This window comes from Silvimonas terrae (genome assembly GCF_014202765.1).
Taxonomy (GTDB): Bacteria; Pseudomonadota; Gammaproteobacteria; order Burkholderiales; family Chitinibacteraceae; genus Silvimonas; species Silvimonas terrae.
Genome location: NZ_JACHHN010000010.1, coordinates 1 through 113729 on the forward strand (window position 1 = coordinate 1; position 113729 = coordinate 113729).

Below are 113729 nucleotides of genomic sequence, written 5' to 3' on the forward strand. Positions count from 1 at the left end.
GTCATTCCGGCCTTGAGCCGGAATCCAGGTGTAAACAGGTGTGCCGCAGGCACTGACAATGGTTTATCAAATGGTTTGCCAGTGTCTGCCCACCTCTGGCGGGCGTCCCTCGGCGGTCCCCTGAATTCCAGCTCAAGGGGGCCGCCAAGGACCGGAATGACGATATTGCGGGGTGCCCGAAAAAAGGACCGCAATCCTCAAGACTTGAACCGCTCTTCCCGCGGTGCAATGCCGAAATGCCCACGGTAAACGGTTGAAAAATGCGCGCCGGAAGAAAACCCGCACAGCAATCCAATCTGGATTACGGATTTACCGGTGGTGCGCAACAACTGCCGGGCATGCTCCAGCCGCAGTTGCAGGTAGTAGCGTGTTGGGGCCATGTCCAGATGCTGTTTGAACAGGCGTTCCAGTTGCCGGCGGGATTGCCCGGTCAGGCGGGCCAGTTCATCAGTGGTCAGGGGTTCTTCCAGATTGGCTTCCATCAGCATCACGGCTTCGGTAATGCGCGGTTGTTTCTCGCCCAGCCGGGCCAGCAGCGGTACGCGCTGGCGGTCTTCCTGATTGCGGATGCGCTCCATCGAGAGCGCGCTGGCAATGGCCTCGGTCAGCACTGCGCCATGTTGCCGGCTTATCAGCGCCAGCAAGCCATCAATCAGCGCCACGCCATCGCCGCAACTAAACCGGTCCCGATCCAGCTCAAACACATGCTGGGTGACAATCACTTTCAAAAACCGTTCATTGAATGCGGGCAGATGCGGCCAGTGCAGCGTGGCACGGTAACCGTTCAGCAAACCCGCCTGCGCCAGCCACCAGGCACCAGTGCCCAGTCCACCCAGCAGTGGCTGGGCGGCGCGGTGTTGTAGTGCCGTACCTAAAGACTCGGCCTTGCCGATACCCTCACTCAGTACCAGCAACGCTTCATCGGGCTGCACGCTCTGGAGACTCCCGGTGACGGCCAGCGGCACGTTGTTTTCCAGCAGCACGGGTGCGCCATCGGCAGAGACAAAACGCAGGTGATACAGCGGCGCAGTGGCATGGCGATTGGCCTCGGCAAACACGCGCGTCACCGCGCCCACCTGCAGCAAGGTACAAGGCGGGACCAGCAACACGGCAATGTGGGCGGGCAAATTCATCGGGCCGGGGTCTGAACCATGGGCGCGTCGCCGGGTGGCGGGCGCAACGTGTGCGGATGGTTTCAGTAAAGCACGTCGGCGGCAATGCGGGGTTTTGGCGGGGTAGCGCGGTCAGCCAGACCAATGTCATGCGGTTGTTGCGCGGAAATGGCTTTTGTTTCAATGAGCTATGACGCGTTCTTAGCCGGGATCGTGTTCCTGCTGCGATCCGGTGATGAACCGGCTTTGGCAAGTTCTTGTCGCTTTTGCGAAATTGCCCTGGTGGTGTCCATCATCCCCGTTGAATGCAACGCACGGCAGTGGGTTGGCCTGCGCTCATCCGGCCGGCGCTGATACCGCCGGGCTCGCCACCGGGGCCGCTTGTGGCGGGCCGGTTGCGCCAGCAGACGTGATGATCCGGTGGCTGGCGCGGGGCGTGATAGTGCAGAAAATATACTGGCGAATGCACTGAAAAGGCTTTTTGATTTGGGGCGATATCGTGGCTTTTACAGAAGAATATTTCTGATATTGTGTATTGATTGAAATCTTCTTCAGAAAAGCCATGAACCCGCGTAATCGTCTACTGGATCAGCAAGACCGCAAGATCCTGCGCGCCCTGCAGCAGAACGCACGGCTGTCCAACGCAGAACTGGCCGAACAGGTCGGCATGAGCGCGACCGCGTGCTGGAACCGTACCCGGCAACTGGAAGCCGAAGGCTATATCAGCGCGTATGTGGCGCTGATCGATCAGAAAAAACTGGGTTTCGCCGACATTGTGCTGGTGGAAATCACCCTGGACAGTCACGAAGAAAACACCCTGATCCGCTTTGGTGAAGAACTCGCCGCCCTGCCGGAAGTGCTGGAAGCGCATCTGGTCTCTGGCGAGTACGACTATCTGGTCAAACTGGCGGTGGACGGCACTGCGGGCTACGAGCGCTTTCTGCGGGAGAAGCTCTACCGGATATCCGGCATCCGCCACAGCCGCTCCATGTTTGCGCTTAGATGCATGAAGAGTATTCCGTCGGTCCAAGTCTGAGGCGGCGGGCCGGATGCCTCACTCCCCGCACAACTGCCACCGCCGCTCCGGGTGCAGCAGGTAATCCACACACCATTGCCGCACGCGGCCCATGCCATCCGGCCGCCAGGCCAGGAACAGGTGAGTGGCATGCTTTTGTTCTTCTACCGTACGCACAACCAGCCGCCCGGCGCTGACCGGGCCGGCGGCCAGGTGGCGCGGGATATAGCCAATGCCTGTGCCGGCTTCGATCAGGGCAATGGCGACGCCAAAACCGGGTACAAACAACGGTTTCTGGGCATCCAGTAGCCACGCTTGCTGCGGACTGAAGTTCAACGAGGTGTCGCGGATGCAAATGGCGGGGTATTTGCGCAGATCGTGCGTGCGCAAGGGGGTGGCGGCGTGGGCCAGCGGGTGACGTGGGCTGAGGACGAAGTCCCATTCCATATGGCCCAAAGGCTCGCTGACGATGCCTTCCGGATAGGGCACGGCGTGGGGTGCGCCAATGACCAGATCAACCCGTTTGCTGTACAGGGCGTCCCAGCAGCCGTTGTAGACCTCGCGCTGTAGCACGGGCTGGGTGGTGGGAAAGGCTTCTTCAAACGCCTGAATCAGCGTCACCAGCACGTTCTGCGGAATGATGTTGTTCACCGCAATCCGCAGTTCCCGCTCGATGCCTTCGTGGACCAGCAGGGTGTTGCGTTGCAAGGCGTCCATATCGTCGATGATGTTTTTGCTGTGGGCGATGAAATACTCGCCCGCTTCGGTCAGGCAGATATGGCTACCGCGTCGCTCAAACAGGGTGACACCCAGCGCTTCTTCCAGCTTTTTCACGGTGTAGCTGATGGCCGAAGGCACTTTGTTGATGCGGTCGGCCGCAGCGGTAATGTTCTGGTATTTGGCCACCAGGCGCACGATGCGCAGGGTTTCGCTCGAGATAAACATAGGTCCGGCCGGGCATAAAAAAACCCGCACAGCGTGCGGGTTTTGGGCGCTGGCGTGAATCAGGCATCAGCCAAAGCAGGACGAGCGGTCAGTCGGCCCAGGGCGGCGTAACCGGCAAAGGCCACCAGAATGGAATCCACCGATGGAATGCCGGTCAGGGTAAACAAGCCTTTGACGGTCATGAAACCCACGACACAGGCCAGTAGCCAGATCGCAAACGTAATGAGTTTGACGGCCGGGTCACGCTTGAGGGTGGCTTCGTCGTAACCATTGCGGCGGCAGAACAGAAAGTCCGCAATGTAGATACCGGCAACGGGCGGTGCCGCAATGCCCAGGAACAGCAGGAACGGAATAAACCAGCTCATGATGTCCATGCTGCCGACGATGACGGCCAGAACGCCCAGCGCCACGGTGATTTGCCACTTGGGAAACCGCGTCAGCAAGGTGGAAACCACCAGCGTGCCCTGGAACATGTTGCCGGCGTTGCCCGTAACCGTGGCGAAAATCAGCAACAAGGCGGTCGGCAACACCGCGCCAAACACCGCCATGGCGGCGAGGAGCGAGCCCTGGCCGGTCAGCGAGCTGGGCGTGGCGCCCATCCAGTACAGCAGCGGGTAGGCCACACAGAAGGTCAGCACTGCGGCGATCAGCGCATGCTTGCGGTTATGCACAAAGGCGCCAAAGTCTGGCAGCGTGGCCACCAGCACGATGATGGTGCCGACCACGGACGACACCGCGACGCCCACGTTCATGCCCTGAACGGCGGCCGGCGCAGCGGCGCTACCGGTTTTCGCCACGTACAGAATGTAGCAGGCCATCAGTGCAATCACCGGCACGGCAAACTGCGCCACCTTGCCCAGAATGGCAAAGCCAAAGGCGGTGGAGGCCACAAAAATCATGCAACCCACCGCCACCAGGACCGGCACCGGAATGCTGATGCCGTAGCCGGTCAGCAGATCGTGCACCGAGTGGCCGAACATATTGGCCGTCACGGCAATCCAGCCAAACAGGCTGATCGCCATGAGGATATTGATGGCGATGGCACCGCGCTCACCAAACGGATATTTCACAATGCCGTAGGTGGGTAGGCGGGCTTTCTCGCCCACACAAATGGTCATGGCGGCCAGAATGGTCAGAATCAATCCGCCCAGCCCGACCACGGTGATCAGGTCTGAACTGGCCAACTGGCTGCCCAGGCTGGATGAGGACAACAGCACCGGCGTGACGGCGATCCCCAGCAGGATCATGGCGATCTTGTAGCCGGGGGCGGTGTTTAAAGCAGGATCGGTCTTGCGCATATTCCGTTTCCTTCAGGGTTTGATGATCGAATTGATCAGGCGATCTGGTGATGGCCCGTATAAGCGCGCCAGCCGCCGGTGGCGGTGATTTCGCGCTGGCCTTCCACCAGCCATGGTTCGGCCAGGACACCCAGCATTTCTTCGCCGTTTTCCAGCTTGACCTTGCCGATGGAAAGGCCGGCCGGTTCGTTGGAAAGCACCGTGGCAAAGGCATCCAGCGGCAGCGACCAGACTTCCAGCGCCACATGGGCGCCGCCTTCGGTGACGCGGATCATGCCTGGGTGGCGATCGTTGATGCTCCACACGCGGTAGTGGGCATCGGTACGGTCTTCACGCACAAAGGTGCCGCCGACGTTGGTGAGATTGGGGTTGAGTTCCAGGCCGCGCATCAGGGTGCCGTTTACGGCGAGCAGAGTGGTTTTGGTCATGGTGGGTCTTTGCAATCAGTAGATTTTTAAAATTTAAAAAACAGAAAAGGCGAAAATCGGAAAAGGGATCAAGCCGTGATCCAGGTGCCGGTGTGGCCGGCCAGTGCGTTCAGAATGCATTCCGGGCTGGTGATCAGGCCTTGGGCCGTTTTGCCATTGGCACGGGCTTGCGCCACAAAGCCGGCAATGGCTTCCACCTTGGGCTGCATGCTGCCCGCGCCCAGTTCGCCGCTGGCAATCAGCGTGTCGGCCTGCTCCAGCGTGAGGCGATCGAGCCATTGCTGGTCTGGCTTGCCAAAGCGGATGGCCACCTGCGCCACGCCGGTTGGGATCAGCAACAGGTCTGCACCCAGTTGCGCCGCCAGCAAGGCAGAAGCGCGGTCTTTGTCGATCACGGCTTCTACACCCTGCAACTGGCCGGCGGCGTCACGCACCACCGGAATCCCGCCGCCGCCGCAGGCAATGACCACGGCGCCACTGTTCAGCAGGTTGCTGATGACGGCGCTCTCCACAATCTCTTGTGGTTGCGGTGAGGCCACGGTACGGCGCCAGCCCCGGCCAGAGTCCGGCATGATGGTCCAGCCCAACTCGGCCGCGCGGGCCGTGGCCGTGGCTTCATCCATAAAAGCGCCTACCGGTTTATCCGGCTTGGCGAAGGCCGGGTCTGCCGGGCTGACGCGGGTTTGCGTCACCACGCTGACCACTGGCTGCAGCAGGTTGCGTTGGGCCAGGGCATTGCCCAGCGCCCGCTGGAACATGTAACCGATGGCGCCTTGGGTATCACCGACGGCGTAATCCAGCGGCACCGGGTTCACTTCTGCCGCAGCCAGTTCAGAGCGGCGCAGGATAAAGCCCACTTGCGGGCCGTTGCCGTGGGTGACCACCACACGCCAGCCTGCGGCGATCAGATCGGCAATGTGTTCTACCGTGGCGGTGACGGCGGCCGCCTGGTCCGGAATGCTGGTATGCGCGTCATCGCGAATTAGTGCGTTGCCGCCGACTGCAATCACGGCGAGGGGTTTGGTTTGCTGGCTCATTGCTGGGCCTCCTCATGTTGTTGGATGCGCAGGGCCAGCGCCTGGATCGCTTCGACAAAGCCGGGCATGGGGGCGGTGGTGATGCCCGCGCCAATCTGGCCCACGCCAGGCGCTTTGTGGGCAATACCGGTGTTGATGATCGGCAGGATGTTGCGATCGACCACCTTGCGGATATCAATACCGGCGGCGGTCGGGGCAAAGTTCAGCGCGGGCAGGGTAAAGGCCGGGTTGCTGCCAATGGTGATGCTTTGCATGCGCAGGCTGTTGGCGGTGGCATCGGCTGGCGTGCCACCCACAAATTTGACGATGGCGGGGGACGAGGCCATGGCAAAACCACCCAGCCCGGCGGTTTCGGTAATGGCGCTGTCGCCCAGATCGGCTGCCGCATCGGCTACGCCGTAACCGGGGAAGAACAAGCCTTCGACCGGGTTGGCCGGGGCCTGGAACCATTGGTCACCCGTGCCGGAAACCCGGATACCGAAGTTGACGCCATTGCGCGCCATGACCGACACCATGCTGCTGAATGGCACATTGGCGGCGGCATCCATCATGGCCTTGGAGGCCGCCATGGACAGGTTCAGGAAGAAGTGATCGTTGCCAACAATGAAGCTCACTACCGTTTGCAGGGTGGAAAGCGAGGTGCTGGTTTGCAGCAGTGCCGGCAACAAGCGCTTGATCAGCAGACCGGTGGCGGCGGCATTACGGTTGTGTACTTCATCGCCCATATGCAGGGCTTGGGCCATCAGGGGCTTGAGTTCGATCTCGCCCAACTGGCGCACAGCGGCTTGCATGGCCGGGGCCAGTTCGTTGCGCATCCAGTACAGGCGTTGCAGCACTTCGTCATTGTTGGCACCAAAGCGCAGCACCTTGCCCAGGCCTTCGTTGAAGTTGCTGAAGGTGCGCTGGCCGTTGGTTTTGTTCTGGATTACCCACAAAGGCATGGACGGGCTGATGATGCCGGCCATGGGGCCAACCGCACCGTAATGATGGCAAGGTTCCAGCGCGACACCCCCGCCGCGCGCCATTTGCTCGGCTGCGGCGTGATCGGTGGCCCAGCCTTCAAACAGGATCGCGCCGATAATCGCGCCGCGTACCGGGCCGCACATGTCGTCCCACGCAATGGGTGGGCCAGCGTGCAAGATCAGCTTGCGTTCGGCCATGGCCGGGATGGCCTCGCTGGCGGCCAGCACGTCGACCAGTACCGGTTGGGCCGCCAGGTACTGACTCATGGCTTGTTGGTTGGCTGCTTCCACCAGCGGGTGATTGAGCAAACGGGCCAGCGCCAGGCCAGCGGCAATATCGCCCAGGGCGGGCGGTTGCCAGTTCAGGTGGGTAACTTCACCACCGGCCTGGCGGATGTTATCGGCGAAACCGGCCAGACCGGCATTGATGACGTTGAGTGACTGGTTAAACAGGGTGTTCATGATGTTTTCCTCTTACCGGCCGGCCTGTTGGCGGGCGATGTGACTGGCCCAGACAGCGGCTTCGGCATTGCTACCTGCGACCAGCACACCTGCGGCGCGCAGGGCATCGACCTGGCGCTGGCGCACTTGCGGGTCTGCCTCTGTACCGCAGACATGGGCCACCAGCACGGGGCCGCGCGGGGCGTCTTGCAGGGCGTGCAATAGCGCATCGGCGGGCGCGGCGGCCGCGCCATAACCCAGCACCAGATCAAACAGCACCACGGCGGTGGCCGGGTCGGCCATGTCTGACAAAATGCGGGCGTTGCGCAGGGTGGGGTCGATCATCGGGTGCGGGCGGCCACGGGTGTAGGCGTCGTCGCCCATATCCACCACGGTGTGACCGTGGCCCGTCCACAGATCGGTCAGTGTTTTGTTACCGGCAACCGGGGTGTTGGACGAGGCTACAAACCCGGCTTGCTGGCAGATCAGTTGGGCTTCAAAACAGAACGTACCGCCCGCAAACACGCCGCGAATATCCTTGCGGCCGGCGGGCAGGGCTGCGCACAGGGCGTCCAGTTTTGTGGCGTCAGCGGCGGCCAGGCTGGCAATGCTGGCCGGGATGGCTTGATGGCGCAGTTGGGCGACGGCGACTTCAGCCGCATCGCCCAGGGTATGGGCAAAGGTAATGCCTTGCGGCGCAACGGCATCACGCGGGGCCCCGAGAAAATGCACCACCACGGGTTTGCCGGCGGCGCTGGCGCGGGCCATGATTTTGTCGGCCACGACCTGGGCCGGCGGTTTGGAGACCAGCACGATCACCTGGGTGGCGTCGTCTTCAATCAAGGCTTGCAGGCCGTACAACATGGAAATGCCGCCGACTTCTTCGTGCAGGTCATGGCCGCCGGTGCCCAGGGCTTGAGAAACGCCCTCACCCAACTGGTCGATACGGCAGGTGACTTCCTGCAAGCCGGTGCCGGAGGCTGCGACCACGCCAATAGCGCCGCGCTTGACCACGTTGGCAAAGCCCAACGGAATCCCGTTGATAATGGCGGTGCCGCAATCCGGCCCCATGACAATGCGGTGTTTCTGGCTAGCCAGTTGCTTGATCTGGACTTCCTGCGCCATAGGCACGTTGTCGCTGAACATCATCACGTTCAGGCCCAGTTGCAGCGCCTTGATGGCTTCTGCGGCGGCGTAATCACCGGGGACAGAGATCAGCGCCAGGCTGGCGTCCGGCATGGTTTCCACGCCCATAGAGAGGCTGACCGGCGCTACTTTGCGGATACCCCCTTCATCGCTGGCCGGTTTGGCGGTCAGGCGGGTCTGTGCCAGTTCCAGTGCGGCATCACAGGCGGCGGCATTGCCGCGCACGGCAATGATCAGATCATTGGGGCCGGCTTTGAACTCCTGGCCCAGACCCGCATCTTGCAACTGGACGATATTGGCAGGCGTGCCCATGACGACGGAGGCCTGTTCAATGCCATCCAGCCCGGCAATTTGCGCTGAAATCTGCATCAGCGAGACCGAATCCTGGTATAGATTCGGGAATATTCGGTTTTTGATATCCATGAATTGCAATTCCTTGTATTTCTGATTTGCCTGTTAATCCGGGCAATACGGCGTAATGGCGCGCAGACCGTGCAAAAACCCGGCCAGCGTGCTTAAACCGGATGTAGCGCCATACTGCAAAATGTGCTCTGCATGACCTGCCAATTCATCCGGTGGCGCACATTCAATCAATGCGCTGCGCAATTGATGAATTGATTCTGAAAAATGGCCCGCTATTGCCAGTCGCAAATAATGGGCACTGATCTGATTGGTATTACTCAGGCATCGGCGGATCTGCTGACCGATGGCTGCCGCATGGGCAGTCACAACCGGGAGCGGGCCAACCCGCTGCAAGGCAGCCAGATACCCCACCAGATAGTCATCACCATCTGGCGTCAGCCCCTGCCCGTAGCCGACCAGGGCATGGGCGTTGAGGACGGGTAGTAATGCTTGCCTGTGGTTTGCGCCGGCGGTGGCGCGCTCCATCACCTGGCCCAGGTATTGCGGGGCCCGCGTGGTGATGGCTTGCTGGACCACCGCGCTCAGTACCGCTTGTTCCAGTTGACAACGCCGGGTATCCGCACGGCCCTGCGGCTGCCGTGGCTGCCGTGGCTGCCAGAGCGATGCTGCGGTCAACTGGCACTGCCAGTGGCGGGCGATCAAGCGGCCCGCTTGCCAGCGTACCCCCTCAGCGGGGTTGCACTGTGTGCGCCAGTCCCAGCCTTCTGGCAAGTGCAGCAGCAGGGCGGTTGGTTGGTTGGGCGCATCGGCCGGGAGCAAAGTACACAGCGCACCGTGCTCATCGACCAGATTGAGTACCCGCGCAAACCGGCTATGCACCCGCCACCCGGTGCCGGATGGCGGGTTAGCCGCAAGCAGATAGCCAGTCGAGCAAACCTGTAGCGTGATACCCGACATGGCGTAACCGCATCAGGCAGCCAGGGCGTCGACGATGGATCTGGCGTCGCTCACCCAGCCAAAGATCGCGCCTTGGGCCTTGATCATTTCCAGCGCGTATTTCTGGAATTCCGGGAAATAAGAGCCCACGCAGTCTTGCGGCACAATGCATTCAAAGCCACGGTCGTTGGCTTCACGCACGGTGGTGGTTACGCAGACTTCGGTGGTGACACCACAGACAATCAGCGTTTTGATATTGCCGTTTTGCAGCACCAGTTGCAGGTCGGTCTGGTAGAACGCACCCTTGCCCGGTTTGTCGATCACGGGCTCGCCGGCGATCGGGTACAGTTCCGGGATAATGTCGTGGCCTTTTTCGCCACGTACCAGAATGCGGCCCATGGGGCCTGGTTCACCAATAAAGGTTTTACCGCCACGGGTCAGTTTGGCGGGCGGGCAATCGGTCAGGTCGGCGCGGTGGCCTTCGCGGGTGTGAATGACCATGATGCCGGCGGTACGGGCCGCTGCCAGCACTTTTTGGCACGGGCCAATGGCGGAACGGACAAAGTTCACGTCATTGCCCAGGGCTTCACCAAACCCACCGGGTTCGACAAAGTCGCGCTGCATATCGATCATGACCAGCGCGGTCGTGGCCGGGTCAAAAGGCAGGGCAAAGGGTTCTGCTTTAAATGCGGTTGGCTTCATGGGAAAGACTCCTTTTGTAAAATCAGGAAACATTTGTTTTTACTGATTTTAAAGAGCCTTTCAGCGCCAAAGAACGGAATGATTTCAGCTTTGCGTGCAAATATTTTGATGGTGAATAAAGCTTGATTTGAGTGCGGTTAAATCAAATTAAATTGGGCGTTGGCTGATTTAAATCATCAGAAATATGTAGTAGCAAAGGGCGGGGAAATAAAAACAGCGGGCATATTGCCCGCTGTTTTTTTGCCGATAAGCCCTGTTATCAGGCAGCGGCCAATCCTGCCAGGAAATCCTTCTTGCCCAGCGGCACACCGTTGTGGCGCAGGATGTCATAGGTGGTGGTGATGTGGAAAAAGAACTGCGGCATGGCGTAGCTCAACAGATAAGTCTGGCCGTTGAACTTGCGTTCGTGTTCCGTGCCCGGGCGGATGACAATCTCCCGCTGTTCGCCCCCTTCAAACCGGCTAGGCTCAATGCTGCTGACGTAGTCAAAGGTTTTGGCGACCAGGGCACGCAGTTCCGCCAGCGTTTGTTCGCTGTCATCAAAGCGCGGCACTTCGCTATTGGACAAGCGCCCGGCCATGGCTTTGGCAAAGTCGCAGGCAATTTGCACCTGGCGGGTCAGCGGAAACATATCTGCAAAGAGTCTGGCGCTGGTCAGTGCGGTGGGGTCGCTCTGGGTGGCGGCAACGTGGGTTTCTGTTTTGGCCAGGATGTGATCCAGGCTACCCAGCATTTGTTTGATAACGGGCACTGCCGACGCATAAAGCGAGATGGACATGACTGACTGTTTCCTGTTGTGGTTTTTGAGTTTAACGAGTGACTGTATCTGCAGATGATCCGGGTCGTCTGTCAGTGCTTGTCTGGCACGAGTACATCTGACGGAGATGGTTGCCCCATGCTGCCGCGCAAGGCCAGCAAGGGGAGCGTCAATGGTGGGGTTTTACTGCGGTACGGCAAAGGCCGCCCGGGCGGTGCTCACTGCATTGCGGATGGCACAGCCATCAGCGTGATCGTTCACCAGACCCATGGCCTGCATCAGCGCATACATGGTGGTGGGGCCGACAAACCGCCAGCCCCGTTTTTTCAGATCACGCGAGAGGGCATTGGCTTCGGCCGAGGTGGTTTGCTGGCGCAGCCATTCTGGTGTGATGACCTCCGGCCGCACGCCGGCTTTGGGTTCAAAGCGCCAGAAATACGCGGCCAGCGAGTTTTCTGTTTCCAGCATCTGCAGCGCCCGCTGGGCGTTGTTGATCACGGCTTCAATCTTGCCGCGATGTCGCACAATGCCGGCGTCGGCCAGCAAGCGCTGGACATCGGCCTCGCCAAAGCGGGCGACTTTTTCGATTTCAAAATTGGCGAAGCCAGCGCGGAACGCTTCGCGCTTGCGCAAGATGGTGATCCAGGACAAGCCGGCCTGAAAGCCTTCCAGACAGACCTTTTCAAACAGCCGGCGATCATCGGCCACCGGAAAACCCCATTCGTGGTCGTGATAGTGCTGATAGTCGGGCGAGGCATTACACCAGGCGCAACGGATTATTTCGGGCGTGGCTGTCGTCATGCGGCACCTGTGAGGGGGATCAACCGGATAGCGTTGCGTAACAGCGCAAGCCAGACACTCCGTTTCTTGCGCTGTTTAATCTGCGCCATGTTATTGCGTCGGCACGCCGTCTTTCCAGTGCGGCCAGTCACTGACAATGGCATGCACCAGCGGGTAGCCGGCACGGTACAGGTTTTGTACAGCCGGCACAAAGCCGCCTTGTTCCTGGTATTTCAACAGATTATCAACGTCAGACATCCCCTGGGGTGGGCGATCGAAGTCTGACGCTGTGCGCAGATCGGCAATGCGGTTCAGGTCCAGCAAGCCTGCCGCCGCGCCACGCTTGAGCGCTTCGTAGGTGGCGTTGTCTTCTTGCTGCGTGGTGCAGTAAGTGCCCTTGCCATCCGTCATGATTTTGGTGAAATCGCGCGCGCGTTGTCCCAGGCGCGTGCCGGAGAACCAGGTATCGCCCGCCAGGGTATCGCACTGGATGACTGCGGGCGGCTGGTTGGCCGGGGCGTAGTTATATCTGGCGCGAAACGCCGCAGCCTCTTTGCTATCGACCAGTTCGGCCCCTTTGGAGAGCGTAATGGCGCGTTGCAACAGCGCTTCGTTGAGCTGGAAGACTTCTGTGCGGTAATCCAGCGGCGGCTTCTCCGTGGGGGATTTGGTGTTGATGCCCAGATACCCGCCCTGCCAGTCGGCCGGTGCTTCCCGCGCGTCCAGTTCCCACTGGATGCCGAAATCCACCAGATATCGAGCCCATGCCGCCGAACCCACCGTGCCTTGTTGCGGGTCGATCCCGGCAATACCGGCGATCAGGAAATACGTTCTGGACAGATCAAACTGGCGTGACCAGATCAACGCCGCCACCGAGGCCGCCGCGTTGGCGTGGCCCATGCCGGTAGTCATCTGGCAGATCCCGTCGCTGGTGCAGCCAACGGCCGGGTAATCGGGCGAGAGGCCGGGAATGGCCACCTTGCGATCGAAGCGCAGGTGATCGTGCCATACCTGTGCTTCCGGGCCGAACATGGAAATGATCAGCACCTTCACCGGCTGCGCATGGCGCGCCGCCGGCTGGGTTCTGGCCTCAGCGGGGGCGGTCAGCGCCAGGGTTGCGGTCAGTGCGAAAGACAATAAGCGAGGGATCAGGCGTTGGGGCATGCGGGTATCCGGTCAGCGCGGTTGCAAACGGGTGTATATCAAGAATAGTCAGTCAGGGCGCAGTGGGCTTTTACGCAGATGCGTTATTTGGTCTCGCCACGTGCTGCGCCGCGCAAATATGCCAATGTAGATGATCTGGCGTGCTTTAAAAGGGCCGCTCAGCCGCCATCTGAGCTACGACAATCGGTTAACCGGCGCATGGCGCGTCTTGCACAGGGAGTGTAACGGATGAAAGTGCTGGTTTTTGGTGGTACGGGCATGCTGGGTCAAGGCGTTCTGCGCGAGTGTTTTAACGCAGCCGATGTCAGCCAGATTTTGAGTGCAGGACGCGGCACGCTGGGCCAGTCGCACCCCAAACTGCGGGAGCTGCAGATTGCAGATGCCAGCCAGCTGGCGCTGCATGAAGCCTCACTGACCGGCTTTGATGCCTGCTTTTTCTGCCTTGGTGTTTCCTCCAGCGGCATGACTGAGGCGGACTACCGCAAGATCACTTACGACTACACACTGACTGCCGCCCGCCTGTTGGCGCGATTGAATCCAGACATGAGCTTTATTTATGTATCCGGTGCGGGGACCGACAGTACGGAAAAAGGCCGGGTCATGTGGGCGCGGGTGAAAGGGGCGACAGAAAACGCCTTGCTGGCGCTGCCATTCAAAGGCGTGTACATGCTGCGGCCGGGGATTATCCAGCCGCTGAACGGGGCGGTCTCCAAGACGAAGTCTTACCGGGTGTTCTATTCGCTGGCGCGGCCGGTGTTGCCCATTTTGCGCAAGCTGCTGCCGGGGCAGATCAGTACTACAGAGCAGATTGGGCGGGTGATGCTGGCGCTGGCGCGGGAGGGGGATCAGCACCGGGTGCTGGAGAGTGCTGAGATCAACCGGATGTAGGGTGGATTCGTAGGGTGGATTCGGAGCGGTAGCGACAATCCACCGCTTGCGACTCAGTAGCCCGGATGAAGCGATAGCGAGAATCCGGGGTAGCGGGCGTGGTTCATATTGTTGTGGGTTGTTAGCGCCTTCGGCGCGGATTTGAAAAGCATTTGTAGGGTGGATTCGGAGTGGTAGCGACAATCCACCGTTTGCGGTGTTTGCGTGTTAGCGCCTGACGGCGCGGTGGTTTTGATACCGGCGGTGGCCGGAGCACGTCACTTTCTTTGCTTCGCCACCTCGGCGACCCCAAAGAAAGTAACCAAAGAAAGGCGACCCCAGCCTGGCGGCCCTCCGGGCTTCCCTCGGTTGGTCGGGAGCCCAAGGTCTCCCTCCACGTCCTCGGCGCTTGGCTTTAACGGGGAGGGAACGTCAAAAACAACGCCCCCCTAAACCCAACTTCAACTTCAACTTCAACCCCAGCGGCAATTTTGTCCAGCGCACCGCCCCCACTTCGTCATTCCCGCGAAGGCGGGAATCCAGTGGGCCGCCGTAGGTGGCCTTGCCGACCGCCGTTGAAATCCATGCACCCGTCCGCCAGTTTGTGGTGCTCCGCAACGATGTGACACCAAGCCGTGCCGTTGACCTGGCCTGGCTGTCCCCACCCCACAAAAAAGGCCGGGACAAAGCCCGGCCAGGTGCTGATGGAGCACTGCTCATCGCGGATACGTTACGCCGCGCGTTCGTTCTGCGCTTCGTCGGCGTTGGCGGCGGTGTTCGGGGTTTTTTGCAGGGTGCGGCTCTTTTCGCCGTTGAGCGAGGTCGGCACGTTGCCGGCAATGGTGACCCGATGCATCACGCGGTGGGCGTCGCCGTAGTCGTTGATGGCGTAATGCTGGGTGGCACGGTTGTCCCAAATGGCCACGTCGCCGGCTTGCCAGCGCCAGCGCACGGTGTTTTCCAGGCGGGTGACGTGGCTTTGCAGCGCGGCAAACAGGTGGTTGAAATCGTGCGTGGTCAGGCCTTTGAACTTCTGCACAAAGTGACCCAGCAAAAGATGACGTTCGCCGGTTTCCGGATGGACGTGCACCACCGGGTGCTCGGTTTCATAAAGGGTGGAGGTGAACACCTTGCGGTAGCGAGCCAGTGCTTCGGCGCTGGTGTCGGTGCGGTAGGCGGCGTAGTCGTATTCGTTGCTATGGATTGCCCACAGGTTATCGGCCAACTGGCGCAGCGGCTCAGGCAGGTCGGTATAGGCGGTGTGGGTGTTGGCCCAGACCGTGTCGCCGCCGCTTTCCGGTACTTTGATCGCACGCAGGATGGACGCCTTGGGGTAGGCATCGACAAAGGTCACATCGGTATGCCAGCTATTGGCGCGGCCGCCGTGGGCGGAGTCGAGTTCCAGCACGTAGTCAGTGCCGGAAACGCTCGGCACGGTGGGATGGGCGACTGGATCACCCAGCAATTGGCCGAAGGCTTGCTGGCCAGCGTCGTCCAGCGTCTGGCCGCGCAAAAAGATGACTTTGTATTGGCGCAATGCCGCCTTGATCGCATCGACCGCGTGCGCTGGCAGATCGCCCGACAATTGCACGCCACGGACTTCTGCGCCGATGCGGCCGGCGACAGGGTGAAGGGTGATTTCGCTCATGATGTGTTTTCCTTATCTCGATAACGGGGCGTACCCGGCATGGCCAGGCGCGCTACAGGTATGGATCAGACAACGATTGCAAAGCAGCATGAAGACCGGTTTGCGCCAGCGCCCTGCTGGCGTTGCATATAATCTAATGTGTATAACAAACGTTTATTAAATAATATTTTGTTATATTTCGGCCAAAACCGGTTTTTCCCGAAGAAAACCTTTGTTTTTCATCAGCTTGAATGTGGTCCCGGCCAGAAAATACCTGCTGGCTTGCCCCCTTGATCACCAGTGACCCGTGAGCCTCTGGCTGTAAGCAAGACGCTGCCCGAGTCTGTCTGACCGATATTCAGCGCAGCGACGCCACCTGGTTTGCGCACGGTGCTTTCGCGCCGGGCCCCGCAAATCACGGCTCAATTGCTTGATTCAGGCAATCTTTTTTTGGAAAAAAACGCACACCTAACGCCAGAAGTGCCTCTCAGTTACCTGTCAAAACTTGCAGGGTTTGCCAGCAAGGCGGAGTTTTTGCTTGCGAATTGCTGGTGGCGGTGCCAGAAAACCGGTTATCAGCAGTAAAAAAGTGATCGTCGCACCGGTCTGGTGCCAAAAGACCAGTGGGGCGATGACGGGAGTCTGGACATGAAGTGTTCCACCACGGGGATCATGATGCTGGCCACGCTGGGCATCGGGGCCACGGCGGGGGTTGCGCATGCCGGTGCCATTACCGGACAGATCGCGGTCGCGTTGCGGATTTCCAGCGGTTGCCAGGTGACCAACGGGGCCAGCGGCAATGACAGCATCGGCAATATGGGTACGCTGGATTTCGGCACGGTATCGCCCACCTGGAATAGCCCGCTGGCGGCCAACTTGTCGGGGCAGGGTACATCTGGCCAGTTGCAGGTGACGTGCGCGCCCGGCATTACCGCGTTCACGGTCACGGTGGATGGGGGGCTGCGCGGTAACCGCACGCTGGGTTATGCCCAGAATACGGTGGCGTACGAAGTGTTCCAGAACCCGGCGCGCAGTGTGACTTACCCGATTGGCACGCCCAAGACGTTTAACGTACCCCAGGACGGATCAGCAGTAACGGTCCCGATTTATGGCGCGGTGACGCCGAACCCATCCACGGCCAAAGTGGCTGGTACGTATGCCGACACGTTGTTGATGACTTTGAATTTCTGAGATTCGTGGAGGGTTGTCATGAAACATCTAACCCGAATGATGCCCGTCGTCTTTGCGATGCTGGTTATGGGTGTTGCCAGTGTGGCCTGGGGTGGTACCACCACGGGCCAGGTCAACTCCACCATGACGCTGACCGCAGCATGCCAGGTCAATGGCAGCACCAGCAGCAGCGGCGTTAACTTTGGCACCCTCAATTTCGGTAGCCAGACCACCCTCTTCAACACGGCAACCGCCCAGGTCAACGGCGGCAGCGGCGCGATTGCCGTGCAGTGCTCACCCGGCGCTGGCGCGGTGCTGACGTTCCAGGCTGGCCAGCATGATGCCCAGGTGAGTGGCGGCTCCCGCGCCATGGCCAACGGCAGCGGCAAGTTCATCCCGTACGATATTTACTCTGATGCCGGCTACAGCACGGTGCTGGCCAGTGGCGCAACCGTGAACATCACGGAAGATGGCACGACGCAGACCGTCAACATTTATGGACGCGCCGTCGGGGTGGCCGGGCTGACGCCGGGCACATACACCGACGTCATCGCGGTCCAGCTTAATTTCTGAACCCCTTTCGCCACATTCACCCCGCTCCCTTGACCTGTACACCAGTCAGCCAGGAGAAGCGCGATGGATTACTTGCCGCGGCGCGGTATGGCGTTGCTCGTCCTGCTCCTGGTGCTGGTCCCCGCCGCAGAGGCGGCCACCAGCACCACGTTCCAGGTGTCGGCCACCATTCAGGCGGGTTGCCAGGTGAACAACGCGGCCGCCCCGACCAGTGTGGGCACGCTGGGCACCCTCAATTTTGGTACGCAATCGGCCTTGTCGACCGCCACACTCAGTACCAGCCTTACCCCCAATGCCTCTATCACGCTGGCCTGTACGCCTGGCGTGACCTTGAACATGCAAGTGGACAGTGGCCAGAGCTACGCTTCGGGCCGTCGCCTCAAGCGCACCAGCAACAGCCAGACCGTGGCGTACCAGCTATTCAGCAACGCCGCGTTGAGCAACGCTATTCCGGTCAACACCGCCACGGCCATCAACTACAGCAATTCGGCGGCCATTCAGTTGCCCATTTACGGCAGCGTGCAACTGCCGGGCAATCTGCCGGCGGGCACGTATCAGGATCAGGTGGTGGTGACCTTGCAGTGGTAAACCCGACGCCGTTGTCGTTTGCCTTCATGTGGAGTGCCTGACATGGTTTTTCGCAACGCATGGCCCCTTGCCATTGCGCTGATGACCTCGCTCTTGCTGGCCTGGGCACCCGCCCGTGCAGGCAGTTCCGTGCTGATCTGGCCTATTGATCCGGTGATTGATAGCGACGCCAAAGCTGGCGCGTTGTGGCTGGAAAATCGCGGCGCGGATGCGGTGACCTTGCAAATCCGGATCTATGCCTGGGGCCAGAACGGCAAGGACGACACCTTCAAGGCGCAAAATGCGGTGGTCGCCAGCCCGCCGTTTGCTTCTATCCCGCCGGGAGAGCGCCAACTGGTGCGGCTTACCCGGATTGAGCCACCGCGGCCGGGTACGGAGGAGTCTTATCGGTTGCTGATTGATGAAATCCCCGCCGATGCACAGGGCGACAATGCCAGCGATGCACAGTCGGCGGGGATTACCTTCCAGATGCGCTACTCGGTACCGCTGTTTGTCTATGGCGATCATCTGTGGCTGAAAGAGGACCCCCGCAAAAAGCGCCTCGCCGCCGAACAAGGCGTACCGCGGCTGACGTGGCGTGCCGTGCGCGAGGGGGATCGTTATTTTCTGGAAATCACCAACCAGGGCGTGGTGCATGCGCGGCTGACAGAGGTCTCCATTGGCGTGCCGGGGCAGCAGCCGTATATGGTGGATGGCTTGCTGGGCTATGTGCTGGCCGGCGGCACCATGCGCTGGCCAGTGCCGCAACCCGTTGCGCCAAAGGCGGTGATGCGCGCGACCGTCAACGGGACGGGTGAGCCAGGTGTTATTCCTTCCGCCAACTGACCCATGCGGGCAGAACGGGAAAACGGCCCGGTATCAGTCCACCTCTCTGCCTTGCTGGTCCGTGCTGGTGGCCGGGCCGCGCTGCTTGGCATGTTGCTGCTGACGCCCACAGCGGGGCGCTCCGCCAGTACCGGTTTACCCCCTGCGCCGCGCGCCATGACGTCTCCGGCAGATACCGCGCTCTACCTTGAACTGGTCATCAACGGGTTGCCACAGGGCAAAGTGGTGCCCGTGATCAATCGGGATGGTCATTTCTATGTGGCCTTGTCTGACCTGTCCGGCTTGCATCTGCCCTCTGGCATCCGTTTTGATCTGGCCGATGGGGCGGCGGCGGTGGATACCGTGCCCGGGGTGAAAGTGAAGTACGGCCAATCCACCCAGCAACTCTTGATTGATGTGCCACCAGACTGGCTGCCGACGCAAAACGTGGGTCCGGCGGTGCCCAGCGTGCATGCCCCCGCCCGGGCCAGCCCCGGTGCACTGTTCAACTATGACATCTATGCCAGCAAGCCGCAGATCGGCGCAGGTGGTGTTTCGGCCTGGCATGAGTTTCGCGCGTTTGAAGATGAAGGCGTGTTTTCCAGCACCGGCACCTACCACCGGTCGTTTGCCGGGCAGGCCCAAAGCGCGGATGGCTATACCCGCTACGACACCACGCTGACGCATTCTGATGAAGACAGCATGCAGACCTGGCAATTGGGTGATGTGGTGACCAACTCCCTGTCCTGGACCAGCGCCGTGCGGCTGGGCGGCGGGCAGATTGCGCGGGATTTCTCTATCCGCCCGGATGTCATCACTTACCCCTTGCCGCGCTTTGCTGGCGAGACCGCGGTGCCGACCTCGGTCGATCTGTTTATCAACGGCTACAAAAGCAGCAGCGCACAGTTGCAGCCGGGGCCGTTTGCGCTGACCAACGTGCCGTATATCAATGGCGCGGGTGAGGCCGTGGTGGTCACGACGGACGCGCTGGGCCGCCAGGTCTCCACCACCATTCCATTCTATGTGGCAACCACCTTGCTGCGGCCTGGCGAAACCGACTTCTCCGTTGCCGGCGGCAAGCTGCGGATGGATTACGGCCTGCGCAGTTTTTCCTACGGAGATGGCGCGGTCAGTGGCACGCTGCGGGGCGGCGTGACCAATAACCTGACACTGGAAAGCCACGTTGAGGCGGCGCACGGCTTTGCCCTGGCCGGCGGCGGACTTGCCCTCAAGCTTGATGACGCAGGGGTCATCAATTTTTCTGCCAGCGGCAGTCATATGAATGGCCAGAGCGGCAACCAGGTCAGCGTGGGCTATCAGTACAGCAACCGGCGCTTCAGTTTCAATGCGCTGCATATCGGGCGCAGTCTCAACTACGGCGATTTGTCGACCTACGACATCAAGCTGGGCAGCTTTGCCCGCGCCAGCACCCAGGTGACCGGCAATGTGTCGCTGGATCGCTTTGGCAATATCGGCGCGGGGTATTTTGACGTGAAATCGTCGGATGGCAGCCGCACCCGCCTCGTCAATTTGTCCTGGAGCCTGGGTTTGTGGGGCGCCAGCAGTATTTATTTTTCGCTCAACCGGGATCTGGACGAAAAAACCTGGGCGGGCGCAGCGCAACTGGTGGTCCCGCTGGATAACTGGGGCACCGTGACCGCCGGCATGCAGCATGTCCCGGGCACAGGCAACCAGGAGCAACTGAACTACAGCCGTGCCGTGCCTTCAGAAGGCGGCTTTGGCTGGACGCTCAATGAAAGTCGCGGCAGCAATATGCCCGACTACCACCAGGCTGACCTGACCTGGCGCAACCGCTATACGCAGTTGCAGGGCGGCGCGTACGGCAACCCGGGCAATTTCACCCGCTGGGGCGAGGCGACCGGGGCACTGGTGTATATGGACAGCGACGTGTTCCTGACCAACCGGGTGAACGAAGCCTTTGTGCTGGTCAGCGCAGACGGGCAACCGAACCTGCCGGTGCACTACGAGAACCAGTATGTTGGCAGTACAGATCGCAACGGTCACTTGCTGGTGCCCTGGACCACCTCCTGGTATCCCGCACATTACGATATTGATCCGCTCAATCTGCCGTCTGACTACGACACCCCCATTGTGGAACAGCGCGTAGCCGTGCGGGCGGGCAGTGGCTATTTGCTGGAGTTCCCGGTGCGGCACATTGTGGCCGCCGTCATCACGCTGGTCGATAGCCAGGGCCAACCCTTGCCGATTGGCACGCGGGTGACGTTGCTTGATAGCTCGGCGGTGATGCGGCTGGCGCTGGTAGGGTGGGATGGCAAAGTGTATTTCGACGACCTGCAGCCAGAAAACCGCATCCGGGCGGAACTGGCGAATGACCGGTTTTGCGAACTCACCTTTGCGGTGGAAAGCACCCGCCATACCGCTGCGCAGGTCGGCCCCTTGCTGTGCGTACCGGCAGGACCATGATGGGCATAAGGAGCAAGCAATGAGCCTTTTGAAAAACCTGGGACGGCTGCTGCTGGCGGGTATGTTCATGGCCAGTGCCGCCACAACGTGGGCCGCCGCCGCGTGCCAGGCCAGTAACGGTACCGGGTCTCTGGGCACGACCATCAGTTCGTTTTCTGTCTACAACGCCCAGCAATCCACCACGGCCACCAGCGGCATCAAATGCACCGGTTCGCTGGTGTCCTTGCTGGGTACCAATGTGGTGACGGTCACCATTGCCAACTCCGCCAACAAAACCGGCACCCAGGCCCGGTTACTCAACACGACGACGGGGGCCGATTATGTGCCCTATATCATCTGCAAGGATTCCAGCTGCGGCACCGTTTACAACGTCGGCTCGTCCATCACCTGGAGCAGTACCTCGCTGCTGGGTTTGCTGGGGCTGTTCAACAACAGTGACGGCAGTCTGCCGCTCTACATCCGCACCATGACCGGCGCGCGGGTGGCGGCGGGCAATTACACGGATACGCTCACCCTGAACTGGACCTGGCAATTGTGCGATCTGGGCGTCGGAGGCTTATGCCTTGTGATCACCGGATCGGGGACCTCAACGGTCGGGTTGTCGATGGGTGTGGTCAACGATTGTGTGCTGACGGCACCCAACGTGCTGTTTGGCGTGGCCCCGCTGGCCAACGGCTTTGCGGACGTGAACCAGGTGGTTCAGGTGGTATGTACCAAGGGCGCCAGCTACACGGTGGGGATGTCCAACGGCAACAACTGGTCTGGCACGGTGCGACAGATGAAAAGCACGGCCGGCGGCTTTTTGCAGTACGACATCTATAAACCGGACAGCACGCGCTGGGGCCCCACCGGCACGGACCGGCGCAGCAGCAGCGCGGCCGATGCCAATGCCGGCACCTATGACGGCGTGACCACCCAGGGTTACAACTATCGCGCCAGTGTGATCCAGACCCAGACCACACCGGCCACAGGGGCCTACACCGACCTGATCACGCTGGATATCCTGTTTTAACGCGCGGCACTATGCTGAAACAGACGCCTCAAGCGGAGTGGCCCTGTGCGTGCCTGGTCTGTGGTGATGTGGATAATGATGGCGCCGGTGATCGCGGCCGATCACAACGCGGCATGGCGCGCCTATCAACAAGGTGATTACGCCCATGCGTTACCGGCGTACCGGGCGGCCGCGCAAAAAGGTCAGCCGCTGGCACAGTACAACTACGCCATGATGCTATGGCGCGGTGAGGGTACGGCAATCGCGCCCGATGAAGCCATTGTCTGGCTGCGCAAAGCCGCAGACGGGCATCTGGCCCAGGCCCAGTACGCGCTGGGTTTGCTGTATGAAAACGGCGACCATCTGCCCCGCTCGCAAACCGATGCCACCCACTGGTTTTTACTGGCCGCCGCGCAAGGCCATACGGATGCGCAAACCAGCGTCGCCACGCAGTACTTTCTGGGGCGCGGCGCACCCAAAGACATGGTGCAGGCCGCGCGCTGGTACAGACAAGCGGCGGAAGGTGGCGATGTGGGCGCGCAGTATATCGTCGCCACCATGTATGAAAAGGGGGAAGGCCAACCCCAAGACCTGGCCGAGGCGTGGCGCTGGTATTCCGCCGCCGCCTTGCAAGGAGACCCCGCTGCGGCCATCCGCGCGCGGGATCTGGGGCAGCGTTTGCGCGGTGCCGGCGTGGCCAGCGCCGCGCATTAGGGCTTACACCCGAAAGCGTCCGGCGGTGCTGCGCAGGTCTTGCGCCAGGCTTTCCAGCTTGCGCACGGATTCCAGCGCGCTGTGGACGGAGTGATCGGAGGCTTCCACCATCTGCGCAATGCGTTCGATATGGCCGGCAATGCTGTTGCTGGCTTCGCTCTGTTCGCGCGTGGCACCGGCTACTTCGCGGATTTTATCCAGCGTGTTGGCGGCGGCCTGGCTGATTTCCTGCAGCGATGCCGCCGCACGTTCGGCCAGGTTTACCCCGTGTTCCACCTGCGATGTCACCTGGGTCATGCCGGTCACGGCCTGGCCGGTATCGTGCTGTACGGCTTCAATGGTGCGGGTAATGTCCTGGGTCGCCCCGGTGGTGCGTTCTGCCAGTTTGCGCACTTCGTCGGCCACCACGGCAAAGCCGCGGCCTTGTTCGCCGGCACGGGCCGCTTCAATCGCGGCATTCAGTGCCAACAGGTTGGTCTGGTCGGCAATTTCGCGGATCACCCGGGCAATGCCGTCAATCTCGCGCGAGCGCTCTACCAGGCCATGAATCTGGGTGGTGGCATCGCCCACCTTTTGCGAAATCTGGCGGATTTCGCCAGCCGCCTCATGCACCAGTTGTTCGCCATCGGTCGCCAGTTTGACCGAGTGTTGCGAACTGCCCGCGCTATCGCCCGCGTTGGATGAGACATGGTTGATGCTCACGGTCATTTCTTCCACCGCAGCGGCCGTGCTGGCGGTGAATTCCGATGAGGCGCGCGAGCCCTCGCTGATCTGGTTCATCTGCCGGGTGAGCGAGGACGCGGCCTCGGCCAGGCTGCTGGCGGCGTCGTTAAAGCGTTGCGCCATATCCCTCAGGCCATCCTGCATGCGGCTCATGGCACCCAACAGGCTGTCGCTGCGGCCGTCCACCTTGATACGGCGGGTCAGATCGCCCGCTGCAATGGCAGAGGCAATTTCGGCCGCATAACCCGGATCGCCGCCGAGCTGGCCAATGATACGGCGGGACATGCCGATCAACAGCGCGGCCACCACGGCCAGCACAATACACACCACCACCAGCATCACGCCGGCCTGGTTCCAGAAGCTGGTATCAATATCGTCAATGAAAAAGCCGATGCCGATGATCCATTGCCACGGTTCAAATTTGACGACGCCGTTGAGCTTGGGCAAATCGGCTTTGGTGCCGGGTTTGGGCGTGAGAATGTTCATCAGGCCAATGCGATCACGCGCCAGCGCTTCGTCATACAACTCGGAGGTATAACGACCATCGGGCATGCGCGTGCCCTTGTCGATCTTGCCGACGCGGTCCGGGTTGGGGTGCACGATCATGCGGTTGTCAGTGCCGCGTACAAAGAAATAAATATCTTTGAAGCGCATATGGCTCAGGGCCTCGCCGGCGCGTTTTTGCGCTTCGTCGTGGCTCAGTTTGCCGGCGGCTTCTTGCTGCTGGAAGTAAGTGACCATGCTGTTGGCCTGTTCCAGCGCAGTTCTGATCTGACCTTCGCGGTCCGCCATCATGGCGTGACGCAAACTGATCAGCCCGACAGCGGCACTGATCAACAAGCCGGCCAGGGCCGCCCCAATGATGATCCAGACACGGGTTTGTAGCTTCATTGCAGGCCCCTCACTCAGCAGTGCCAAAGTGTTTTAAATGACATTGGAATTGTAAGGCTACAGCGTATTTATTAAATATAAAAGCGTTTGAAGCTGACGCTGGCGGACGGTGGACTCAGGGCTGATCGTGCCGGAACGGGGTTTGTGCTGCTAACGTTTCAGCCCACTCATCGACAGCCTGGCGCTCATTCTTCAAAAAGCGTCCAACGGCATCGGCAAAGCGGGGATCGGCCAGCCAGTGCACCGACCACATCGTGACCGGAAGAAAGCCCCGCGCAAGCTTGTGTTCTCCCTGGGCGCCCCCTTCAAAGGTATCCAGACCGCGTTCCAGTGCAAACTCCAGCCCCTGGTAATAGCACAGCTCAAAATGTAGTCCGGGCACAAAACCGGCCGCATCCCACTGCGCGCCCCAGTAACGGCCATAGAGCGCATCCGGCCCCACCAGATCAAACGCGGCGGCAATGGGCTTGCCGTCGCGGCTGGCAATGATCAGCAGGCACGCTTCAGGCATCGCCGCGTGCAACTGCCGGAAAAACGCCAGGTTCAGATAGGGGTGAGAGCGGTGCTCCCGATATGTATTGTTGTAGCAGCGAATAAAGAAAGCCCAGTCTTCATCCGTGATATCCGCAGCATATTTACGCGCTACCGTGATGTCGCCGGCCGGGCCGTTGAGCGCTTTGCGCCGTTCCTGGCGGATTTTTTTGCGCTTGTCGTGATTCATGCTGGCAAGGAAATCATCAAACGTGTGCCAGGCCGGATCGCGCTGCCAGTGAAACTGGATTTGCTCGCGCAGTTGCATCCCGCAGGTGGCGGCAAGGCGGGCGTCCTCCTCATGCGGGAACAGGATATGCAGCGATGAATCCCCCAGTTCCCGCGTGATGCCAATGGCGCTTTCCACCAGCAGGCGGCGATCCTCATCGCTGCGCGCCAGTAAACGTGCTCCGGGTAGCGGGCTGAATGGCACGGCACTGACCAGCTTGGGGTAGTACGCCAGCCCGTGCTGCTCATAGGCACGCGCCCACGCCCAGTCGAACACGTATTCGCCCCAGGAGTGAGACTTGCGGTACAGCAATAGCGCGCCCACCAGTTCGTCATCGCGCCACAGAGTCAGATGGCAGGGTTGCCAGCCGCTGTCGGCATCGACACAGGCGCTTTGTTCCAGCGCGGCCAGGTAGGCGTGTTGCAATGCCGGGTGCGCCCCGGCCAGGGCGTTCCAGGCCGGCGCGGGGATTTCGGCCAGTTGTTCGCAAATACGCAGGGTGACAGACAAGCGCGCCAGGCCTCAATGCAGCTGAAAATAGTCCGGCTCGTTGCCGGCTTTCCATTTGATATTGCAACCCATGCTGGGGATTTGTTCCGCCAGCGGTGGTTTGCCATCTACCAGGGCACTGACCGCACGCTGGATATCTTGCCCGGTCGGTACGCCCAGGTTGGGGCGAGACGTATCAAACTGGCCGCGATAGACCAGCTTCAGTTGCGCATCAAACAGGTAGAAATCCGGCGTGCAGGCGGCACCAAACGCTTTGGCGGCATCCTGGGTTTCGTCATACAAATAGGGGAAGGTGTAGCGTTGCTCGGCCGCGTGGCGGGCCATCAGCAACGGTGCATCGTCCGGGTAGTTCTCTACATCGTTGCTGGAGATTGCCACCATGCCGACGCCCACTTCGGCCAGTTGTGCGCCCAGCGGGGCCAGCACCGGATTGATGTGTTTGACGTAGGGGCAATGGTTGCAGATAAACGCCACCAGCAAACCACGATTACCGGCCAGATCGGCCAGTGTGTGGGGGCGGCCTTCGCCATCAGGAAGGGTAAAGCCGGGCATGGGTGTGCCCAGCGCCAACATTGTGGAATACGTTCTGGCCATGACGGTCACCTGTCAGTTGAGATGGAGAAGATGGGGGCAATTGCGCGAATTTCCCCATTCTAGTCGCATGTCATGACGTGCGGCAGCGTCATGGCCCAAGTCAGCACATCAGGCCGTCCACTCCACCAGGCCCGTCCATGCCGTGATCAGCACGATCAAGCCAAAGGCAATACGGTACCAGGCAAAGGCAATGAAGGTGTGATTGGAGATGAACCGCAGCAAGGCGCGCACGGCAATAAATGCGCTGATCGCCGCAGCAATAAAGCCCACGGCAAAGATGCCGGCGTCCGCAGCATCCAGCGCATGTCGCAGTTTCCACATGCTGTAGATCGATGCCGCGGTCAGGGTGGGGATGCCCAGGAAGAAGGAGAACTCTGTGGCGGCCTTGCGTGACAGGCCAAAAAACAGGCCGCCAATAATGGTGGCGCCAGAACGGCTGGTGCCGGGAATCAGCGCCAGACACTGCGCAAAGCCGATCATGAGCGCGTCTTTCAGAGAAATCCCGTCTACGGTTTCTACCCGCACCTTGTGCTGGCGTTTTTCCGCCCACAAGATCAGTAAACCACCAATGATAAAGGCCAGCGCCACGGGCACCGGCTTGAACAGGTGCGCCTTGATGACCTCGTTAAAGAGCTTGCCCAGGATGGCGGCCGGTATAAACCCGATCAGCACCGCCCACAGCAGATTGCGTTCTTTGCCCGGCTGGCGGGCGCCTGCCACGGTTGAACCAATCTTGGCCCGGTACTCCCAGACCACGGCGAGGATGGCACCCAACTGGATGAAAATTTCGTAGACGTCGCGTTTTTCTTTATCCAGAAAGTTGAGCAAATCTCCGGTCAGGATCAGGTGGCCCGTACTGGAGATGGGCAAAAACTCGGTAATCCCTTCGACGATCCCCATGATCAGGGATTTGATCAGCAAAATCATGTCCATATGCGGTTGTTTCCGTGCGGTTTGGTTGTAGGTCTGGTTTTGTTTTTATGTTGATTTGAACGATTTGAACGTCGTGAAGCTTGGGCAAAGCACTCACCAGCGGGTGGGCATGCTGCGCTGCATTATGGCTTATCCCAGCGGGAGTGGGGCCGGGCGGGCAAATGTGCATTTTGTATAAGCCAACCGCAACCCGGCGCGCTCGGCGTTGCGGGCGCTGACATTGGCCGGGCGGGCCGTGACAAAGGCAAACGCGCAACCCGCCGCGCGGGCGGCCGCCAGCCGGGCGCGCAACAGCGCTTGCTGCACGCCGCGCCCACGGTACTCAGGCAAGGTGCTGGCAATATATAAATGCGCCACCGGGCCGACCGCAGAGGGCAGCAGGGCCATCCCGGCCGTGCCGACCACCTGGCCATCCATCCGCGCGGCAAACAGGCGGGTATCCTCTCGCTGCGTGGCAATGTGTGCCAGCGCCTGCAGCAAGCTGACCGGCCGCGTACTCAACTGCACCGAAAAACCGGCAACCGAATGCGCAATGAACTCGTCGGCGCTCAGGTCGGTGGCGCAAACAATGCGGCCCTCATGCGGCGGCGCGTCGGGCTGGTCATCCAGGGCCCGCACATAAGTGTTGCTGAAGGCGTTGACCTGATAGCCACGATCGCCCAGCAGCGGCAGCAGCGCGGGAGTCACATGCGGGCACAGATCAATTTCCGTACCCAGCCCCATGGCGGCGTAACTGTTCTCCAGTTCAAACAGGGCGGCCGCGGTGGTGCAGTCATCCAGCCCCAGCCCGCACGCATGGTTGAGCTTGCGGCCAAATTCGCGCCGGGTCAGGGCGGCAATGCCGCCACCCAGCGGGATGACCCTGGCGCTACTGTCTTTGCTGATGCCCTGCCAGGCCGCGACTTGCCGGGCCAGGTGATGGGCTTCGGCATGCTCAAGAATCAGCGCCAGTTCGGGGCCGCAATAGATGGGCATCAATGTTTTCCTGCGTGAGCGGTGGCAGATGAACGGTAGGTCTCCGGCGCAAACCCGTGTTTCACCATGATGAAACGACCGCTCGTATGAAAAGTGAATATTTACACGCGGGCTTGGGAACAAACCCCAGGACCCCACGTCTTATCTGGCATGTGCGAGCAATTCGCGCATTTTTTGCTCATCTCCTCCCTGATTAGCGGGCGCCCTCTGGCGCCCCTTTTTTTGTCTGCAATCAGGGCTTGCCATCCACCTGCCATCCACAATCCGTTTTCGTCCTTCTGGCAGTCAGCGGGGCCGACGCTGGTGCTTGACCAGGGTGAGGATGGCTTTTGCCAGTTTCTCGTCTTTTACGCTATCAGCCAGCGCCTGAAAGGCATCGCAGGCGGCACTGTTCATCGTCAAGTCTTTGGCCCGTATGGGTTTTTGCTCGCGCAGCGACCCTTGCACCCTAGGCAGGATTGCGGTAGTTTCCCACCCAGCCTGCGCCAGTACGATGCGCAACTCTGGCGCGGCATAGCGAATACGCGTTGCCGCTGCCGCACTGGTTACTGCCAGCATCAGCGCACCGTCAGTCCATGCTGCACCTACGCAGGCGTGCGCCACCTCAGGCGGCAAAGCTGCCTGCAAGGTTTTGAGTATCTGGTTGTATTCGCCCACGCGGGCAGCCGCATCTTTGAGCACGCGATGCTGGCCGATGAAGCCGGAAACCGGGCCTTTTTTCATATTCTCGATTGCAAGGTCATTCAGGGAGCCTTCCTCTTGAATATTATTCTCATTTCAAATCGCTACTCCAGCGCGCTGAATCTGGGCACAGGCCCGATGGTGGCGCTGGTCGCCTCGCTGGCCCTTCTGGCCGGCGGCATGGGGCTGGCGGTTGGCATGTCGCTGTCGGGCAGTTCGCCCAAGCAGTTGTGGCCGCTGATCAAACCCGTGCGCCAGGCCGAACTGGACGCCATGGCCGTGCGCCTGGGTGAATTGCAAGCGCGCCTGATCCGTTTGAACGGTCTGGCCCAGCAAGTGGGCACCAAAGCCGGGATCGACGTCAAACCTTTCGCTTCTGACGCGCCAGTACCGCGCGGCGGTATGGAAGCACACGGACATGCCATGTCGGCAGCCGAGTTGCTGCGCCAACTGGGGTCAACCGAGTCGGGCGTGGGCAATATGTACGACCAGTTCAACCTGGCCGAGACCATTTTGTTGCGTCCATCCAGCACCACGTTACCGACGCTGGCGCCGCTCACCAGTGGCTTGCAGTCGTCCAGTTTCGGCTGGCGGATCGACCCGTTTAACGGCCATCAGGCGTTTCACGAGGGGCTGGATTTTGTCGGCGCGGTGGGCACCCCCATCAAGGCGGCGGGCGCGGGCACGGTGGTCTATGCGGGCTTTCACCCCCAATATGGTAATATGGTGGAGATTGATCACGGCAATAATCTGACCAGCCGTTACGCGCACGCCAGCAAGCTCCTGGTGAAAGTGGGTGACCATGTTGAGGCCGGTCAGGTGGTCTCTGAAATTGGCAGTACCGGCCGGTCTACCGGCCCGCATCTGCACTTCGAGATCCGTTACCGCGGCGTGGCGCAGAACCCCTTGCGGTTCCTGGCACAAAACACGCAGAACAACGTAGGTACGGTTGCCAGCACAGAGGGTCCGCACGACTGATCGTCAGCCAGCGCGTACCACAAGGTGTGGCAACGATGTAACGAAATGCGGCCCGCACTGGAAAAAGCGCCTTTCGGCCTTATCTTGTGCACAAGCATGATGTATCGGTGCGATACTCACGCACGGTTTTCACAAACGGCGGCCAGGGAAACCTGCCGCCGTTCTCGTAGTACCACCAACAAGCTGTGTGGCCAGTGGCCCCGGTTGGCGGCGGGTACTGAAAATGGACAGCCTGGTCGCCATGATCGACCCCGGCACAACAAAGATTAAGCCTTCGCGGCAAAACATCCGGTAACAGGAAATGATCTCCAATCTGCTCAAGAAAGTGTTCGGTAGCCGTAACGACCGCCTGCTCAAGCAATACGGTGGCGTTGTAGCAAAAATCAACGCGCTGGAACCCGCCACGCAGGCACTGTCTGATGAGCAATTGCGGGCCAAAACCCAGGAGTTCCGCGAACGTGTCGCCAAGGGCGAATCGCTGGATGACCTGCTGCCAGAAGCCTTCGCAGTCTGTCGTGAAGGCGGCAAGCGCGCTTTGGGCATGCGCCACTTTGACGTGCAGTTGATTGGTGGCATTACCCTGCACCAGGGCAAGATTTCTGAAATGCGTACCGGTGAAGGCAAGACGCTGGTGGCGACTTTGCCGGCCTACCTCAACGCGCTGTCTGGTAATGGCGTGCATGTGGTGACCGTGAACGATTACCTGGCTCAGCGTGATGCCAGGACCATGAGCAAACTGTATAACTTCCTCGGTCTGACCTGCGGCGTGAATCTGGGCCAGATGGCACATGATGAGAAGCAGGCCGCCTACGGTTGCGATATCACCTACGGCACCAACAACGAATTCGGCTTTGATTATCTGCGCGACAACATGGTGTTCAGCACCGGCGAACGCGTCCAGCGCAAGCTGAACTACGCCATCGTCGACGAGGTGGACTCCATCCTGATCGATGAAGCCCGTACCCCGCTGATCATCTCCGGCCCGGCCGACGACAACACCGAAATGTACCTGGCCATGAACGCCGTGCCAGGGCAGTTGACCCGCCAGGAAGAAGAAGAAGGCGAGGGTGACTACTGGGTTGATGAAAAAGCCAACACGGTGCTGCTGTCTGAAGCCGGCCACGAAAAGGTCGAGCAAATCCTGACCCGTATGGGCCTTTTGCCGGAAGGCGACAGCCTGTATTCCGCCCAGCACATTACGCTGGTGCACCACATGTACGCCGCCCTGCGCGCGCACTCGCTGTTCCATCGTGACCAGAACTATGTGGTGATGGATGACGAAGTCATCATCGTGGACGAATTCACCGGTCGCCTGATGGCAGGCCGTCGCTGGTCCGAAGGCCTGCATCAGGCCGTGGAAGCCAAGGAAGGCGTCGAGATCAACCAGGAAAACCAGACCCTGGCCACGATCACGCTGCAAAACTACTTCCGCATGTACGGCAAGCTCTCCGGCATGACCGGTACGGCCGACACCGAAGCCTACGAATTCCAGCAAATCTACGGTCTGGAAACGGTCATTATCCCGACCAACCGCCCGATGGTGCGTCAGGATCGCCAGGACCAGGTCTTCAAGACCGCCAACGAAAAATACAACGCCATCATCACTGACATCCGCGATTGCGTCAGCCGTGGACAGCCGGTGCTGGTGGGCACAACCTCGATCGAACAGTCGGAAATCCTCTCCAACTTGCTCGACAAGGTGAAGATTCCGCACAACGTACTCAACGCCAAGCAACACGCTCGCGAAGCCGAAATCGTGGTGCAGGCGGGCTCCCCGGGTCAGGTCACCATCGCCACCAACATGGCCGGCCGTGGTACTGACATTGTGCTGGGTGGTAACGCCGAACCGCGTATCCGCGTCATTGAGGCTGATGAAAGCCTGGATGCCGCTGGCAAGGAAAGCGCCATCAATGCGCTCAAGGCCGAGTGGCAAAAGGTTCACGACCAGGTCGTGGCCGCTGGCGGTCTGCACATCATTGGTACCGAGCGCCATGAATCCCGCCGGATCGACAACCAGCTGCGTGGTCGTTCCGGTCGCCAGGGCGATCCGGGCTCCAGCCGTTTCTATCTGAGCCTGGAAGACCCGTTGCTGCGTATTTTCGCCGGCGATCGCGTTGCGTTCGTGATGGACAAGCTGAAGATGCCGGAAGGCGAGCCGATCGAAGCCGGCATTGTCAGCCGCGCCATTGAATCTGCCCAGCGCAAGGTGGAAGGCCGCAACTTCGATATCCGCAAGCAATTGCTGGAATACGATGATGTCGCCAACGAACAGCGCAAAGCCATCTACACCCAGCGGAACGAGTTGCTGGAAAGCACCGATATTTCTGAAACCATCGGCGCCATGCGCGACGGCTTCTTCACTGACCTGTTCGAGCAATATGTACCGCCGCAGGCCATGGAAGAACAATGGGATCTGCCGGGTCTGGAAAAAGCCCTGGCTGAATTCGGCCTGACCGCGCCGGTAGGCGACTGGCTCAAGCAAGACTCAACCCTGACCGATGAAGCTGCCAAGCAACGCGTGGTGGGTCTGGCTCGCGAAGCCTACGAAACCAAGGCAAGCGAAGCCGGCGTGGACACTTTCCGCCAGTTTGAACGTGCCGTCCTGCTGCAGCACCTGGATCAACACTGGCGCGAACACCTGTCGTCGCTGGATCACCTGCGTCAGGGTATCCATCTGCGCGGCTACGCCCAGAAGAACCCCAAGCAGGAATACAAGCGCGAATCGTTTGAGTTGTTCAGCGAACTCTTGACCGGCATCAAGCGTGATGTGGTGCAGATTGTGATGAGCGTGCAAGTGCGCTCGCAAGCCGACGTGGACGCGGTACAACCGCAAGCCGTGCCGGAACGTGCGTTGCAGTTCCATCATGACGATCTGGCCTCTGCGGTCGCTGCGGGCGACGAAGAGAAGATCAAGGAAGCACTGTCCACGGCTGCCGCTGCGGGTGCCGTTGCCAGCCCGTTCGCTGGCGTAAGCCGCAACGATCCGTGCCCCTGCGGCTCGGGCAAGAAGTTCAAGCACTGCCATGGCCAGATCGGTTGATCTACCGGTGGTTCACAAAAAAGCCCGTCTGATGACGGGCTTTTTTGTTGCACACTTCGCGCACGGCCCGGCCCCTGGCTTGACGCCATAAATCGGGCTGGCTAGATTGGCCGCTACGGGCCGATAGCTCAGCTGGGAGAGCGCTGCGTTCGCAATGCAGAGGTCGGGAGTTCGATCCTCCTTCGGTCCACCAGAATGCGTTTGAATCTGGATTGTTGCCAGATTTTTGACCCTGAACGAGCCAGATGATGATCAACGGGACCTGCCGAGGTCCCGTTTGTTTTTGGCGCTCCTGGTTATCGGCGACCTTTTACCCGCCCTTCTTCAACAGAGATGCACAGTGCCAGCGTCCGTCCGTATATCCCAAGGCCCCATCCGCCCGCAGCAGCTAGAGGCGCTCCAGCGTGCGTGGGATGCGCAATTGTCGCCGCATCCTGGCGAGCGGCTTAGGCTGGCGCTTTACGGTCATGCGGGGCGCTTGCGACTGGCGGCCACGCACCCGAGCATCATCATGGCGCAGGCGCTCTCGCCACAGCAATGCGCTAGCGCGTTATGGAGATGCCTTGGGGGAATACCAGTTCCCGGTGGGCCGCCGTGCCTGCGGTAACCCCGTCCGCACTGGCCCAGGTGGCGCTGTGCATGCCACGCGCGATATCACCGGCGGCGTAGACGCCGGGAACGCTGGTCATTTTGAATTCGTCGGTTTTGATGATCTGGCCAAACCAGGTGTCCTCCATCTGGCAGCCCAGCTGTGCGGCGATGGGGCTGTTCAGGTGTGAGCGCACGCCGATGTAGAGCGCATCCGTGATCACCTCACGACCATCGGCCAGCACCAGTGCGCCAAGCTGCGCACCCGCACCGGTCAACTGCGTGACTGGCGTGGTTTCGATCTGTACGCCACGCGCGGTGAGTTCTTTCTGCATTTCGGCGTCCGGCACGGGCTGACCGTTCAGGAACAGCGTGGTTGGCCCCCATTCGGCGATCAGCATGGCCTGGTGGACAGACAGCGGAGACACTGCCAGCACGCCCAGCTGCTGCCCGCTGAACTCAAAACCGTGGCAATACGGACAATGCAGCACGGATTTCCCCCAGCGCTCGGCCAGACCAGGGATGGCGGGGAGTTCATCTCTCAGACCAAAGGCCAGAATCAGTTTGCTGGCCTGCAGCGACTGGCCATCTGCGAGGGTGACGCTGAAACCCTGGTTTGTTGGCGTGACGGTTTCAGCTTTGCCCTGGATCAGTTCGACGGTTGGGTAAGCCGCAACCTGCAAGCGCGCAGTCGCCAGCATGGCCTCGGGTGCGTTGCCATCCTGGGCAAAGAAACCGTGGGATTGCGGGGCAAAGCGGTTGCGTGGCAAGCCGGTATCCAGCACGCAAACCTTGCGGCGAGCGCGGGCCAGATAGATGGCAGCGGACAAACCGGCAAAGCTGCCGCCGATAATGATGACGTCATGATCCATGGGGGTGTTCCAGCAAATGCGGGTGGCCGTGTTCCACCAAGCGTTGATGAAAATCCGTGCTGAGCGCTGCCAGCGTTACTTCACCCAGACGGGCTAATAGCAGCGCTTCTGCTTGCTGGAAAGTCTGATCCAGTGCGGCGTTCACGGCTTGCTCCACAAGGCAACCTGGCGATTCCGTGCGATTGCCCATGGCCAGCAAAGTGGGGCTGCCCAGCGCCGTGTAGATATCACGCAAAGTGATGTTTTCCAGCGGCATGGCCAATTGCCAGCCACCGCCGTGGCCCTTGCCCGAACGCACATAACCTTGTTCTCGCAGGCCGGACATCATGCGGCGGATGACCACCGGGTTGGTTTGCATGGCGCGGGCCAGGGTTTCGGACGTGACAGGGGCAGCGTGCTCTGCCATATGTAGCAGCAGGTGCAATACCCCGGATAAGCGGCTGTCTCTTTTCATGTAACAAATAATGTTACGTGATTGAGGGTAATGTCAACCCTGGCGTTTTACGGACAATCATGCCGCTTGGGGAGGAAGGTCTGGAGGTGGCCCGGAGAGCCCGTGCCAGTGGTCTGTACGGCGGGTGATGCGCCAATGGGAATGGGTGTGCCGTGAGGCCGGACTGGCCTTGGCGTCTGGCGCCGGTATTGGCATTCGATAAACACGCTTTAGCCGTCACAGTGCAAGACCGTTACGATGCCGTGTGCGGTTCGCGGGTATGATCGCAATATTGTGTGTATTGCGTTCTTTTACGGTGAAAAAGCTATCGTGACCAAATCCAGCATGGCTCGTATTGCCCACCACCGCGCATCTCACGTGCGCATCTGGCGTCTGTTGCAAGAGAAAAAACGCGCGTCCGCAAACACCCCGGACGGCATGGGCACCGGCCCCAAGCCAGTTCCCATGCCTGATGTGTACACACTGCCCTTACCGCTGGAAGCAGACCCGCAGGATCATGGCAAAAAGTAGTTCGGCCAGATCACTCAGGCAATAAAGTTCACCACGCCACCATCTACGCGCAAGGCTGCGCCATTGGTGGCTGAGGCCTGTGGCGAGCTGACATACACCACCATATTGGCGACTTCCTCAACCTTGGCAAGGCGCTTGATCAGCGAGGTCGGGCGGTGGGTCTTGATGAAGTCCTGCTCCACCTGTTCCTGCGATATGCCTTGTTCCTGCGCGATCTTGCCAAAAAAGTCACCCACACCATCAGAGCGGGTAGGGCCTGGCAGCACGGCGTTAACCGTGACTGCGCTGCCTGCGGTCAGTTGTGCCAGGCCGCGTGACAGTGCCAGTTGCGCGGTTTTGCTCACGCCGTAGTGAATCATTTCTGCCGGGATATTGAGGGCCGATTCGCTGGAGATAAACACAATCCGTCCCCAGTTGGCCTTGAGCATGCGGGGCAGATAATGGCGTGACAGCCGCACACCGCTCATGACATTGACGTCCAGCATGGTTTCCCAGCGGGCATCGTCAATATCCGCAAACTCGCGGGGTTCAAAAATACCGGCGTTGTTGATCAGGATATCTACCTCCGGATGCGCCTTGATCACGGCCTCGGCACCCGCAGCGGTGCCCAGGTCTGAGGCCACCACCGGAAACTGCGCCAGCGGGTGTGCGGCGGCCAGTTGTGTGCGTACCTTCTCCAGCTTGCCCTCATCGCGGCCGTGCAAGATGACATTGGCACCAGCCGCAGCCAGACCCTGGGCGATGGCCAGACCAATGCCGGATGAAGAACCTGTGACCAGTGCGGTTTTACCTGTCAGATCAATACGCATAAACCATTCTCCGGAAGAACAATCAGATGGAATCAACGATCAGGACATGATCGGGGCGAGCAGCCCCGCCCTGACGCAATCAGAAGCCTGCCAAAACAATCTTTCCGCGTGAGGTATTACTTTCAAGCAGTGCGTGGGCCTTTTTCAGATTGGCGGCGTTAATCGTGCCAAAGTGCTCTGCCACCGTGGTTCGCAGCGTACCGGCATCAATCAACCTGGCCACCTGGGCCAGCAAAGCATGCTGCTTGATCATGTCGTCCGTACCAAACATGGAGCGGGTAAACATGAACTCCCAGTGCAGCGAAATACTCTTGCGCTTGAGCGCACGCACATCCAGCGCATCCGGATCATCAATCAGCGCCAACTTGCCCTGAGGCACCAAAGATTCCACGATCTCTTTAAAGTGCACATCGGTCTGATTCAGGCCGGCGACATAGTCCACCTGGCCTACGCCGATGCGTTTGAGCTCTTCTGACAGCGGCTTGCTATGGTCGATCACCGCATGCGCTCCCAGCCCCAGCACCCACTTTTGGGTTTCCGGGCGGGATGCCGTGCCAATGATGGTCAGGCCGGTCAATTGCCTTGCCAGTTGCACCAGGATGGAACCCACTCCGCCAGCCGAGCCGATAACCAGCAGTGTCTGACCAGAGGGGGCCGCGTTATCCAGCACCTGCAGCCGATCAAACAGCAACTCCCACGCGGTGATGGCCGTCAGCGGCAAGGCGGCGGCCTCGGCAAAATCCAGTGTCGCCGGCATGGGGCCGACAATACGTTCATCAACCAGATGCAACTCGCTGTTCGTGCCCGGGCGGGTCAAAGAACCGGCATACCATACCCGGTCTCCCGGCTTGAACAGCGACACCTTGCTGCCCACGGCACGCACCACGCCGGCTGCATCCCAGCCGATCACCTTGGGGGCACCCTCGGCCGGGCTCACGCCAGCGCGAATTTTGACATCCACCGGGTTCACCGAAACCGCTTTGACCTCCACCAGTAAATCGTGTTCTCCGGGTTGCGGATCAGGCAGCGTCAGATCAACCAGTGCGTCGGCAGCGGTAATCGGCTGGTTCTTGTAGTAACCCACGGCTTTCATGATGTTTCTCCTTGAAGAGGTCAGTTGGTGTTGTAGGCAATGCATCGCATCTTGCACCTCTCACCCGCCTGGAAAAACAGGCCGCCGCCAGATTCAGTTTCAATTTATTATTGAAAATAACCAGATTTGTAATGGATTCGGCATGGTCAGATTTGAAGATTTACAGGTGTTTGTGCGGGCCGCAGAAACCGGCAGTTTCTCCGCCGCCGCGCGGGAACTGGACCTGACCCCCGCCGTGGCCAGCGCCGCGCTTAAACGGCTGGAAGCCACGCTGCAATCCCGCCTGTTTGTGCGCTCCACCCGCAGCCTGCGGTTAACCAGCGATGGCGAGCGCTACCTGACTCACGCCCGCAGCGCGCTGGACGCACTGGCCAGTGGCCGGGAAGCCATTCACCAGGACAAACAACGTATCTCTGGCACGCTCAGCATTTCCATGCCATCCGATTTAGGGCGCAGTGCGCTGCTGGGCTGGCTGGATGTCTTCCAGCAACAGCACCCGGCCGTGAACCTGCAAATCCGCATCAGCGACCGCCTGGCAGACCTGTACCGGCAGCCCGTGGACATCGCCCTGCGTTACGGCCTGCTGGATGATTCCAGCCTGGTGGCGCTGCCCCTGGTGCCAGACAATCGCCGGATTGTGGTCGCCGCGCCCGACTATCTGGCCCGCTACGGTCTTCCCCAAAGCCCGGCGCAGCTACGCCAGCACAACTGCCTGCGTTTTGTCCTGGGCGAAGTCACGCATGAACGCTGGCGCTTTGCCCAGGGAGAGGCGGACCATACCGTCAACGTACACGGCAACCGCGTCAGCGACGATGGCGAAATCGTCCGCCGCTGGGTGCTGGCGGGTAACGGCATTGCCTATAAATCCACGCTGGACGTATTGCCCGATCTGCGTGCTGGCCGCCTTGTCCCCCTGTTGCCGCAGTACGAAACCGAAGCCGCGCCGTTCTATCTGATCTGCGCCCATCGCCTGCAACTTTCCCCCACTGTGACCGCCCTGCGTGAACATTTGCAGGACTGCTTCAAACACTACCTAGCACCCGCCAACCCGCGCCAGGGCTGGGTTTGACGGCGATAAGCCAACCAGCATGGAAAAAAATCTGCGTCAAAAGGCTTGACGGACCCGCAACCTTTCGGCAAAATGCGCCGCTCTTTGGGTCGTTAGCTCAGCTGGTAGAGCAGCGGACTTTTAATCCGTTGGTCGCAGGTTCGAATCCCGCACGACCCACCAAAGATACAAGCAAACAGGCTGCCCTTCGGGGTGGCCTGTTTGCTTTTGGGCTTATGCCGGCCCAATAAAAAGCCCCGCCAAGCGGGGCTTTTTATTGGGCAAGTCAGGCCTTGCCTAGTACTTGAACGCCAGCCTGGCCCAGAACGTCCGGCCCGGTTCATTGACCGGTGAATCGCCGGAATAACCAAAGCCGGCATCACCCGCCAGGTTCAGGTGTTCGGCATAGGTCTTGTTCAGGAGGTTATCGACCCCGGCGGTCAGTTGCACGTGTTTGCCCACCGCGTAACCACCGTTGAGCGAGAGCACGCCAAAGCCGCCGGTGGTGCCAAAGTCTTTGCCGACGACATTGCCCTCGTTCTCTGCTACCCGGTTCTGGGCGGTAACAAGCCGCCAGAGGGCGCCGGCTGACCACTGGTCGTGCTCCCAGGCCAGGGCGAGGCGGGTGTCCAGCGGGGGCATCTGCGCCAGAGGCTGGTTCATGCTCTGGTTCTGGCCCCAGGCATAGGCGGTGGACACGTCCAGTTGCCAGTTTTGAACAAAGCGCCAGGTCACGCCGGCCTCGCCACCGGCAATGCGGGCATTGATGTTGAGCGCTTGCGAGGTGGAGCCCATCATGCCGCCGCTGCTGTACAGAAAGAGGATGTAGTCCTGTACATAGCCGGCATAGGCCGACACCCAGGCTTTCAGGTTCTGGTCCTTGTATTGCGCACCCAGATCAAGCTGGGTGGTTTTTTCCGGTTTGACGCCGGTAAAGGCGTTGGTCGTGCTCGCAGGGCCGCTATCCGGAGAAAACAGTTCCCAATAGTCCGGGAAGCGTTCGACATGCCCCAGCCCGATGAATACGGTGGCGGGCGCGTCTACCAGATCATGCTCATACCGGGCAAAGCCGGAGGGCAAGTTCTCGGCGCGGGTGTCGTTGAGGGTGGGATTGGCCATGCTCATCATGCCGGTGGTGGCTCGCCGGTCGGTTGCGATCGCGTGATCCAGCCGCAGGCCGGTCATCACGCGGCTGCCGCTCTGCGGCTTCCAGGTCAGCTGGGCAAACCCGCCAAGGGTGCTCATGTCGGCATCTTTGATCCACGGCATGCTGGCGTACGCACCTTCGCCAGAGGCAGAGCGGGACCGATGCGCGTTGCTGGATCCATCCAGGCCGGTAATCACGCTGATGTCGGTAGCGATGTCCAGCGTGGCTGCAACGCGGCCGCCCACGGTGCGGCGGTCCACTTCGGCAGCCATGGGCATGGGCATACTGCTCATCGGGTCGGGCGTGCGCAGGCTGTAGTTATCCATCAGGTGATCGGCGTAGTTGTAGTACACCTGTGCCTGTACCTTGCTGACCACGTCGCTGATATTCGTGCGCTCAAACTTCAGGTTGGCGCTTTCACGCTTGAATTGCACGCCATCCATACTGCGGCCGGCATAGCGGGCATCCCCATTACCGGTACCCACGTTGAGCTCCAGCCGGGTCTGGTCATCGGGTGTCCAGCCCAGGGCGGCGTCCGTCGCCCATTTGTTCCAGGCCGAGGGCACATCGTGGCCAGCGCCGTCTTCGTAATCCCCTTCGTGTCCGTGATTGCCGGTAAAGCGCACATAGCCATCCGGCGTACCGGTGGTGGCATCGATATTGATATCGTTACGACCCCAGGAGCCGCCTTGCACCGCGCCGTCCAGCCGCACGCCCGCTGTATCAAAGCGTTGGGTGTCACGGTCAAACATGACCGTGCCGGCGGAGGAGCCCGGTCCCCAGATCACGCTTTCCGGGCCTTTGATCACGGTCAGCGTGTCAAAGCTGGATGGGCTGATGTACGAGGTCGGGGCATCCATCCGCGCCGGGCAGGCACCCAGCATGGTGGTGCCGTCGGTAAGGATGTTGAGGCGGGAGCCGAACATGCCACGCAATACCGGATCGCCATTGCTGCCTCCGTTACGTACGGCAGAGAAGCCGGGGATGGTTTTGAGGATGTCGGCGCCATCGCTGGCCGGCACGGGTTGGCGCGGTGCTTTGGGGTCGGTGACGATGGTCAGCGGCGAGCTATCGCGCACACCGGTGACCACCACGGAACCCAGGTCAATGATTTGGGAGGGGGGCGCTGTGACGGCGTCGTCAGCACGGGTTGATGCGGAGAAAACGGTGACGAGTGCGGTCGTCAACACAGATAGCCGCAGGGCGGCCGGGGATTGTTTTGTCATTTTGAATCGCCATGGGCGAGCCGCGCGCAGGCGCAGGCGGCACGCGAAATTGATCGGTGTTCAGGTAAACGCAGCGGAACAGATCAGGCCAGTGGCGGCCCCCGGCCGGGCGGGCGCAGGCGGGGTTGGGCAAGCAGGGGAGGTGTGGTAACAGCAATGCCGGCTTGAACTGGCGTAAAGGCCAGTTGCTGCAGGGCCGGCAACACCAGCAAGGGCAGGCTGGCAGTGACCCCATGCGCACACAGCGGACAAGACTGGAAGACCAGTTGCGAGACCGGGGTATCTGATTGGTCATCACCATGTGTGACGACCAGCTGGATACCAGAGCCACTGCACAACACCAGCGCGTTGGTTTGCGCGCTGAGCATGGCCATGTGCGCCGAGGGCAGGGCGAAGTTGAACATCGCGACCAGCATCGCGAGTGCAACAAATCGAGTCCCCAGCCACTTTTTCATGACTGCGGAATATATCACACCGGCATGTGCCACCGATGGTGGCCGCAGTGCGCCATGCGCCTCATCTTTATGGCGGCGGGTTCAGCCTTGGGATCAATCAGGCTGCACGGTATCCAGCAACGCCAGCGCTTTGTCGAAATCAAAATCTTCTATGGCGCGCGCGGCCTGGCGCAGGAGCGGTGCATGCGCACGGCCGGCGTACAGGGGCAGCAACTGGCTGACGGTTTCCAGCGCGCCCGGATCACTGTCGATGAGCAACTGCCGGAGTTCCGCCAGCAAGCGCTCGGCATCCTGCGCTGGTGCGTCGGCGGGTTGCGGCTCTGCCGTGTCCAGCGAGGTCAGCCCGGCGAGGACAAGCGCCAATTCGTCTGCAACGCGGGTACGGATGATCTCGATCTCGTCGGCGGGGCGTTGTTGTTCACAGGCACTCTCCAGTTCACCGGCCAGGCGGGCCAGCGCTTGGGCGCCGATATTGCCGGCAGTGCCGCGCAGGGAATGGGCATAGCGTTGGGCGGCCTGAGGGTCCGGACTTTGGCGGGCGCTGGCAAAGACCACGGCAAAATCACGGTAACTCTGGCTGAACTTGCCCAGCAGGCGCAGATACAGCGCGCGTTTGCCCATGCAGGTTTTCAGGCCGGCGTGGTGATCAATGCCGGGGAGCACAAGGTCTGTGGTTTCCTCACAGGCGGCTGCTGCGGGTTGCACTTGGGCTGCGCCCGGGCGCGGGTGGACCCACTTTGCCAGCGTCGCAAACATGCCTTCGACATTGAGTGGTTTGGAAATATGGTCGTTCATGCCGGCGGCCAGGGCTTTTTCCCGATCACCGGCCATGGCGTTGGCGGTCATGGCAATAATGGGCAAGTCTGCAAGGCCTGGCCGCTGGCGGATTTGCGCCGTGGCGGTGTAGCCGTCCATGACGGGCATCTGGCAATCCATCAATACGCCGTCAAACCCCTCTCCGGCATCCAGCCGGTCCAGCACCTGCTGACCATCACCCACCACCGTCAGGGCGATGCCGGCGCTTTCCAGTAGTTCACGCGCCAGTTCCTGGTTCAGTTCATTGTCTTCTGCCAGCAGTAAATGGGCACCCGCCAGGGCGGCCATGTGGCTGCCGGTCAGGTCTCCACGTTCGGCGGCGCGCGTTTCGGTCAGCCCGCCTTTGCCGAGCACCTCGCCAATGGCTTCCAGCAGGGTAGAGGGCGTCACGGGTTTGGTCAGCACGGATTGCAGGTGAACGGCGCATCTGGCGGCCTCATCCAGCGCTTCGTCCCGGCCAAAGGCGGTCACCATGATCACCGCAGGCGGCTGGCGGGTATGGCGTTGCTGGATAAGTTGAACGGTCTGGATGCCATCCATACCCGGCATCCGCCAGTCCATCAGTACCAGGTCGTAAGGCAGTTCTTTTTGCTCCGCAGCCTGGATATGCGCCAGCGCCACCGGCCCACTTTCCGCCACGTCGACTTCCAGATTGAAGGTACGTGCCATACCAGAGAGGATTTCCCGCGCGCTGGCGTTGTCATCGACCACCAACGCCCGCATGCCGAGGAGTTCGTCGGCCTTGAACATGCGGCGCGGCAGCACGTTGTGCTGACGGCCAAAGCGGGCGTGAAAATGAAAGACCGAGCCTTGCCCGGCGACGCTTTCCACCCAGATGGTCCCGGCCATCAGTTCCACCAGGCGTTTGGAGATGGCCAGCCCCAAGCCCGTACCGCCGTATTTACGGGTGATCGAACTGTCGGCCTGGCTAAATGATTCAAAGACATGCAGGCATTGCTCGGGCGTCATGCCAATGCCGCTGTCCTGGACCTGAAAGTGCAGGGTAATGGCGTCGGCTTCGTCCTCAAGGAGGTCAATGCCGACCACAATTTCGCCGTGGTTGGTAAATTTGACGGCGTTATTGCCCAGGTTGATCAGCACCTGCCCCAGGCGCAACGGATCGCCAATCAACGCGGTGGGCAAATCCGGGGCGGTCCGGAACAAGAGTTCCAGCCCTTTGTCTTCGGCACGCAAGCCGATCATGTTGGCAAAACTTTCCAGCACGTCTTCCAGCCGGAAAGGCACGTGCTCGATGGTCATCTTGCCGGCTTCGACTTTGGAAAAATCCAGAATGTCATTGATGATACCCAACAGGTTCTCGGCCGAGCGGTGCACTTTTTCGATGTAGTTGCGCTGTTTTTTATCCAGTTGGGTGCGCAAGGCCAGATGGCTCATGCCAATGATGGCGTTCATGGGCGTGCGGATTTCGTGGCTCATATTGGCCAGAAAATCACTCTTGGCACGCGTGGCTTCTTCGGCCAGTTCACGTGCATGCTGCACCGCCGCTTCGGCTTGCTTGCGATCTGTGATGTCAAAGAACCATTTCACCATCAGCGCGCGGTTGGCAAAGGTCAGGTGGATGGAAGAGAGCAGCACGTCGACCCGTGAGCCGTCGCTACGCTGTAGCGGAATCTCAAAATTGAAGACGTCGCCCTCCTCGTTGGCCTCCAGAAAGCGCTCAAACGCGGCCGGGTCTGGCCAGTGTCTGGCCCGGCTTTCCGGGGAGTGCAACTCGGCCTGCGGCACGCCAAACAGGATTTCCAGCTCACGGTTGGCATACAACAGCTGGCGCTGGTCATCTTCAATGGCGACGGCCACCGGACTGTTTTCCAGCACCGCTCGCACTTGTTGTTCGCGGTCTTCCAGGGCGGCGAGCATGGCGCGTCGTTCCGAGATATCCCGGACTGAGGCGCACACGCAGACGCCCTGGCCTTCCAGCAGAGGTAATCGGGCCAGCCCCACTTCAATGAAGAATTCGCTGCCATCCTTGCGCAGGCCGCGCAGGTGGTTGTTGTCGTTGCCGCCCATCTGGCGGGTCGTGCCGTGTTCGATAAAATCGTCCCGCAACGCGCCATGCGCCTGGCGCATGCCGCCGGGCACCAGGATATCCACCGACTGCCCGGTCAGCTCTCCGGCCGTGTAGCCAAACAGTTGATCCAGCCTGGGGTTGGTCAGCGTGATCAATCCTTGGGCGTCGATCACCAGCATGCCATCTGGTGCGGCTTCAATAATGGTTCTGAACCAGGCTTCGGTCGCTTTGAGCGAGGCATGCTGGGCGTTGAGTTCCAGCGCCTGGCGTTCCAGCAGCACCGCCTGGGTTTCCAGCGCCCCGGCCTGCTGCCGGGTTTGTTCAAACAGCTGCTGCAAGGCGGTGTTTCTGCCCGTGATTTCCATGGTCATGGCCAGCTTGGGCAACACTTCTTCCAGCAGGGCCTGCGGCGCCTGGCCCGGCGCGGATAACCAGGCCAGTTCCAGCACCCCCATCAGCCGCTCGCCCAGCAAGATGGGGTAGGCCGTCAACAGCAAGGGCGTGACCTCGCCCAGGGTGGACTGGATATTCCAGAACCCGGCGGGGACGTCCAGCAACGTCACGATCTGTCTGGATTGCGCACACTGCCCCAGCAGGCCGTCACCAGGCCGGATGGTTTGTGCGGGTGCGGCGTGTTGGGCGTAGCTACCGCTGAAATGCAGCAACTGTTCGTCTTCGTCAAACCGGTACAGCGTGCCCTGACCAATACGCAGCAACGGCCCGATTTGCTCCAGAAAAGTGCTGGCCAGCGCCTCGATGGAGGGGGCTTGCTGCAAGCTGGCCTGGAGTTGGGTTTCCTGCGATTTGACCCAGCGCTGCGTTTCCAGCAAGCGCGACTCTTGCTGCAATTGTCTGATGGCGCGCGCCAGATCGCCGGTTTCATTGGCAAAGTCGGTGTGTGGAATCACCTGGTCCAGGTCGCCGGCGGTCAATTGATCGACCGCTTCACGTACCCGGCTGATGGGATGGCGGATGGACCGGCTGACCAGCCAGGCCAGCAGCAGGGCCAACGCAGCACCGCCCAACAGCAGCGCATAGGTTTGCGCGCGATTGCGCCCGGCCAGGGCGGTGATCGAGATGGCGGTATCGCGCAGCCCGGTGGCTTTGACCTGGGCTATGCCATCAAGTACCTGATCGGCCTGGGTGGCCATGCCGTCAAACCAGCCGCTGTCCATCAACGCAAGGGCTTCGGCATCGTGTCCCTGGCGGGCCAGGCTTAATGCCTGGTCGCCCACTCGGGTCATTCTGGCGCGCAAGGTCTCGAACTGGTCCAGCCGCTTGATGTTCTCGTCCCGGTAGACCGTCGGACGCAAGAGCTCTACCGCCCGGTTCAGGCGCACATTGGCAATATCCAGCTGATCGACTGCCTGATCCCGTTCCCCGGCGTATGGGGTATGGATGGCTTTGCGGTAGGCGGCGGTGACGCGGGTCAGTTCAAGTTGGGTTTCCTTGACCTGGGCAATGCCGGTTAACTCCTGGCGATATAAACGCTGGAAAACCTCAATGAGTGATTGCTGGGTGCGCAGGCTTTGTGCGCCCAGAATGAGCGGCAAAATCAGCAGACCGGCAAAGCCGATAATCAGCTTGTGGCGAAGCGGCAGCCGCTCCAGCCAATGCAGGATAGAGGTCATCGCCTGGACCGGCCGCTCAAGGTTCGTCTGCGATGAACTGCAAGGCCGTGGCTTCTTTGACCAGGTCCGCGTCGGTATCTACGTATTGCGCGGCAATGGTCTGAAAACGGGCCTGGCAGGCCAGAAATGCGTCACAGATGTCCGGGTCAAAATGACTGCCGCGCCCGTTCTTGATGAACGCCACCGCATCTTCATGGGCCATGGGGGCTTTGTAGACCCGCCGACTGACCAGGGCATCGTAGACATCAGCGACGGCCATCAGCCGGGCGGAGATGGGAATGGCATCCCCCGCCAAACCTTCCGGATAGCCCGAACCATCCCATTTTTCCTGGTGGCCGTAGGCAATCTCTTTGGCAAAGTGCAGAAAATCGATATCCATGCCCAACTGGTCTTCGGCATGCTGGATGGCGTCCCGGCCCAGCGTGGTATGCGCTTTCATGATTTCGAACTCTTCCGGCGTAAACCGGCCGGGTTTGAGCAAGATCCGGTCCGGGATACCGATTTTTCCAATGTCATGCAGCGGGGCCGACTTGAACAGCAGATCAATGGTGTGATCGGTCAGGAAATACCCAAAGCGCGGATGGTTTTTCAGGTGCTCGGCCAGCACCTTGACGTAGTTTTGTGTGCGGCGGATATGGTTGCCGGTTTCGTTGTCGCGGGTTTCCGCCAGTGATGCCATGGCCAGGATAGTCACATCCTGAATGGCGGCCACTTCTTGCGTACGCCGGGCAACTTCCTGCTCCAGGTAGTCATTCTTGTCCCGCAGAAAATCCGCCGCAGCCTTGAGTTTAAGATGGGTGTCGATACGCGCCAGCACCACCGGCGGGCTGATGGGCTTGGTGATGTAATCCACCGCACCCAGTTCAAAGCCGCGCGTTTCATCTTCGTTCGATGACATGGCGGTCAGAAAGATGATCGGGATACGCGCAGTCTGCGGGTTGGCCTTCAAATCCCGCGCGACATCGTAACCAGACAGGCCGGGCATCATGATGTCCAGCAAGATCAGATCGGGCAGGGTGGTGCTGCCGCGCACCAGCGCCAGGGCTTTGGCCCCGCTGTTGGCGACCTTGAGATGATAGGTATCCCGCAGCAGGTTACTCATCAGCACCAGGTTTTCCGGGGTGTCGTCCACGATCAGGATGGTCGCGGCGTTATGCATGGTCGTTGGTGCCATACGTTCCCCGAATTGGGGTTGGGATCACCTTGTTATACGAAATCCGCCGACAAGCCGCTACTTTGGGGCACAGATAACCAGAAGAAGAGGGAAAGCACGCGCTGCGCAGGGGCAAAACCACCACCACGCCGCCGCAAACCAGACGGCGCAGTGGGGGCGGGTGATCACTTCATCATGGCGGGCAGTACCTGGTTGAACTCGTCCGAGCCCTGCAAGGCGCTGGCGTAGACCTGGATCATGCGGGCCACAAAAACCCCAGGGTCTTTGACGGGGACCGGCTGAATCCCGGCTTTGTGCAGTGTGGTTTCGGCATTGCCCAGTTGCTGCTTCCAGAGTGTCCGCATGACCGCGCCCGATTGCGTACCCAGACTTTGCAGCATGGCCTGATCGGCAGGCGTGAGGGTTTGCCAATATTTGCGCGAGACCACCAGGACCTCGGGGGTGACGATATGGTTGGTCAGCAACACGTTGCGCGCATATTTGTAGTTGCCGGTTTCCACATAAGACGGCAGGTTGTTCTCTGCGCAATCAATGCGCCCGTCCTGGAACGCTTTGCTGATGTCGTTGAAAGGCACGATCACCGGCGTGGCGCCCAGTTGCCGCACCATGTCGTTGTACACGGGCGAATCCTGCACCCGCACCCGCAGGCCGGCAAAGTCTGATGGATAACGCACCACATGATTCATGCAATAGAACGAGCGTGAGCCGCCGTCATACCAGCCCAGCACTTTGAAACCCTTGTCCAGCAAGCTGCTGGCAATGCGGTTCCCCAGGCCTTCATCGAGCTTGCGGAACATGTGTTCTGAATCATGAAACACAAAGGGCAGGGTCAACAGCCGTGCCTGCGGCACCACGCCCGACAACGGCCCCAGGTTGAATACCGCAAAATCGATATCACCCTGAGCCAGTTTCTGGATGGCTTGCGGCTGATCGCCCAGTTCGCTGTTGTTATAGGTGGTGATGGCAATGCGGCCGGCGCTGGCATCACGCACGGTATCGGCAAAGGCCTGCAACGCGCGGGATGACGCACTGTCGGCCGGGTGGGCGGACCAGGCGCGCAAGGCTTGCGCCGGCGTGATGGCGCTGCATAAAGCAAATATCAGGGTTGTCAGTATTGCGGGAAATTGCCACATCGACCTTCTCCTCGACTGTTTTTCTGGTGGGGCGGGCAGAGTCATTGGTATGCACCGCGCCCAGGATATGACAATTGCGTGACCCCGGCCGCGCGATTACGCCAAGGCATGACCAATGCCAAACAATCAGGCATTGCCTGTGGCCCAAACGCGACAACGGGTTTTCATCCGGATCGCACAATAACTTCATGAAACGGTGTCGTTTTCCTTCATGAAACGCCGGCATGCTCCGCCTGCCATCCACCGGGACTCAGGCCCGTGGGTGCTTCTCAAAACAGATGGAGTAGCGGATATGAAACTGAACTACCTTGCCGCCCTGCTGGCGGGAATGCTGGCGGCGCCGGCGATGGCCAGTGACTTCAGCGTGCCGTTTATTGCGCCCACGGTGTGGAACACCCCGCTTGACCGCATTGCCCAGGTGGCGTGCCACAACTGCTACCAGAAGCAGTACGCCCCGACGTTCACGTCCGTGTTCAACAGTGTCCGCACGGTAGAGGTGGATTTCTGGGATCAGCAAGACGCAGTGAGCGGCGGCTCGGCCAAACACTGGTTTGTGCGGCATGACGCCGGCACGCTGTTCCAGTCTGGCAATGACAACAACTGCACGGGCGACGGCACCGGCAAGAATGATCTGCAGGCCTGTCTGAACGACATCAAAGCCTGGAGCGATGCCAACGCCGCGCATTTCCCCATTATTGTGGTGCTGGATAAAAAACAGGGCTGGTCCAAAGCCAGTTCACAACGCACCCCGGCTGATCTGGATGAGCTGGTCAGCAATACCTTCGGCAGTGCGCTGTTCACGCCGGCAGACCTGAAAAACCAGATTGGCAGTACCGGCGCCTTGCAGACCGATCTTGCTGGCAAAAACTGGCCAACGGCCACGGCGCTGGCGGGCAAAATCATTCTGGTGCTCAACCATACCGAGAACCAGCGCCTGTCTGAATACGCCGAAGCGCGCGGTAGCAACGCCAAAATCTTCATTTCGCCGGTGACCAATGGGCAGAATGATGTGAATGGCACAGTCAGCGGGATGTCCGCCACCGCCTCAGCCTGGGTGGCCATGAACAATATGCAAAGCAGTGACCGATCCTGGGCCGTCAATAGCGATGCGGCGGGGCATATCGGGCGCGTCTGGGGAGATGATGGCGTGTCGTTTGCGGATCACATTGCCGGCCACGTGCACTTGTCTGCCTACTATGATTTTGCCGCCAACCAGGATGCCAACGGCTATCGCATCCGCCCGTTTTAAGCTTGAAATTGCGGCCAGAAAAGCCCCGGGAAATCGGGGCTTTTTTCTTTGCTAACAAGGGTTTGTAGTCCTTCTTCGCAGAGGGCTGACAGGTGCTGTCTGACACTGGCCCGCCGTCCGTCACGTCGCCGCCGCTTATCCGCTGTTTTGTTAGCCGCGTCACATCCATGACATCAGGATGCCGACAACATGTTCCCGCAAAGCTTGCCAACCCCCTGCTCGCCGCCCCTGATGGCTGGCGGTTTATCTGGAGGACTGCATCCATGAATATCCTGCTTGTTTCCAACGATGCCGATGTACGTGAATCGGTGACGGCCAACCTGTTGAGCGCCGGTATGACGGCGGAACCCACCCTGAAAAACCCGGATTTGTTCGAGCGCCTGGCTGCGGCGGCGTATCGCCTGGTCATTGTGGATTTCGGCCTGCGCACGGACCACAAAATGCTGGCCATGATCAAAAACCTGCGTGAGAAACAGTGGGGAACACCGGTGATGGTGCTGTCAGAGCGCTCAGAAACACCGGCGGTGATCAACGCCCTGGCGCAGGGTGCAGATGCTTATGTGGTCAAGCCTTATGTACCGGCCGACCTTGTCGCCCGCATTCGCGCGCTGTTGCGCCGGGCAGTGGTGCAGCATCATCTGGATATTGAGGGCGGCAAGCTGGATGTCGATCACGACCACCGTCGGGTGTTTCTGGGCGGCACGGAACTGGCCTTGTCCCAGCGGGAATCCGCCCTGTTGTTCTTGTTGCTGGCCGACCCCTCCGTGGTGTGCAGCCGGCGGCAGATTCGTGCGGCGGTATACGGCCAGGATAACCCCGTGGCGGAAAGCACCATTGAAACGCTGGTGCATAGCCTGCGCAAGAAACTGGGCGCAGAAGCGATCGAGACGGTACGCGGCAATGGTTACCGCTTTGTGACCCGGCACTGACCAACGGCACAACTGGCCGGTCAGGTGTAGCAAAATAAGCGACAGACCGGTCAACTATAGAGCGGCGGCAAAGGCTGTCGTATTCTGTGGGTATGAAGACGGAAAATCTGCCCCAGATTACTGGCTTTGCCGACCTGCTACTGGACGCCGTGTGTGCGGTGGACCAGTCCGGGCGCTTTGTGTATGCCAGCGCCGCCTGTGAACGGATCTTTGGCTACACGCCGGACGAAATGATCGGGCGGCTGATGATCGATATGGTGGCGCCGGAGGATCGGGCGCGCACGCTGGAAGAAGCCCGCGAAGTCATGAGCGGCAAAGAGCGTGTGGGGTTTGAGAACCGCTACGTGCGCAAAGATGGCCGGCTGGTCCATATCATGTGGTCCGCCCGCTGGTCAGATACCGATCAGTTGCGGATTGCCGTCGCGCGGGACGTCACCCGGCGCAAGCGGACTGAAGCCATACAGGCCGCGGTCTATGCCATTTCTGAAGCGGCGCAGGTGGCAGAAGACGCACAGGCGCTCTATCGCACCATCTACCACATCGTGCGACCGCTGGTGCCGGCAGACAACTTTGCCCTGGCGCTGCGGGACGAACAAACCGGCGCACTAATCTACCCTTGGTATATGGAAGGCGCGCGCCGCATCATGGCCCCACGCCCACGTTCGCTGGGGCAATTGTTCAATCAGGTTTACGATAACCGCGCTGCGCTGCGGCTGGATAATCTCTCCCCGACCGCCCCGCTGGCCGCTGACATGGCCGGCTTGCCGCTGGCGTGGCTGGGCGTGCCGCTGCTGAGTAACAAAGGGGCGCTGGGCGTGCTGGCGGTCATGCGAACAGACGGCACCGCATTTGATGATGATGAGGAAGAGGTGCTGCAGTTCATCTCTACCCAGATCAGCATGGCCATCGAGCACAAGGAAATGCAGATGCGCCTGCAACGGCAGGCGCAGTATGACGACCTGACCGGGCTGCCCAACCGTGCCCTGCTGGGAGACCGGCTGGAAATGGCCATTGCCCGTGCCCAGCGGGATGGCCGGGTGCTGGCGCTGCTGTACCTTGATCTGGACAAGTTCAAGATGGTGAACGATCTGTGGGGGCACGCCGCAGGCGACGGTCTATTGCAGGAAGTAGCGCGGCGACTGCAAAAATGCGTGCGCCGGGCCGACACAGTGGCGCGCTTGTCGGGCGATGAGTTTGTGGTGTTGCTGGAAAACTTTGAGCCGCGCAGCCTGGAAGAAACCGTGCAGAAAATCGCCTTTGCGGTCAGCCAGCCTGTGCTGATTGAAGGCCACGTGCACCCGCTGCGCGTGAGCATTGGCGTCGCGCTCTACCCGGAGCACGGCCTGGACGCCCGCCAGCTGCTCAAGCATGCCGATGGGGCCATGTATCAGTGCAAGCGCGGCGGTGGTTGCGCCGTGACCCGCTAAGCAGACCCACTCTTTTCTCTTACTGCTGCCAGCTACACCCTTTGCCGGTGGCGGCGTCGTGCAGCAACGCCAGTGGCGCCAATAAACCCATATCTGCATATGCGCTGCCACAGCCGCTGCGTTGCGCTTTGGACATCTCCTGACTCAAGGCACTGGGCGCGGCGGCCTGTATGGGTTGGAGATTCAGCCTGATGGCTGAATCAGCCTCATTTTTCCCCTGATCACCCACCTGCCGTGCACCGTTGCGCAGGGCTTCCATATCCAGTTTGTGCGCCGGGGCTGATGCCACCGGCGTGGGCGTATCCGTGCGCAATGTGGGTGAATTCGCAGTGATGGCCGACGGTTGAACCTGGGGATGCGGCAAGGTGCGGATGGTGGCGGGCTGCGCCGAGGCTTCGGGGCGGTGGGCGGGTTGGGGCAGCGGGATCAACTCAACCTGCGTTTCCCGCACCGGCAAAGGCTGCCTGGCGGGCATCCGCACACCATATTGCAGCAGCCACAAACACAGAATATTGGTCAGTACCGCCGCAGAAAAAGCGGTGACACGGTTGCTGCGCATAGCGGGGAGGGCAAGAAGCGGGGTCCGTGGCAAAGTGCGCGCCTGTCTTTCGCTGAATTGACGCAGATCGTATTGATGAACCCGTTGTTTTGCAATGGGACCGGCAAAGCCCGCAGCCTGCCGACTCATCTGTGGTGGCAAAGATCGGGAGCAGACCAGCCAGCGGCTGACAGCAACTGATTACAAGAGGTGTAGCCAGGAGGAAAGCCGTTGTCGTCTAATGACAACAGAAAAACGCCGTTACGCCAGGAAAGATGCGAGATACATTGCATATCAGCAAAATCTGATGCGAGTTGTGTCTATGTAAGCTTTTGTCTTCCAATTCCGCCCATTTGAGAGTCCCCATGCGTTACCTTGCAATGTCCACCCTTGTTGCTGCCACGCTGCTGGCCGGCTGTGCCACCCAACCGGGTTTCAAGCCCATGCCTGCTGCTGCGGTAGAGAAAGTCAAAAACTCTGACATCAACGTGATCGTGCCGCAAAAGGAAATCAAGCTGGCGATCAACCAGTCCAACCTGACTGCGGCGGCGGGCGGGGGCTTGCTGTTTGCGCTGATCGATACAGCCGTGAACAACAGCCGGACTGATACAGCGGAAACCACGGTGGCTAACCTGCGTAACTCTTTGCTGGATTTCAGCTTCAACGACACCGCCATGGATGCGGTCAAGCGTGAAACCGGCAATATCTCCTGGATTGCAGAAAAGAACGTCCAGTTGATTACTACGGGCGATAACAAGCAACTGGAAAAGGTACTGGCTGATTCCAAACGGGACATCTTTACCACGATCGCGTTTTTCTATGAATTGTCGGCAGATGGTCAAACCATGGTGGTGACGGGTATTGCCAATGCTTATCCCAATAATGACCAGCTCAAGACGCTGCAACGTGATTTGTATAAAGGGACAACCAAGCTTGATGACAAAACCGCGCTGCATCTGAACCAGCTCAACTCGCTGTATCGCGACATCATCACTTACCGCGAATCCCTGCCGGACACCTATAAGGAACCGGCCGCTGCGCTGGCCGTGTGGGGCAATGCCGATGCCAGGCTGGCCAAACAGGCGCTGACGGATGGCGCCAACGTGATTGCCGCTCAACTGGCCCAGGATTTCATTGCGGCCAACAGCAAGACCGTTGCACCAGCTGATGGTCAGTTCACCGTGGTACTGCAAGGCCACAAACTGAACGCCACCCGTGACAAGACCGGCCACGTCACCATTCTGTCCAAAACCACCGACATGGCCACCAGCACTGCCGCTGCCCCGGCGACAACGGCCGCCAACTAAGACGGGCCTGGTAAACACGCCCCGGTTTTGCGCCGGGGCTTTTTTTCGGAGTTTGATCGTGAAAAAGCTGTGTGCAGTGCTGGCCCTGGGGCTGGCCGGCTGTGTTTCTACTGAACCTGTGACCTTGCATGCCAAATATCAGCCCGCGCCGGTCTCGCACGATAGCCGTGACGCTGCCGATACAGCGCGCGCAACGGTGGTGGCGCGGCATTGCCCCATGATTCTGACCCCCGTTCAGGACACGCGTCCGGCGGGGGAAAACCTGGGCGGTTTTTTACGCTCGGACAATATCCATGCGGAAGACCTGAGTGGCTGGGTGCAGTCCGGATTTATGAGTTTGCCGCAAACCCGCTATCAGCTTTCCACTACCGAGACCGCAGGCACAAGCCGCTTGCAGGTGCAGTTACGCAAGGCCTATTTCGACACGGTGACCACTTCGCGCGTGGCCAATATTGTGCTCAAGCTGCAAGTGCAAGACCCCGATGGCAAAGTGCGCGCGCAAACCACCTTGCGCGGTACGGATGTCAGCGTGAACTGGGCCAACTCAGAGTCTGATGCCAATTCCGGCTTCAACGTGGCGTTGAAGAATCTGCTGGATCAGGCGGACGGCTTTCTGGATCACAACTGTCAGGCGGGTGCCTGAGCCCCGGTTGATCCGATCGCAGACGTAAACTCGGCGCGCGGCCGGATCAACTGGCCGGTGGCGCGTTGCTCCAGCGCGTGGGCAATCCAGCCGGCGGCGCGGCCCATGGCAAACAGCCGCAAGGCATGATCCAGTGGCAAGCGCAGACTGCGTACCAGGGCGACCAGTGCCAAGTCTAGCGAGGGATGTTCACCGCAGTGCGCCTGGGTTTGCGCGATCACCTGCCTGAACGCAGCATCACTGTTGATCTGCGCCAGCAAATGCTGGGCCCGCGGATCGCCATCCGGGTAGAGCGGATGTCCAAACAAACCCGGCGGCAAGGCATGGCCACGGGCAAGCCAGGTGGCGACCGGATCGGCATCCGGCATCTTGAGCAAGGCCGCCAGAATCTGCCCGACCAGTTGCGTTAACCCGCCGTGGCGTGGCCCGCTCAACGTGGCCAGACCCGCTTGCAGGCAAGCCGCCAGACTGGCACCCGTAGAGGCGGCTACCCGCACGGCAAAGGTGGAGGCATTGAGTTCATGATCTGCGCAAAGGACCAGCGCGCGCCGCAGCAGATCGGCCGCCTCTTCCCGACGCCAGCCCTGCGCCAGCGCCCGATGAAACGGCAGACCCGGCTTGCCGCCCAAAGCGGCGCACAGCGTATGCATCAGCGCGATACCCTCGGCCTGTTGCTGCGCCACCGGCGCGTCATGGGGGACGCCAACCGGGCTGAGTGCCAATGCCACGGTGGCCCGTTGCAGCGGAGGCAGCCCGGTTGGCAGCCGGGGATGGGGGAGGGAGAGCTCCCAATCCAGGCCAGCGCCATCCCAAAGTAACGCCGCGACATCTTCCAGCGTGGCATACCCGGCCAGGGTGATCGCATTCTGGTTGCGATACTGCAGCACCTGCTGGTCAATGCGCGTGATGGCGGTTTGCAGCACCGGCAAGCCCCAATCGAGCACATGCCGTGCGGCCTCGCGCGGGCGGCGCTGGCGTTGTTTGCGGGCCAGATACGCGTTGACATCACTCTCGACATACCAGCGCGCACGGGGATCGTCCGCTGGCCCGGCATGCCGGATCAGGCCCCGGCTGACATAGGCGTAGAGCGTAGGCAGGCTGACGCCCAGACGTTGGGCAGCGCTGGTGGCATCAAGATGACCTGCGGGTGGCGCGGACATGAATATAGGTTGATTTAGTGTTTCAATATTTTTATTAAATCAATGTATTGATACGCTGTCCATGTCTGTACTGACCCCTGGAGAAACCACATGACGACCGGACTGGATGGCGTGATCGCGGCCCAAACGCGGTTAAGCCACGTTGATGGCGAAAGAGGCCGTTTGATCCTGCGCGGGTACGAGCTGGAACAACTGGCGAGAAGCTGGTCATTTGAAGAGGTCGTGGCACTGCTCTGGCAAGGGCTTGTGAGCTACCCGCACGACCTGCCTGCGGCATTGGCCCAGGCCCGTATTGCGGCATGGGCCCGTTTTGCCCCGCTGTTACCGTATCTGGAGGGCATGAGCGCCATCGAAGGCATGCGCTTTTTGCTGGCTACAGTGCCGGATCAACCGGCAGAGGCCACCGCATTGCTGGGATCGGCCGGGGTGGCGATGGCGGCGGCTATCCGCCAGGCGCAAGGGCAAGCTGCGCTGGCGCCGGAGCCGGGCCTGGGGCATGCCGCAGACCTGCTCCGCATGCTGCGTGGCCGCCCTGGCAATACGGCCGAAGTGCGGGCGTTTGAAATCTATCTGGTCGCGGCGGTGGACCACGGCCTGAATGCATCCACCTTTACTGCCCGCGTGGTGGCGTCTACCGGGGCAGGGCTGGCTTCTGCCGTGGTGGCGGCGCTGGGTGCGCTCAAAGGGCCGTTGCATGGTGGCGCACCGGGCCCGGTGCTGGACATGCTCGACGCCATTGGTACTGCGCCCGCCGCAGAGGCGTGGGTCGATGCGGCCATTGCCCGTGGCGAGCGCCTGATGGGTTTTGGCCACCGGATTTATCGGGTCCGTGATCCGCGCGCTGACGTCCTCAAGGCGGCCGTGGGCACCTTGCATGGCGGGCGCATTGCGCTGGCTGAAGCGGTGGAACAAGCCGGGCTCAAGGCACTGGCTCGCCACAAGCCTGGTCGCCGGCTGGATATCAACACGGAGTTCTATACCGCACTGTTGCTGGAGGCGCTGGACATCCCCCGCGCCGGGTTCACGCCGGTCTTTGCCGCTGCGCGCACGGCAGGGTGGATTGCCCATGCGTGCGAGCAACAGCAAACCGGGCGCCTGCTACGACCAGCGTCTGAGTACATCGGGCCCTGGCCGCAGGCTTACCAACCCGATAAAGTGCTGTAGGGTGGATTCGGAACGCAGTGACAATCCGCCCCGGCACCGGTGGATTGTCGCGTTGCTCCGAATCCACCCTACTGTGTTAAGTACATTGGCATGTGGCCGGCGCCGGTTGCAGCCTGATTCTTGCCGCCAGTCCGTCATGTTTGCCGTCTTGTTTCAGGCCAACCAGGCTGACGGCAGGGCATCAGCCCGTAACGACCTGGAGATAATCATAATGAGGATGAGGCGATATATGGGCGCCGGTTTACTGGCGATGGTGCTGACGGCGGCGGCATGGCAGGCGCTGATGCCACCACCGCTGCACACGCTGCAACTGGCCCGGCATCGGGATGATCCACAATGGCCCGGCCCCCAGCCAGCCCCTGCGCCAGCGCCCCAGGGCAAAGTGGGCTGAGGGTCCAAAAACAAAACCCCGCCGAAGCGGGGTTTTGTTTTGAGCACACGAAGCGCTTACTGCGTGATGAAGCTGCGGATATGACCCATCAATTCGTCTTCCTGGAACGGTTTGCCCAGGAAAACATTCACGCCCAGCTCAAACGCGTAGTTGCGGTGCTTTTCTGCCGTGCGTGAGGTGATCATGATGATCGGGATGTGGCGCGTGTCATCGTTGGCGCGCACGTTACGGGTGAATTCAAACCCGTCCATCCGCGGCATTTCGATGTCGACCAGCATCACCGCCGGCTTGAGCTCCTGCAACTGCTGCAGGGCATCCACGCCGTCCTTGGCGGTTTGCACCTGGAAGCCTTCACGGGCCAGCAAGCGGCTGGTGATCTTGCGCACGGTCAGCGAATCATCCACCACCATCACCACCGGCGTGGTTTGCAACTGGGCCGGAGCGCGGGTTTCTTCCGAAACATCCTTCTGCACCGTAGCCACTTCACCATGCGCCAGCAGGGCCAGCGGATTCATGATCAGCACGATTTCGCCGTTACCCAGCACGGTAGAACCGGCAACACCCGGAATCCGCGCCAGTTGCGGGCCAATGGCCTTCACCACCACTTCCTGGTTCTTCACCAGTTCATCGATGTGCAGCGCCATGCGGTTGGCGCCAGAGCGCAGCAACAGCACAGTAGAGAAGCGCTTGGTTTCCGGCATGACTTCGGCGTCGCCCAACAGGCGCGGGAAGTAAGAGAACGGATACCGGCCACCCAGCCATTCTTGCGCCTGGTTCTTGTACAGCAGCGCCAGGGCATCCTGTTTGAGTTCCTGCACCTGTTCGATCATCACCGACGGAATGGCGTACAGCCGCTCGCTGGATTTCACCAGCAGCACCTGTGTCACCGCCAGCGTCAGCGGCAGGTGGATGGTGAAACTGGTGCCCTGACCCAGCACGCTATCAACGTCGATGCGGCCGCCCAGGTTACCGATTTCGTTCTTCACCACGTCCATGCCGATACCACGGCCGGAAATCTGCGTCACCGCCGAGGCGGTCGAGAAGCCCGGCTCAAAGATCACCTGCATCAGGTCACGGTCAGCGATGTCCTGGCCGGCCTCAATCAGACCGCGTTCCAGCGCCTTGGCACGGATGCGATCCATGTTCAGGCCCTTGCCGTCATCCTTGAGCATTACCACCAGTTCGTTGCCTTCCTGGCGCACTTCCACCTGGACTTCACCAAACTCGCTCTTGCCGCTGGTTTCACGCTCGGCCGGGGTTTCCAGGCCATGGTCGATCGCGTTACGCAGCATATGCTCGAACGGCGAGATCATTTTTTCCAGCACGCCGCGGTCAATTTCCACGCGGCCGCCACGCAATTCCAGGTTGACCTTCTTGCCCACTTCCTTACCCGTTTGCCGGGTCAGGCGGTACAAGCGGTCAGAGATACTGGCAAACGGCACCATGCGCACGCGCATCAGGTTCTGTTGCAGTTCCTTGGTCATGCGGGCCTGCGCGGTCAGCGCGGCGGCGGATTCATCCACGTTTTTCAGCAAGTTGTGCTGAATGGTCGCCACGTCGTTCACGCTTTCGGCAATGAAGCGGGTGACTTCCTGCAGACGGGTAAAGCGGTCGAACTCCAGCGGATCAAACGTCTGCGCCGCTTCCTGGAATTCACGCGTGCGCGCCTGCATTTGCGATTCGGCCTGGATTTCCAGTTCACGCATTTGCGTGCGCAGACGCGTCACGTTTTCAGTCAGATCCAGCAAGGAGCTCTTGAGCGCCAGCATTTCAGATTCAATGCGGGAACGCGCAATCGACACTTCACCGGCCTGGTTGACCAGATCATCCACCAGCTCGGAACGCACGCGGATGGTGGTCTTGCCTTCCGCGTCCGGCGCGGCGGCCAGCAGCGGCTGGGCCGGGCCACGGGCCTGGGTGGCGGCGACGGCTTGCGCAGTCTGACCCACCACATCGGCGGCGTTCGGGGTACGGCCAGCCAGTTCATCAAACAACAGGTTGATCAGGTCGTAGTCGGATTCCAGCTCGTCAATCAGCGGGCCCGAGACCAGGCTGCCTGCGGCCAGCAGACGCGATTCCATGCGGTGAGTCGCCTCACCCATACGCATGGCACCGGACATCCGCGCGCTACCCTTGAGGGTGTGCAGAATGCGCTTGAGGCGGTCGGCCTCGGCGGCATCGCCGTCACGCAGGGCACGCAATGCGCCCCCTACTTGCGGCAGCAATTCGTCGCCTTCTTCCACGAACACCGGCAGCAACTGATCGTCAATTTCGTCGTTCAGCGTCTGGTCGAGTTCGGCTTTGCGCTCGGTCAGGCTGGAGCCAGCGGCCAGCGCAGCAGGCAACGACTCGGCGGCAGCCATGGCCAGCGGTTGCACCACGTGACCCAGTTCCGGCGACAAGGCGACCTCAGGGATCGCTTCATCGGCCTCGATGAACGCTGCCGGCTCAATCAGTTCTGCTTCTGCCGGCAGTTCTTCCTCAACCAGCGTGGCATCGAGGCTCGGTGCTGCGTCAATAACCGATTCGGACTCGGACTCAGACTCAGTCCGGGCAGCAATCAGGGACTCATGTGCGCTGACCAGCGCTTCATGCGCGGCGACCAAAGCTTCATGCACGGTATCCGGCGCAGTTTCTGCCTGAACCGGTTCTGTTGCCGTGACCAGTTCCGTCACGATGGTATGCGGCTCAACGGCCTCTGCGGCGTGGGCAGATTCGGTCGGCAGCGGGTCGAGGACGTGCTCTTCGGCCACGACTTCTTCGGCCGGGGTTTCAAGCAACTCATCAAGCGTGAGGTCAAAGCCTTGCTCATCCGGCAGTTCGGCGGTCCCGGCATCATGGGCCGGGTCCAGCGCAAGGTCGGTGGCCAGCAAGGGCTCTTCTTCTACCGCAATGGTCAGTGCATCTGCCGGGATTTCATCCAGGTCGAACGACAGATCATCCAACCCATCCAGCGCGGCGGGGGCCGGCAAGACGGGTTCGTTGTGTTCATCCAGATGCGTACCGTCCAGCAAGGCCAGTGCGGCCAGCTCATCGGCGGTAGGCTCGGTCAGTTCAAACTCGTCAAGGTTGATCGCCTCTTCGGCCGGCGCAGCAACGTCATGCCCAGCCAGTTCAATGGCGGGCTCGACATGCACTGCGACGGCGTCTGGCAGCGCCTCATCCAGCGAGAGATCATCCAGTGAGATCTCGTCCAGCGTCAGTTGATCGTCGGCGGCGACAGGCGCGGCCGCGACCTCATCCAGCGCAATGCTCAGCGCATCTTCATTGCGCGCAGCCAGCGCGGCAATTTCGGCGGCACCGTGGCCCGGATCGCGCTGGGCAAAGATATCGCCCAGCATCTGTTCCAGACGATCTACCGCATGAATCAGCGGCTCGACCGGCGGTTCGGTGGATTTTTGTACGGATTGTTCGAGCGCGTAGGCCAGATCGCCCAGTGCGCTGAACCCAGCCGTGGCGCCAATGCCGCCCAGGGTATGGGCCGACAACAGGAACGACGGTGCCAGCGGGTCGTTGTGCTGCAACGCTGTGCGGCCTTGCACCAGCGCTTGCAGGTGGCGGCCGGCTTCGTCGCAGAAAATACCGAACAGCGTGGTCGAGACGGCCACTTCACCAATCTGGATTTCATCGGCTGGTGCCGGGGTATCTACCACCAGTTCGGTGTCGGCCAGATCATCCGCCAGGTCGATGGCCGGCGCGTCAAAGCTCAGGTCATCAGCCAGTTCCACGGACGGGGCGGCGGCTTCATCGTGCTCGCCTTCAAACAAGGCGGGCAGCGGCTCAGCCTCAACGACAGGCTGGAACGCTACCGGCTCGATGGCCGGAGCGGCAACCGGGGCAGCCATTGACAGCGTGCCTTGATCCAGTTGGTGTTTGAGTTCGTCAGCGCGCTCAGAGAGGCTGCTGGCATCAACCTGGGCACCGCCGGTTTCGGACAGTTGGGCTACCCAGACGCGGAAGGACTGGTGAGCATCGCCCACCAGTTGCAGCAGCGCCGGTGTTGCCGGTTGTTCCGCTTGCAGCCATTTGTTCATGACCTGTTCAATGGCCCAGGCGGCTTCGCCCAGGTTGAACAGACCGACCATGCGGCCGCTCCCCTTCAGGGTATGGAAGGCGCGGCGGATGACGGTCATGGCCTCGCGGTCGTGCGGGGCGTGACGACATACCTCGATTTGCGCGGCAATGGTCGCCAGCACTTCGGCGGCTTCTTCCAGATAAACTTCCAGCAGTTCGGCATCGACGGCTTCTTCGGTCGATGGCAGCGGACGGCTTTGTTCTGGCTCGACAATCTCGATGTGTTCCGGCTCAAGGCTGGCGGACTCGCCAATCGGCGGCTCGGCTTCCAGCGCCTCGGTCACGTCCGGTTCGACTTCAATCTCGGGCTCGGCCGCGCCGGTCAGGCGGGTCAGCATCGGGCGCAGGGCCGCGCTGTCATCGCGACCTTGTTCCAGGCCATCTACATAGAAACCGATGGTCGAGAACGCTTCGGCCAGTTCTTCCAGTTCTGCCGGGGCCGGGTCTGCTTCAGAGGCGGCCATATTGCGCACCCGTTCGTGCGCGGCCAGCAACAGTGCCACGGCGTCCTGGCAATCGAGCATCATCAAGGCGCCTTGCACCTGATAGATGGTTTGATCCAGACCGCCCAGTGCAGCCCGTTGCGATGCATCCCGGAAGAAGGCATCCAGCGCGTCTTCAATGCTGCGCAGGTTGCTGCGCATTTCTTGCGCCAGTTGCGCAACCAGCAGTTTTTCCTGCGCTTCGCGGCTGACCGCATCCAGTTGCGGCAGGTCAATTTCTGCGGCCATGGCCGGGTTGGCCAGGCGTTGCAGCATGGCTTCAACTTGCTCGGGGAAATCAGCCGCTTGTTGCGGGTAAGCGGCCAGCACGCTGTCGGCCAGCAACATGGCGGTGGCCAGTTCCAGCGCTTCGGGCTCGCTGATGCCGCGACCGGCACAACGTTCAAACACGCCGGACACCCCTTCCCACAGCTTGTTCAGGCCGGGGATTTCCAGTGCTTCAGAGTGGTGCGACAGGCGGGTAATTTCAGCGGCCAGTTGCGGCAGGCGATCTTGCTGACCGGCGGCCACACGGCTCCACAAATCCTTGGCGTTGGCCAGTTCGTCCCGCAACTGGCGGGCCGCCTGGGCACGCGCCTGAGCTTGCGGCGACAAGGTATTGGCACCCGCGTCGGCCAGAAGGCCGTCCAGTTCAAACGCGGTTCTGAGTTTTTGCGCCAGTGCGCTCTGGCTTTGGTCATGCGCCAGAATGTACAAGAGGTCGCGGAACAAGCGCTCTGCCACACGGGTAGAGCCATCGGCCAGGCGACGCAGTTGCAGGTTCAGGCGCATCAACAGGTGACGCGGGTCCAGATCGGTTTCTTGCTTGTTGCTGGGCAGCGCATCCACGACTGCGGCGGCGCTCCACCAGAAAGCGCGCGGCAACATGATGCTCTGGGCGCTGGCCAGTTCGGTCAGGCTCTTGGTCATGGCGGCTGCGCCGCCCGCATCACGAGCCCGCAACCAGCGCAGCAGGCCAGACTCAAACCGCGTCCGTTGCTGACGCACCCACGGGGCCATATCGGCTTCGGGGACGCTATGGGTCGGCAGTTCTGCCGGGACACTGAGCTGGGCCAACTGCGGGAAAAAGAGTTCAGCTCCGCTGACGGTCTGACCGCGCAGGGCGGCCATTTTGACCAGCGTATCCCGCAGCACCAGCGGCACATTGGGTGATCCGGCCGCAATGCGTTCCAGGTAAGCGGTGGCGTCTTTGGTGACGGCAATGACGGCTTCCAGCGCGTGATTGCCGGTTTCTTCCCGGGCCACACTGGCGACCAGGTGCTCGGCCTCTTCGCAATAGCGGGCGAGGCCTTGCAGTTCAACCATCTGCAAGGCGCCAACGGCCTGGTGCAGGTGGGTTTGCGCATGCTTGAGCAGGGCAGCATCTGGCGCGTCGCCAAACTGCTTGAGCGCTTCTGCCGCTCGGCCCAGCGTCTGTTCAAGCTCTCCCTTCACCCAGATCAGGGAGCCTTGATCGAATTCGGTATGCACGCTCATGAAGTTGATCCGGTTCGTTCGGAAGGATGACAACGCAGGCGGTGGCGCAAATGACGCTCAGGCAAAGGCCTGGCGCTGGCACATCCGGATCATGCGGATAGTCAGCCCTCCTCGGTAGGTACGTTCGGGTTTGCCATGCCGCCTGCTGGCGGCCGGAGCCCTGTTGTTAGTGTTTTGAACAAAACCCGGCTTGCTCATGTCCCCGATGGGGGCATGGCGCGCAATGCGCCCAGCCGGGTTTTGTTCATGGCGATCCGTCTACGATCAGTTCAGCTTGAAGCCGGAAACCGAACTCTTCAGGCCTTCGGCCAGACCGTTCAGCTGACCGACCACCACCGCAGACTGTTTCACACCGGCAGACGTTTGCTCCGTCACCGACAGAATGTCGCGCATGGAGGCGTTCACGCGGGCAGCCAGAGTAGCCTGACCTTCCGTTTCCTGCGCAATCGACTGAATCTGTACCGCCAGTTCGCGGGTAACGCGTTCGATTTCAGTCAGCGCGCGGCCTGCAGCGTCAGACAGCTTGGCCCCTTCCACCACACCCTGGGTGGACACTTCCATAGCGGCTACGGCGTCGTGCGTATCGGTCTGAATGGTCTTCACAATCGCGCCGATCTGCTTGGTCGCTTCGGCAGAACGTTCAGCCAGACGCTGCACTTCTTCCGCAACCACCGAGAAGCCGCGGCCGGCATCACCGGCGGCGGCCGCCTGGATGGCCGCGTTCAGCGCCAGTACGTTGGTCTGTTCGGTAATGTCCGAGATCAGTTCCACGATTTCACCGATCTCCTGCGAGGATTCGCCCAGGCGTTTAATCCGCTTTGCGGTTTCCTGGATCTGTTCGCGGATTTCGTTCATGCCCTTGATCTGGTTGTTTACCGCGCTGGCGCCCAGTTCAGCAGCAGCCAGGGAGGACTGCGCCACCTCAGCCGACTGGCTGGCGGTATGCGACACGTCCTGGATCGAGCGCACCATCTGTTCAACGGTGTTGTTGGTGTTCTGAATTTCACGCGACTGGCGGTCCGCAGCGGCAATCAGCTCACTCGATACGCCCTGCGCTTCGCCGGTGGCCTGACCCACCTGTTCCGTGGCGCGGTTAATCCCGGTAATCAGGGAGCGCAGCTCTTCAATCGTGTAGTTGATGGAGTCAGCGATCGCGCCGGTCAAGTCTTCCGTCACGGAAGCGCGCACCGTCAAGTCACCATCAGCAAGGTCGGACATTTCGTTCAGCAAGCGCAAAATCGCTTCCTGGTTCTTTTTGTTCTCGCCTTCGATCTGCAGACGACGGCGTACCGATTCCTGGTTGTACACGCGTTGCAGGAAGAACAGAGCCGCCAGACCGGTGCCGATGAACAAGACTTCCAGCACGGTGATCAGGATGGAACCGGACGTGTTTTCATACACACTGGCCAGTTCGATGGAGTTTTTCAGCAGCGGCTCGGAATCACGCACGATGGTCTGGTTGGCCAGACGGGTGTTCACCATCGGCTGCATGTTGTGCGAGAACGAGGTCACCACGGTCTGGAACCGGGCGAAGTAAGTTTTGATTTCCTGCAGCTTGGACACCATGGCCGAGGTATTGGCCGGGCGAATCTGCAGTTCATCAGAACCATCAATAAAGCCGGAAATGATGTCACCGAAGGTCGACGTATCCTTGCCCAGCAAGAACACGGTTTCCGGGTTGATCAAATCACTGGCCAAAAGGGCGTTGGCGTTCTTGGCCATACGCTGGGACAACATGGCCAGCTGGTTGGCGTAATCGAGTTCGTGCGGGGTGCCGCCGCCCTCGGTCAACATGGCGGCAAACTGTTGGGTCAGTTCCAGCAGACGCGCATCGTTCTCGTTAATACCGGCAACAGACTGGCCCACGGTAATCAGCGGCTGCTTTTGCTTGATGATGGTATCCACGGTCGGACGGCTGGCATTGGGGCGGAACGACTGGTTCCACACCGTTTGCACCGCATCCAGCGTGCCCGAAGGGTTACGCACGAACAGACCAAACAGGCTATGGCCCGAGAGGGTGTTCAAGTCAGTATCGAAACGGTTGTAGGCGTCTTCCAGAATCTGGAACGCATCCTTGTCGCCCCGGACGGCCAGTGTCGAGGCCCGCGCAATCCGCTGCGACAACATCTGCATTTCCGTTGCGGTAGAACGACGTTCCGCGTTCACGCCGGAGGCTTCAAAGGCAAAGAAGGCAATCAGCGCAGCACCAATACCAGCCACCGCCACCGTACCCAGCAGCCACGCCACTTGCTGGCGAGCAGGCAGGTGACCGACCAGGGGTACCGGACGCAGGACGGAGTCTTCGTCGCCTTCCGGCAGACGCAGTTTCTCCAGAATCCAGGTCGTTTTTACTGAATCGTCTTTCTTGCCAGTGGCGTCGCCGCCCTTGTCCTTGCGGCCAAACATGCCTTTCAGGCCATCTGTTTTCCGTGCCATTTTGGTGCTTCTCCCGATCCTGCTTTGCCCCTGTACGTCTGCACGCTGGTTGCGCGTCTCACGTCAGTCGCTTGCGCGAAATCAATACAAAATAAATAAGTGCGAGATAATCCGTTGTTTCTTAAGCATTTGTCCACGTCGCAAACAAGACCGTTGCAGCGCAGATACGCTCTTAGTTCACACCGGCTTGTAGAAACTGCGGGTCTGCGGCCAGGCGCACGACATCCAGTGTCTGCCAGCGCTGTCCGTTGGCATCCCGAAACGTGGCCTGTGCCCAGGCGTGGGGCTCTGCTTCTGCATCCGGTTGCATATCCGCAAGGTGCTTGAGACCGAGCATGCGATCGACCAGCACCGCCGAATGCAGAATATGGCGGGAATGCAACAGCATCAGGCGCGCAGCGGCGGTTTGCGTCAGATTCTGGCCGCCAAAAAAGGCGGAGATATCCGAAACGCTCACGAGGTTACCCCGCACGTTGGCCACACCACGAAACCAGTGGTAAGCCAGTGGCACCCCACTGATGGGTGGTACCGGCATCACTTCTGCCACGTCCGCCAGGTTCAGCAACCAGTTGCTGTCGCCAATGCGCACGCCCAGATGGGCGCCGACGTGTTCCGCCGACGCTGCGGTTTTCAGGCGGGCAACCACACCCTCCTGGTACTCGCGCAAGCTGATTCGCTTGGCCATTGTCATTCCCCCCGGGATCAATCCACCTGGCCGGCTTGTGTTGTTCTGGCCGGGTGGACTGCTGTCGCCGTATTACAGCGCGGCGATCTTGTTGAACAGCTCTTGCGGATCGACCGGTTTGACGATGTATTCCACCGCGCCTTGCCGCTTGCCCCACACCATGTCGGTTTCCTGATTCTTGGAAGTACACATGATGATGGGAATATGTTTCGTTACGTCGTCACGCGAAATAATGCGTGTGGCCTGAAAGCCGTTCATGCCAGGCATCACGACATCCATCAGGATCAGGTCGGGCATGATGTCCTTGACCTTGGCCACGGCTTCTTCGCCCGACTCCGCCGTGAGCACCTGATAACCGGCTTTGGTCAGAAGTTCGCCAAGGAAATGACGCTCGGTGGGAGAGTCATCCACGATCAGCACTTTTTTGATAGACATGAGACTTGGTTCCGTGTGAGGTGTTACCTGGTACAACCTGCCGGGCCATTTCTGGCACCGGTCAACTGCATTGGCCCAACTTTCGTTATTGACTGCGTTATGACTGCTGCTGCCGGCCGGTGGCCGGACACGCTTAACCGGCCTGACGGGCGCGGGCGTGCTGGTCTACCGCAGACAAAAGACTGTCTTTGGTAAATGGTTTGGTCAGATATTCATCAGACCCCACCATGCGGCCGCGCGCGCGATCAAACAAACCGTCCTTGGACGACAGCATGATCACTGGCGTGGCCTTGAATCTGGGGTTCTTCTTGATCAACGAACATGTCTGATAGCCATCCAGTCGCGGCATCATGACATCTACAAAGATCACATCCGGATTGTGGTCGGCCACTTTGGACAGCGCGTCGAACCCGTCTTCCGCCAGAATGACTTCACAACCGGCTTGACCCAGAAAAATCTCGGCGCTGCGGCGGATGGTATTGCTGTCGTCAATCACCATCACTTTGACCCCGGTAAGACTGGGCATGCTGTTCCTCTCCTGTACTGCAACCACTTGTTTAGAGCCAGTGACTCAACTCATGCTGGCGGCATCCTCACACCAGCGTGAAAACGTATTGTCAGCAAATCGCTTGCTTTGCAACGGGCCCCTGTAAAACACGCTGCAAAGCGGCTAACCCTGTAACAGAACATGCCTTGGGCATGATGTGTCGTGGATCATACCGGCGCATTCTCGAATTAGACAAGGCTAATGCCGCACCCTGTTGCGAGCGTAGCAGCCCCCTGCCAAATCACCCCGGCAGACCGGAAAACCCCGTGATTTTCAAGATGTTCCGCGTTTTGTGGCGGTTGGGGTGACGCACGGTGCAAACGCCGCGACGTCTGGCGGAAAACGGGTGCGACAGGCTTGAATTATGAGAGCGGGTTTTCTTATATATCCGTATCAAAGCAATTGATTTGCATCAGTCAATTGCCGGATTCCACCACAGCAAAATCCGCTTGCCGGTCGCCCCGTCTTTTCCCTGTGTTTGCCTGGCACGTTGTTCTTCGCGCCTGGCGCCAGGGTCTTGTGTTTTCCCACGTCAACTGCAAGGAGCAATCATGTCAATTCTTGATCAATTGGGCAGCATGCTGTCTGGTACGGATGCCAATAATCCGTCGGCCAGCGTGCTCAGCACCTTGCTGGAGCAATCTGGTGGCGTGTCGGGACTGATCGATAAATTCCACCAGGGCGGGCTGGGCGAGGTGGCCCAGTCCTGGATCGGCAACGGCCAGAACCTGCCGATCTCTGCCGATCAGGTGCAACAGGTGTTGGGTAGCGATACGGTGGCGGCAGTGGCGCAAAAGCTGGGTGTCGACCCGCAACAGGCCGCCAGCCATATTTCGGAGTTGCTGCCCAAGGCCGTTGATGGCATTACTCCGAACGGCGAATTGCCCTCTACCGACAGCTTGCTGGCCTCCGGCATGGAAATGCTCAAGGGCAAGTTGTTCGGTTGAAGTACCGCAGCACCGTAGCCCGGATGAAGCGCGCCCCTTGGTGGGTGTCCCCACAAAGTCACTGAATGCAACAGTTGGCGGTTGCAGCGGGGCAGCGAGAATCCGGGGTGACCATGTGTCGCTGAGCCAGGTTCTTTTTTGGCATCGCCACCCCGGATTCCCGGCCGCTGGCCTTCATCCGGGCTACGGGGTGGGTCAATGCCGTAGGGTGGATTCGGAGCATAGCGACAATCCACCATGGCGCAGGTGGATTGTCGCTTGCGCTCCGAATCCACCCTACGAGGACCACCACGGTCTTTATTCTTTGCCAGTCAGCCGGGCCGCCAATGCGCGGCCCGTTTTTCTGCCTTCGCGAATCGCGTAGTTAGTGCCCCGGTCTTCCGGATAAATCTGCGCCATGGAGGCCAGCGTCAGACCAGCCACCGGGCCTTGTTCCGCCGGGATCAGCCGGCTGTAGTGTTTCTCTACCACCGGCTGGGACCAGCGTGCTTTCCAGACGTGATGGCGGATGATCCAGTCCCGGCTAAAGGCGGGGAACATTTTTTGCAGATACGGGATGGAGAAATCCAGCACCTCGTCCGCGCTCATGGTGTAAAGCGCGTCGGTGTGCGGCAGGTATTTGGACAAATACACAATATGCCGGCCGCCGTAGGTTTCGGCCTTCTCGAAATTGGTGTGTTCGATCACCCCTACAAACGGGAATGTCGGGTCGTTCACGTTTAGCCAGTAGGTCTCTGACAAGCTGCGATCCAGTTCCAGCACCAGGCACACATTGGCCAGGTAATGAATCCGGTTCAATTGCGCCAGATAATCGGGCGCCGCCCAGTGGCTGATCATGCCTGCAATCAGCGGCAGCGCGGGCGTGGCAATGATTTCATCGGCCAGCAGCGTGCCTTGCGGGGTTTCGATGTGGAACTTGCCGTCGATTTTCTCAAAACGCTGTACCGGCGTGCTGGTCAACACCTTGCCACCCAGCCCTTCCACTTGCCGTGCCAGGGCCTCGGCCAGCGCCACAAAGCCGCCCTTGAAATACGCCAGCCGTTCTTCGCCGCCCTTGCCCCGGCTGCCGCCGCGCAGCTTTAGTTTGTTCCAGAACCACACGGCGGAAATCTGTTCCGCCACCGGGCCGAACTTGCCCTTGAGCAGCGGTTCCCACACCACCTTGTAAACTTGCTCGCCACCCAGTTCGCGCAGCCATTGGGCGGCGGTTTTGTCTTCCAGTTCCATCCAGTGTTCCACCTTGCGGGCGCGCAGTGCCAGCAGCCCCAGGCGGATGCGGTTGAAAAAGGTCAGCGGCGTGAAGCGGAGCAGATCAGCCGGGGTGGAGAGCTTGAAGAAATGATTGGCGTACCACACGCCCGTGTTGGTCGGGTTGATCGCCACATGGTCATTGAGGTGGAGTTCATCAATCAGCGTCATCACTTCACGGTCGTTGGTAAACCAGTGGTGATAAAAGCGGTCAAGCTTTTCGCCTTCGACGTCAAACGCGCTGGCGAGCCCCCCGATATGGTCATCTGCTTCCAGCACGGTGACGTCCATGCCAGCGCGGGCTAGTTCATACGCGGCAGACAAACCGGTGAAACCGCCGCCGATGATGGCGACACGGGTGCTGGCAGGAAAAGCGGTCATGAAGTCTGGTTCCGGGGCTGACGGGAAAGCGGGTTGAGGATGAGGTACAGGCCGCCAAGCACGGTTGGCGGCAACCACAGCAGCAAATGCACCACCACGGCAAACGCGGCGGCCGCCGTGGTGCTGTTGCCCAGCGCGGTCATGGCGTGCACGGTAAAATAATCAAAGGTGCCGACATAGCCCGGCGTGGACGGAATCAGCGTGGCCAGCGTACCCACCGGCAAGGCCAGCCAGCCAGCCGCCGGCGCGGTCAGGTCAGGCAGGGATTGCGCGGCCAGCCAGAACACAAAGCCTTCTGCCAGCCAGGCCGCCAGAGACCAGCCCACCAGACGCAACATGGTGGTGCCTTGCGCCAGGTGCGCTAGCGTGGTCAGGCCTTTGTCCACTTCGGTCCGCAGTTTCTCGCCAATAGCGGGGGCAAAGCGGGCGATGAGGGCGGTAGCTGCGCGGGCCAGTGGCGCAAAAGCTTGCGGGAACAACAACACCGCCAGGATCACCAGCGCCAGCGCAAACAAAAAACCGGCACCCACGCCTGAGAAGCTGGCGACATCCAGCTGGAACACCACCAGCGCTGCACCCAGCAACACCAGCACCATCAAGAGGTCCAGCAAGCGCTCCACAAACAAGGTCGCCAGCACCGTGCCAGACGTTGCACCCAGCCTCGGGTTGAAGGCAAAGGCGCGCAACATATCTCCCGCGCGAAACGGCAGCACGTTGTTGGTGGCAAAACTGGCCAGCAGCGGGCCGGCACACGTCAACCAGGTGATGCCGGGCACATCTTTGGCCAGCATGGCGCGCCAGCGGGCAATGCGGCAGCTATAGCCGATGCAGAACGCCCCCAGCGCGGCCAGCACCCAGCCCGGCCGCGTGGCAGCCAGCGCAGCCACAAGGCCATGCCAGTCGATCTGCCGCAAGATCAGCCAGGTGAACAGCACGGCCAGGGCGGCGCCAATCACAAGGCGCATTACGGATCTGGATTGTTGAGCCATAGCCTTACTTGCGGTCCACGACCGGGCTGCGGCTGATTGCCGGGCCGCTGGTACCGGCATAACCAATGTATTCATCCACCACATACAGCGGACGGCGTTTGACCTCGCTGTACACCCGGCCCATGTATTCGCCCAGGATGCCGACGCACACCAGTTGCACGCCGCCAAGGAATAGCACGGCGATCATCAACGCGGTCCAGCCTTCTACCCAGATATTGGTAAACAGCCGCAGACCGATGGCATAGAGGATGCCAAGCAGGGCAAGTGCCGCCGCCGTCATGCCAATGCCGATGGACAACTGCAAGGGCTTGCTGGAGAACGACAAAATGCCGTCTGTGGCAAAGCGGATCATCTTCTTGAGCGGGTATTTGCTCTCGCCGGCAAAACGCTCGGCGCGAGCATAGGGCAGGGAGGTCTGCTTGAAGCCGGCCCAACTGACCATGCCCCGAACAAAACGGTCGCGCTCTGGCATGGCGCGCAGTACATCCACCACCTTGCGGCTCATCAGGCGGAAATCACCGGTATCCAGCGGAATGGGCACGTCGGAGAGCTTGTTCAGCAGCCGGTAGAAGGTGCGCGCGGTGGAGAGCTTGAAGGCCGATTCGCCAGGGCGATCGGTCCGCGTCCCGTAGACCACGTCATAACCTTCGCGCCAGCGGGCTACCATCTCGTGAATGACTTCAGGCGGGTCTTGCAGATCGGCGTCGATCAGCACTACCGCATCGCCCTGCGCGGCATCCAGCCCGGCAGAGACGGCAATCTGGTGGCCGAAATTGCGGGCAAAGGCAATCAGGCGCACATGCGGATCAGCGGCGGCGATCTCTTTGAGCAGCGTGCGCGTGTGGTCACGGCTGCCGTCATCAATGAACACCAGTTCGTAGTCCAGGTCTGTCAGGCCGGCGCAGAAAGCGTTCAGACGACGCGTGGTTTCGCCAATGACTTCTTCCTCGTTGTAACACGGCACCACAATGGACAGCAGCGATTTACTCATGCTGACTCCCTCGCTTATTTGCGCACCCACAGGCCCACCTGGCTGCCTGCGTCGGCGTAGAACGGATGCCAGCTGTACTGGCTGTTGATGGCGGTGTTGATGTTTTGCCAGGCCGGCAGCCCCATATTGGCTTCCGCGCGGGTCCAGGCGATATAACGCACATGATTCAGGTTCAGCCAGTCCAGCGCATTGGGCAGTTCACCGTGGTAGAACGCCTTGGTTTTGTCTGACTGCATCCACACATCGCGCGGCGCAGCATGCCACAGGCTCACATGGTTGGGCCAGCCCTGCATGGAAATCTGGTCAGAAAACAAGGCCACCAGCGTCTGATTGGTGTAGGCGTCGCCATACCAGTTTTCCAGTACGATGCCGCGCGGGGCGTTGCGCAACCAGTTCACCAGATCCCGGGCGGCGGGCTCATTGATAAACGAGTGCGTGCCATCGAGCTTGCCGACATCGCCCTTGCCGGTCTGGTACAGATACCAGGCGGTGTCCCACGCGTAGGTGCAGGGCAGCGCCAGGGCGATATAAGCCACCCAGCGGGTGAGCTTGCGCGAGCTGCCCAGCGCTATGGCGCCCAGCGACAACAACGCGCCGCTATACATCCAGCCCCACCATTTCATGGTGGTGTTGGTGCGGATGAACTTGCCGCCGGAGGGGTCCTGGACGTAGATGAATTCGGACACCAACAGCATGGCGCCAAAGGCCACCACCAGCATCAGCGCCAGCGGCCGGGCCTTTTTCTCAAAGAGCGCGGCGATCAGCAAGATCAGCATTGGCCACAGGAAAATCACAAAGCGCAGCAGCGGCGTGTGATCCATCCAGGCGACAGGTTTGATGGGTGTGTTGATGGCCTGGCTGGCCAGCCCGGAGAGGTATGGATAGACCAGCAGCGCTGAAATCAGCCCGCCTGCAATCAATGCCGCCCACTCTGGTGGGCGTTTTTCCAGATAACGCCAGCCGATCCAGCTCAACAGCAACAAGGCCGAGAACGGAAAAATCCAGGTGTTGGTAATCAGCATGACCGGCACGGTGGCGGCCAGCAGTGCTTGCGCCAGCCGCTGCGGCGCAGCGGCTTCGCCTGCCCGGGCCGCGCTTTCCAGCCAGCCAATCAGCGCCAGCGCCAGGAACAGCAAGAAGAAGCTGCCCAGCGGCGGGTGGTAATCGCCCAGATAGAACTGATAACCAAAGTTCTCCATGGGGATTTCACGCACTTCAAAATCCGGCGTGGGTTTGTCCGCATCCGCCAGCGGCGGGAACAGGGCGCGGCCAAAGTCCGTACCTTGTTCACGAATGCGCAATTCATAGTTGCCAATAAAGCGCGCCGTGCCCCACATATAGTCATTGGCAGCCCAGTCCACCGGGGCGGAGGTGTTGTCATTGACTACAAAATGCAGGATCGGGGTAATGCCGGTGCCACCCAGCGCCAGCGCAGCAATCAGCAACAGCCGTGGGGCCAACCGCAGAACAAAGCGGCTGGCGAAATCCCAGGCCAGAGACAATGACAAAGCCATGACCAGCGCAAAGGCAATGTTGTAGGCAAAGCCTGGTTGCCAGCCAAACAGCCGGCCCATCAGTGCCGCGCCGTAATGCTGGAAGGCGTAATAAAAATCAAAATGATGCGGCGGATACCAGATATCCAGCGGCGGCAAGGTGTCGCCGGGATAATAGTTCTGCATGAAATACAGATCAGTCACCCGCTCGGACGTCGGGTAGATATTGGGCAGCAAGAATTTCCAGCCCAACCCGTACAGAAATGCCAGCCCGAACACCACCTCTGACTGGCGGAACAAGCGGGTTTTCAGTTCCGGCCGATGCAGCCACAACAAGCCCAGCGCAGCGGCGGTGGTCAGCGGCCATGCCCAGTTGATACGGCCCAGCCCGACAAAATGCTCCAGCGCGCACAACGCCAGCGTAATCCCCAACACGCCCGCCGCGCGGGCAATGGGCAAGGGCAGCCAGTGACTGAGCGAAACGCTAACGCTGGCCAGATGCAGCCACAACAAGATCAGGCTGCCGAGCAGGAAAATCATGTTCATGGTGTTGATGCCTGTTGTTACCGACGCAGCTCCCACAAGCCGCGCGGATCATTCGGGGTGTCGTTCAGCGGATGCCAGATATACCGGCTGGCCAGCAAATCCTGCATGCGGGCAAAGGCCGTGGCGTCACGCTGCTGGTCAAATGAACTCCAGACGATGTAGCGCACATTGCGCCCCGCCAGCCATTGCCCGGCATCTGGCAGACTGCCGTGGTACAGCGCCCGGATGAAATCCGCGTCGCGGTTGATAAACCACGGATGATCCCGCCACAGACCTTCATGATCGGGCCAGCCCAGCGCAGAGGGCTGACCGCTATGCAGGGCAAATGCGCCGTGCGGGCTGTAAGAGCCGTTATCCAGCCCCTCCAGCACCAGGCCTTTGGGCGCGCTGCGCAGATAGTTGAGGATGGCGCGCTGGCCAGGGTCGTCATTCAGCCAGCCATCCCCCGCCAGGCGTCCGGCGTGCGGACGCGGGTGGTAAACCCAGTACTGCGCTTGCGGGATCAGATAAAGACACGTCGCCAGCAGGGGTACGCAGGCCAGAATGCGGATCACCCGGCGGGAGGATGCCAGCGTGAGCGTACCCAGCAGCGCAATGCCGGCCGGATACAGCCAGGACCACCACTTGAGCGTGGTGTTGAAGCGGTTGTAGCGATCGGTCAGCGGGTCATCCACGAACAGGATTTCCGTCACCGCCAGCAACAGCAGCACCGTCCAGCCCGCCCACCAGCCCAGCCGCGCACGCGGGCCGCCGGCCAGGGCCAGGGCCGCCAGCATCAGCACCGGCCACCACAAGCCCAGGAACTGGCGCACCGGCGTGTGATCCAGCGCATCGACCAGGGCAATGTGCGTCGGCACCGCGTTGGGCGCAAAGTGCAGCATGAACGGGTAAATCAATGCGCCACCCACCACACCGCCCATCACCAGGGCCAGCCAGTGTGGCGCTTGCCCGCTGCGCCAGCGCCAGGCGCACCAGCCCAGCACCAGCAAGGCTTGCAGCGGCAGCGTCCATGGGTTGAGCGCCAGCAACAATGGCAAGCTCAGACCCAGCAAAAACACGCCGGTTTCTGCACGCCAGCCGCTGGGCTCGGCGCTATCTTCGCCCGCCGCAGGGGCACTGAGCCGGATGGGCGCTTCTACCGCGCCAATCAAGGCCAGCACAAACAGCAGTAAGGCAAAGCCCCCTACCGGTGGATGCAGATCACCCAGATAGGTGTAATAAGAGAGGGTTTCCAGCGGCAATTCACGCGGCTGGAAATCCGGCAGCGGTTTGTCTTCCGGGGCCAACGCGGGGAACAAAGCGCGGCCGACTGGCGTGTTGACCTGTTGATCATACAAGCCGGCAAAACGGGTGTTGGTCCACAAACGGGTGACAGCATTGGCGTCGGATTGGGCCGAAGTCTGCGCGGGCAAATCGTAAATCAACGGGATCAGCGGCGCGACGCCAGTACCGCCCACGGTGAGCGCGGCCACCACCAGCAAGCGCGCACCGGCACGTTTCAGGAAACGGCCGGTCAGGCTCCACGCCAGGCTGGCGGTAAAGGCAAAGGTGGTGCAAAAACCCAGATTCATGGCCCGGCCGGCATCCAGATTCAGGATGCGCCCCTGCAACGCGGTGGCGTAATGCAGAAAGCCGTAATACATGTCGAAGCGGTAACCGGGCAGCCATTGATCTGGCGGTGGCAGCGTATCGCCACCCAGATAATTGGCGACAAAATACAGATCGGTCAGGTGCTCTGACTGGGCGTCGATATCCGGAAACGCGTAGCGCCAGGCCAGCACAAACAGAAACGCCAGCACAAAGGGCTGTTGTTTGTCCCACCACGCGGTATCGAGCAAGCGGCGGTTGAGCACCAGCACCGACAGCGCTGTGCCCACAGGCCAGACCCAGGCCAGTTTGCCCAGTCCGGTGAAATGTTCAACAAAGAACAAAACCAGGCACAGCAGCAATACGCCTGCCGCGCGTGCCAGATCGGTATCGCCGCCGAAACGGCGTTCAAAACACTGCGCTATGCCCGCCAGATTGATCAGCAAGATCAATAGCGTCAGCAAAAGGGCTATGGGGCCCATGTCTCCTCCCTCCTCCGGGAACCGGATCGCATCTGGAAGTCGCCGCCGCCATCCTGTGCCGCGTGCGCTCCCGGTTCTGGCTGCGTCCGGGTTTCTATCATGCTTTGGCCTGCGGCGGAACCTTCATGCCGGGCCTGTTTGCTATAAGTTGTGCCGCGTACTATGCCAGAACTTCCCCGACGCACGCCAACCGGACACGAAAGGACAGATGGCACTTGCAACACGCTCCTTTGGCAGTTCCAATGCGCGCATGAAATTGTCTTGCCGATCTGGCTGCGGCGCTTGCTGCATCGCCCCTTCCATTACCAGCCCGTTGCCGGGCATGCCCCATGGCAAGCCGTTGTCCACTTAATTACACTTTATGATTTGCCGACCTGATTGCGGTGCGTGCTGCACCGCGCCTTCTATCTCTAGCCCCATACCTGGAATGCCAAATGGCAAGGCCGCGGGTCAACGTTGTATTCAACTGACGGTGGATAATCGCTGCAGCATCTTTGGCCAGCCGGAGAGGCCATCATGCTGCGCCGGCTTGCAGGCATCTCTGGAGATGTGTGGTACGACGAAGGAGGAGGCGATGCTTTGGCTAACTCAATTGGAAGTGGCCACCGCCCCCTAAGACACACCTGTTCACCGGGCGGTAGGGGGAGGGGTATCGGTGGAGTTTCACTATCGTTATCCGTGTCCGCAACCAAGGGCACTGGTGCGCCGATGCTGGGTCAGCACGACGTGCTACCGCGGATTGCCACTTAGCAGTCGAATGACTCGATAAACTTTGCTTCTCCGCTGGCACGACATATCAGAGATTGCGCTGCAATGAGTATGTGTGAGCCATTTGCAAAGCCCATTTCAAGGTAGATAGAGCCGGAGACTGAAAGGGGTATGGGCATAGTGGTGCTTGTCTCTCCATTTATCTTGAGCAGGCCGTCTGAAAGGAGCCCGATGCATTCATTGATTGGGCCTGAGTACTGTGCGTCGGCGAACACCAATTGAACTGACTGCATGTAACCAGAGCCAGCATCGATTGCTGGCCGGCCCTCGGAACGATGTACGTAAGCCGCCGCAAAATTGACGGTAACCGTATTCGTACTTGCTTCAACATCTCGAACCTCGGAGTCGTGAAATTCGAGCGCGGCGTTTCGTTCAAGTGTGGTCATTGGGTTACCAAAGAGAACCTGCAAGGCTTGGCAGATGAGGGTTTTCGAAGCTCCAGAGGGGCTATTGCTTGAAATCGTCCGGGTAATCGGGAACATTCAACGAAATGGACGGCCGGACTCGGTCCCCTTTCTTTCGCCTTTCCTCTACGTTCACCGCGAAGTATGCCCCCATTAGCTCTGTGGAGAAAGTGGCGCGAAGGGAGTTGGCGGACACCCTGGCGAACTATCCACCAGAGTCCGAGGACGTTATCGTAGAGCCCAGCTAATACGAATCTGGGAAAATGATGGCAAATGCTGTATTCAAAGCTCAAGCCTACCTTCCCGCCAACGGTATTGAGTCGAACTCAAACATTCATTCTCTGGAGTATATGAATGGTGACCTTATTGTCGTCGTGATGAGTTCGCTCGACTGGAACGGTCACGCTAGCGGCATTAGATTGACGTTTCCAGGCCTCTTGGGTGGGTTTCGCTTACTCGACGAGCTTGAGTTGATGCGTTATATGACGTCAGCCGAGTTTCCAGGTGGTTGCCACCTGTTGGAGGTCACTGAAGGAGGCTGGAAAGAGGAAGAAGATGCATTGCAGGGACTTGAAAAGGAACGACGCGAATGGTTGGTAGTGGCCGGGAATGCTTGCGTCAGCGTATTTTGCTCCGATGCTCCGGAGGTCGTGTACCTCTGCTGGAAACAGCAATTCAACTGGGATTGTCAAAACAGCCCCGTTAGTCAATGACTTACGGGGCTGTTTTCATGTTGGGTCTTTGACTCCCCTGTAGGACCTCCAACCTAATATCGGAATTGGCGTCTTTAGGGCTGCGCCTGTATCTTTTCAACCAAATCCGGCGAAGCAATGTCCCTCACATGCCGGAACGCGCTCTCTACAGCGTTAATATCTGCGCCGGCCACTCCGTACTCTTCAAAGAAAACCTTCCACTCACGTACCTTGGACCAGATGGCGGCAAAGCGGGCGATGGCTTGCGCCTCACTCAGGCCGAAGGCCGCGCAAGACGACAGTGCATTGTCCAGGGTAGCCAGTTTGCCCTGTTGGCCAACGCCCAGATGCAGTTGCCGCTCTTGGGCAACGCCCGGTCGAGGCATGACGTCATATAGCGGGCTGAGTCGCCAGCCCTTCAGCCCATCGTCGTAGATGAAGCCGTGATTGCGCAAATGGTCATCGTCGTTGGTGACGAAGATGTTGAAGACCATGCGGCCAAACAGTTCAGAGAGATTCAGCGCCACCATGTCAGGATGGATGTAGGTGCGAACACCTTGGGCGATGTCCATGTACGACTTCAGTCGCGACTCTTCCTCAGAGCATCCCACCAGCGTCAGTGCGCTGATAAAGGGTATGCGACGCTCAAGCAGTCCATCACCAGGCTGAGTCAGCATCCATTCCCGTGGCAAGGGCGTCGTCGCGGATTCGGACCAATAGCGGTCGAAACGGTGAATCAGCATGACACTGCGACCACCCACGTCCACGCAACCCACAGGCGGCACCGTCAGGCCGCATTCTACAGCGAGGCGTAGCGCGGCCATTTCGACCTTAGGCATGTCGAACCGGTCAGTCCGGCTCCGAAACTTGGCCAGCTGCAGGCAGCCGTTTTCGTTACGGATGGTTGCCTTCGGGCGGGCCCCACCCAGTGCAGTGCCCTCAGTAAAGATTGCCTCCAGTCTCGCTGGGACTTCTTCGCCGGCCTCGATGCGGTCTGCCGCCTCCATCAAGTAGCCCAGACCAATCTCCGGGTTAATCCCATTATGCGTAGGCGTATGCAGGTCCCGACGGATATCCAGCGCACCGACCCGGTTGCCGCCCGCCTCAAGCAGATACGTGGACTCAGGCAGGCTGTTCACCGGCGCCCTTAGCTTGGATTCAATGACCCTGCGGCCCCATGAGTCGGGGGAGGCGTCACGAATGCCACCAAAGAAGGGCAATCGATTGGCGGGAAATAGCGCATTGCCCTCAACCCGGTCAAGGCGGGTTAATCCAAGACTCACCGGGTCTACTTCAATGCGGTTTTGACGCTGGAGATAGCGCAAACCATAAGCGAATTCAGAGGCCACCAACGTGTTGCCGTCTTCGGTGAGTGTCAGTAAGCCGCACGGCTCGAACGCATCGCCAAGCCATGCGAAGGTGGTGAGTTTGGTTGTTCTGGTTGCCATGTGCGGTCCTTAGAAGTCGAGTTCTTCGCGTTCGGACTGTGAGAGCACCCGCACGCGCTTTGTCTTCTCTCGGTCGGCAAGGCTCAGCAGGGCAGGGTCATCCTCGGAGAGCAGCGACAGCAGGGATACGCCCGGCGCGATTGCATCCAGGTACCGTAGAAGCTGACCTATGGCCAATGCGGGGTCGCCGCTCTCAATGCGCGATGCCGTGCTGCGCGCGATGCCGGCACGCACGGCGGCATCGGCCTGACGCACCTTGCGCGCGGTGCGCAGCCGGCGCAGCTTTTCGCCAATCTCGACCATTTCTTTGGTCAGTGCCGCGCTCAACAAAACGTTCTGTTTACCTTTCATGTCCGCCAAACCAGTCTGTATCGATTTAATGTCCGATATAACGAGTATAGTACGTTGTCAGATGGCGGATGATAAATGTGCGTTAAAACGGACGGTAACGCATTAATATCCGATATTGCGGACATTAGACTCAAAAGCCCGTATTCCCGTTCCCCACGACGGGAAACCGCGTAGGCCCGGCTTTGACTGGTGTGGAAATCATACTGCAGCGGGTCGCCGCCTCCTGCTTTTTGGTCCCATCGCGGCCTTCACTCTGGTCCGTCATCGACTCCCCTGAAGAGCTAAGGTGTTTCGAGGTCGAAACAGGTGGCAAGGGCGGTAACCTGCTGCGCTGAGACCATATTCATAGGGCCTACAAAAAATCTTTGCTACCAAGGTGAGATGTAGCTGGCTTGGTTGATGGCAAAACGCTGGGTAGCTACATCTCCTGGCTGCGATTGGACCTTCTTTCAGTGGTTTCCCGGATTTTCAAGAAAAGCAACAGCAGTATCGCCAAGCCGATACCATTTAATGTTTATGCCAATAAGAGCAAGGGAATTCCGGATATCTTCTGGTAAGGGCGAACGTGCAGGCAGAACGATTGTCTTTTGGCATGCGTGGCGTGGGCCGTGAATCATGAGTTGCCCCAGTGCCTGGTAAATATCGCTCCGGTCAACACTCGTCTTCACTTCATACAATTCAATCAGGCCGTCCTGAGCCACAACGCCTAAATCAATAAGGCCGTTTTTGACTATCCTGGCAGCATGCGCCATGGGCTGTGATTGACGCCAGTGGTATAAAGCTTCGACGACCTCGGCATGCCTGGATAGATAGTCAAATTCACTACGTATCCCGGTCCGTTGATAACCCACCTCACTGAAATAGTCTTTCCAGACTTGTTCTTTGTCCAGGAAATCGGCGCTTTCCAGTAATCCCTGACTCACTTCATGCTTGAACTTCGCAACGGATTCGATATATTTCACCGCGGAACGCGTTGCGGCCTTTCCATCCACTGGCATGACTAACACACCTTCACGAATACCCCCTGAGGAATCGATGACTTTCATTGGCCGAATCTGGTTCCAGATCATGAAGGCGTGTTTGCCTACACCAGTGGCGCCACCACCAATTTTTCCGGAATGAAAGAGATAAACCTGGCCGCTTGATGGGTCCTTTGCGAAGAACCCTGCAATTTGATTGTTATATCCCTCATAGAGGGTGTTGATTTCCAGGGTAATTTGTAAAACTGGGCCCGCGTTGAGCAAACCAAACCAGTGCAATCGCCGTGGGTTTGCCACAGTTTCCGCGTTATGGTCCGTTGACCAGAACCAGTACTGCCCATTGTGAATAACCTGGGCTTGCTCTTCAGCACCACCACGAAATCCGATCTTCTTCACCGCATTCTGCGTGAACTCCCGTCGCAGGGTTGCTTCCAGTTTACGTTCGGCAGTGCTGATTTCCTTGCTGGACTCCAGAATTACAAACACAATGAACTCCTTGAAATATGACGACTTTCATCCGGCGGTCATGCCTGCGGTAATCGGGCGTTGACGTGCGGATACGGTCCTGTTATCCCGCTCTTGTTATCAGAATGTCAGTAGCCCTTGGGTGCAGAAGTAATATCGACCGCTATTGCAAGGTTGATTGACAGCCGATCAGGACTCATTGTGTTAAATCAGTAAGCGGCAAAATGACTTGGGTAAATCGCGGGGTAACGCTGTAACCGTCTGGGTAATGCAGCTCACAGCCCAACGGGCTACATACGGTAAATGGGCGCTTTGCGCTTGCGGTTAAAACGATGGCAGCCACACGCATCAAAGCGGTAACGGCCTAGTCCGGAATATGAATGCGCGCCTTGATGTGCTTGAGGTGCGCCACGATGGTAAAGGTCATGATGACCAGCAGCGACCAGGAACTCCACTTGCCGATATGCACGGCGGACCAGGCGCCCAACTGGTTGGGGTATTTCCATACCCCATAAAACGTGCTGATGTTTTCGGCCAGCCAGATAAAGAACCCGATCAGCACAAACGCCAGCACCAGAGGCATGTGCCGGTCCCGGTCCAGCGGGCGATAAATGACCGTGGTCCGCGCGTACAACCCCAGCACGCCCGCCGCGATATAACCGCGATAGTCGCCGATATAGTGATGTGTGAAGAAATTCAGGTAGATCAGGACAGCGACCAGCGTCGCCATCCAGTACGGCGGGTGATGGCGAATGCGCAAATCCATAAAGCGCCAGGATTGGGTGATATAGCTGCCTACCGCCGCGTACATGAAACCGGAAAACAAGGGCACGCCCAGCACTTTGGTGTAGGCAAAGTCTGGGTAGGACCAGGACTGTACGCTGCCAGAGACCTTGAAGGCTTCCAGCACAAAGCCCACCGCGTGAAACAGCATGATGGCCTTGAATTCATCGAATGATTCCAGCCTGGCCCAGAGCATCCAGCCCTGAATCAGTAGCGCCAGAATCAACAAGGCGTCGTAACGGGGAATACCGGCGATCCCGGTGCGCGGTACGGCGAACACAGCGGCGAAGAACAGAAAGGCAAACAAGCAGGCACGGGCTTGTCGCAGACCAAAGCACACAAACTCGCAGATAAAGCGCCGCCATCCGGTCAGGGTTTGCCGTGGGCGATCCAGACCCAGCAAAAGTCCATCGATCAAGGCAGGTTGCAGCAGCAGGCGCATGGTTGTGGGGTGGGCGCAAAGGGAGCCGGTCATTATGCCGGTGAGGAGACGGTTATGCGCAGCACACGCACAAGCACTTTCAATAATAACGGCATCAGCCTGATGCCGTTATGGGGATGGGGCTGCAACGGGCCGCCCACGCTGTAGCCCGGATGAAGCGCAGCGAGCATCCGGGGTGGCAACAGTGGCAAAAATGACCTTCCGCCTTGCAATCGTCGTTGAGTTGGCAGGAACGGTCAGGGCTACCCCGGATTCCCGGCCTGGCGGCCTTCATCCGGGCTACAACGCTGGGCGATCCGGCCACACTCAGTGGCAATGCCCCCCATCCGCCGTGTAATCCAGCTGCGGATACCAATCCGTCCCCCGCCCGCCTGGCGTCAGATCCAGAATATTCCACAGTGGCATCAGGTCGGGCGCGCCACGCGGGTCCTGGCCGGGGTCGGCGGTGTCCGGGCCCATTTCGTCGCCGTAAAAGTGTTTGATGCTGTCGCCAATACGTACAAACACATTCAGGCCGGGAGTATCGTCCCCGTTCGGGTCTTCGCCAATGTAGTCCTGGTTGAAACTGCTGCCCCCGGCTGAATACAGTCGCAGGTGGTGCCAGCCGCGCTCTTTGGCAAACGCCTGCATGCGCTCGATGGGCGCGCGGGCGACGACGCCAAAGGCGACGCGTTGCAGAATGTCTGGCATTTCGCCGTTAAGGGCGCTCAAAAGGCAAGTACACATGGGACAGGGCCGTTCGCGCTGCGGGCCAAACATCCAGTGGTAGATCACCAGTGTGTCGTGCTCACCAAACATCTGTTGCAGCGTGACCGGGCCATCCGCACTGTCAAAGCGGTAGTGCTGCGGCACATCCCCGCTGGTGGGCAGGGTGCGGCGCAGGGCGGCGACGCGCTCAATTTGCCGGCGTAGTTCAATTTCTTCGGCCAGCAAGGCGTTGCGGGCTTCACGATAGGCCAGCGTTTCACCCGGATAGCGGGGGTGATGTTGGGCTGCCAGTGCTTGGGCAGGCTGCCATTGCGGTTTGCTCATGTGGGCCTCCAGGAACGTGGGGTGGATGGGGTGCGTCCAGAACCCGGTTGGAGGCCCCGCCACATGGCACGGTTCCGCCCACCTGGCTGAGCGGCAGACATGAAAAAAGCGCCCCATGGGCGCTTTGTTTGCAACTGGCGGAGCAGGCTGGCTTATTGCGTACCGGGTTCGGTCACAAAGCCCAGCTTTTCGATACCGGCTTGCTGAATCGCGGCCATGGTTTTGGCCACATATTCATACTGCACTTTGCGATCCCCGCGCAGGCGCATGGTCGGTTGCGGCTCTTTGGCGGCGGCCACGGCCAGGCGCTGCTTGAATTCGGCATCGCTCAGTTTGGCTTCATCCCAGTAGACCGAGCCATCTTCCGTGACGGAGATATTGATGGATTCCGGCTTGACCACTTCCGGCTGATTGGCGGCGCGCGGCAGGTTCACTTTAACGGCATGCGTGAGTACCGGCACAGTCAGCATGAAGATGATCAACAGCACCAGCATCACGTCGACCAGCGGCGTCATGTTGATTTCGCTCATCACGTCCGAGTTGTCACCAATGGATTTGCTGAATGCCATGATCCCTTACCCCGCGTTCTTGGGCTGGCCGTTGACCACCGCCAGTTGCGGCTTGGACTGGGCTTGTTCGCGAGCCACCGGGGCGCCGGTGACAAAGTAAGCGTGCAGATCCTGGGCAAAACGGTTGAGCTTGCCGACTACGGCGCGGTTGCCGCGCACCAGCGCGTTGTAGGCCAACACTGCCGGGATGGCGACCGCCAGACCAAATGCCGTCATCACCAGCGCTTCGCCCACCGGGCCGGCGATCTTGTCGATACTGGCGGCGCCCGCGGCAGAGATGCCAATCAGCGCGTGATAAATGCCCCACACCGTACCGAACAAACCCACAAACGGTGCCGTGCTGCCAACGGAAGCCAGCAGGGACAGACCGCGTTGCATGCGCTCCGTACCTTCTTCAATGGCACCGTTCAGGCTGCTGATCAGCCAGTCATTCAGCGAGAGCTGACCATGCAGATCGGCCTGATTGTCGCGGTGGTGTGCCACGGCGGCCTGGCTTTCCAGCGCCAGCAGGCGGAACGGGTTGTCCTGGGTCTTGCCGGTCAGTTGTGCCAGGCCTTCGTCAAAGCGATGGGCATGCCAGAAGTCATGCGCGGCGGCGGCGCGGCGGCGGTTGGCCATCAGGCGCAGGGTGTGGGTGACGATCACATACCAGCTGGAGATGGACATCACCAGCAAGATCAGGGCAATGGCGTGGGTGACAAAATCACCCTGGGCCCACAGGTGGGACAGGCTGAACTGTTGCGGTTGCATGGATTGACTCCTTGTTATTTCAGAATTTCAGAATTCAAAAATCCGGGCTGGCCGCACCGTGGCACGACCGGGTTTGTTTGATACGTGCGTTCAAGACTGGCTGAGTGAGAACGTCACCGGCTGCACGTACCACATGGCAATCGGCTGCCCGCCTTGTCTGGCAGGGGTGAATTTCCACTTGCGCACGGTTTCCAGGGCCGAGTTATCCAGCCGCGGGAAGCCGCTGGACTGTTTGATGCGGATATCGCCCACGCTGCCATTGGCCTCGATATAGACCTCCAGCAACACACGACCCTCTTCGCCCAACTTGCGGGATACCGGCGGGTAGGGCGGCTTCATGTTGCCAGTGGCGTTGGCATCGACCCGGGGTTGCGATACCGGGGCGGGCGCGGGGGCCGGCGCCGGAGCAGGTTTGACCTCAGGCTGCGGTGGCGGGGTTTCCGGCACGGGCTTGGGGGGCGGTTCGGTGGCGACCTGATCGGGCCTGGCGACCGGAATTTTCGGCAGCGGTTTGGGCACTGGCTCGCGCTTGATCACGGGCTGTGGGCGTGGCTTGGGCTGCGGCGGTTTGGGTTCTGGTGGCGCAACCACGGGCAGTGGCGCGGGTGTTTCCAGCGTCACCGTAATTTCTTTGGGTGGCAGGGGCGGTTGGGTCTGCACGGTATGCAGCAGCGCGCCAATCAACAGCACATGTGCGCCGGTGACCAGCCCGAGACGGGTTGCCTGGTTGCGATCCATATCTAAATGAGAATTACTTGCGTTTGTGCGAAGACCAATATGATAATGATAACCCTTCGCATTTGCAAAGCCATTGCAGGCGAAACCAAAAAGAAAATCCGCTCGCCGGATATGTATCTCAGGGCAGGTTGATCAAAAGCAGGTTCGGGCAGGGCTGCCCGGGCTTGTGCTTGCCGGTGGGATGCATCTGAGCATGCGGACCTAACAAGTGCCGTGGTTTAACGCCACGCAGCCAAGTCCCCCGGAGACATTGCATCATGCCCATGGCCCGTAAGCCGATTGCCGCCCTTGTGGCCGCAGCCTTTACCGCATCCGCCGCTTATGCAGATGACATAGCAAGCCAACCTGCCGCTGCAGAACAAACCCTGCAGACCGTGAACGTCAACGCTGCTGCAGATCGTGAGCAGACCCGCACCGATTACAACGGCAATGTCTCCACCGTGGGCGGCAAGGTGCCGACCGCTGTGCGCGACATCCCGCAAACCGTGACGGTGGTGAACCGCGCGGTCATGGATGCCCAGGGTGTGGCCTCGCTGACCGATGCACTGCGCAACGTGCCGGGCATTACCATTGGCGGCGCAGAAGGCGGCCAGATCGGTAACAACATCAACCTGCGCGGCTTCTCTGCCCGCACGGATATTTATCTGGATGGCGTGCGCGATCGTGGCCAGTACTATCGCGATACGTTCTATCTGGATCAGGTGGAAGTGTTGAAGGGCCCGTCGTCCATGCTGTTTGGCCGTGGTTCGACTGGTGGCGTGATCAACCAGGTGAGCAAGAAGCCGCAACTGGCCCCGGTGGGCGAAGTGGACGTGACCATCGGCACCGATGACCGTTACCGCGCGACGTTCGATACCGGTCATGCCATCAATGATCACGCCGCATGGCGTATCGAAGGCATGGCACAAGACCAGCATTCCAGCCGGGATGTGATCTCTAACCAGGATGTGGGCCTGGCGCCGTCGGTGACCTTTGGTATTGGCGACCCGACCACCATTACGCTGTCGGCCCTGCTGGAACATAACCACGATATGCCCGATTACGGCATCCCGTCGGTGAATGGGCGTCCGGCCAATGTCGACAAGAGCAACTTCTACGGTTTGACCGATGACCGCACCAACCAGACCGTGGCGACGGTGCGTGCCGATATCGAGCACAAGATCAACGACAGCCTGACTCTGCGCAACAACACGCAGTACAGCCATTACGAAACCGACGCCATTGAAACGGCGCTCTCGACCGTGCTGACCCCCAGTGGCGTTGCGCTGGATCGCACCAAAGGCAACCCGACCACGTTGCCTTTGTCGTCGCTGCGGGTGCAACTGGCCAGCCATGACCGCAATATCACCGATCAATCCGTCTACAACCAGACCGACCTGATCTGGAAGACCAACACGGGCAGCGTCAAGCACACCGTACTGGCCGGGGCGGAAATCGGCTACGACAAGTACGAGAACCAGTCCTACAGCCGCAACAATCTGCCGATTGTGGACATGTTGAACCCGGCGCACCTGTCCAGCCCGGCCAACTCGGTCAGCACCAAGGGTAACTACGCGGAATCGACGGCCAATTCGCTGGCGTTCTATGCCAACGACACCATTGAGTTCACCCCGCAATGGAAGGCCATTGCCGGCTTGCGCTGGGATCGTTTCGATGGCGATATCCACAACTCGGTCAGCCTGCCGCTCTCGGCCAGCAATGACACCAACTTCACCAGCGTCCGCGCCGGCCTGATTTACCAGCCGACCGATGCCCAGTCTTACTACGTCAGCTATGGCACCTCGTTCAACCCGTCGCTGGAAGCGCTCACGCTCACCAACGGCACGCAGAACCTGGACCCGGAAAAGAACCGGTCTTATGAAGTGGGCGGCAAGTGGGACTTCTTCAGCGGTGATCTGTCGCTGAACTCCGCGCTGTTCCGCATTGAAAAGACCAATGCCCGCACGCAAGACGCCACCACGGGCTTGTACCAGCTGGATGGCGATGTGCGCGTGGATGGTTTTGAAGTCGGCGTCGCTGGCCGGATCACCAAGCAATGGCAAATGTTCGCGGGTTACACCTACCTGGATGGTCAGGTGGAAAGCGCGCTGGACGGCACCGCCGGCAAGGTGCTGGCCAATACGCCCAAGAACACCGCTACCGTGTGGAGCACGTACAGCCTGACGCATGATTGGGAAATCGGCGGTGGCGTGCTGGCGATGTCCAGCCGGTATGCGGCCAACAATAACGTCGTGCTGGTGCCGGGCTATGCCCGCTGGGATGCCACCGTGGCGTACCACCAGAAGACCTATGACGTTCGCCTGAACCTGTTGAACCTGACCGACAAGTATTACTACGACTCGGTGATTGCCTCTGACGGCGGCCGCGCCACGCCGGGTATTGCCCGCACCGCGTTGTTGACGCTGTCGTACCACCCGTAATCCGCAGTCGTCATGACGCCGCCCTGCCGCAATCCGCGCCGGGGCGGCGTTGTCCGTACTGTGGTTTGCCATCAAGGAATGTCATGTTAGTCCGCATACCTCAAGTGCTGAACCCGGAGCAACTGCGCCATGTGCGCCAGGCGCTGGAAAACGCCGGCGCCGCCTGGGTGGATGGCCGCGTTACCGCCGGTTTTCAGGGCGCGCCGGTCAAACACAACCAGCAGATCGACGAACACTCGCCCGTGGCGCATGAACTGGGTGATCTGATCCTGGCCATGCTGGAGCGCAACCCGCTCTTTATCAGTTCCTGTCTGCCCGACGTGATCTACCCACCCATGTTCAATCGCTATGGCGAAGGCATGACCTTTGGGAGTCACGTCGATGGTTCCATCCGCATCATTCCCGGCAGCGGCGGCCGCAAGATCCGCACCGATATCTCCGCCACGCTGTTCATTGCCGAACCGCACGAATACGACGGGGGCGAATTGCAGATTGAAGACAGCTACGGCATGCACGCGGTCAAGCTGGCTGCGGGCGACATGATTATTTACCCCTCCACCAGCCTGCACCGCGTCACCCCGGTGACCCGTGGCACCCGGCTGGCCAGTTTTTTCTGGATTCAAAGCATGGTGCGGGACGACGGCCAGCGCACGCTGCTGTACGAACTCGACACTGCCATCCAGACCCTCAATCGCACCCAGGCCGACGACAGCGCGCGTACCACGCTGGTCGGCAACTATCACAACCTGCTCAGAATGTGGAGTAACACATGATCAACAGCCTGCTTGCCGAAAACCACAAAGGCTTCCTGCCCGACCGCCTGCGTACCGGCAACTTCCTGAAATGGCTCAAACGCGTCCACGCCTGGCTGGGCCTGTGGGGCGCTGCGCTGGGCCTGATGTTTGGCATCTCCGGCTTTGTGCTTAACCACCGCGCCCAGATGAAAATCAACGCCGTCACGCCGATTGAGAGTGCGGTGCAAGTGCCAGTGCCGGCTGACGCGCGGGATGACCCGAAAGCCTTTGGCAAATGGTTCAGCCAGTATGCCGGCATCCCCGGCCACGCCCGCGTACGCACCACGCCGGCCAAGGAAGTGATCTGGAATGACAAGCCGGTGCAAAAACCGGCAGAGTGGCAAGTCACGCTGGCCAAGCCCAACTACAGCGTCAGCGCCACCTGGACCGAAGGCAACAGCCTGGCAGAAGTCAAACGCACCGACACCAACTTCTGGGGCGTGATCACCAACCTGCACAAAGGCGTAGGCGCTGGCGTGGGCTGGATTTTGCTGGTTGATACTCTGGCGGGCGCCCTCATTACCTTGTGCATTACCGGCTTTCTGCTGTGGTCCCGTCTGCACGGCCCGCGTCTGGCCGCGCTGGGTTTGATTGGCGGGGCGATTGCCTGGGGGTGCTGGTCGGTGCTGGCGTAACCTTTCTCGCTACCCGCAAAGTGGAACGGCGATGCCCGGTTATTTGGCCGGGCACGTTCTGAGCGCCGGGCGGCCAACCGCCTGGCCGTCCAGTAAAGTGGCTCTCAAAATGCATTGAGCGCCATACTGACGCCCTTGCACCTCGTAGTCCTTGCCTTCCTCCGGCACAAAAGTCCAGTCTGAAGCGCAGAGCCAGGCATTGCCATTGCCGGCATCTTGCTGGGCCATGAAATCGATATTGACCGGTTTGCCTGCCTGAACGTAAACCTCAGAAACCATCACGTGGGCCTCCATGTTTTGCCCAGGCATGCCCAGTTTCTGACGGTTTAAATGACTGTCGGTCAGCAAGGTCATGGCATTGTTGGCCGCAATGCCGCCCACCCCTTTGGATTCATCGTGGCAATCTGCATCCGGAATCAGCCGGACCACCCCGTTGGTCACGATACGCATGCGCGCACGTGGCCCCGCCTCAGGCTCGGCGTAAGAGCGCGTCAGGTAGGCTGGACTGGAGAGGTTTGAACAAGCGCCAAGAATCAGGCAGGACAACATCAGGGAAATGTGGTGGGTCTTCATGCTGGAGGGATGAATGAGGGAGATGATTAAATAAGGCGGCAATTATATTGCCGACCGGATACAAAGCCCACTGTCAGGAACGGCAGTGGAGCACCTTCCACGAAAGTGACTGGCCTTGGGGTGGCATGGCCATCGGCATGCATAACAGCATGAAAGTGCTCTTTTTCAGGGAAATCCGACCACATTGTTTGATTTAACATCGATTGGTCGATTGCGATTCCGCTGCAGAATCTCGCCCTTTGCGCGCGCGCAAAGCAAGCAATTTTGCCAAGGAAGCCCCCATGTCTTACCCCGCCGATCAAACCGCCAATCCCGCCCCGCTGGGCCTGCTGGGGTTTGGCATGACCACCGTCCTCCTCAATCTGCACAACGCTGGCTTGTATGAGCTCAACAGCATGATCCTCGCCATGGGCATCTTCTATGGTGGCCTCGCCCAGGTGTTTACCGGGCTGATGGAATGGAAAAAGGGTAATACCTTTGGCACGGTGGCGTTCACCTCGTACGGCCTGTTCTGGCTAACGCTGGTGGCCTTGTTGATCCTGCCCAGGCTGGGCGTGGCCGTGCCAACGGCCAGCGGGGGCATGGTGGCGTTTTTTGTCATGTGGGGCCTCTTTACCGCCGTGATGTTTGTCGGCACGCTCACCATGAATCTGGCGACACGGGTGGTATTTGGCTCGCTGGTCATCCTGTTTGCCTTGCTGGCAGTGGGTGATGCGCTGGGCGACGCCATGATCGGACGTATTGCCGGCTGGGAAGGCATCTTCTGCGGTCTGTCGGCCATGTACGCCGCGCTGGCACAGGTGCTCAACGAGGTTTATGGCCGCGTGGTGTTGCCACTGGGCGAGAAAGCGCCCGCCTGATCTGCAGACGCAAGGCATAAAAAAAGACCCGCAGCAGCGGGTCTTTTTTGTTCAAGCCATCAACCAGTCTTAGTTCTTGGACTGATCAACCAGCTTGTTCTTGGCAATCCACGGCATCATTGCGCGCAGTTGGGCGCCGACCTTCTCGATCGGGTGCTCTGCGTTCAGACGACGGCGTGCGGTCATGGCCGGGTAGTTGGTCTTGCCTTCCAGGATGAACTGCTTGGCGTATTCGCCAGTCTGGATGCGGGTCAGTGCGTGCTTCATCGCGGCCTTGGTCGCGCTGGTCACAACTTCCGGACCGGTCAGGTACTCGCCATATTCGGCGTTGTTGGAGATCGAGTAGTTCATGTTGGCGATGCCGCCTTCGTACATGAGGTCAACGATCAGCTTGAGTTCGTGCAGGCATTCGAAGTAAGCCATCTCCGGAGCGTAACCTGCTTCGGTCAGGGTTTCGAAGCCGGCCTTCACCAGTTCAACAGCGCCACCACACAGCACAGCTTGTTCACCGAACAGATCGGTTTCGGTTTCTTCACGGAAGTTGGTTTCGATCACGCCGCCCTTGGTGCCGCCGTTGGCTGCAGAGTAGGACAGAGCGATATCGCGTGCCTTGCCGGACTTGTCCGCGTACACAGCGATCAGGCTCGGTACACCGCCGCCTTTCAGGTATTCGGAACGCACGGTGTGGCCCGGGCCTTTCGGAGCGATCATGATCACGTCCAGGTCAGCGCGCGGCACGATCTGGTTGTAATGGATGTTGAAACCGTGAGCAAAAGCCAGTGCGGCGCCTTGCTTGATGTTCGGGGCGATTTCCTTGTTGTACACGTCCGGCTGGTTTTCATCCGGCAACAAGATCATGACCACGTCGGCGGCCTTCACGGCGTCGGCAACTTCTTGCACGGCAAAGCCCGAACCTTCCGCCTTGGACCAGGAGGCACCGCCCTTGCGCAGGCCGATGGTGACGTTCACGCCGGAATCCTTCAGGTTCAGGGCGTGGGCGTGGCCTTGGGAACCGTAGCCAACGATGGTGACATTCTTGCCCTTGATCAGGGAGAGGTCGGCGTCTTTATCGTAATAAACTTTCATTTGTTTACTCCTGTGAGGAGTGAGGAGTGAGGAGTGAGGGGTGGTGTTTTTTTCACCTTACGCCTCACGCCTCACGCCTCACTAGATTTTAAGAATACGTTCACCACGGCCGATGCCAGAAGCACCCGTCCGCACGGTTTCCAGAATGACAGTCGAATCCAGCCCCTTGATAAAAGCATCCAGCTTTTCACCCGGGCCGGTCAATTCAATGGTGTAGGTCTTTTCGGTCACGTCAATGATACGGCCACGGAAAATATCCGCCATCCGTTTCATTTCTTCGCGATCCTTGCCCGTTGCACGCACCTTGATCAGCATCAGTTCGCGCTCGATGTGATCAGATTCGTTCAGATCGATCACCTTGACCACTTCAATCAACTTGTTCAGCTGCTTGGTGATCTGTTCGATCACTTCGTCCGAACCGTGCGTGACAATGGTCATACGGCTCAGGGTCGGGTCTTCGGTGGTCTGTACGGTCAGCGAATCAATGTTGTAGCCGCGGGCGGAAAACAGGCCCGTCACGCGGGACAAGGCCCCGGCTTCGTTCTCAATGAGAATGGACAGAATATGGCGCATGTTCATTCCCTTAGCTCAAGTTGCCGTAGTCACGGTTGTTTTCGAACGGCGATTGCTGCATGCCGGCCATGTGCGGGGGCAAGTCCATCTGGTTCAGACCACGACCGTTCTGCACCATCGGGAACACGTTCTCGGTCTGGTCAGTACGGAAGTCGATAAACACCAGACGCTCTTTGAGTTTGGCGCTGAACGCTTCTTTCAGTACCGGTTCCACGTCGGCCGGGTTCTCGACCTTGAAGCCGACATGACCATAGGCCTCTGCCACTTTCACAAAGTCTGGCAGCGCATCCATATACGACTCGGAATAACGCGTGCCGTAGAAGAACTCCTGCCACTGACGCACCATGCCAAGGTAACGGTTGTTCAGGCTCAGCACCTTGACCGGCGTGTGGTACTGCTTGCAGGTCGAGAGTTCCTGAATGTTCATCTGGATGGAGCCCTCACCGGTCACACAAGCGACTTGTGCATCCGGATTGGCCAGCTGCGCGCCCATGGCGGCCGGCAGGCCAAAGCCCATCGTGCCCAGACCGCCAGAGTTGATCCATTGCTTGGGGCGGCGGAATTTGTAGTACTGCGCAGCCCACATCTGATGCTGACCCACGTCGGACGTCACAATGGCATTGCCACCGGTCACATCCCACAGGGTCTGGATAACGTGCTGCGGTTTGATGACCTCAGTCGATGGCGTGTACAGCAAGCTGTTGGGCTTGCGCCATTCGTTGACCTGATTCCACCAGGCATCCAGCGCGGCCGGGTTCGGACGCAGACCGGATTCACGCAGGTGCGCAATCATGTCGGTCAGCACGTGCTTGACGTCGCCCACAATGGGGATGTCCACCTTCACGCGCTTGGCGATCGAAGACGGGTCCACATCAATGTGGATGATCTTCTTCGGGTTGGACAGGAAATGATTCGGCACGGAGATGACACGGTCATCAAAGCGCGCGCCCACCGCAATCAGCACGTCACAGTACTGCATGGCCAGGTTGGCTTCGTACGTGCCGTGCATGCCCAGCATGCCGACAAACGACGGGTGCGTGCCGTCAATGGCGCCCAGGCCCATCAGCGTATTGGTGACCGGAATGCCTAGGATGGTCGCCAGTTCCGTGACTTCTTTGGCGGCACGGCCCTGAATGGCGCCACCGCCCACATACAGGAACGGGCGCTTGCCTTCCGCGATCAGCTGGATCGCCTTTTTGATCTGGCCCGGGTGACCCTTGGTCGGCGGCGAATAGCTGCGGATGGTCACGCTTTCCGGGTATTTGTATTCGGTCTTGAGGATCGAGACATCTTTGGGGATATCGATCACGACCGGGCCCGGACGGCCGGTGGATGCAATGTAGAACGCTTTTTTGATGGTTTCGGCCAGATCGCGCACATCCTTCACCAGGAAGTTGTGCTTCACGATCGGACGCGAGCAACCCACCATGTCCACTTCCTGGAAGGCATCCAGGCCAATGGCGCTGGTGCCCACCTGGCCGGAAATGACCACGAGCGGGATGGAATCCATATACGCCGTCGCAATGCCGGTCAGCGCGTTGGTCGCGCCGGGGCCGCTGGTCACCAGCGCTACGCCCACCTTGTCGCTGGAACGCGAGTACGCGTCAGCGGCATGGACAGCAGCTTGTTCGTGACGAACGAGGACGTGCTTGAATGCGGTCTGGCGAAAGATCGCATCGTAAATTTCAAGGACTGCGCCACCAGGATAACCGAAGACGAATTCAACGCCTTCTTCCTGCAGACAGCGCACCAGTATTTCAGAGCCCGAAATCTCCATGGGTCAACCTTTGTGCAAACGAATTAACGGGATCAGCACCGCAATGGCTTACGAGCAAAGGGGTAAAGAGGCGAAACCACAATGGGGCATGCACGCGCCTGTTCACAGCGCGGGATGGACGATCCGCCGGGGCCTTGCTCGCAATATATCCAGAGGACATCGATTGCGATCCTGATTTGATCTGTACCGGGCTTGCCGCCGTCAAAGAGCTCGCATAAACGGTAAATACCGGGCCGTATCGAAGTTAACCGTACCGTATAACGCGATTGATGAACGCGGGTGTGCGTGCATCCGTGCGTGTGGCGCGGCTCCTCTTGACGACCAGGGGGTGACCCGTTTGTGCAACCCTACATGCAAGGGCTTGTGGCCCGCAAAGTGACGACCAGATATAAATGCGCTGGCGGTTGCCGTTCGGCGCGAACAGGCCGGTTAGGCCGGTTCGCATTACTTGACTGGTGTAGAACGCAAAACCCTACCCGAATCAATGCCGTTTGGCAAGCACGGCGCGCCTGTCGGGGTGGTGCGGCCCGTTCGCGGGGACGCGGGGCAATGCGGCAGCTGATCCCGGTTTCATTGCGGCTTTTTACGGTATGTAAATCGCTAAAATAATCAGGGACATCCTTACAGCGCTTTGTTAACATTCGCGGCTACCCAATCAACCCATTGTTGCCCCATGTGGCGACACACGGAGAATTCAACCTGGACGACGCAACGGACAAGCTGACGGCATTTCTTGCCGAGGTAGAGCGCCGGGCGTTCAAGCAGGCGCAATACGCCGTGCAGGATGAAGATACCGCGCTCGACATCGTGCAGGACGCCATGATGCGTCTGGCCGACCGCTATTGCACCCGTCCGCCTGAAGAATGGCCCATGCTGTTCCAGCGCATTTTGCAAAATGCCATTCGTGATCATTTCCGTCGGCAGAAAGTGCGCGGGTTCTGGGTGACGTTGTTCTCTGCGTTCGAAAGCAAGGATGACGACGGTGACGCGGGGGATCCGCTCGAATGGCTGGGGGCAGATATGCAGGCGCCCAGTCCGGAAGAAGAGCACGATCAGGCACGCACCATGGCCTTGATTGAAGAAGGGGTGGCACAATTACCTGCACGTCAACGCGAAGCCTTCATGTTGCGTTACTGGGAGGAGTTGGACGTTGCAGAGACCGCCGCCGCAATGGGGTGTTCAGAAGGCAGCGTCAAAACGCATTGTTCGCGGGCCACACATTCTCTTTCGGTCTGGTTGCAGCGGCGTGGTATTGATTGGTACGGGAAACGGGGAGGGACAGGAGAATGAGCGGTCCGTCTATGAAAGAAAGCGATTTTGGTCGACAAGTAAAAACGGTGCTGGATCAGGCACCGGTCAGCGCCAGGGCACAAGCCCGGCTTGCGGCCGCGCGCCAGCAGGCGGTGGCGCGTGCGGCCCAATTGCAGCGTCGTCCCGCGCTGGTCAACCGTCTTGCAGGCGCTTCTCACTGGTTCTCTGAACAATGGCATGCCCACCCGGCGGCCTGGAGTACCGGCGTGGCGTTTGCGCTTTTGCTGGCTGTTGGCGGTGCCTGGCAGCTGCAGGTGCGCACCATCGAAGCCGAGCGCACTGCCGTCGATGTCCAGATGCTGGCCGACGAAGTGCCGCTGGATACCTTTGTCGATACCCGGTTTGAAAAATGGTCCAATACGCCAGCCACAGAACGCGACTGATCCTGGTCGCCGGCACTCTGCTGGCGACAATGTTGATGGCTCCTGCCTTTGCCGATCCGGCCGAGTGGCAGAACCTGAATCCGGCACAGCGTGAAGTGCTGGCGCCGGTGGCCGGCCAATGGGATCAATTGCCAGAAGATTCCAAAGCCACGCTCATGCGCGTGGCCAAGCGTTACGAAAACCTCTCCCCGGAGCAACAGGATCGCGTGCGTGACCGTATTGGCCAATGGGCCAGCATGTCGCACGAAGAACGTGAACGTGCCCGCGAAAACTACCGCAAATACAAAGCCATGAGCCCGGCACAACGCCAGCAGGTCATGCAGCACACCAACGCACCGCGTGCCGCGGGTACCAAGCGCTAATGGCCGGGGTAACAAGTCGCGCGGGCTGGTGGCGCCGTTTTTTTGCCTGGTGGTATGAGTTGTTGCTGCTGGTGCCGGTGCTGCTGCTGGCCGGCGCGCTGTTTCAGGGCGTATTTCAGCTTCTTACCCATTTGCCGGTCGATCAGATTTCCCGCTTGCCCTGGGCGCGTAACCTGTCTTTTGCCTGGCTGATGGTGGTCATGTTTGGCTATTTTGCCTGGTGCTGGAAGCGCGGTGGCCAGACGCTGGCCATGAAGACCTGGCGTATCCGGCTGGTCGCACTCAATGGCGAACTTCCTGGCTGGCGTGCCGTGTCCATCCGCTTTGCAGTGTGTCTGCTCTGTTTTGCGCCAGTAGTCCCGTTGTGGGTGGTGGTGCGGGTGGATCAATCCTGGTTGCCGTGGGCACAGTTTTCGCTGGCCTGGTGCATTATCCCGTTTGCCTGGGCCTGGTTTGACGGCGACAAACAGTTCTTACACGATCGTCTGGCTGGTACGCGCCTGGTGTTTGCGCCCAAAAAACCCCGCCAGCAGCCACAAGAAGCCCCCCAGAGCTAAGGCCATCCAGTCGCCCCAGCGCGCATAGGGCGTTTCACCGGCCCGGTTTTGCGCCATGCCTTCCAGTACCCCGCGTTGCCGTTCCGGCAGTACCTTGATGAGCTGACCTTTCTCATCAATGATGGCGGTCATGCCGGTATTGGTCGCCCGCAACATCCAGCGCCCGGTTTCCAGCGCGCGTGCCTGCGACATCTGGGTTTGCTGCCATGCGGCCCAGGAACCATCAAACCACGCCAGGTTAGAGACGTTCACCAGCAGTGTCGCTTGCGGCAGTGCGTTGATGATCTCCCGACCGTAGACATCCTCGTAACAGATATTGGGCGCAAGCCGGGTGGTCTGGCCGATCACAAACGGGGCCTGTTTGGCGGCACCCGGCGTGAAGCCATCCAGCGGCATGTTCAGATAGTGGTACATCCAGCCAAACAGGGCCGGCACCGGGACAAACTCGCCAAATGGCACCAGATGGTGCTTGCTGTAGATCGGTGTTTTGTCATCCGTCAGTAGCATGACCGAGTTGTAGTACTCGTCTTTGTGTTTGCCGGTCAGCGGTACGCCCGTGACCAGTGCCCGCGGCTCTACGGCCGCGCGCAGGTAATCCAGGTACCAGTCTGGCGTGTCCGTGAGAAATGACGGGATGGCTGTTTCTGGCAGGATGACAATATCGCCCTTGGCCTGCCGGGTCAGATGCAGATAGATGCGCAAGTTATCGAGGTAATGTTCCTGCGCCCACTTTTCATCTTGCGGAATGGCACCTTGCGCCAGGCTCACGCTGACCGGCGCCCCAACAGGGTGGGTCCACTGAACGTGCCACAAGCCCCAGCCAGCCAGCCAGGCCCCCAACACGCCGGCCCACACTGCGGGTTTGCGTGGCAGTGCAGCGAGCAGGCCGACCGAGATCGCCAGGACCAGCCCCACGCCATACACGCCCAGCACCGGCGCAAACCCGGCCAGGGGGGTCATGGGCAATTGCGAGGTGCCGACGCTGGCCCATGGGAAACCGGTGAACAACCAGCCGCGCAGCCATTCGCTCAGGATGAAGGCGCTGGGCAGGGCGATAGCAGTGCGCCAGAACCGGGTTGTGCCAGCGCGGTGTCCCAACCATGCGCCCAGCGCCGGGAACAGCGCCAGATACATGGCCAGCAGAAACACACAGCCGGCGGCCATCCAGGCGGGCATGCCGCCAAAGGTGTGCAGGCTGATGAAGATCCAGTAGATGTTGGCGCAGAAGTAGCCCAGACCCCAGACGTAACCTTGCCATGCGGCGCGTTTTGCGGTGGTTGCCCGGCCGGTCAGGATAAACAGGACGGCAAGGCCCAGCCACATCAAGGCAAAGGCCCGCACCGGGGCGAAGGCGAAGACGGTCAGCGCGCCGCTGGCCGCAAGCAAGGCGCTTTGTCCGGCGCGCAAGGAAGAAAATCGCATGGTGTTCTTGGTTCGACGGGGAGTCCGGATTAGTCTTCTTCACCGATCGGTGCGGTGATTTCCGGTAGTTTTTCAATCAATACGCTGTGTACACGACGGCTGTCGGCCCGCACGATCTGGAAACGGTATCCATCAAAGGCGATGGTTTCGCCGCGCTTGGGGACGTGACCGAACTTGCTGGTGACAAGACCGGCCACGGTGTCGAATTCTTCATCTGAAAAACCGGTGCCGATCGCTTCATTCAGGTCGCCAATTTCGGTCAGACCCTTGACGCGCCAGTGGCCTTTGCGATCCAGCACCACGTTGTCTTCGGATTCGTCGTAGTCGTATTCGTCTTCGATATCGCCGACGATCTGTTCCATGACATCTTCAATGGTCACAAGGCCGGCCACGCCGCCATATTCGTCGACCACAATCGCCATGTGGTTGCGATTGTTGCGGAAGTCTTTCAGCAATACGTTCAGGCGCTTGGATTCCGGAATGAACACGGCCGGGCGCAACATGTCGCGCAGATCAAATTCTTCATCCAGCGCGTAATAGCGCAGCAAATCCTTGGCCAGCAACACGCCCAGCACATTGTCTTTGCCGCCATCAATCACCGGAAAACGGGAGTGGGCGGTTTCAATGACAAAGGGGACAAACTCATCCAGTGGCGTGGCGATGTCGATCACGTCCATCTGGCTGCGCGGCACCATGATGTCGCGCACTTGCATGTCGCCGACATTGAGTACGCCCTCGATCATGGCCAGCGCGTCAGCGTCCAGCAGATGGCGTTCAAACGCAGAGTGGAGGATGTCTACAAGCTCGCCGCGGTCTTCAGGTTCACGCAGCAGAAAGTGGGTCAGTCGCTCAAGCCAGGACGGCTTGTGCGACGTGGAAGGCTGTGAGGCCTCGTCCATAAATATGATTGCTCCTAAATGCCCGGGGGATCAGCGCCTGATCCCGCCGTTGAGGGCGTTCTGGTCAGGCGTTTTTTTGATCAAGGCGATACGGATCATCATAACCTAAAGACATGACGATCTGACTTTCCAGTGCTTCCATTGCCTCGGCTTCATCGTCTTCGATGTGGTCATAGCCCTGCAGATGAAGCAAGCCGTGTACCAGCAGATGGCAGTAGTGCGAGTCCAGGCTTTTGCCTTGCTCGCTCGCCTCACGCTCCACCACTGGCGCGCACAGCACCAGATCGCCCATCAAAGGCAGGCCGGGGATCTGGGGCATGTCACCGTCTTCATCAAAAGTGAACGTCAGCACGTTGGTGGCGTAATCTTTGCCGCGGTATTCACGGTTCAGCGTCTGCCCTTCTTCGGCATCGACCACACGCACGGTGACTTCGGCCTGCTTCACATTGGGGCGTAAAGCGGCCTCGGCCCAGAGTTTGAGCTGACTCTTGGGCGGGATGCCGGCGGCTGCAGATTCAATCTGCAGCGCCAGTTTCAGTTTCTTGCTCATTGCGCCTCACCGCCGGCCTGTTCGGCGCGTTTTTGCGCTTCGCGTTCCGCCTTGCGTTGGGCGGCTTCAATCTCACGCTGTTTGGTGGCTTTGTCGTAGGCATCGACAATCTTCTGCACCAGCGGATGACGCACCACGTCTTCACTATTGAAGTAGTGCAACGCAATGCCACGGACATTGAGCAGGACTTCCTGGGCGTCAACCAGCCCGGATTTCTGGTTCTTGGGCAAGTCCACCTGAGTCGGGTCGCCCGTGATCACGGCCTTGGAGCCAAAGCCGATCCGCGTCAGGAACATTTTCATTTGTTCTGGCGAGCTGTTCTGGGCTTCATCCAGAATCACAAACGAGTGATTGAGCGTGCGGCCGCGCATAAAGGCCAGCGGAGCAATTTCGATAATGCCTTTTTCGAACAGCTTGGTGACCTTGTCAAAGCCCATCAGGTCATACAGCGCGTCGTATAGCGGGCGCAGATAGGGGTCTACCTTCTGCACCAGGTCGCCCGGCAGGAAGCCCAGTTTTTCACCCGCTTCCACCGCCGGACGTACCAGTACCAGGCGTTTGACGAGGTCACGTTCCAGCGCATCCACCGCGCAAGCCACGGCCAGATAGGTCTTGCCGGTGCCGGCCGGGCCTATGCCGAAAGTGATGTCGTGTTCCTGAATGGCGCGGATGTACTGCGACTGGCGCGGGGTGCGGCCACGCAAATCAGAACGGCGCGTGCGCAACTGGGGCATGCCATCTTCTGCGCCATCGTACTCGGCCGGGTTGGACAACTCGATCAGGCCCAACTGGACGTCATCGAGTTCCAGTTCTTCATCGGCCTCGTTGTAAAAGTGTTCCAGCGCGGTAATCGCCAGTTCCACTTTTTTACTGGGGCCAGTGATCTTGAAGTGCTCCTGGCGACGGGCAATGGTGACGTCCAGTGCGGTTTCGATCTGCTTGATGTTTTCATCCAGCGCGCCGCACAGATTGGCTAGCCGGCGGTTGTCCACCGGCGTGAAGGAAACGGTTTGCGTATTCAAGGTGGGTTTGTTTTCCACTGCAAAAAAGTTATTTCCAGGTCAGGACCAACAGACCGGAAAACATCAGGGCGGCGCCAGCCACGGTACGCCAGGTCAGCGCTTCGCCCAGAATCAGTACCGAGAGGGCCACGGTCATCAGCACGCTGCTTTTGTCGATCAGCGCCACGCCAGACACCGGCCCGGTTTTGACGGCTCGGTAATAGAACAACCAGGACAACATGGTGGCGGCGCCGGAAAACACCAGAAACAGCCAGTCGCTGCGCGAGAGTTTGCTGATTTCCAGATAGTGTTTGCCGACCACTGTGTTGACCGCCACCAGCAACATGATCACGGCCGTGCGGATGGTCAGCGCCAGATCGCCGCTGACCCGCGCCAGCCCTGCCTTGGCCGAAACGGCCACCAGCCCGGCAAACAGGGCTGATAGCAGGGCTTGAATCATCCAGCTTTGCACGGTATCGCCTTAGTGACGGGTACGGCTGCCGCGCGTGGAGTGGCTGGCGCGGGCTTCCGTGCGCTCTTGCCAGTACTCGCGGATGGTTGGGATCACTTCGGGCAGGGCAGCGGCCAGGTCGTGTTCAAATTGCGCCAGGTCTTCACCGGCGGCCTCGGCCTGCTCGCGCGCTTCTTCATCAGAGCAATCCAGGATAGGCGAAATCAGCTGCATGGCTTCTTCGTCATCCATCATCGGCTTCCAGCCGCGCGGGTTCAGCGAAGTACCCAGCATAAAGCCGTAGCACCACTGCTGCACGATATCCAGATTACGTTCCTGATCCAGATAGACCAGCGGAGTAAATGAAGGCGGCTCGGCGTTCAGTTCATCGGTCAGATGGTTATAAACCCGCAGAATCAGGCCTTCGATACGCTCTTGTTGCGCGCGGCTTTCCCATTCTGGCTTCTCGCCACGCTCGCCCCACACCAGGCCAAACCAGGTATCCGGGGGCAGTTCTTCCGGGCCGACCAGTTGCGCGGTCAGAAAACCGTGCAGCATGGAAATATCCATAGACTGGATCGGGGCCGCGTCCGACTCCAGGAACGTGGCCAGTTCATCCAGTTCAGCTTCGGTCAGGGTGGTGAGCAATTCGTTATCTTTGGGAGAGGGCATCTTCTTTTCCTTGCCGAAATCACAGCCCGAACAGGCTGCGATGGATTTTCACAACAACCTTGCGAACCTGTTCCGGCCCATGCGCCGTCTGGCAGCACGGACGGTGGATATCGTCGGGGAAAAACACCGCGAACATATCCGGTCCAAGGTCAAAAAAAGCTTCATTGGCGGGTGGGGCGAAGAAAGCGATATCGTGCTTGTCCCACAGATTTTCAATGACCGATTCACCTGGCTGGCCGCGTCTGGCCACACCGTAGCGCTCGGTTCCTGACAGCACCAGCTGGATATCCACGTGCTGCTGATGGGCTTCTGGCCGGTGTTGCTCTGCCGGCGCGGTCAGCGGGGTCTGGATCATGAAGAACATGCCCTCAACCGCCAGTGGGTATTTGCCCGGCGCCATGGTCGCAAGATCCTGGCCGGCCAGTGCCGTCAGTGCCGCGTTGATCGGGGCGGGAAAACAAGCCGACCCGTTTTTCCAGCTGGAGAGATCACTCAGAATCATGGTGCATGTCGTGTCAATGTGAAACCCGGGTTTAGCGCATTACGCTTTCGGTGGTGACAATTTCGCCCTTCAGGCTGTGCGGCAACGCTGCGGTGACCCGCACATGCACAAATGAATTCACCAGCCGCGCGTTGCCGTCAAAGTTGACGATGCGGTTATTGTCAGTGCGCCCGGCCAACTGGTTGCTGTCCTTGCGGCTGATCCCTTCTACCAGCACGCGCTGCACGGTGCCGACCATATTGCGGTTGACTTCATCTGCCAGGTCCTGGATGCGGGCCTGCAGACGCAACAACCGTTTGGTCTTTGCATCTTCCGGCACGTCATCGGCCAGATCGGCGGCCGGGGTACCTGGGCGGCGGCTGTAGATAAAGCTGAAACTGGCGTCAAAGCCGACGTCATCGATCAGCTTCATGGTCTTTTCGAAGTCTTCGTCGGTTTCGCCCGGGAAGCCGACAATAAAGTCGGACGACAGGCAGATATCCGGTCGTGCTTCACGCAGTTTGCGGATCAGCGACTTGTATTCCAGCGTGGTGTAACCACGCTTCATGTTCACCAGCACGCGGTCAGACCCGGCTTGCACCGGCAAATGCAGGTGACTGACCAGCTTGGGCAGCTTGCGGTAGCAATCCACAATGCGTTGCGTCATTTCCCGCGGGTGGCTGGTGGTGTAGCGGATGCGTTCAATACCCGGCACTTCATGCACGTATTCCAGCAGCATGGCGAAGTCGGCAATGTCGTCTTCCTCGCCATCCAGCATGCGGCCGCGGTAGGCGTTGACGTTCTGCCCCAGCAGCGTGACTTCTTTCACGCCTTGCTGGGCCAGACCGGCGACTTCGGCCAGTACGTCTTCAAACGGGCGGCTGACTTCCTGGCCGCGCGTGTACGGCACGATGCAGAAGGAGCAGAACTTGGAGCAGCCTTCCATGATCGACACAAACGCGGTGGCGCCTTCAACCCGTGCTGGCGGCAGATGATCGAATTTTTCGATTTCCGGGAAAGAGATATCCACCTGGCTTTTGCCGGAGGAACGACGCTCGGCAATCATGCCAGGCAAGCGGTGCAGCGTTTGCGGGCCGAAAACCACATCCACATAAGGTGCGCGTTTGACGATATGGGCGCCTTCCTGGCTGGCCACGCAGCCGCCCACGCCAATCACCAGATCCGGCTTGAGTTGCTTCAGATGCTTGACCCGGCCCAGATCGCTGAACACTTTTTCTTGCGCTTTTTCGCGCACGGAACAGGTGTTGAAGAGGATCACATCCGCTTCTTCAACGTTGTCAGTCCGCGTCATGCCCTCGGCGGCATCGAGTACGTCTACCATTTTGTCCGAGTCGTACTCGTTCATCTGGCAGCCGAAGGTCTTGATAAATACTTTCTTGGTCATTGCTCGGCATTCTTCTGTTGCTTGATAACGGCTTTTTGCTGTTTCAGTTCGGACGGGGTCAACAACCAGATTTTCCAGACGTTGCCGTTGGCCTCGGTGACATACCAGACATCTGCATCCTCCGGGACTTGTTGTGCTGGCACCATCAGATTGTTGATGCCGTAAACCCGGATCGCCGCGGCTGGCGTGCGGGCGACGTCATCAATGGTCAGCGCGCCAATCTGGTAACTATTGAGCACGCCCAACTGGCCATTGGCGGGAAATACCCGATCAGCCAGTGCAAACGCGGAGACAAACAAGGTCAGAACAGCCAGTACAACGGCAAACGACTTCTTCATGGGGTGTGTTATCCCGTTGAAAAACAGACAATTTTAGCAATTCGGCGCTCGCTTTGAAAGCCGGCCGGTCTAATAGCGTGCGCCAGTGCGCGGGCGCCTGCTGTGGACTTTAGCGGTTGGCTGCTGTTTCGGGGATGTTGCCTGCAATTCGCCGCTGTTTTCCTGACTGAAGGCAGCCTGGGCCGGATAAAATCATCGCCCCATCCACGTGGTTGTGGTCAGCGCAGTACACCCAACCACTTGAGGATGGCGATCAACACGGCAGAACCCAGCACGCCGAACGCAATACCGGCCAGCGAAAAATGACCCGCCCGCCAGGCGGCGCCAATATGCAGCACATCGCCAAACAACCAGCGACCCAGGGCCGAGCCGATGATCCCGATCAGCATATTGAGCACCCAGCCTTGCTGCGTGCCGGTGTCCATGACCTTGCCGGCAATCCAGCCAATGAAAGCGCCCACCAGCAATGTGAGTATCCAGCCCACGGTTGTCCTTTGTCAGCCTTGAACCAGCGCGCGGCCGGTGATTTTTTCCAGTGTGGCCAGCGGCGCACGGGCCGGATCGGCCATGTCACGGGCCGGCAGGAAATACGTTTGTTCCATCATGAATTGTCCGGACATGACCGCGTGCGATGCCTGGTCAGAAAAACAGACCCAGATGCAACCCGGCGGAAAGGCCATGGTCTCTTGTGGGCATTCTTTCTGGTAGGTCAAGTCCGCTTTCATGGCGTCGTGCAGGTGCAGCATGATGTGATCATAAGCACTGCGCGGGCGCTTGGTGATCTTGAGGGCGGCCATCAGTGCGGCGGAGCCGGGCCACTGGCGCGGTACGCGGGGCAGCATGCGCTTTGCCATGTCGCCAAACGGTTCGCCCACACGCCAGACGCGGGGTTCGCCATTGGGGTTTACATTGGTGAACACCCGCAAGATGCGCTCGCCATAATTGGGGCGTGACGGGAAGGCGTCCACGTGCAGGCGGCTATCGTCCTTGCGCCAGGAGGTCTGGCGGGTTTCCACGCGATGCAAGCGCAGGCTGGTCGGCGCGGTTCTGAGCTTGCCGGTGTATTCCGGAAACAGTGCGCGCACAAGGTTATCTGCGGTATTGAAGTAACGGGTGATCAGTTCCCGGACTGCGTTTTCGTTGTCCGCGCCACCCAGCACGCCATGGAGTTTGCCGTTGGCTTGATCCAGGCTGATGTTCTTGCGTTCCGGATCGGCAATCGCCGGGTCCAGCAACCGTTTTTCCGCTTCGGCCACCGTAAACCCGCCCTGCGGAAAAAACAGCACCTGGCCTGCTTCTACAGCGGCCAGCAGTGTTTCACGCGGGGGATCAAACGGCGGGCAGGCGGCGTTGACGGTAATGATCTGGCTGGCCATGGCGCGGGTCTCCAAAGAAGTTCAGACCCGCATGGTACAACAAGCCAGGCGCGCTTTTGCCGGTAACCGGTGCGGCACTTTGCACCAGGTGCTTACGGCAGGGCGCTTTGTCAGTGTCCGCTTTATATGCAATGCGGCACGCGCTGACGGGATTTTGCCCGCAGAAGGTGTTACTCTCGTGGATTAGCTCATTTTGCGCAGATGCACGCTGGCACGTTGCCGTGCCGAGTGGACTGCGTGATGCACGATGCCAGCCGGACGGCCAGGAACGCGCAGCCAGTCGGTGACGGGAATGCGGCGATCGCCTTCACAACGAACGATCTGGTACCAGCCGGCAAGACCGGCGCCAATGGGAACGGGACGAACTTCAACGTTGAAGTCGAAATGATGGATATTGGCCACAATGGGCTCCTTTCAAAAGTCGGTATGTATTTTGCTTTTTTCAGATCGGGTAACGATCTGGTGGACTGACTATCAGGAGCTGCGAAGTGTGGGGTACGTCGGGACTTGCGACAGGCGTTTTAAGCCAGAAAGAAGTACAAACAAGGAATACCTGGAACTGCACCTGAACTGAGTCAGAGGACGCACCATAGCCGGCATCGGTTGCCGTGTCAAATATATTGTGCGTCAATAGTTGCTGACGAATTCAGACGTCTCTCAATATGAAATGACGGATTGTCTTGCTAAGGGGAGTAATGCCATGAATGCAGAAGAAGTCCTTGCGAAAGAAGCAGGAGAGGGCGCGCAGGACAAGCCGCAACCCAAACGACGCGGGCCCAGTGAAGAGGCCATTGCCAGTGCCAACCGGGCCAAGACGCTTCGCCGCCGGCAGCTGGAAGACATGCTGGAAACCCGTCGTTCTACCGAGGGTAAGGATTTCTGACGCTTGCCGGCTTGTACGAATCTCACCCGCAAAACCCCGCCCTGGCGGGGTTTTTTCATGTCCGCCTCAGCTTGCGGCCAGCGGCCAGAATGGCACCAAAGACGGAAAGTGCCTCAACCCGGGTTGTGAGGCAATGCTCTCGGCAATCTGCCGGCCTGGCGCGCTGGTATCGAGCATCTGTTGCGGGTTGCCTGGCAGCGCCACCAGTGGTTTGTCCGCAGATTCGGATTGTTTGACGACCAGCGCAGTCTGGCCGTTTTCCAGCGTGACAAAGCTGCCACTGGGATAAACGCCGAACAATTTGACCAGTTGCGTGGTGAGGTTGGCGTCTAGCTGTTCGCGCGATTTGGCATAAACCTGCGCCAGCGCCTGGCGAGCCGGCAGGCGGCTGCGATAGCCGCGTGGCATCAGTTTGGCGATCACAATATCGAGTACGTGCAGCGTGTGCGCCAACGGGTCGATCTCGCTGCCGCGCAAATGAAATGGATAGCCCCGGCCATCGAGCCGTTCGTGATGAGTCAGCACCAGCGTGTGCAGCCGGCGCAGATCAAACCCGCCGGCGCGCAACAGGCAAGAACTGATCAGCGGGTGGGCATTGAGCACCTGGCGCTGGCTGGTGGAAAGCGGTGCGTCTTGCACCGCCAGTTCATTGTGCAAGGCCACCGCGCCGACATTCATGGTGAGTGCTGCCAGCATCAGCATGTCCCGGTCGGCATCAGACAAGCCCTGCATCTGCCCCAGCCGGCACGCCAGCAAGGCGCTGTTGATGGCGTGGTGCGCGGTGTAATCCTGCCATGGGCACAGCAAAATGGCGGCAATACAACCATCCGGGCTGCGTTGGGCCACCAGATTGATGCGTTCCACCAGCGGGTTAAGTTGCTCTGGCGTCAGATGCCCGGGGGCCTGGCGCATCAACGGCGCCAGGTGCTGCGCCAGTGCGATCACTTCCAGCAGGGTGTGCGTGGCCATTGCAGGCAAGGTGCCACTGGCATCGGCCCGTGCGCTGGCGGTCAGGGTGTCCAGAAAACGCGGCTCCAGCCGGAAATCCAGTTCGCCATGCTGAATGACGCGGTTGCGGATAAAAATATGATCGGGCAGATAAAGTTTCACGGTTGAGTCCGGGCCAATTGTGCGATCGGAGTCTTCTGGACGGGGCAAGGTGATGTCCCTTTCATTATCGATATATGCAATTGCGCGCCGGATGCCAACGGATTCTGGCCCGGTCTGCCTCTGTTTACAGGTGCAAAGCCCCCGGGATGCCCCTTGCAGCCCTTCACCTGCACGGTTTGTGCTGCAAGGATGGCAATGTGCACTATGCTGGGCCCAAGTTGTGTACCTGCGAGCGCGCTCATGCTTGTTCCTGCCACGCCGCCGGATGAAATGGTCCGGCTTGCCACATTGCGCTCACTACGCATTCTGGATACCGCGCCGGAAGAACGGTTTGATCGACTGACCCGGCTGGCCCGGCGGATTTTCCGCGTCCCGGTGTCGATGGTGACACTGGTCGATAGTGAGCGCTTGTGGATCAAATCTTGTGTCGGTGGCGCCGCTGGCGAGACGCCTCGTGACACCTCATTTTGCGGTCATGCCATTCTGGATGACGCCATTTTTCTGATTCCCGACACCCAGGATGACCCGCGCTTTGCCGACAACCCGCTGGTGACCGGGCCGCCTTTTATCCGCTTTTATGCAGGCTATCCGCTCAAGGTGGAGAACGGCGTGCGCGTCGGTTCGCTGTGCCTGATGGATCAGCATCCGCGTCTGCTGGATGACGAAGAGCGTACGCTGTTGCACGATCTGGGGCGGATTGCCGAGCAAGAACTCATTGCCCAGCAACTGGCAACGCTGGACGAACTGACGCGCCTTGTGAACCGGCGCGGGTTTGAGGCGCTGGCCGCTTATACGCTGGGGGTATGCCGGCGCATGGGCAAACCGGCCACCTTGCTGTTTTTTGATTTGAACGATTTCAAGGAAATCAACGATCAGTTTGGTCATGCCGAGGGCGATCAGGCATTGATGGAGTTTGCCGGGTTCCTGCGGCACGGCCTGCGAGAGAGCGATGCGGTGGGCCGGCTTGGGGGCGATGAGTTTCTGGTACTGCTCAACGATGCCGACGAAATGCGTGCCAGAGAGATTATTGCGCGCCTGCAACATCAGCTGGATGAACTCAATGCGCGTCTGCAGCGCGGGTATGATTTGCATTTCAGCGTCGGTGTGACCGCGTTTGACGCCACCCGGCATCAGGCCTTTTCGACCATGATGGCGGAGGCTGACGCTGCCATGTATGCCCACAAGCAAGCCTTGCGCAAACGCTGACAGGCAGCGTGACACCGCGTAAAGAGGACCCGTCATGCGCAGATTGATCGCGTTTATCCAGTTGACTGTGAATGGCTACTTTGCCGGTAGCGACGGCGATATGGGCTGGGCCCACCACGATACCCAGGATGCAGAGTGGAACGCTTTCGTGGCGGATAATGTGTCTGGCGAAGCGCTTTTGCTGTTTGGCCGTGTGACCTACGACATGATGGTGAGTTACTGGCCCACACCGCTGGCCGCAGCCAATGATCCGCTGATTGCCCGGCATATGAACAGCCTGCCTAAGGTGGTGTTCTCTCGCTCGCTGGACGCGGTTTCCTGGCAGAACACGCAACTGATCAAGTCCGATCTGTTGCACTGGGTCCGTGAGCAAAAGCAGCAGTCCGGCAAGGACATGTGCATTCTGGGCAGCGGCAGCCTGATTGCCCAACTGGCGCAGGCTGGCCTGATTGACGAGTTTCAGGTCTCCGTCAACCCGGTGGTGCTGGGGGGCGGGCGGACCATCTTTGAAGGGCTGACCCACCCGGTCCCCCTCAAACTCACGCGTTCACGCAATTTTGCCAATGGTAACGTGTTGCTGTGTTACCAGCCGGCGCACTAAGCCAGCCTCAGGTGTTCTCTCATGCTTGACCTGCGATGCGGAAAAACCGCGTATGCGCGTTCATATCGTCGGCTTGCTGCTTAAGGCGCTGGATCAGGCTGGCTACCTCGGTGAGTGTCTGATGGGCCGCGTGCGCTTGTGCTGCAACGCGATCCAGCCGCTGTGCCACCACGGTGGCAGAGTGGGATTGCACCTGGAGTGCCGCCGCCATCTCACGCACGGTGGTTTCCGTTGACGAAGTGTTTTGCGCCATTTCCGCAATGGTGTTGCGGGCGGTGCCGGATTTCTCCAGCCCGTTGCGTACTTTGTCCAGCGCGCTGACGACGGCATCGTGCGTGCCATCCATGCTTTGGGCAATGGCGTTCATGGAGTCCCGGATCGATACCGTTGCCTCGGTGGTTTTGAAAGCCAGTTTGCGCACTTCGTCCGCGACCACTGCAAACCCGCGGCCATGCTCGCCCGCACGGGCGGCCTCAATGGCCGCGTTGAGCGCCAATAGATTGGTCTGTTCGGTGATCTCTTTGATCAGATCAACAATGGCCATCGCTTCATCCGTGCTTTTCTTGAGCACGCCAATCTGCTGCGCCACGCCGTTGATGGTGCCGCTGATGGCATTCAGGTCTTCGTTCACGCCCACGCTGGCGGCTTCCCCGGCGGCGGCCATTTCGACAGCCGCCAGGATGGCGCTGCTGGCCGCATCGGCCTCCCGCGTGACTTGGGCAATGCCCTGGTTGATCTGTTGCAAAGCCTCCGCCATGGCGGCCGTTTCATCCACCTGGCTCTGAACCCCGGCCTCCAGACGGGCGCTGTCGCTGGAGAGCGCCCCCGCCACATCGACCACGGTGCCGGCGGTGCCCTGGACGGCATGCAGAGCCTGGGTCATCCGCGTCTGCATGATCTGGCCGGAGCGCAGCATGGGGCTGATTTCCAGCAAATCAGGCGGAAAAGTCAGGGTCAGATCACCCTGCGCGGCGCTGGCGGCAAAGCGGCCCATAAAGGCGCTGGCCTTGAGTGCGCCTTCAATGCGTACCGCCAGCCAGGCCAGCATGCCGGCTTCTGCCACCACATAGGCGGCATGGATCACCACCCGGGTAAACGAAGGCCCTTCCTGGAACAACACCAGCTTCATGCCCAGCACTGCGCTGAAGTTGAGCGCCAGGTGATGCACGGCAATGACCACGGCCGCCAGGACAATGGGTCGCCAGTCAAAGTAAGCCAGCAACAAGCCCAGTACCACGAATACCCCGAAATGCGCCTCGATCGCGCCGCCAGAGGTGGCAATGGAAACCGTCGATTGCAACATCAGCGCAATGGCCACCACACAGCGGCAGGTGAGCGAGCCGCGCTGGCGGGCGGCGACCAGAAACGGAATGATCACCGCCGGCAGCCCCACTAGCCACACCGCCAGCATGCGGCCGGTGATGAAGGACTGGACCAGCGTCACCACCCAGTACGCGGTGTTGACCAGCAGCAAAATGCGGTCTGAGGTCGCCCGAACGGTCGTCAGCAAGTCAGCAATGACCGGAATGTCATCCAGGTTGGCGCGCGCGTTCATTTGATGCTCCGGCACCAACCGCCAGGAATCATGTTTTTGATTTCATCTTTGACCAGCACGGCCACCGAAATACCGACCCATGCGGCAATCCCAAGCCACAGCAAGGCCTGACGCCTGCGTTGTTTATCCATTTTTGTTTTCTCCCTGAGAGACGGTCTGACGCAGAGACATACGTCCTCTCTACGGTTGTAGATCAACCGCAGGTCAGTGCAAATGGCCGGATCAGACAGGTGGGCGCCTGGCCGCCAATACAGCTTCAGGCTGGATCGCGTTGCGCGCGCCAGTACGCCACCAACGCATTGGCATGGCCATGCCCAAGGCCGTGTCCGGATTTGAGCGCGGCGACCATTTCCATATGCTGCTGGCCGCGCATGCCGTCCAGTATCTCCAGCCGGTAAGAGATGGGCTGGCCGTAGGTTTTCTCAATGGACGGGAAATAGGAGGCGGGGCCGGTGACTTTCTTTTCTGCGGTCATGATGGATTCCTGGGCCTCTGGGAGCCGGTGGTGCGGTGGTTCAGAAATACACGATGCGGGGCGGTTTTGCCAAAAACAGGCTGGCTGTTTGGTGAGGCGGCGCGCGGCGGAAAACAAAAAACCCCGCAAGCCGAAGCTGGACGGGGTTTTTTAGTACTTCAGCGGTAAAACCGTTGAAGAAATTCTGGTGGCTATGGCGGGACTCGAACCTGCGACCCCAGCATTATGAGTGCTGTGCTCTAACCGACTGAGCTACATAGCCATGAGAGCCGGCGATTCTGAATGCACGCGCGGAACCTGTCAAGCGGGATATGCAAAAATAATCCGCAAAAGGCTGATTTACAGCTTGTACGAATCGTCGCCGCGCTCGAACCCGGTCAGCAGGGTGGGTAAGGTCAGATTGCGGGAGAACGCAATGGCTTTGAAGAGTTCGCCCATCTCGGCCGGGCTGGTTAGCTTATGGACGGCTGCGGCCACGGGCGCATATTGCTTGACGTTGTCCGCACCTACGGCGGCAAGGCGGGCGGTCAGGCCGGAGTTCAGCAGATACTGTGCTTGCGAGACATAGCCTTCCAGTTGCAAGCCATGCTGGTCTGCATGATGGTAGACGGCAGAAAAGTCGACATGACAGGTCAGGTCGGCCAGGCCGGGCAAGTAGAACGGATCGGTCAGGCTGTGGTGGCGGTAGTGCGCCATCAGCGTGCCCTGACGGCGCTCCGGGTGGTAATACTCCATGGCTGGAAAACCATAATCGATAAATAGTGCGGCGCCGCGTTCAATCATCTCGCCCACGCTGGCCATGAAGCCGGGCAGTTCGGGCTGGATTTCGGTCAGATAGTCGCCGGGCAGGTCCAGCGCCATGGCCGCATCGTGCAACCCGCCCTGGGCCATGGGTTGATCGTCAAAGGCCAGAACGTTGTCGCGCCAGACCACGCCGCGTTCAAATAGCGCGCCGTTGTCGTTGCGGTAAACCAGCGCGCAGGGGATGGCGTCGAACACTTCGTTGGCAATGACCATGCCGTTGAACATGACGGGCAGTGTATCCAGCCAGATCACCCGCTCGGCCAGATGGGGGACCAGTGTTTGCAGGGTGGCACGCTGACGCTCTTTCAGCTCGGCAGACAGGTCCACAATGTAGTAATGGCGCGGCAGGGTGTCCAGGCGCTCCAGTTCTGTCAGTATCTGGGCAGCCAGCTTGCCGGTGCCGGCACCAAACTCCAGTACGTCACCGGTGCCCAGTGCTTGCAGCACCTGGGCGGTCGTGGTCGCAAGGCAAGCGCCAAACAGGGGCGAGAGTTCTGGCGCGGTGACAAAGTCGCCTGCTTCGCCAAATTTGGTGGCTCCGCCGGAGTAATAACCCAGACCTGGTTCATACAGCGCGCGGCGCATGTAATCACTGAATGACAGCCAGCCGCCGGCATCGTCAATCGCCTGTTTGATGCGGTTGACCAGCTGCTCGCTGGCGGCAAGGGCTTCGGGTGTGGCGGATGGAAGTTGCGGCAGAGTCATGTGGGCAGCAGAATTACACAGTGGCAGAGGGGTTATCCCGTTGCCAATTCTAATGCAAATGTGGTGATCTGGCCTGGCGCTATCCGCCGGGGCCGGGTAAACGGAGAAACTGCATGGAGAAGGTGGCGCTGGTCACTGGAGGCGCGCGCCGGGTTGGGGCGGGCATTGTCCGGTACTTGCATGAACGCGGCTGGCGCGTAGCGTTGCATTATCGTAGCTCTGCGGCGCAAGCGCAGACGCTGGTCGATGAACTGAACGCGCAGCGACCGGGTTCGGTGGCGCTGTTCCAGGCTGATTTGCTGGATACGGCCAGATTACCCGCACTGATCACGGCCGTGCAGGCGCACTTTGGCCGGCTGGATGCGCTGGTCAACAATGCCTCGTCGTTCTTTCCCACGCCGGTGGGCCAGTTTACCGAAGAGGCCTGGCAGGATCTTCTGGGCTCTAACCTCAAGGCCCCGATTTTTCTGGCGCAAGCGGCTGTCGCTGCCCTGCGGGAAACGCATGGCGCCATTGTCAGCATTGCGGATATCCACGCCGAACGCCCCTATCCAGAGCACACGCTGTACACGGTCGCCAAGGCCGGGCTGGTGGCCATGACGCGCTCGCTGGCGCGGGAACTGGCGCCACAAGTGCGCGTAAGCGCGGTGGCGCCGGGCTCCAATCTCTGGCCCGATCATGACAGCGTGTTTGATGCGCAAGAGCGCGCACGGATTGAGGCCAGTATCCCGCTGGGCCGCACGGGCACGCCGCAAGACCTGGCGCAGGCTATCCACTTTTTGCTGGAAGCGCCTTATATCACCGGCGTGATCTTGCCGGTAGACGGCGGGCGCAGCGTGGTGCTGTAACCCGGGCATGGCCGAACGGGGCCGATTTCGGGTAAAATCGCCGTCAATTCAACCATCTATCCAACGGGGCGCATACGGCTAACCACGCCATATGCGCCCCGCGAGCTTCTAGCCATGAATGCAGCAACTGAGACCATCGCCCTGACTGAGGCGGAAAAAAAGCAGCAATACAATTTCAACAAGCTCACCAAGTGGCTGCGCCACGGTGTGGGCGACGCCATCAACGATTTCAACATGATCGAAGAGGGCGACAAGGTGATGGTGTGCCTGTCTGGCGGTAAAGACAGCTACACCATGCTGGACATCCTGATGGGTTTGCAGCGTTCTGCGCCCATCAATTTCAGCATTGTGGCGGTGAACCTGGACCAGAAACAGCCCGGTTTTCCGGAGCATGTGCTGCCGGAATACCTCAAGGCGCTGGGGGTCGAATATCACATCATCGAAGAAGACACCTATTCCATCGTCAAACGCGTGGTGCCGGAAGGCAAAACCACCTGTGGCCTGTGTTCGCGCCTGCGTCGCGGCATTTTGTACCGCGTGGCCGATGAACTGGGCGCCACCAAGATCGCGCTGGGCCATCACCGGGAAGACATTCTGGAAACGCTGTTCCTGAACATGTTCTACGGCGGCA

Annotated in this window: 107 protein-coding genes and 3 tRNA genes (1 of these 110 running past the window's edge); 38 read left to right on the forward strand and 72 right to left on the reverse strand. The window is 60.0% G+C overall.

Annotated elements, in window-relative coordinates; genetic code table 11:
* Positions 1-197: 197 nt before the first annotated feature.
* Complete coding sequence (locus HNQ50_RS19160) at positions 198-1133, reverse strand: GlxA family transcriptional regulator (RefSeq protein ID WP_184102837.1); 936 nt, start codon at positions 1131-1133, stop codon at positions 198-200.
* Positions 1134-1448: 315 nt separating this feature from the next.
* A complete protein-coding gene (locus HNQ50_RS19165) occupies positions 1449-1676 on the reverse strand; it encodes a hypothetical protein (protein WP_184102838.1) in 228 nt (75 codons plus the stop codon).
* Here HNQ50_RS19165 and HNQ50_RS19170 point away from each other — a divergent pair.
* A complete protein-coding gene (locus HNQ50_RS19170) occupies positions 1675-2148 on the forward strand; it encodes an Lrp/AsnC family transcriptional regulator (protein ID WP_184102839.1) in 474 nt (157 codons plus the stop codon). The two genes, HNQ50_RS19165 and HNQ50_RS19170, sit on opposite strands and share 2 nt — an antisense overlap.
* Positions 2149-2166: 18 nt before the next feature.
* Here HNQ50_RS19170 and HNQ50_RS19175 read toward each other — a convergent pair whose 3' ends face one another.
* The 11 genes from HNQ50_RS19175 to HNQ50_RS19225 form a co-directional block, all read right to left on the reverse strand.
* The gene (locus HNQ50_RS19175) at positions 2167-3072 is read right to left on the reverse strand and encodes a LysR substrate-binding domain-containing protein (protein WP_184102840.1); all 906 of its coding nucleotides are present in this window, start codon (positions 3070-3072) and stop codon (positions 2167-2169) included.
* 59 nt (positions 3073-3131) lie between these two features.
* Positions 3132-4370: a cytosine permease gene (locus HNQ50_RS19180; protein WP_184102841.1), complete on the reverse strand. Its 1239-nt coding sequence runs from the start codon at positions 4368-4370 to the stop codon at positions 3132-3134.
* Positions 4371-4405: 35 nt separating this feature from the next.
* Positions 4406-4798, reverse strand: coding sequence for an allophanate hydrolase-related protein (locus HNQ50_RS19185; RefSeq protein ID WP_184102842.1), 393 nt, complete (start codon positions 4796-4798; stop codon positions 4406-4408).
* A gap of 68 nt (positions 4799-4866) precedes the next feature.
* A complete protein-coding gene (locus HNQ50_RS19190) occupies positions 4867-5835 on the reverse strand; it encodes a carbamate kinase (RefSeq protein WP_184102843.1) in 969 nt (322 codons plus the stop codon).
* On the reverse strand, positions 5832-7259 hold the full coding sequence (locus HNQ50_RS19195; protein WP_184102844.1) for a YlbE family protein: 1428 nt from the start codon (positions 7257-7259) through the stop codon (positions 5832-5834). The genes HNQ50_RS19190 and HNQ50_RS19195 overlap by 4 nt, the downstream gene beginning before the upstream one ends.
* Positions 7260-7271: 12 nt before the next feature.
* Complete coding sequence (gene fdrA / locus HNQ50_RS19200) at positions 7272-8807, reverse strand: acyl-CoA synthetase FdrA (protein ID WP_184102845.1); 1536 nt, start codon at positions 8805-8807, stop codon at positions 7272-7274.
* Between the two features lie 33 nt (positions 8808-8840).
* On the reverse strand, positions 8841-9704 hold the full coding sequence (locus tag HNQ50_RS19205) for an oxamate carbamoyltransferase subunit AllH family protein (protein ID WP_184102846.1): 864 nt from the start codon (positions 9702-9704) through the stop codon (positions 8841-8843).
* A gap of 12 nt (positions 9705-9716) precedes the next feature.
* Positions 9717-10385 (reverse strand): cysteine hydrolase family protein, encoded by a 669-nt coding sequence (locus HNQ50_RS19210; protein WP_184102847.1) that lies wholly within the window; start codon positions 10383-10385, stop codon positions 9717-9719.
* A 259-nt stretch (positions 10386-10644) separates the two neighbouring features.
* The gene (locus tag HNQ50_RS19215; RefSeq protein ID WP_184102848.1) at positions 10645-11163 is read right to left on the reverse strand and encodes a DUF1993 domain-containing protein; all 519 of its coding nucleotides are present in this window, start codon (positions 11161-11163) and stop codon (positions 10645-10647) included.
* Positions 11164-11325: 162 nt separating this feature from the next.
* Positions 11326-11943: a DNA-3-methyladenine glycosylase I gene (locus HNQ50_RS19220; protein ID WP_184102849.1), complete on the reverse strand. Its 618-nt coding sequence runs from the start codon at positions 11941-11943 to the stop codon at positions 11326-11328.
* A 90-nt stretch (positions 11944-12033) separates the two neighbouring features.
* Positions 12034-13086: a purine-nucleoside phosphorylase gene (locus HNQ50_RS19225; protein ID WP_184102850.1), complete on the reverse strand. Its 1053-nt coding sequence runs from the start codon at positions 13084-13086 to the stop codon at positions 12034-12036.
* Between the two features lie 228 nt (positions 13087-13314).
* Between HNQ50_RS19225 and HNQ50_RS19230 the strand changes: the two genes are divergently transcribed.
* On the forward strand, positions 13315-13974 hold the full coding sequence (locus HNQ50_RS19230) for a Rossmann-fold NAD(P)-binding domain-containing protein (protein ID WP_184102851.1): 660 nt from the start codon (positions 13315-13317) through the stop codon (positions 13972-13974).
* Between the two features lie 709 nt (positions 13975-14683).
* On the opposite strand, the gene HNQ50_RS19235 is transcribed toward HNQ50_RS19230, so the two are convergent.
* Entirely contained in the window at positions 14684-15601 is a 918-nt protein-coding gene (locus HNQ50_RS19235; protein ID WP_221303267.1) for a TauD/TfdA dioxygenase family protein, read from the reverse strand.
* Positions 15602-16228: 627 nt separating this feature from the next.
* Between HNQ50_RS19235 and HNQ50_RS19240 the strand changes: the two genes are divergently transcribed.
* From HNQ50_RS19240 to HNQ50_RS19270, 7 genes are all read left to right on the forward strand, one after another.
* Positions 16229-16771: a Csu type fimbrial protein gene (locus HNQ50_RS19240; RefSeq protein ID WP_184102852.1), complete on the forward strand. Its 543-nt coding sequence runs from the start codon at positions 16229-16231 to the stop codon at positions 16769-16771.
* Positions 16772-16789: 18 nt separating this feature from the next.
* Entirely contained in the window at positions 16790-17323 is a 534-nt protein-coding gene (locus tag HNQ50_RS19245) for a Csu type fimbrial protein (RefSeq protein ID WP_184102853.1), read from the forward strand.
* Between the two features lie 63 nt (positions 17324-17386).
* Positions 17387-17911, forward strand: coding sequence for a Csu type fimbrial protein (locus tag HNQ50_RS19250; RefSeq protein ID WP_221303268.1), 525 nt, complete (start codon positions 17387-17389; stop codon positions 17909-17911).
* 42 nt (positions 17912-17953) lie between these two features.
* On the forward strand, positions 17954-18736 hold the full coding sequence (locus HNQ50_RS19255) for a fimbrial biogenesis chaperone (protein WP_184102854.1): 783 nt from the start codon (positions 17954-17956) through the stop codon (positions 18734-18736).
* A 3-nt stretch (positions 18737-18739) separates the two neighbouring features.
* Positions 18740-21160 (forward strand): fimbria/pilus outer membrane usher protein, encoded by a 2421-nt coding sequence (locus HNQ50_RS19260; protein ID WP_184102855.1) that lies wholly within the window; start codon positions 18740-18742, stop codon positions 21158-21160.
* Positions 21161-21179: 19 nt separating this feature from the next.
* Positions 21180-22172 carry a Csu type fimbrial protein gene (locus tag HNQ50_RS19265; protein WP_221303269.1) on the forward strand — a complete coding sequence of 331 codons (993 nt, stop codon included), beginning with the start codon at positions 21180-21182 and terminating at the stop codon, positions 22170-22172.
* Positions 22173-22217: 45 nt separating this feature from the next.
* The gene (locus HNQ50_RS19270; protein WP_184102856.1) at positions 22218-22865 is read left to right on the forward strand and encodes a tetratricopeptide repeat protein; all 648 of its coding nucleotides are present in this window, start codon (positions 22218-22220) and stop codon (positions 22863-22865) included.
* Between the two features lie 3 nt (positions 22866-22868).
* On the opposite strand, the gene HNQ50_RS19275 is transcribed toward HNQ50_RS19270, so the two are convergent.
* From HNQ50_RS19275 to HNQ50_RS19300, 6 genes are all read right to left on the reverse strand, one after another.
* Positions 22869-24479: a methyl-accepting chemotaxis protein gene (locus HNQ50_RS19275; RefSeq protein ID WP_221303270.1), complete on the reverse strand. Its 1611-nt coding sequence runs from the start codon at positions 24477-24479 to the stop codon at positions 22869-22871.
* Positions 24480-24594: 115 nt separating this feature from the next.
* Complete coding sequence (locus tag HNQ50_RS19280) at positions 24595-25749, reverse strand: GNAT family N-acetyltransferase (protein ID WP_184102857.1); 1155 nt, start codon at positions 25747-25749, stop codon at positions 24595-24597.
* Positions 25750-25761: 12 nt separating this feature from the next.
* Entirely contained in the window at positions 25762-26343 is a 582-nt protein-coding gene (locus HNQ50_RS19285) for a thioredoxin family protein (protein ID WP_184102858.1), read from the reverse strand.
* A gap of 108 nt (positions 26344-26451) precedes the next feature.
* Positions 26452-27276, reverse strand: a complete 825-nt coding sequence (locus HNQ50_RS19290; RefSeq protein ID WP_184102859.1) for an undecaprenyl-diphosphate phosphatase — start codon at positions 27274-27276, stop codon at positions 26452-26454.
* Between the two features lie 129 nt (positions 27277-27405).
* Positions 27406-28251, reverse strand: a complete 846-nt coding sequence (locus HNQ50_RS19295; RefSeq protein ID WP_184102860.1) for a GNAT family N-acetyltransferase — start codon at positions 28249-28251, stop codon at positions 27406-27408.
* Between the two features lie 285 nt (positions 28252-28536).
* Entirely contained in the window at positions 28537-28974 is a 438-nt protein-coding gene (locus HNQ50_RS19300; protein WP_184102861.1) for a DciA family protein, read from the reverse strand.
* A 36-nt stretch (positions 28975-29010) separates the two neighbouring features.
* Here HNQ50_RS19300 and HNQ50_RS19305 point away from each other — a divergent pair, with 36 nt between their 5' ends.
* From HNQ50_RS19305 to HNQ50_RS19315, 3 genes are all read left to right on the forward strand, one after another.
* Positions 29011-29910 (forward strand): M23 family metallopeptidase, encoded by a 900-nt coding sequence (locus HNQ50_RS19305; RefSeq protein WP_184102862.1) that lies wholly within the window; start codon positions 29011-29013, stop codon positions 29908-29910.
* 301 nt (positions 29911-30211) lie between these two features.
* Positions 30212-32950, forward strand: a complete 2739-nt coding sequence (gene secA / locus HNQ50_RS19310) for a preprotein translocase subunit SecA (protein WP_184102863.1) — start codon at positions 30212-30214, stop codon at positions 32948-32950.
* 117 nt (positions 32951-33067) lie between these two features.
* Positions 33068-33143, forward strand: a tRNA-Ala gene (locus HNQ50_RS19315).
* 349 nt (positions 33144-33492) lie between these two features.
* On the opposite strand, the gene HNQ50_RS19320 is transcribed toward HNQ50_RS19315, so the two are convergent.
* Positions 33493-34410, reverse strand: a complete 918-nt coding sequence (locus tag HNQ50_RS19320) for an NAD(P)/FAD-dependent oxidoreductase (protein WP_184102864.1) — start codon at positions 34408-34410, stop codon at positions 33493-33495.
* Positions 34400-34864 carry an Rrf2 family transcriptional regulator gene (locus tag HNQ50_RS19325; protein ID WP_184102865.1) on the reverse strand — a complete coding sequence of 155 codons (465 nt, stop codon included), beginning with the start codon at positions 34862-34864 and terminating at the stop codon, positions 34400-34402. Before HNQ50_RS19325 ends, HNQ50_RS19320 begins: the two co-directional genes overlap by 11 nt.
* A gap of 309 nt (positions 34865-35173) precedes the next feature.
* Here HNQ50_RS19325 and HNQ50_RS19330 point away from each other — a divergent pair, with 309 nt between their 5' ends.
* A complete protein-coding gene (locus tag HNQ50_RS19330; protein ID WP_184102866.1) occupies positions 35174-35374 on the forward strand; it encodes a hypothetical protein in 201 nt (66 codons plus the stop codon).
* A 14-nt stretch (positions 35375-35388) separates the two neighbouring features.
* Here HNQ50_RS19330 and HNQ50_RS19335 read toward each other — a convergent pair whose 3' ends face one another.
* On the reverse strand, positions 35389-36177 hold the full coding sequence (locus tag HNQ50_RS19335) for an SDR family NAD(P)-dependent oxidoreductase (RefSeq protein ID WP_373282242.1): 789 nt from the start codon (positions 36175-36177) through the stop codon (positions 35389-35391).
* 85 nt (positions 36178-36262) lie between these two features.
* Positions 36263-37276 carry a zinc-binding alcohol dehydrogenase family protein gene (locus HNQ50_RS19340; RefSeq protein WP_184102868.1) on the reverse strand — a complete coding sequence of 338 codons (1014 nt, stop codon included), beginning with the start codon at positions 37274-37276 and terminating at the stop codon, positions 36263-36265.
* Between the two features lie 142 nt (positions 37277-37418).
* Here HNQ50_RS19340 and HNQ50_RS19345 point away from each other — a divergent pair, with 142 nt between their 5' ends.
* Both HNQ50_RS19345 and HNQ50_RS19350 read left to right on the forward strand, forming a co-directional pair.
* Complete coding sequence (locus HNQ50_RS19345; RefSeq protein WP_184102869.1) at positions 37419-38345, forward strand: LysR family transcriptional regulator; 927 nt, start codon at positions 37419-37421, stop codon at positions 38343-38345.
* A gap of 86 nt (positions 38346-38431) precedes the next feature.
* Positions 38432-38507, forward strand: a tRNA-Lys gene (locus tag HNQ50_RS19350).
* 114 nt (positions 38508-38621) lie between these two features.
* On the opposite strand, the gene HNQ50_RS19355 is transcribed toward HNQ50_RS19350, so the two are convergent.
* The 5 genes from HNQ50_RS19355 to dctP all read right to left on the reverse strand — a co-directional run bounded on the left by HNQ50_RS19355 (position 38622) and on the right by dctP (position 47935).
* The gene (locus HNQ50_RS19355) at positions 38622-40697 is read right to left on the reverse strand and encodes a TonB-dependent copper receptor (RefSeq protein WP_184102870.1); all 2076 of its coding nucleotides are present in this window, start codon (positions 40695-40697) and stop codon (positions 38622-38624) included.
* Between the two features lie 83 nt (positions 40698-40780).
* Complete coding sequence (locus HNQ50_RS19360) at positions 40781-41113, reverse strand: DUF2946 family protein (RefSeq protein ID WP_184102871.1); 333 nt, start codon at positions 41111-41113, stop codon at positions 40781-40783.
* Between the two features lie 132 nt (positions 41114-41245).
* A complete protein-coding gene (locus tag HNQ50_RS19365) occupies positions 41246-45628 on the reverse strand; it encodes a response regulator (RefSeq protein WP_184102872.1) in 4383 nt (1460 codons plus the stop codon).
* A gap of 16 nt (positions 45629-45644) precedes the next feature.
* The gene (locus HNQ50_RS19370; protein ID WP_221303271.1) at positions 45645-46787 is read right to left on the reverse strand and encodes a response regulator; all 1143 of its coding nucleotides are present in this window, start codon (positions 46785-46787) and stop codon (positions 45645-45647) included.
* A gap of 179 nt (positions 46788-46966) precedes the next feature.
* Positions 46967-47935: a TRAP transporter substrate-binding protein DctP gene (gene dctP, locus HNQ50_RS19375; RefSeq protein WP_184102874.1), complete on the reverse strand. Its 969-nt coding sequence runs from the start codon at positions 47933-47935 to the stop codon at positions 46967-46969.
* A gap of 292 nt (positions 47936-48227) precedes the next feature.
* Between dctP and HNQ50_RS19380 the strand changes: the two genes are divergently transcribed.
* The 3 genes from HNQ50_RS19380 to HNQ50_RS19390 all read left to right on the forward strand — a co-directional run bounded on the left by HNQ50_RS19380 (position 48228) and on the right by HNQ50_RS19390 (position 51540).
* The gene (locus HNQ50_RS19380; RefSeq protein ID WP_184102875.1) at positions 48228-49184 is read left to right on the forward strand and encodes a Ca2+-dependent phosphoinositide-specific phospholipase C; all 957 of its coding nucleotides are present in this window, start codon (positions 48228-48230) and stop codon (positions 49182-49184) included.
* A 263-nt stretch (positions 49185-49447) separates the two neighbouring features.
* A complete protein-coding gene (locus HNQ50_RS19385; RefSeq protein WP_184102876.1) occupies positions 49448-50113 on the forward strand; it encodes a response regulator transcription factor in 666 nt (221 codons plus the stop codon).
* Positions 50114-50205: 92 nt separating this feature from the next.
* A complete protein-coding gene (locus tag HNQ50_RS19390) occupies positions 50206-51540 on the forward strand; it encodes a sensor domain-containing protein (RefSeq protein WP_184102877.1) in 1335 nt (444 codons plus the stop codon).
* 19 nt (positions 51541-51559) lie between these two features.
* On the opposite strand, the gene HNQ50_RS19395 is transcribed toward HNQ50_RS19390, so the two are convergent.
* Positions 51560-52099 (reverse strand): hypothetical protein, encoded by a 540-nt coding sequence (locus HNQ50_RS19395; RefSeq protein WP_184102878.1) that lies wholly within the window; start codon positions 52097-52099, stop codon positions 51560-51562.
* A 344-nt stretch (positions 52100-52443) separates the two neighbouring features.
* Here HNQ50_RS19395 and HNQ50_RS19400 point away from each other — a divergent pair, with 344 nt between their 5' ends.
* The gene (locus HNQ50_RS19400) at positions 52444-53385 is read left to right on the forward strand and encodes a hypothetical protein (RefSeq protein ID WP_184102879.1); all 942 of its coding nucleotides are present in this window, start codon (positions 52444-52446) and stop codon (positions 53383-53385) included.
* Between the two features lie 58 nt (positions 53386-53443).
* Positions 53444-54028 (forward strand): YajG family lipoprotein, encoded by a 585-nt coding sequence (locus HNQ50_RS19405; protein WP_184102880.1) that lies wholly within the window; start codon positions 53444-53446, stop codon positions 54026-54028.
* Here HNQ50_RS19405 and HNQ50_RS19410 read toward each other — a convergent pair.
* Positions 54013-55188 carry a citrate synthase family protein gene (locus tag HNQ50_RS19410; RefSeq protein ID WP_184102881.1) on the reverse strand — a complete coding sequence of 392 codons (1176 nt, stop codon included), beginning with the start codon at positions 55186-55188 and terminating at the stop codon, positions 54013-54015. The two genes, HNQ50_RS19405 and HNQ50_RS19410, sit on opposite strands and share 16 nt — an antisense overlap.
* 90 nt (positions 55189-55278) lie before the next feature.
* Between HNQ50_RS19410 and HNQ50_RS19415 the strand changes: the two genes are divergently transcribed.
* Together HNQ50_RS19415 and HNQ50_RS19420 are read left to right on the forward strand one after the other, a co-directional pair.
* Positions 55279-56352: a citrate synthase/methylcitrate synthase gene (locus HNQ50_RS19415; RefSeq protein WP_184102882.1), complete on the forward strand. Its 1074-nt coding sequence runs from the start codon at positions 55279-55281 to the stop codon at positions 56350-56352.
* Positions 56353-56581: 229 nt separating this feature from the next.
* Positions 56582-56743, forward strand: a complete 162-nt coding sequence (locus tag HNQ50_RS19420; protein ID WP_184102883.1) for a hypothetical protein — start codon at positions 56582-56584, stop codon at positions 56741-56743.
* Positions 56744-56799: 56 nt separating this feature from the next.
* On the opposite strand, the gene HNQ50_RS19425 is transcribed toward HNQ50_RS19420, so the two are convergent.
* From HNQ50_RS19425 to HNQ50_RS19445, 5 genes are all read right to left on the reverse strand, one after another.
* A complete protein-coding gene (locus tag HNQ50_RS19425; RefSeq protein ID WP_184102884.1) occupies positions 56800-62796 on the reverse strand; it encodes an Hpt domain-containing protein in 5997 nt (1998 codons plus the stop codon).
* A 264-nt stretch (positions 62797-63060) separates the two neighbouring features.
* Positions 63061-65232, reverse strand: a complete 2172-nt coding sequence (locus HNQ50_RS19430) for a methyl-accepting chemotaxis protein (protein WP_184102885.1) — start codon at positions 65230-65232, stop codon at positions 63061-63063.
* Positions 65233-65404: 172 nt separating this feature from the next.
* A complete protein-coding gene (locus tag HNQ50_RS19435) occupies positions 65405-65917 on the reverse strand; it encodes a chemotaxis protein CheW (protein ID WP_184102886.1) in 513 nt (170 codons plus the stop codon).
* A gap of 72 nt (positions 65918-65989) precedes the next feature.
* Entirely contained in the window at positions 65990-66352 is a 363-nt protein-coding gene (locus HNQ50_RS19440) for a response regulator (RefSeq protein ID WP_221303272.1), read from the reverse strand.
* 133 nt (positions 66353-66485) lie between these two features.
* Positions 66486-66878 (reverse strand): response regulator, encoded by a 393-nt coding sequence (locus HNQ50_RS19445; RefSeq protein WP_184102887.1) that lies wholly within the window; start codon positions 66876-66878, stop codon positions 66486-66488.
* A 470-nt stretch (positions 66879-67348) separates the two neighbouring features.
* On the opposite strand from HNQ50_RS19445, the gene HNQ50_RS19450 reads away from it, so the two are divergent.
* Positions 67349-67846 (forward strand): YidB family protein, encoded by a 498-nt coding sequence (locus tag HNQ50_RS19450; protein WP_373282243.1) that lies wholly within the window; start codon positions 67349-67351, stop codon positions 67844-67846.
* 297 nt (positions 67847-68143) lie between these two features.
* Here HNQ50_RS19450 and HNQ50_RS19455 read toward each other — a convergent pair whose 3' ends face one another.
* Genes HNQ50_RS19455 through HNQ50_RS19475 form a run of 5 tightly spaced genes read right to left on the reverse strand, consistent with a single transcriptional unit; the run spans position 68144 to position 75563 of the window.
* Positions 68144-69475 carry an NAD(P)/FAD-dependent oxidoreductase gene (locus HNQ50_RS19455; RefSeq protein WP_184102889.1) on the reverse strand — a complete coding sequence of 444 codons (1332 nt, stop codon included), beginning with the start codon at positions 69473-69475 and terminating at the stop codon, positions 68144-68146.
* Positions 69472-70440, reverse strand: coding sequence for a lysylphosphatidylglycerol synthase transmembrane domain-containing protein (locus tag HNQ50_RS19460; protein ID WP_221303273.1), 969 nt, complete (start codon positions 70438-70440; stop codon positions 69472-69474). Before HNQ50_RS19460 ends, HNQ50_RS19455 begins: the two co-directional genes overlap by 4 nt.
* A 28-nt stretch (positions 70441-70468) precedes the next feature.
* Positions 70469-71455: a glycosyltransferase family 2 protein gene (locus tag HNQ50_RS19465; RefSeq protein WP_184102891.1), complete on the reverse strand. Its 987-nt coding sequence runs from the start codon at positions 71453-71455 to the stop codon at positions 70469-70471.
* A gap of 14 nt (positions 71456-71469) precedes the next feature.
* The gene (locus HNQ50_RS19470; RefSeq protein ID WP_184102892.1) at positions 71470-73494 is read right to left on the reverse strand and encodes a DUF2298 domain-containing protein; all 2025 of its coding nucleotides are present in this window, start codon (positions 73492-73494) and stop codon (positions 71470-71472) included.
* Between the two features lie 17 nt (positions 73495-73511).
* Complete coding sequence (locus HNQ50_RS19475) at positions 73512-75563, reverse strand: DUF2298 domain-containing protein (protein WP_184102893.1); 2052 nt, start codon at positions 75561-75563, stop codon at positions 73512-73514.
* A gap of 361 nt (positions 75564-75924) precedes the next feature.
* Between HNQ50_RS19475 and HNQ50_RS19485 the strand changes: the two genes are divergently transcribed.
* Positions 75925-76179, forward strand: coding sequence for a YkgJ family cysteine cluster protein (locus tag HNQ50_RS19485; RefSeq protein ID WP_184102894.1), 255 nt, complete (start codon positions 75925-75927; stop codon positions 76177-76179).
* Positions 76180-76309: 130 nt separating this feature from the next.
* On the opposite strand, the gene HNQ50_RS19490 is transcribed toward HNQ50_RS19485, so the two are convergent.
* Positions 76310-76717, reverse strand: coding sequence for a hypothetical protein (locus HNQ50_RS19490; protein ID WP_184102895.1), 408 nt, complete (start codon positions 76715-76717; stop codon positions 76310-76312).
* 281 nt (positions 76718-76998) lie between these two features.
* Here HNQ50_RS19490 and HNQ50_RS19495 point away from each other — a divergent pair, with 281 nt between their 5' ends.
* Entirely contained in the window at positions 76999-77448 is a 450-nt protein-coding gene (locus tag HNQ50_RS19495) for a hypothetical protein (RefSeq protein WP_184102896.1), read from the forward strand.
* A gap of 74 nt (positions 77449-77522) precedes the next feature.
* Here HNQ50_RS19495 and HNQ50_RS19500 read toward each other — a convergent pair whose 3' ends face one another.
* From HNQ50_RS19500 to HNQ50_RS22420, 8 genes are all read right to left on the reverse strand, one after another.
* Entirely contained in the window at positions 77523-78875 is a 1353-nt protein-coding gene (locus HNQ50_RS19500) for a type II toxin-antitoxin system HipA family toxin (RefSeq protein ID WP_184102897.1), read from the reverse strand.
* Positions 78876-78884: 9 nt separating this feature from the next.
* Positions 78885-79226 (reverse strand): helix-turn-helix domain-containing protein, encoded by a 342-nt coding sequence (locus HNQ50_RS19505; RefSeq protein WP_184102898.1) that lies wholly within the window; start codon positions 79224-79226, stop codon positions 78885-78887.
* 449 nt (positions 79227-79675) lie between these two features.
* Positions 79676-80692, reverse strand: coding sequence for a hypothetical protein (locus HNQ50_RS19510; protein ID WP_184102899.1), 1017 nt, complete (start codon positions 80690-80692; stop codon positions 79676-79678).
* Positions 80693-81035: 343 nt separating this feature from the next.
* Positions 81036-81929, reverse strand: coding sequence for a DUF817 domain-containing protein (locus HNQ50_RS19515; RefSeq protein WP_246428798.1), 894 nt, complete (start codon positions 81927-81929; stop codon positions 81036-81038).
* A 273-nt stretch (positions 81930-82202) separates the two neighbouring features.
* A complete protein-coding gene (locus HNQ50_RS19520; RefSeq protein WP_184102900.1) occupies positions 82203-82928 on the reverse strand; it encodes a DUF899 family protein in 726 nt (241 codons plus the stop codon).
* 152 nt (positions 82929-83080) lie between these two features.
* The gene (locus tag HNQ50_RS19525; RefSeq protein ID WP_184102901.1) at positions 83081-83497 is read right to left on the reverse strand and encodes an ExbD/TolR family protein; all 417 of its coding nucleotides are present in this window, start codon (positions 83495-83497) and stop codon (positions 83081-83083) included.
* Between the two features lie 6 nt (positions 83498-83503).
* Positions 83504-84247: a MotA/TolQ/ExbB proton channel family protein gene (locus HNQ50_RS19530; protein ID WP_184102902.1), complete on the reverse strand. Its 744-nt coding sequence runs from the start codon at positions 84245-84247 to the stop codon at positions 83504-83506.
* Positions 84248-84337: 90 nt separating this feature from the next.
* Positions 84338-84985, reverse strand: a complete 648-nt coding sequence (locus tag HNQ50_RS22420) for an energy transducer TonB (RefSeq protein ID WP_184102903.1) — start codon at positions 84983-84985, stop codon at positions 84338-84340.
* A 257-nt stretch (positions 84986-85242) separates the two neighbouring features.
* Between HNQ50_RS22420 and HNQ50_RS19540 the strand changes: the two genes are divergently transcribed.
* From HNQ50_RS19540 to HNQ50_RS19550, 3 genes are all read left to right on the forward strand, one after another.
* Entirely contained in the window at positions 85243-87405 is a 2163-nt protein-coding gene (locus HNQ50_RS19540) for a TonB-dependent receptor (protein WP_184102904.1), read from the forward strand.
* An 83-nt stretch (positions 87406-87488) separates the two neighbouring features.
* Positions 87489-88178 (forward strand): Fe2+-dependent dioxygenase, encoded by a 690-nt coding sequence (locus HNQ50_RS19545; protein WP_184102905.1) that lies wholly within the window; start codon positions 87489-87491, stop codon positions 88176-88178.
* The gene (locus tag HNQ50_RS19550; RefSeq protein WP_184102906.1) at positions 88175-88834 is read left to right on the forward strand and encodes a PepSY-associated TM helix domain-containing protein; all 660 of its coding nucleotides are present in this window, start codon (positions 88175-88177) and stop codon (positions 88832-88834) included. The genes HNQ50_RS19545 and HNQ50_RS19550 overlap by 4 nt, the downstream gene beginning before the upstream one ends.
* Positions 88835-88873: 39 nt before the next feature.
* On the opposite strand, the gene HNQ50_RS19555 is transcribed toward HNQ50_RS19550, so the two are convergent.
* Positions 88874-89284, reverse strand: a complete 411-nt coding sequence (locus HNQ50_RS19555) for a hypothetical protein (RefSeq protein WP_184102907.1) — start codon at positions 89282-89284, stop codon at positions 88874-88876.
* A 404-nt stretch (positions 89285-89688) separates the two neighbouring features.
* Here HNQ50_RS19555 and HNQ50_RS19560 point away from each other — a divergent pair, with 404 nt between their 5' ends.
* Positions 89689-90267: an acetate uptake transporter gene (locus tag HNQ50_RS19560; RefSeq protein ID WP_184102908.1), complete on the forward strand. Its 579-nt coding sequence runs from the start codon at positions 89689-89691 to the stop codon at positions 90265-90267.
* Between the two features lie 69 nt (positions 90268-90336).
* Here HNQ50_RS19560 and ilvC read toward each other — a convergent pair whose 3' ends face one another.
* The 3 genes from ilvC to ilvB all read right to left on the reverse strand — a co-directional run bounded on the left by ilvC (position 90337) and on the right by ilvB (position 93703).
* Positions 90337-91353: a ketol-acid reductoisomerase gene (ilvC, locus tag HNQ50_RS19565; protein WP_184102909.1), complete on the reverse strand. Its 1017-nt coding sequence runs from the start codon at positions 91351-91353 to the stop codon at positions 90337-90339.
* Between the two features lie 81 nt (positions 91354-91434).
* The gene (gene ilvN, locus HNQ50_RS19570; RefSeq protein WP_184102910.1) at positions 91435-91926 is read right to left on the reverse strand and encodes an acetolactate synthase small subunit; all 492 of its coding nucleotides are present in this window, start codon (positions 91924-91926) and stop codon (positions 91435-91437) included.
* 10 nt (positions 91927-91936) lie between these two features.
* Positions 91937-93703, reverse strand: coding sequence for a biosynthetic-type acetolactate synthase large subunit (gene ilvB / locus HNQ50_RS19575; RefSeq protein ID WP_184102911.1), 1767 nt, complete (start codon positions 93701-93703; stop codon positions 91937-91939).
* A gap of 675 nt (positions 93704-94378) precedes the next feature.
* Between ilvB and HNQ50_RS19580 the strand changes: the two genes are divergently transcribed.
* From HNQ50_RS19580 to HNQ50_RS19595, 4 genes are read left to right on the forward strand one after another with little or no spacing between them, the layout of a single operon-like run.
* Positions 94379-94993: an RNA polymerase sigma factor gene (locus tag HNQ50_RS19580; protein WP_308419188.1), complete on the forward strand. Its 615-nt coding sequence runs from the start codon at positions 94379-94381 to the stop codon at positions 94991-94993.
* 11 nt (positions 94994-95004) lie between these two features.
* Positions 95005-95397 (forward strand): DUF3619 family protein, encoded by a 393-nt coding sequence (locus tag HNQ50_RS19585; RefSeq protein WP_184102912.1) that lies wholly within the window; start codon positions 95005-95007, stop codon positions 95395-95397.
* 35 nt (positions 95398-95432) lie between these two features.
* A complete protein-coding gene (locus HNQ50_RS19590) occupies positions 95433-95759 on the forward strand; it encodes a DUF3106 domain-containing protein (RefSeq protein ID WP_184102913.1) in 327 nt (108 codons plus the stop codon).
* Positions 95759-96316 (forward strand): RDD family protein, encoded by a 558-nt coding sequence (locus HNQ50_RS19595; protein ID WP_184102914.1) that lies wholly within the window; start codon positions 95759-95761, stop codon positions 96314-96316. Before HNQ50_RS19590 ends, HNQ50_RS19595 begins: the two co-directional genes overlap by 1 nt.
* Here the strand turns inward: HNQ50_RS19595 and lnt are convergent.
* The 12 genes from lnt to HNQ50_RS19655 form a co-directional block, all read right to left on the reverse strand.
* Positions 96233-97738 (reverse strand): apolipoprotein N-acyltransferase, encoded by a 1506-nt coding sequence (gene lnt, locus HNQ50_RS19600; RefSeq protein WP_184102915.1) that lies wholly within the window; start codon positions 97736-97738, stop codon positions 96233-96235. The genes HNQ50_RS19595 and lnt overlap by 84 nt on opposite strands.
* A gap of 29 nt (positions 97739-97767) precedes the next feature.
* Complete coding sequence (locus HNQ50_RS19605; protein WP_184102916.1) at positions 97768-98637, reverse strand: CorC family transporter; 870 nt, start codon at positions 98635-98637, stop codon at positions 97768-97770.
* Between the two features lie 64 nt (positions 98638-98701).
* A complete protein-coding gene (gene ybeY / locus HNQ50_RS19610; RefSeq protein ID WP_184102917.1) occupies positions 98702-99187 on the reverse strand; it encodes an rRNA maturation RNase YbeY in 486 nt (161 codons plus the stop codon).
* Positions 99184-100209, reverse strand: coding sequence for a PhoH family protein (locus HNQ50_RS19615; RefSeq protein WP_184102918.1), 1026 nt, complete (start codon positions 100207-100209; stop codon positions 99184-99186). The genes ybeY and HNQ50_RS19615 overlap by 4 nt, the downstream gene beginning before the upstream one ends.
* A gap of 28 nt (positions 100210-100237) precedes the next feature.
* Positions 100238-100660: an EamA family transporter gene (locus HNQ50_RS19620; RefSeq protein WP_308419189.1), complete on the reverse strand. Its 423-nt coding sequence runs from the start codon at positions 100658-100660 to the stop codon at positions 100238-100240.
* 9 nt (positions 100661-100669) lie between these two features.
* The gene (locus tag HNQ50_RS19625; protein WP_184102919.1) at positions 100670-101311 is read right to left on the reverse strand and encodes a UPF0149 family protein; all 642 of its coding nucleotides are present in this window, start codon (positions 101309-101311) and stop codon (positions 100670-100672) included.
* 19 nt (positions 101312-101330) lie between these two features.
* Entirely contained in the window at positions 101331-101813 is a 483-nt protein-coding gene (locus tag HNQ50_RS19630) for a NanQ anomerase/TabA/YiaL family protein (protein WP_184102920.1), read from the reverse strand.
* 31 nt (positions 101814-101844) lie between these two features.
* Positions 101845-103197, reverse strand: coding sequence for a tRNA (N6-isopentenyl adenosine(37)-C2)-methylthiotransferase MiaB (gene miaB, locus HNQ50_RS19635; protein WP_184102921.1), 1353 nt, complete (start codon positions 103195-103197; stop codon positions 101845-101847).
* Positions 103194-103535 carry a hypothetical protein gene (locus tag HNQ50_RS19640; protein WP_184102922.1) on the reverse strand — a complete coding sequence of 114 codons (342 nt, stop codon included), beginning with the start codon at positions 103533-103535 and terminating at the stop codon, positions 103194-103196. The genes miaB and HNQ50_RS19640 overlap by 4 nt, the downstream gene beginning before the upstream one ends.
* 218 nt (positions 103536-103753) lie before the next feature.
* Positions 103754-104020, reverse strand: coding sequence for a GlsB/YeaQ/YmgE family stress response membrane protein (locus HNQ50_RS19645; RefSeq protein ID WP_184102923.1), 267 nt, complete (start codon positions 104018-104020; stop codon positions 103754-103756).
* A gap of 12 nt (positions 104021-104032) precedes the next feature.
* Complete coding sequence (gene kdoO, locus HNQ50_RS19650; protein ID WP_184102924.1) at positions 104033-104911, reverse strand: Kdo hydroxylase KdoO; 879 nt, start codon at positions 104909-104911, stop codon at positions 104033-104035.
* A gap of 183 nt (positions 104912-105094) precedes the next feature.
* On the reverse strand, positions 105095-105313 hold the full coding sequence (locus HNQ50_RS19655; RefSeq protein ID WP_184102925.1) for a hypothetical protein: 219 nt from the start codon (positions 105311-105313) through the stop codon (positions 105095-105097).
* 298 nt (positions 105314-105611) lie between these two features.
* Between HNQ50_RS19655 and HNQ50_RS19660 the strand changes: the two genes are divergently transcribed.
* Complete coding sequence (locus HNQ50_RS19660) at positions 105612-105794, forward strand: hypothetical protein (RefSeq protein WP_184102926.1); 183 nt, start codon at positions 105612-105614, stop codon at positions 105792-105794.
* Between the two features lie 66 nt (positions 105795-105860).
* On the opposite strand, the gene HNQ50_RS22515 is transcribed toward HNQ50_RS19660, so the two are convergent.
* On the reverse strand, positions 105861-106904 hold the full coding sequence (locus HNQ50_RS22515; protein WP_184102927.1) for an HD-GYP domain-containing protein: 1044 nt from the start codon (positions 106902-106904) through the stop codon (positions 105861-105863).
* Positions 106905-107144: 240 nt separating this feature from the next.
* On the opposite strand from HNQ50_RS22515, the gene HNQ50_RS19670 reads away from it, so the two are divergent.
* Complete coding sequence (locus tag HNQ50_RS19670; RefSeq protein WP_184102928.1) at positions 107145-108110, forward strand: GGDEF domain-containing protein; 966 nt, start codon at positions 107145-107147, stop codon at positions 108108-108110.
* A gap of 34 nt (positions 108111-108144) precedes the next feature.
* Positions 108145-108711: a dihydrofolate reductase family protein gene (locus HNQ50_RS19675; RefSeq protein ID WP_184102929.1), complete on the forward strand. Its 567-nt coding sequence runs from the start codon at positions 108145-108147 to the stop codon at positions 108709-108711.
* A 19-nt stretch (positions 108712-108730) separates the two neighbouring features.
* On the opposite strand, the gene HNQ50_RS19680 is transcribed toward HNQ50_RS19675, so the two are convergent.
* The 5 genes from HNQ50_RS19680 to HNQ50_RS19695 all read right to left on the reverse strand — a co-directional run bounded on the left by HNQ50_RS19680 (position 108731) and on the right by HNQ50_RS19695 (position 112250).
* Positions 108731-110266: a methyl-accepting chemotaxis protein gene (locus tag HNQ50_RS19680; RefSeq protein WP_184102930.1), complete on the reverse strand. Its 1536-nt coding sequence runs from the start codon at positions 110264-110266 to the stop codon at positions 108731-108733.
* Positions 110263-110397 carry a hypothetical protein gene (locus HNQ50_RS22425; RefSeq protein ID WP_281386227.1) on the reverse strand — a complete coding sequence of 45 codons (135 nt, stop codon included), beginning with the start codon at positions 110395-110397 and terminating at the stop codon, positions 110263-110265. The genes HNQ50_RS19680 and HNQ50_RS22425 overlap by 4 nt, the downstream gene beginning before the upstream one ends.
* A gap of 125 nt (positions 110398-110522) precedes the next feature.
* Positions 110523-110741 carry a DUF4287 domain-containing protein gene (locus HNQ50_RS19685; RefSeq protein WP_184102931.1) on the reverse strand — a complete coding sequence of 73 codons (219 nt, stop codon included), beginning with the start codon at positions 110739-110741 and terminating at the stop codon, positions 110523-110525.
* 185 nt (positions 110742-110926) lie between these two features.
* A tRNA-Met gene (locus HNQ50_RS19690) sits at positions 110927-111003 on the reverse strand.
* A gap of 77 nt (positions 111004-111080) precedes the next feature.
* A complete protein-coding gene (locus HNQ50_RS19695; protein ID WP_184102932.1) occupies positions 111081-112250 on the reverse strand; it encodes a class I SAM-dependent methyltransferase in 1170 nt (389 codons plus the stop codon).
* A gap of 113 nt (positions 112251-112363) precedes the next feature.
* Between HNQ50_RS19695 and HNQ50_RS19700 the strand changes: the two genes are divergently transcribed.
* Both HNQ50_RS19700 and ttcA read left to right on the forward strand, forming a co-directional pair.
* A complete protein-coding gene (locus HNQ50_RS19700) occupies positions 112364-113098 on the forward strand; it encodes a pteridine reductase (protein ID WP_184102933.1) in 735 nt (244 codons plus the stop codon).
* Between the two features lie 114 nt (positions 113099-113212).
* Positions 113213-113729, forward strand: partial view of a tRNA 2-thiocytidine(32) synthetase TtcA gene (ttcA, locus tag HNQ50_RS19705; protein WP_184102934.1) — the 5' portion only. The gene runs 431 nt beyond the window's last position; 517 of the gene's 948 nt are visible here — the first part of the coding sequence; it begins with the start codon at positions 113213-113215; the stop codon falls past the right edge of the window.

Bases quoted from the DNA above. Each gene is read 5' to 3' on its own strand.
- HNQ50_RS19160 (WP_184102837.1), bottom strand. From the start codon at position 1,133: ATGAATTTGCCCGCCCACATTGCCGTGTTGCTGGTCCCGCCTTGTACC.
- HNQ50_RS19170 (WP_184102839.1), top strand. From the start codon at position 1,675: ATGAACCCGCGTAATCGTCTACTGGATCAGCAAGACCGCAAGATCCTG.
- HNQ50_RS19165 (WP_184102838.1), bottom strand. From the start codon at position 1,676: ATGGCTTTTCTGAAGAAGATTTCAATCAATACACAATATCAGAAATAT.
- HNQ50_RS19175 (WP_184102840.1), bottom strand. From the start codon at position 3,072: ATGTTTATCTCGAGCGAAACCCTGCGCATCGTGCGCCTGGTGGCCAAA.
- HNQ50_RS19180 (WP_184102841.1), bottom strand. From the start codon at position 4,370: ATGCGCAAGACCGATCCTGCTTTAAACACCGCCCCCGGCTACAAGATC.
- HNQ50_RS19185 (WP_184102842.1), bottom strand. From the start codon at position 4,798: ATGACCAAAACCACTCTGCTCGCCGTAAACGGCACCCTGATGCGCGGC.
- HNQ50_RS19190 (WP_184102843.1), bottom strand. From the start codon at position 5,835: ATGAGCCAGCAAACCAAACCCCTCGCCGTGATTGCAGTCGGCGGCAAC.
- HNQ50_RS19195 (WP_184102844.1), bottom strand. From the start codon at position 7,259: ATGAACACCCTGTTTAACCAGTCACTCAACGTCATCAATGCCGGTCTG.
- fdrA (WP_184102845.1), bottom strand. From the start codon at position 8,807: ATGGATATCAAAAACCGAATATTCCCGAATCTATACCAGGATTCGGTC.
- HNQ50_RS19205 (WP_184102846.1), bottom strand. From the start codon at position 9,704: ATGTCGGGTATCACGCTACAGGTTTGCTCGACTGGCTATCTGCTTGCG.
- HNQ50_RS19210 (WP_184102847.1), bottom strand. From the start codon at position 10,385: ATGAAGCCAACCGCATTTAAAGCAGAACCCTTTGCCCTGCCTTTTGAC.
- HNQ50_RS19215 (WP_184102848.1), bottom strand. From the start codon at position 11,163: ATGTCCATCTCGCTTTATGCGTCGGCAGTGCCCGTTATCAAACAAATG.
- HNQ50_RS19220 (WP_184102849.1), bottom strand. From the start codon at position 11,943: ATGACGACAGCCACGCCCGAAATAATCCGTTGCGCCTGGTGTAATGCC.
- HNQ50_RS19225 (WP_184102850.1), bottom strand. From the start codon at position 13,086: ATGCCCCAACGCCTGATCCCTCGCTTATTGTCTTTCGCACTGACCGCA.
- HNQ50_RS19230 (WP_184102851.1), top strand. From the start codon at position 13,315: ATGAAAGTGCTGGTTTTTGGTGGTACGGGCATGCTGGGTCAAGGCGTT.
- HNQ50_RS19235 (WP_221303267.1), bottom strand. From the start codon at position 15,601: ATGAGCGAAATCACCCTTCACCCTGTCGCCGGCCGCATCGGCGCAGAA.
- HNQ50_RS19240 (WP_184102852.1), top strand. From the start codon at position 16,229: ATGAAGTGTTCCACCACGGGGATCATGATGCTGGCCACGCTGGGCATC.
- HNQ50_RS19245 (WP_184102853.1), top strand. From the start codon at position 16,790: ATGAAACATCTAACCCGAATGATGCCCGTCGTCTTTGCGATGCTGGTT.
- HNQ50_RS19250 (WP_221303268.1), top strand. From the start codon at position 17,387: ATGGATTACTTGCCGCGGCGCGGTATGGCGTTGCTCGTCCTGCTCCTG.
- HNQ50_RS19255 (WP_184102854.1), top strand. From the start codon at position 17,954: ATGGTTTTTCGCAACGCATGGCCCCTTGCCATTGCGCTGATGACCTCG.
- HNQ50_RS19260 (WP_184102855.1), top strand. From the start codon at position 18,740: ATGCGGGCAGAACGGGAAAACGGCCCGGTATCAGTCCACCTCTCTGCC.
- HNQ50_RS19265 (WP_221303269.1), top strand. From the start codon at position 21,180: ATGAGCCTTTTGAAAAACCTGGGACGGCTGCTGCTGGCGGGTATGTTC.
- HNQ50_RS19275 (WP_221303270.1), bottom strand. From the start codon at position 24,479: ATGAAGCTACAAACCCGTGTCTGGATCATCATTGGGGCGGCCCTGGCC.
- HNQ50_RS19285 (WP_184102858.1), bottom strand. From the start codon at position 26,343: ATGGCCAGAACGTATTCCACAATGTTGGCGCTGGGCACACCCATGCCC.
- HNQ50_RS19290 (WP_184102859.1), bottom strand. From the start codon at position 27,276: ATGGACATGATTTTGCTGATCAAATCCCTGATCATGGGGATCGTCGAA.
- HNQ50_RS19295 (WP_184102860.1), bottom strand. From the start codon at position 28,251: ATGCCCATCTATTGCGGCCCCGAACTGGCGCTGATTCTTGAGCATGCC.
- HNQ50_RS19300 (WP_184102861.1), bottom strand. From the start codon at position 28,974: ATGAAAAAAGGCCCGGTTTCCGGCTTCATCGGCCAGCATCGCGTGCTC.
- secA (WP_184102863.1), top strand. From the start codon at position 30,212: ATGATCTCCAATCTGCTCAAGAAAGTGTTCGGTAGCCGTAACGACCGC.
- HNQ50_RS19320 (WP_184102864.1), bottom strand. From the start codon at position 34,410: ATGGATCATGACGTCATCATTATCGGCGGCAGCTTTGCCGGTTTGTCC.
- HNQ50_RS19325 (WP_184102865.1), bottom strand. From the start codon at position 34,864: ATGAAAAGAGACAGCCGCTTATCCGGGGTATTGCACCTGCTGCTACAT.
- HNQ50_RS19340 (WP_184102868.1), bottom strand. From the start codon at position 37,276: ATGAAAGCCGTGGGTTACTACAAGAACCAGCCGATTACCGCTGCCGAC.
- HNQ50_RS19345 (WP_184102869.1), top strand. From the start codon at position 37,419: ATGGTCAGATTTGAAGATTTACAGGTGTTTGTGCGGGCCGCAGAAACC.
- HNQ50_RS19355 (WP_184102870.1), bottom strand. From the start codon at position 40,697: ATGACAAAACAATCCCCGGCCGCCCTGCGGCTATCTGTGTTGACGACC.
- HNQ50_RS19360 (WP_184102871.1), bottom strand. From the start codon at position 41,113: ATGCTGGTCGCGATGTTCAACTTCGCCCTGCCCTCGGCGCACATGGCC.
- HNQ50_RS19365 (WP_184102872.1), bottom strand. From the start codon at position 45,628: ATGACCTCTATCCTGCATTGGCTGGAGCGGCTGCCGCTTCGCCACAAG.
- HNQ50_RS19370 (WP_221303271.1), bottom strand. From the start codon at position 46,787: ATGCATAACGCCGCGACCATCCTGATCGTGGACGACACCCCGGAAAAC.
- dctP (WP_184102874.1), bottom strand. From the start codon at position 47,935: ATGTGGCAATTTCCCGCAATACTGACAACCCTGATATTTGCTTTATGC.
- HNQ50_RS19380 (WP_184102875.1), top strand. From the start codon at position 48,228: ATGAAACTGAACTACCTTGCCGCCCTGCTGGCGGGAATGCTGGCGGCG.
- HNQ50_RS19385 (WP_184102876.1), top strand. From the start codon at position 49,448: ATGAATATCCTGCTTGTTTCCAACGATGCCGATGTACGTGAATCGGTG.
- HNQ50_RS19390 (WP_184102877.1), top strand. From the start codon at position 50,206: ATGAAGACGGAAAATCTGCCCCAGATTACTGGCTTTGCCGACCTGCTA.
- HNQ50_RS19395 (WP_184102878.1), bottom strand. From the start codon at position 52,099: ATGCGCAGCAACCGTGTCACCGCTTTTTCTGCGGCGGTACTGACCAAT.
- HNQ50_RS19400 (WP_184102879.1), top strand. From the start codon at position 52,444: ATGCGTTACCTTGCAATGTCCACCCTTGTTGCTGCCACGCTGCTGGCC.
- HNQ50_RS19410 (WP_184102881.1), bottom strand. From the start codon at position 55,188: ATGTCCGCGCCACCCGCAGGTCATCTTGATGCCACCAGCGCTGCCCAA.
- HNQ50_RS19415 (WP_184102882.1), top strand. From the start codon at position 55,279: ATGACGACCGGACTGGATGGCGTGATCGCGGCCCAAACGCGGTTAAGC.
- HNQ50_RS19420 (WP_184102883.1), top strand. From the start codon at position 56,582: ATGGGCGCCGGTTTACTGGCGATGGTGCTGACGGCGGCGGCATGGCAG.
- HNQ50_RS19425 (WP_184102884.1), bottom strand. From the start codon at position 62,796: ATGAGCGTGCATACCGAATTCGATCAAGGCTCCCTGATCTGGGTGAAG.
- HNQ50_RS19430 (WP_184102885.1), bottom strand. From the start codon at position 65,232: ATGGCACGGAAAACAGATGGCCTGAAAGGCATGTTTGGCCGCAAGGAC.
- HNQ50_RS19435 (WP_184102886.1), bottom strand. From the start codon at position 65,917: ATGGCCAAGCGAATCAGCTTGCGCGAGTACCAGGAGGGTGTGGTTGCC.
- HNQ50_RS19440 (WP_221303272.1), bottom strand. From the start codon at position 66,352: ATGTCTATCAAAAAAGTGCTGATCGTGGATGACTCTCCCACCGAGCGT.
- HNQ50_RS19445 (WP_184102887.1), bottom strand. From the start codon at position 66,878: ATGCCCAGTCTTACCGGGGTCAAAGTGATGGTGATTGACGACAGCAAT.
- HNQ50_RS19455 (WP_184102889.1), bottom strand. From the start codon at position 69,475: ATGACCGCTTTTCCTGCCAGCACCCGTGTCGCCATCATCGGCGGCGGT.
- HNQ50_RS19460 (WP_221303273.1), bottom strand. From the start codon at position 70,440: ATGCGCCTTGTGATTGGCGCCGCCCTGGCCGTGCTGTTCACCTGGCTG.
- HNQ50_RS19465 (WP_184102891.1), bottom strand. From the start codon at position 71,455: ATGAGTAAATCGCTGCTGTCCATTGTGGTGCCGTGTTACAACGAGGAA.
- HNQ50_RS19470 (WP_184102892.1), bottom strand. From the start codon at position 73,494: ATGAACATGATTTTCCTGCTCGGCAGCCTGATCTTGTTGTGGCTGCAT.
- HNQ50_RS19475 (WP_184102893.1), bottom strand. From the start codon at position 75,563: ATGGGCCCCATAGCCCTTTTGCTGACGCTATTGATCTTGCTGATCAAT.
- HNQ50_RS19485 (WP_184102894.1), top strand. From the start codon at position 75,925: ATGATTTGCCGACCTGATTGCGGTGCGTGCTGCACCGCGCCTTCTATC.
- HNQ50_RS19490 (WP_184102895.1), bottom strand. From the start codon at position 76,717: ATGACCACACTTGAACGAAACGCCGCGCTCGAATTTCACGACTCCGAG.
- HNQ50_RS19495 (WP_184102896.1), top strand. From the start codon at position 76,999: ATGATGGCAAATGCTGTATTCAAAGCTCAAGCCTACCTTCCCGCCAAC.
- HNQ50_RS19500 (WP_184102897.1), bottom strand. From the start codon at position 78,875: ATGGCAACCAGAACAACCAAACTCACCACCTTCGCATGGCTTGGCGAT.
- HNQ50_RS19505 (WP_184102898.1), bottom strand. From the start codon at position 79,226: ATGAAAGGTAAACAGAACGTTTTGTTGAGCGCGGCACTGACCAAAGAA.
- HNQ50_RS19515 (WP_246428798.1), bottom strand. From the start codon at position 81,929: ATGACCGGCTCCCTTTGCGCCCACCCCACAACCATGCGCCTGCTGCTG.
- HNQ50_RS19520 (WP_184102900.1), bottom strand. From the start codon at position 82,928: ATGAGCAAACCGCAATGGCAGCCTGCCCAAGCACTGGCAGCCCAACAT.
- HNQ50_RS19525 (WP_184102901.1), bottom strand. From the start codon at position 83,497: ATGGCATTCAGCAAATCCATTGGTGACAACTCGGACGTGATGAGCGAA.
- HNQ50_RS19530 (WP_184102902.1), bottom strand. From the start codon at position 84,247: ATGCAACCGCAACAGTTCAGCCTGTCCCACCTGTGGGCCCAGGGTGAT.
- HNQ50_RS22420 (WP_184102903.1), bottom strand. From the start codon at position 84,985: ATGGATCGCAACCAGGCAACCCGTCTCGGGCTGGTCACCGGCGCACAT.
- HNQ50_RS19540 (WP_184102904.1), top strand. From the start codon at position 85,243: ATGCCCATGGCCCGTAAGCCGATTGCCGCCCTTGTGGCCGCAGCCTTT.
- HNQ50_RS19545 (WP_184102905.1), top strand. From the start codon at position 87,489: ATGTTAGTCCGCATACCTCAAGTGCTGAACCCGGAGCAACTGCGCCAT.
- HNQ50_RS19550 (WP_184102906.1), top strand. From the start codon at position 88,175: ATGATCAACAGCCTGCTTGCCGAAAACCACAAAGGCTTCCTGCCCGAC.
- HNQ50_RS19555 (WP_184102907.1), bottom strand. From the start codon at position 89,284: ATGCGTATCGTGACCAACGGGGTGGTCCGGCTGATTCCGGATGCAGAT.
- HNQ50_RS19560 (WP_184102908.1), top strand. From the start codon at position 89,689: ATGTCTTACCCCGCCGATCAAACCGCCAATCCCGCCCCGCTGGGCCTG.
- ilvC (WP_184102909.1), bottom strand. From the start codon at position 91,353: ATGAAAGTTTATTACGATAAAGACGCCGACCTCTCCCTGATCAAGGGC.
- ilvN (WP_184102910.1), bottom strand. From the start codon at position 91,926: ATGCGCCATATTCTGTCCATTCTCATTGAGAACGAAGCCGGGGCCTTG.
- ilvB (WP_184102911.1), bottom strand. From the start codon at position 93,703: ATGGAGATTTCGGGCTCTGAAATACTGGTGCGCTGTCTGCAGGAAGAA.
- HNQ50_RS19585 (WP_184102912.1), top strand. From the start codon at position 95,005: ATGAAAGAAAGCGATTTTGGTCGACAAGTAAAAACGGTGCTGGATCAG.
- HNQ50_RS19590 (WP_184102913.1), top strand. From the start codon at position 95,433: ATGGCTCCTGCCTTTGCCGATCCGGCCGAGTGGCAGAACCTGAATCCG.
- HNQ50_RS19595 (WP_184102914.1), top strand. From the start codon at position 95,759: ATGGCCGGGGTAACAAGTCGCGCGGGCTGGTGGCGCCGTTTTTTTGCC.
- lnt (WP_184102915.1), bottom strand. From the start codon at position 97,738: ATGCGATTTTCTTCCTTGCGCGCCGGACAAAGCGCCTTGCTTGCGGCC.
- HNQ50_RS19605 (WP_184102916.1), bottom strand. From the start codon at position 98,637: ATGGACGAGGCCTCACAGCCTTCCACGTCGCACAAGCCGTCCTGGCTT.
- ybeY (WP_184102917.1), bottom strand. From the start codon at position 99,187: ATGAGCAAGAAACTGAAACTGGCGCTGCAGATTGAATCTGCAGCCGCC.
- HNQ50_RS19625 (WP_184102919.1), bottom strand. From the start codon at position 101,311: ATGCCCTCTCCCAAAGATAACGAATTGCTCACCACCCTGACCGAAGCT.
- HNQ50_RS19630 (WP_184102920.1), bottom strand. From the start codon at position 101,813: ATGATTCTGAGTGATCTCTCCAGCTGGAAAAACGGGTCGGCTTGTTTT.
- miaB (WP_184102921.1), bottom strand. From the start codon at position 103,197: ATGACCAAGAAAGTATTTATCAAGACCTTCGGCTGCCAGATGAACGAG.
- HNQ50_RS19640 (WP_184102922.1), bottom strand. From the start codon at position 103,535: ATGAAGAAGTCGTTTGCCGTTGTACTGGCTGTTCTGACCTTGTTTGTC.
- kdoO (WP_184102924.1), bottom strand. From the start codon at position 104,911: ATGGCCAGCCAGATCATTACCGTCAACGCCGCCTGCCCGCCGTTTGAT.
- HNQ50_RS19660 (WP_184102926.1), top strand. From the start codon at position 105,612: ATGAATGCAGAAGAAGTCCTTGCGAAAGAAGCAGGAGAGGGCGCGCAG.
- HNQ50_RS19670 (WP_184102928.1), top strand. From the start codon at position 107,145: ATGCTTGTTCCTGCCACGCCGCCGGATGAAATGGTCCGGCTTGCCACA.
- HNQ50_RS19675 (WP_184102929.1), top strand. From the start codon at position 108,145: ATGCGCAGATTGATCGCGTTTATCCAGTTGACTGTGAATGGCTACTTT.
- HNQ50_RS19680 (WP_184102930.1), bottom strand. From the start codon at position 110,266: ATGAACGCGCGCGCCAACCTGGATGACATTCCGGTCATTGCTGACTTG.
- HNQ50_RS22425 (WP_281386227.1), bottom strand. From the start codon at position 110,397: ATGGATAAACAACGCAGGCGTCAGGCCTTGCTGTGGCTTGGGATTGCC.
- HNQ50_RS19685 (WP_184102931.1), bottom strand. From the start codon at position 110,741: ATGACCGCAGAAAAGAAAGTCACCGGCCCCGCCTCCTATTTCCCGTCC.
- HNQ50_RS19695 (WP_184102932.1), bottom strand. From the start codon at position 112,250: ATGACTCTGCCGCAACTTCCATCCGCCACACCCGAAGCCCTTGCCGCC.
- HNQ50_RS19700 (WP_184102933.1), top strand. From the start codon at position 112,364: ATGGAGAAGGTGGCGCTGGTCACTGGAGGCGCGCGCCGGGTTGGGGCG.